Below are 113,028 nucleotides of genomic sequence, written 5' to 3' on the forward strand. Positions count from 1 at the left end.
GTGACGTGCACCCTCGGCGAGGAGGGCGAGGTCATCCCGCCGGAGCTCGCGCACCTCGCGCCCGACCGGGACGACGAGCTGGGCCCGCACCGCGTCGGCGAACTGGCCGCCGCCATGGCCGAACTCGGCGTCGGCGACCACCGCTTCCTCGGCGGCCCGGGCCGCTACCGCGACTCCGGGATGATGGGCGCCGAGCAGAACCACCGGCCGGGCTCCTTCTGGTCCGCGGACCTGGACGAGGCGGCCGGTCACCTCGTGGCGGTCGTCCGGGAGGTGTGCCCCCAGGTCCTCGTCACCTACGACCCCGACGGCGGCTACGGCCACCCCGACCACATCCAGGCCCACCGCGTCGCCATGCGCGCCGCCGACCTGGCCGCCGACCCCGGCTTCCGCCCGGACCTCGGGGAGCCCTGGCGGATCGCCAAGATCTACTGGAACCGGCTGCCGCGCTCGGTCGCCCGGGCCGCGTTCGCCCGGCTCGGTGAGGTCCTCGACAAGACGCCCTTCGCCAAGGCCGCGAGCATCGACGACGTCCCCGGCGTGGTCGACGACCAAGTGGTCACCACCGAGATCGACGGCACGGCGTTCGCGGCCGCGAAGGCCGCGGCGATGCGCGCCCACGCCACGCAGATCGAGGTCGCCGAGCCGTACTTCGCGCTGTCCAACGCGCTCGCGCAGCCCCTTTTCACCACCGAGTACTACCAGTTGGTGCGCGGCGAGCGAAGCGAGACGGGCGTCCCACCGGCGGGAGGCCGGGGGAACGCCGAGGCCCGTGAGACGGATCTGTTCCAAGGAGTGGCCCCATGACGGCTTCGAGCAAACAGTCGAACGCACTTGCACAGCCCCTGAGCCTGCCCTCGGCCGGCCGGACGGCCGCCTACCTCGGGCTGCTGGTGCTCGGTGCGGTCGTCGGCGTGGCGGGCGGTCTGGTGCAGGGCGCCTGGTTCCCCGGCGGACTGCTCCTCGCGCTCGCGGGCGCGGCCGGACTCTTCCTGGGCGGGGCCCGGGCCACCGGGTCCCGAGCGGGCGCTCTCGCGCCCGCCGCCGGGTGGATGGTCGCCGTCGTCCTGCTCACCGCCAGCCGACCCGAGGGTGACTTCCTGTTCGGCGCGGGCATCGGCTCGTATCTGTTCCTGCTCGGCGGAATGGCCGTCGCTGTGATGTGCGCCACCCTTGCTCACGGGCGGCAACCCGGTCGCCCCGGCGCCCGACTTGGCAAGTGACGTACCACTTCGTCGCTGCGAGGCATGGGATGTCCCCCGCAAAACGCGGTGCGGACGTGGGGGTCCCGTGCGGGTTTCCCTCGCGGGGGCGGTCTGCGTGGCGCAAGCGGCCAGTATGGTGGTGCGCGCCGCCGAGCCTCCCCCACGCTCTCGGCTTCGCTCGAGCAGGGGGGACCCCCACCTGTTGAGGTCGAAACAGGCGGTGGAGCCAACCGGGAGAACCTGCCTTGAGTCGTGAAACTGACAACTCGTCCGCCGGACCCAACGGGCGTGGCGCAGCCGCGTACCCGTCGGGTACGCCGCCGTACGGAACCCCCCTGGTTGCCGAGGACGGTGTCGACGCGAGCCGTTCGGCCTCGCCGTCGGAGGAACGCAAGACCGAGACCACGCTGACGACCCGCGTCCGGATCAACATCCCCGGATCCCGGCCCATTCCGCCGGTCGTCGTGCGCACCCCCGTCGCGGACGCCGACAGCGCGACGGACGAAGCGGGCTCCGACACCCGGGCGACGAGCTCCGTGAGCGCGCTCAGCACCTTCGATCCGCCCGCCGAGCCCGCCGCGCAGTCCGAGGAGAAAACGGCGACGAGCGACTGGTTCGCGCCGCGCAAGCCCGCGGCGGCCAAGGGCGCAGCGGGCAGTGGGTCGACCAACGGCGCGGGGCTGCCCGGGGCTTCGGGCATACAAGGCGCGGGCGGCGCGTCGGGCGTGGGGGCGCCGGGCGAGGGCGCTGGTGCTGGTACGGGTGCGCGGGGCGGCAACGGGGCCTTCGGCGGTCCGGGTGCGCCGAAGGGTCCGGGCGCTGGTGGCGCGCGGCCAGGTGGCCCGGGTGCGAACGGCGCGGGTGGCGCGCGTCCCGGAGCTTCCGGTGCGCCGGGCGCACGACCCGGAGAGGTCACGGGCGGCGCGGGCTCCTTCGGCGCACGCCCGGGCGGTACGAACGGCGCGGGACTCCCGGGTGCCACCGGCGCCGGACCTGTCGCGCCGGGGCACGGCGGCGGCACCGGCTCCTTCGACGTGTCCGACGCGGTGGCGGCCAGCACGGCCTCCTTCCCGGTGATCGGCGCCGAGGAGAGCCCCGAACCCAGCCGCGACGACCTTCCGTACTTCTCGGAGCCGGGCCGGCGCGGCCCGTCCGGCCCGACCAGCGGCCCGGTCACCGGCGACAGCACGGTCGCCTCGGGCCCCGGCGGCCCCGGCCTGACCGCTCCCGGCACGGGCTCTGGCGGCCCGGGCCTCCTGGCGCCCGGCACCCGGAGCACGCCCGGCGGACCGCTCGGCCCGGGAGCCCCCGGAGCGCCCAGTACGCCCGGCGTGCCCGGAGCCGGCGCGGGCCAGGGCCGTCCCGGCGGCGGGCTCAGTGACGACACCGCGATCCTCACCCCCCAGAAGCCCGCCCCCGAACCGGGCCCCCAGGGCTTCGGCGGCCCCGGCGGCAACGTCTCCGGGCACACCGTCACCAGCGGCATCCCCGTCGTCCCGTCGGGCGAGCGCAGCGGCCCGTTCGGCCCGGGCTCCCCGTCGCAGGCGCCGACGCCGCACACGCCCCCGAAGCTGCCCGACGCGCCCAAGCAGCAGAACACCGGCGCCGCGAAGCCGGCCAAGAAGGGCCGCAGCAAGCTGGTCCTCCTGGGCGGCGGCGTGGTCCTCGTCGCCGGTGTCGCCTACGGCGCCGGACTGCTCATGAACCACTCGGACGTGCCCAAGGGCACCACGGTGCTCGGCGTCGACATCGGCGGCGGCACCCGGGACGAGGCGGTCGAGAAGCTGGAGGCCGCGCTGGGCGGCCGGACCGACAAACCCCTGCAACTGTCGGTCGACGGCAAGTCGGTCCCCCTCAGGCCGGACCAGGCGGGACTCCAGTTCGACAGCAAGGCCACCGTCGCCGCCGCCGCGACGAGCGACTACAACCCGGTGTCGGTGATCGGCTCGCTCTTCGGGCAGCACCGTGTGGTCCAGCCCGTCATGCCCGTCGACGAGGAGAAGCTGCAGGCCGCCCTGCAGCGGGTCGCGGGCGGCTCCGGGTCGATGGTCGAGGGCACGATCAAGTTCGAGCCCGGCCGGGCGGTTGCCGTGTACGGCAAGGCCGGCAAGGGGATCGACGTCCCCGCATCCGTCGCGGCCGTCGAGGAGGCGTACCGCACCCAGGTGGAGACCGGCTCCGGCACGCCCGTGCGGGTGGCCACCACGACCCGGCAGCCGACGGTGACGAATGCCGAAGTCGACCGGGAGATGAAGGAGTTCGCCGAGCCGGCGATGTCCGGCAAGGTGACGGTGCGGACGGACGCGACACACGTGGTGCTGATGAGTCCGCAGAAGTCGCTGTGGAAGTTCCTGAGGGTGACGGCTGTCAACGGCAAGCTGGTCGACAAGCCCGACGTGACCGCCCTGAAGGAGCTCTACGGCCAGGCGTTCGACGGCGTGCTCATCACCCGGGCCAACGGCCAGAAGACGCCCGTGACACCCCAGGACGTCTACGTCGCCCTGCGCCAGGCACTGCTGAGCAGGACCAACCGGGTCGCGGTCATCAACACGAACCCGAGCTGACCGCACCGCACAGGGGGGCGCCCGGACGACCGGGCGCCCCCCTGCCATGCCGTAGACATGACATCTGTCATGCAGGAGTGACGACACCCGGCACTGCCGTGCGCGCCCCCGGCCCCGGGACGATGGGTCCATGACGACGACAGTGTCGGCCACCGACGTGGTGGTCGGGTTCGATCAGGTGACCAAGGCCTACGGGGACGTACGGGCCGTGGACGGCTTGTCGCTCGAGCTGCACCCAGGGGAGACCGTGGCCCTGCTGGGGCCCAACGGCGCGGGCAAGTCGACCACCCTCGACCTGCTCCTCGGGCTCAAGCCGGCCGACAGCGGCTCCGTGCACGTGTTCGGGACCAGCCCGCGCGAGGCCATCGTCGCCGGGCGCGTGGGCGCCATGCTGCAGAGCGGCGGCCTGATGGACGAGGTCACGGTCGCCGAACTGGTCAAGCTCGGCTGCGATCTGCACCCGAGGCCGTACAAGGTCACCGACGTGCTCGCCCGCGCGGGCATCGCGCAGATCGCCGACCGCAAGGTCAACAAGCTCTCCGGCGGCCAGGCCCAGCGCGTCCGCTTCGCCCTCGCCACCGCCGGCGACAGCGACCTGATCGTCCTCGACGAGCCGACCACCGGTATGGACGTCTCCGCCCGCCAGGCCTTCTGGGCCACCATGCGGGAGCAGGCGGACCAGGGGCGTACGGTCCTGTTCGCCACGCACTACCTGGAAGAGGCCGACGCGATCGCGGACCGCGTGCTCGTGCTGCACCGCGGGCGGCTCCTCGCCGACGGCACCGCCGCCGAGATCAAGGCCAAGGCCGGCGCCCGCCGCGTCCGCTTCGACCTTCAGGGCCCGATCGACGAGGCCCCGCTGCGCGCGCTGCCTTTCCTGACCGCGATAGACGTCTCCGGACAGACCGTGCGCATCCAGTCCTCCGACGCCGACGCGACCGTCCACGCGCTGTACGGGCTCGGCGTCTACCCCCGCAACCTCGAAGTCGCCGGGCTCGGGCTCGAGCAGGCGTTCGTCGCGATCACCGAGGCCGAGGAGGCCAAGCAGTCATGATCTCGCTCATCAGGCTGGAACTCATCCGCGCCCTGCGCAACCGGAAGTTCCTGTTCTTCTCGGTGATCTACCCGTCGGTCATCTTCCTGCTGGTCTCCAACCAGACGGGCGACGTCGACGGCAGCGGCCTGAGCGTCGCGAAGTACGTCATGGTCTCCATGGCCTCCTTCGGGGCCCTGACCGCCGTCCTGATGGGCAACAGCGAGCGCATCGCCAAGGAACGGGAGGGCGGCTGGGTACGGCAGCTGCGGCTGACCCCGCTGCCCGGGCGCGGGTACGTCCTCGCCAAGACGGCCGGCGCGGCCGTGGTGAGCCTGCCGTCCATCGTGGTGGTCTTCCTGGTCGCCGCCGCCGTGAGGGACGTACGGCTGGACGCCTGGCAGTGGTTCGCCCTCACCGGCGCCATCTGGGCCGGCAGCCTGGTCTTCGCCGCGCTCGGCGTCGCCATCGGCTACCTCGCCTCCGGGGACGCGGTCCGCCCGATCACGATGATCGTCTACTTCGGCCTGTCGATCCTCGGCGGCCTGTGGATGCCGTCCTCCTCCTTCCCGACCTGGCTGCAGGACATCGCCAAGTGGCTGCCCACCCACGCGTACGCTGCGCTCGGACGGGCCATCGAACAGAGCCAGGCCCCCCACGCCCAGGACATCGCCATCCTCGTCGCCTTCTTCTTCCTCTTCGCGGGCGGCGCGGCCTGGCTGTACCGGAAGGACACGCTGAAGGCGTGAGTGCCATGACGGAAGACCGACTGCACGAAGGGGTCCGGGTCGAGCGGTTCATGCGCATGGGTGAGCCGCCCCGCAACCTGGCCGAGGCGCTGCGCAAGCTGGTGTGGATCGTGCCCTGGCTGATCTTCCTCAGCTCGCCGGTGAAGGACCTGACCTCCGGCCACCACTCGGCCGCCGCCGACGCGGCCGGCTGGGTGGGGTTCGTGACCTTCGTCGGTGTCTACCTGGCGGTCGTCTTCCGGAACATGGGCCGGGCGTTCTCGGGACGGACCGTCGCCTCCCTGGTCGCCCTGCTCGCCGCGCTCGCCGTCGTCCTGTGCCTGGCCCTCGGCGGCAACTGGATCGGCCTCTTCGTGTACGTCGCCGTCACCTGCGGCGCGACCCTGCCGCTGCAGATCGCGTACTGGGTGATCCCGCTGAACAGTCTCACGATGCTGCTCGTCGGCCGGTACACCGGCGTGACCGGCATGTGGAACCTCCTGTTGATGGTGACGCTCCTCGGCTTCGGGATGACGGGCGTGCGGCAACTGGTGCGTACGACAGTGGAGCTGCGCAAGGCCCGCGCCACCGTCGCCCAGCTCGCCGCCAACGAGGAGCGGCTGCGCCTGGCCCGTGATCTGCACGACCTGCTCGGCCACTCGCTCTCCCTGATCACGCTGAAGAGCGAGCTGGCTGGCCGCATGCTCCCCGACCACCCCGAGAAGGCGGCCCAACAGGTGGCCGACATCGAACGGGTCAGCCGTCAGGCCCTCGTCGACGTGCGTGAGGCGGTCACCGGGTACCGGCGCCCGCGCCTGTCCGCGGAACTGGCGGGCGCGCAGGTCGCCCTCACGGCGGCCGGAGTCACGGCCGACATACCCGCGGAGCCCGACCTCACCGGGGTCGCGGAGGAGAGCGAGTCCGTCCTCGCCTGGGCGCTGCGCGAGGCGGTCACCAACGTCGTACGGCACAGCGGCGCAGGCCGCTGCACGATCGAGGTGCTGCAACGGCAGACCCTCGACGGGCGGATGCTGGAACTCTCCGTCGAGGACGACGGATCGGGAGGCGCGGGCCACGGCCCGGGCAACGGCCTGACGGGGCTGACCGAGCGTCTGGAGAAGGCCGGCGGCACGCTGGAGGCAGGGCGCGTCCGGCATGGTTTCCGGCTGGTCGCACGCGTACCCGTGGGTGCCGCGGTCCACGTAGGATCCGGGGCATGAGCCGTGCGATCAAGGTCCTGCTCGCCGAGGACCAGTCGATGGTCCGCGAGGCGCTGGCCGCGCTGCTGGGTCTGGAGGAGGACATCGAGGTCGTCGCCCAGGTCGCCCGCGGCGACGAGGTACTGGCGGCGGCGCGCGCTCATGAGGTGGACGTGGCGCTGCTGGACATCGAGATGCCCGGCGCCACCGGGATCGAGGCGGCGGCCCAGCTGCAGCGCGAGCTGCCGGCACTGAAGGTGGTCGTGCTGACGACCTTCGGCCGCCCCGGCTATCTGCGCTCCGCGATGGAGGCGGGCGCCGCCGCGTTCCTGGTGAAGGACGCCCCGGCCTCCCAACTCGCCGCGGCGGTACGGAAGGTGCTCGCCGGGGAACGGGTCATCGACCCCACGCTCGCGGCGGCCGCCCTGGCCGACGGCGCCAACCCGCTGACGGAGCGCGAACGGGAGATCCTGCGCGCCGCGGCGAACGGCGCGACGAACGCCGAGCTGGCGGCGGCGCTGCACCTTTCCCAGGGGACGGTCCGGAACTACCTGTCCACCGCCATACAGAAACTGGCGGTGAGGAACAGGGCGGAAGCCGTACGGATGGCTCGTGAGAAGGGCTGGCTGTAGCGGTCCCTCTTCAGTTCAGCATGGCTCGTGCGGCCCGAGCCTGCCCCCGCACACGCTCCGCAGCCGCGTCGTCAACGGCGGAAACGACGTCGGCGTACGCATCGAGCTCCGCGGCCCCCCGCAAGAACTCCCCGCGCCCCACCAGAAGCTGCGCGTGCTCGTACCGCAACCGCGCCGGATGCGACGGCACCAGCAACGACAACTCCACCGCCCACAGGGCGACATCCGACCGCTCGGGCCGAGCCGCGGCCCACGCCCGGATGTTGTTCAACACCCGCAGTACGACGTCCAGCGGATCGGCAGGGGTGAGCATCGAAGGATCAAGCGGCGCCCCCGTGGCTCCGGCGACCAGCATCTCGGCGTCACCCCCGGTCAGCACCCGGCCGCCGTCGAACGGATCGGCCAGCACCTGCTCGTCCGGCGGACCGAACCCCACGACGAAGTGCCCGGGCAGTGCGACCCCGTACACCGGCGCCCCCGCCCGCCGCGCCACCTCGATCCACACCACCGAGAGCAGGATCGGCAGCCCGCGCCGCCGCCGCAGCACCGCGTGCAGCAACGACGACTCCAGTCGCTCGTAGTCCGCGGCAGAGCCGCGGAACCCGCAGCGGTCCCCGAGGACGTCCGCCACCGCCACGGCCCAGGCCCGCGGCCCGTCCGGCCGGAACGCCACCAGCCCGGCCAGCCGGTCCATCTCGATCTGCGCGGCGTCGATCCCGGCCTCGTCCAGCTCCCCGTCCGCCGCCGCGGCCACGAGCAGGCACAGTGTCGCGAGATCGGGCCGCTCGGACCGCGCCTCCTCGCCGAACCGCCGCCGCACCTCGGCGGCCCGCTCCGGCTCCGGGGGACGGGGGCCACGCATCACAACCTCGAACCCTCTCACGCCACCGGTCCGCGGGAGCCTTCCGGCTCCCGGTAGTGGTGATATGCATGATGCGCCCCGAAACCCAGTCCCGCGTACAGGGTCCGCGCACCCTCGTTGTCCGTCTCCACCTGGAGCCAGGCCGCCGAGGCGCCCTCGTCCAGGGCCTGCCGGGCGAGCGCCGCCATCACGGCGGTGGCCAGACCCCGCCGGCGCTGCTCCGGGTCGACCTCGACCGCCGCGAAACCGGCCCACCGCCCGTCCACCACGCACCGCCCGATCGCCGCCGGAGGGGCACCCGGAGCCCCCGGCACCGTCGCGAACCACACCGACGGGCCGCCCCCAGTCTCGGTTTCTCCCCCACTCTCGACTTCGCTCGGGAGGGGGGACCCTGAGCGGGGGGACCCCCCTCCCAGCACCTTCAGGGCCACCTCGCTCAGCCCCTTGCGCTGGTAGCGAGCGAGCCACGCCTCGTCGACCGTGCGGGACAGCTGCACCCCGGGCGCCTCGCGGTCCGCGAGCGGCGCCAGGGAGCCGGTCCACAGCTCGGCGGTCACCTCCCGCGTCCAGCCACGCGCTTCGAGCTCCGCGCACAGCAGCTCCTGCGTGCCCTCCGCTCCGGTCGCGAGCTGTATGTAGGCGGGCAGGCCACGGTCCGCGTACCAGCGCCGTACGGCCGTCAGCGCCTCGTCCAGCGGCAGCCCGGGGTCGCCGAGGGGCAGCGCCGAGTTGGCCCGCCGCGTGAACCCGGCGGCCGCGCGCAGCTCCCACTCACCGAGCCGCTCCCGCTCCACCGGCTGCCAGGCCCGGGCGGCGATCCGCACGAGCTCCTCGTAGGACGCCGCGGGACCCCTGCGACGCGCCGGAGCGGCGGGGACGACCTTGCCCGCGACCAGCGACGATTCCGCGATCCGGACGCTTTGGCCGTCCCGCCGTGTGATCAGCAGCACACCTTGATCCCATGATGTGAGAACTCCGACCGTGTCGGTGAACTTCTCACCCTCGGCGGCATGTTCGTTCCACCGCCGTACGGAGACGCGTTTTCCCACGTCAGCAGCGGTGATGCGGATCTCGAGCCGTCCGCCCGCAGAGATTTCCACAGGTCAGTTCACCCCTCCTGTTCGGATCATGCCCCGGAACGGAGATACTAGGTGCGGGCATCGACGACGCCGCGCTCCCGCGCGCCAGGCGGCGGAGCCTGAGGAGGCCCGCCAGCGCCCTACCGAGGAGGAACGACAGCGTGACCTACGTCATCGCAGAGCCTTGTGTCGACGTCAAGGACAAGGCGTGCATCGAGGAGTGCCCGGTCGACTGCATCTACGAGGGCCAGCGGTCCTTGTACATCCACCCGGACGAATGCGTCGACTGTGGGGCCTGTGAACCGGTCTGCCCGGTCGAGGCGATCTTCTACGAGGACGACACTCCCGAGGAGTGGAAGGACTACTACAAGGCGAACGTCGAGTTCTTCGACGAGCTCGGCTCGCCCGGTGGCGCCAGCAAGCTGGGGCTGATCGAGCGCGACCACCCCTTCATCGCGGCGCTGCCCCCGATGAATCAGTAAGCGGCCCGGAGGCCGATTGTTCCGGTCCCGTGCGGTGCCCGCCGGGCGCCGCACGGGACCGAGGCGTTCGGCGACCCTGCGCTCGCACAGGGCGCCTCGCCGTAGCAGAAAGTGAGCCCGATCCCGTGTCCGCAGTCTCCGAGCGTCTTCCGACCTTCCCCTGGGACAAGCTGGAGCCGTACAAGAAGACGGCCGCCGCGCACCCGGACGGGATCGTCGACCTGTCCGTCGGCACGCCGGTCGACCCGGTCCCCGACCTGATCCAGAAGGCGCTGGTCGCGGCGGCGGACTCCCCGGGCTACCCGACGGTCTGGGGCACGCCCGAGCTGCGGGACGCGATCACGGGCTGGGTGGAGCGCCGCCTCGGCGCCCGCGACGTCACCCACCGGCACGTCCTGCCGATCGTCGGCTCCAAGGAGCTCGTCGCCTGGCTCCCGACCCAGCTCGGGCTCGGCCCCGGCGACAAGGTCGCCTACCCGCGCCTGGCCTACCCGACGTACGAGGTCGGCGCGCGCCTGGCCCGCGCGGACCACGTGGCCTACGACGACCCGACGGAGCTGGACCCCAGGAACCTCAGGCTCCTCTGGCTCAACTCCCCGTCGAACCCGACGGGCAAGGTGCTGGGCAAGGAGGAGCTGACGAGGATCGTCGCCTGGGCCCGAGAGCACGGCGTACTGCTGTTCTCCGACGAGTGCTACATCGAGCTGGGCTGGGAGTCCGACCCCGTCTCGGTCCTCCACCCGGAGGTGAACGGCGGCTCGTACGACGGCATCGTGTCGGTGCACTCCCTCTCCAAGCGCTCGAACCTGGCGGGCTACCGCGCGGCCTTCCTCGCCGGTGACCCCGCGGTCCTCGGCCCGCTCCTGGAGATCCGCAAGCACGGCGGCATGATGACGTCGGCGCCGACACAGGCCGCCGTGGTGGCCGCGCTGGGCGACGACACGCACGTCCGCGAACAGCGCGAGCGGTACGCGGCCCGGCGCACGGCCCTGCGCGCCGCCCTCCTCGAGCACGGCTTCCGGATCGAGCACAGCGAGGCGAGCCTGTACCTGTGGGCGACCCGCGACGAGTCCTGCTGGCAGACGGTGGCCCACCTGGCCGACCTGGGCATCCTGGTGGCGCCGGGCGACTTCTACGGCGAGGCGGGCGAGAAGTTCGTACGGGTGGCCCTGACGGCGACGGACGAGAGGGTGCGGGCGGCGGTGGAGCGCCTCGGCTGACGGCGGCTGCTTTCGAGGCGGCTGTCAGCCACCGGGCAGCATTCCGGCCAAGCTCAGCTGCAACATCAGCTGCAACAGACGGAGGGTCCAGGGAAACGCTTCCCTGGACCCTCCGCGCAATAGGACCCGGCGTCAGCCGCCCAGCGGCAGCCCCTTCGGCAGCCCGCCCTTGGTCGCGCCCCCGAGCAGCCCGCCGGCCTGCCCCGCCGCGTCCCCGGCCGCCTTCTGCGCAACCGGAGCCGCCGTCCCGACGACCTTTCCGCCGGTCCGGCTCACCGCCGGCACCGCCTTCCTGGCCGCCTGGCTGCCTGCCTTGACCGCGTGGCTGCCGGTGTCACCCGCGACCCCGGTGACCTGCTGCGCCGCACCGTCGGCCTTCTGGGCCGCGCCGTCGACGGTGGTGCCGACCTGCGCGGTGTCCAGGGCGGTCAGCCCACCGAGGTTCGGGGTGGCCGGCAGATCGGTCGTCGCCGCGCTGGCGGAGCCGGCCGCACCGACCACGGGCGCCGCTCCCGCCGCGATCAGCAGCGCGGCACGGGCGATCCGGTGGGTCAGGGGGAGGGACATGATGCTCCTTAGACGGGAGAGAACGGTGAAGTGTTCGACTGCGCCCGGGAGTTCAAGCCGATTCGGCTGTTCATCGTTCCGGGCTCGGACGCAGTGACTACCGCTCGAAGCCCGCGAAGGTTGCGGTGGGTCAGTGTAAAGAGTTGGTAATGCGTCGCATTATCAGGTGGGGATGAAATCGGGCAAACGCCAACCGACCCGAAAGCCTGCCGAATCCTTACAGCTCTTTGTTCACAAGGGGCCCGGAGCATACGTCGAAGGACCCGCAAAAAAGTGCGCGCCCCGTCGACGAGGCGCGCCGCGCATTACCCGCAGGAGTGAGAACTCGTACTGCTGCCCGGACTACCCGCCGGTGATGATGCGGACTTCGGTGGCCGACGCCTTCTCGTCGCCGGAGCCGGTCGTACGCCACTCGCCGGCGTAGCCTCCGCGCGACCACTCGCGGCCCGCGAAGGAGACCCGGGAGATGTGCAGCGCCGTGGAGTTGGCCACCGCCCAGTGCGCCAGCTCCCAGCCGCGCTCACTGACGGTCCCCGAGGCGGTGGACCTCCTGGGCACCGGAATCGTCACCGCGTCGTCGGCGGCCCGCGTCGGCGTGCCCGTGGGCGACGGCGACGGGCGCCGGGGGGCCACCTCCGCGCCGGCCGTCTGCAGCACGTCGCGCCCGAAGTCCCGTACGAGCGCGGCCCGCACCGCGTCGGGGCCCCCGGTCATCGTCGGCGCGGGGCGCCCCTGGCAGGTCAGCGTGCCCGCCGCACGGCCGGTCAGCGCGGCGGCGAGCAGAATGGCGTCCGGCTCGTGCTTCGCGTACGCCTCCGGATAGCCGCTGCGCTGCACCCGCTGCGCGGCGACCGTGAGCGGCAGACTCGTGTAGTCCGGCACCTTCGCCAGGTGTTCGTAGAACACGCCCGCCGCGTACGTCGGGTCCATGATCTGCTTCTTGGTGCCCCAGCCCTGCGACGGGCGCTGCTGGAACAGGCCGAGGGAATCCCGGTCGCCGTGCTCTATGTTGCGCAGGCCCGACTCCTGCAGGGCGGTCGCGAGCGCGATGGTCACCGCACGCTCCGGCATGCCGCGCGTGGTGCCGATGGCGGCGATCGTCGCCGCGTTCACCGCCTGCTCCGGAGTGAACTCGTACGAGGCGCCGTCGTCCTTTCCGGAGACGACCCGGCATTTCGGCGCTGCCGAACCGGTGAGGTACTGGACGACGAGATAGCCCGCGACGGCGAGCAGGACCACGAAGGCCGCTCCGAAACGGAGGAAGCGGCCACGTCGCACGGAAGGAGGGGACGGCTCTGACACGCCGTACAAGGTACTGGAGGTGAACTGCGGGTTGCCCGGCGCTGTGGACAACTCCTGTGGCAGGCCCGCGCGGTCGGGCGCGCTAGGGTCGAGGACATGGCCGATACCCCGCTTGACCTCACGCTGGACGCCGCTCGGCTCACCGCGCGGCTCGTCGACTTCCCCTCCGAGAGCGGCACCGAGAAGCCCCTCGCGGACGCCATCGAGACCGCGCTGCGCGCCCTGCCGCACCTGACGGTCGACCGGTACGGCAACAACGTGGTGGCACGTACGGACCTGGGACGTCCGCAGCGCGTCATCCTGGCGGGCCACATCGACACGGTCCCGATCGCGGACAACGTGCCCTCCCGCCTGGACGCGGACGGCGTGCTGTGGGGCTGCGGCACCTGCGACATGAAGTCGGGCGTCGCCGTTCAGCTCCGCATCGCGGCGACGGTCCCCGAACCCAACCGTGATCTGACGTTCGTCTTCTACGACAACGAAGAGGTCGACGCACACCTGAACGGTCTGAAGCATGTGTCCGAGGCCCACCCGGAGTGGCTGCAGGGCGATTTCGCCGTGCTGCTCGAGCCCTCCGACGGCCGGGTCGAGGGCGGCTGCCAGGGCACGCTGCGGGTGCAGCTGAGGACCAGGGGTGAGCGGGCCCACTCGGCGCGCGGCTGGATGGGCTCGAACGCGATCCACGCGGCGGCCCCGATCCTGGCCCGCCTGGCGGCCTACGAACCGCGCCACCCGGTGATCGACGGCCTGGAGTACCGGGAGGGCCTGAACGCGGTCGCCGTCTCCGGCGGGGTGGCCGGGAACGTGATCCCGGACGAATGCGTCGTGACGGTCAACTTCCGGTACGCACCGGACCGCAGCGAGGAGGAGGCGGTCGCGCACGTCCGTGAGGTGTTCGCCGACTGCGGCGTGGCGGAGTTCGAGGTGGTCGACCAGAGCGGCGGCGCCCTGCCGGGGCTGTCGCACCCGGCCGCGGCGGCGTTCATCGAGGCGGTCGGGGGCACCCCGATGCCCAAGTACGGCTGGACGGACGTCGCCCGTTTCAGCGCGCTCGGGATCCCGGCGGTCAACTACGGTCCCGGCAACCCGCTCTTGGCGCACAAGCGGGACGAGCGGGTGGAGACGGCGAAGGTCCTCACGGCGGAGGAGCGCCTGCGAGCCTGGCTGACGTCCTGACCTGCCGCCGGGCGGGGGGACGGTCGCCCGAGTCGGACATGCGCACGTCCCCCCTCCGTAACCCGCGCGGATCTACGCTGGGGTGGAACCACCCCCGAGCGGAGGGAGCGCACATGCCTACCGGCAACCCCGAGGGGAAGAAGATTCCGCCGGATGAGCAGCGGCTCGGTCCGGTGCTGCGCAGACGGGGCCAGGTGACGAGGAGCACCACGGACCAGCGACTGCTGGACGAGCGCGCCCCCACCGACTGGGTCCACACGGACCCGTGGCGCGTGCTGCGCATCCAGTCGGAGTTCATCGAGGGTTTCGGCACGCTGGCCGAACTCCCGCCTGCGATCAGCGTGTTCGGCTCGGCGCGGACGCCGGTGGACTCGCCGGAGTACGACGCGGGCGTACGACTCGGGCGCGGCCTGGTGGAGGCGGGCTGGGCGGTGATCACCGGTGGCGGCCCGGGCGCGATGGAGGCGGCGAACAAGGGGGCCTGCGAGGCGAAGGGGATCTCGGTCGGCCTCGGCATCGAGCTGCCGTTCGAGCAGGGGCTGAACCCGTACGTCGACATCGGACTGAACTTCCGCTACTTCTTCGTCCGCAAGATGATGTTCGTCAAGTACGCGCAGGGGTTCGTGGTCCTGCCGGGCGGCCTCGGCACGCTGGACGAACTGTTCGAGGCGCTGACCCTGGTCCAGACCCAGAAGGTGACACGCTTCCCGATCGTGCTGTACGGCACGTCGTACTGGGGCGGCCTGGTCGACTGGCTCAAGAACACCCTGGTCGGCCAGGGCAAGGCCTCGGAGAAGGATCTGCTCCTGTTCCACCTCACGGACGACGTGGAAGAGGCGGTGGCCCTGGTCTCGAAGGAGGCGGGACGCTAGGCGCTGAGCCCGACCCGAGGCGGTGGCACCACCGGACTCCGGACACGCATCCGGTGCGGGGGTGCCGTACCGGGGGCTTCGCCCCGGGCCCGTTTCGGCCTTCCGCACGAAGGTCACGGGCGCTCGGGTACGGACCCGGTGCGGGGGCGCTGCCGCCGGGGCTTCCGCCCCGGTCCCCTTTCGGCTCTCGGTGCGAAGGCCGGGGTGCTCGGGTATGCATCCGGCGCGGAGGTGTCGCCGCCGGAGGCTTCGCCCGGGCCCCTTCGGCCTTCGGCCCGAGGCCGGGGGTGGCTCGGGTGAGTGCGCCGCTGCGGCCCGTCCGTGGCTGGTCGCGCAGTTCCCCGCGCCCCTTCAGGGCGTACTCCCGGTTCGCCACAGCACCGGAAGCAGCTTCCCGGCCGGGGCCCGGGGGCGCTGCTCCGGCAGGGCGGTGGTGCGGAGCGCTGCGGGGATCGCAGCGGGCGCCAGTTCCCGCCGGGGCCGCGGGTCGGAGCCCGAGCGGGGGCCGGGGCGGAGCCCCGCGAGGGGTGCAGGGGACGTGGTCCCCGCCGGGGTTCCAGGGGCGGAGCCCCTGGTGGGGTTGAAGGGGCGGAGCCCCTGGGGGTGGGACGGGTAGGGGCGGCGGGGGCGAGGAGAACTCCGTCAGGCCAGGCCCCGGCGGGCCACCGTCGGCGGCCGGTGGCCCGCGATCGACGCCACCATGTCCAGCACCTGCCGCGTCTCCGCCACCTCATGCACCCGGTACACCTGCGCCCCCAGCCACGCCGACACCGCCGTCGTCGCCAACGTCCCCAGCACCCGTTCCTTCACCGGCTTGTCCAGCGTCTCCCCGACGAAGTCCTTGTTGGACAGCGACACCAGCACCGGCCACCCCGTGGCCACCATCTCGTCCAGCCGCCGCGTCGCCTCCAGGCTGTGCCGGGTGTTCTTCCCGAAGTCGTGGCCGGGGTCGATCAGGACCGACTCGCGCGGCACCCCGAGAGCCACCGCCCGCTCCGCCAGCCCCACCGTCACCTTCAGAATGTCGGCCATGACGTCGTCGTACGTCACCCGGTGCGGCCGCGTCCGCGGCAGCGCGCCCCCGGCGTGCGTGCACACCAGCCCCACCCGGTACCTCGCCGCCACCTCCGCGAGCCGTGGATCGACCCCGCCCCACGCGTCGTTCAGGAGATCGGCGCCCGCCTCGCACACGGCCTCGCCGACCTCGTGCCGCCAGGTGTCCACACTGATCACGACGTCCGGGAAACGCCGCCGCACCTCCGCGACGAAGCCGACCGTCCGCCGCGCCTCCTCCTCGGCCGTGACCTCCTCACCCGGCCCGGCCTTCACCCCGCCGATGTCGATGATCGCGGCTCCCTCGGCCACCGCCTGCTCCACGCGCGCGAGGGCGGGCTCGTCGCGGAACGTGGCCCCCTGGTCGTAGAAGGAGTCCGGGGTCCGGTTCACGATCGCCATGATCACCGGCTCGTGCTCGCCGAATTCTCGCCTGCCCAGCTTGAGCATCCCCTGTGACCTCTCCCAGTACGTCCCGTTCCTCGGCCGCCTGTGACCCTAATTGTCAGCGACGCATGGCACGATCTGACCAAGAGAGAAAGACAGACTCGACATCGGCACTTCCGCGTCGGCGCGCAGCGCGCCGGCACCGAGCGTGGGGACTTAAGTGATGCTCATGTTCTTGTTCCTGGTCGTCGCGCTCGCCGTCGTGGTCGCCGCGGTGACACTGGCCGTGGTGGGAGGCGGCGAGAGCACCCCGCTGCCGGAGGCGGCCCCCGAGCGGTTCGACGACCCGCTCCCGCCGGACCGCCCCGTCGGCCGCGACGACGTGGAGGCCCTGCGCTTCCCGCTCGCCGTCCGGGGCTATCGCATGGCCGAGGTGGACGACGCGCTCGGCCGCCTCGGCGCCGAGATCGCCGAGCGGGACGCCCGTATCGCCGACCTGGAGGCCGCGCTCGCCGGAGCCCGCGCCGCCGGACCGGCAGGGGACGAGCGGGCCGAAGGAGACCCCCAGTGAGCGGTGCGGCCCTCACGGGACCCGACGGCGTGCTGCGCTGCCCCTGGGCGCTGTCCACCGAGGACTACGTGGCGTACCACGACGAGGAGTGGGGCCGCCCGGTCCACGGCGACGACGCGCTGTACGAGCGGCTGTGCCTGGAGGCGTTCCAGTCGGGTCTGTCGTGGATCACGATCCTTCGCCGCCGCGAGGGCTTCCGCGCCGCCTTCGCCGACTTCCGGATCGCCAAGGTGGCCGCCTTCACGGACGCCGACCAGGAGCGTCTGCTCGCCGACCCGGGCATCATCCGCAACCGCGCCAAGATCGAGGCGACGCTCGCCAACGCACGCGTGCTGGCCGAGTGGGCCCCGGGCGAGCTCGACGAGCTGATCTGGTCGTACGCCCCCGACGGGGCATCCCGTCCGGCTCCGGTGACCCTGGCCGACGTCCCCGCGGTCACCGAGGAGTCGACAGCGCTCTCCAGGGCCCTGAAGAAGCGCGGCATACGCTTCGTCGGCCCGACCACGGCGTACGCGCTGATGCAGGCCTGCGGCCTGGTGAACGACCACCTGGCCGACTGCGCCGCCCGCGGCGACTGAATCCGCCGATCGACCACGGGCGGCGCACGGCCACGTCAGTCGCAGACCTACCGGCCCAGGTACTTCGGCTTCTCCTTGTTCACGAACGCCTCCACAGCGATCGCGTGGTCCTGGGACGAGCCCGCCCGTGTCTGCAGCTCGTCCTCCTTCTCCAGGGTCTGCTCCAAGGAGTGGGTCAGCCCGTAGGCCACCGCCTCCTTGATCGCCGCGTACGCCACCGTCGGCCCCTCGGCGAGCGCCACGGCCACCTTCTCCGCCTCGGTCCGCAGCTCGTCCGCGGGGACGACCCGGTTCGCGATGCCCAGCTCCAACGCCTCCTGGGCGCCGATGCTCCGCGGGAAGAGCAGCAGGTCGGCCGCGCGCCCGGGACCGACCACGCGGGGCAACGTCCAGGAGACGCCCGAATCGGCCGTCAGCGCGACGCCCGCGAACGACGTGTTGAAGGATGCGGTGCCCGACACGATCCGGTAGTCCGCGGCCAGCGCGAATCCGAAGCCGGCCCCGGCCGCGACGCCGTTCACCGCGGCCACCACCGGCTTGGGCGCACCCGCCAGTGCCCGGACGATCGGGTTGTAGTGCTCCCGCACCGTGCTCATCGTGTGGCCCGAGCCGGTCTCCCGGTCGGCGGCCAGCAGCCCGATGTGCTCCTTGAGGTCCTGCCCCACGCAGAACGCCCGGTCCCCGGCGGCGGTCAGCAGGATCGCGCGCACGGAGCCGTCGTCCGCCGCGGACCGCACCGCGTCCCGAAGGGCGACCTTGGTCGCGATGTTCAGCGCGTTCATCGCCTCCGGACGGTTCAGCGTGATCGTCGCGAGTCCGTCGCTCACCTCGTAGAGCACGGTGTCGGCCATGGTGGGTCCCCTCCGGTGTCGCGCCTCGGGCGTACCGGCCGGTACGCCCGCGTCCGAAGGACAGCATGGCCGAGATCACCGCCCGCGGAACGGACCGTACGTGTGACCTGCGTCAAAGAATTCCCGCAGGGATCCGGTCGGCGGATGTCGGTGCGGGGGCGAAGTATCACAGTCACATCGCCGAATTGAGTGGTTTTGCTCGCGCGTGTTGCGCAAGCGATGCCGACTGATGTTGGTCATCGGGTCATGAGATGCGGGATAATGGCCTGGAAGCAATGTGTTCGATGCCGGTGTCGCGTGTCCTGTGAAGGATCGCGTGCCCTTCAAGGGGCCGTCGGCTGACGATGAGCTGGTTTCAGGAAGGGGAACGAGCATGGCGGCCATGAAGCCGCGGACGGGCGACGGCCCGCTCGAGGTGACCAAGGAGGGGCGGGGCATCGTCATGCGCGTTCCGCTCGAAGGCGGCGGTCGGCTCGTCGTCGAGCTGACCCCGGACGAGGCCGACGCGCTCGGCGACGCCCTCAAGAAGGTCGTCGGCTGACGCGGCAGACCCCGGATTTCAGCTGCCCCGGCATCGTACGCGGTGCCGGGGACCGCTTTTTCCAGGGGGCTTCCCGGAGGTGCTCGGACCCGGACGGCCCATCCACCCGGCCCCCACGGCCGGGCTCACCGCCTGACCGCGCACAACAGTCCGTCCCCCACCGGGAGCAGTGAGGGCACGAGGTCGGGGCTCTCGCGCACCGTGCGCAGCAGCTCCCGCAGCCGCAGCACCTCGGTGGGCTGCGGCCCCGAGCCGACCGTGCGGCCGTTGGCGAAGGCGCCCTCGAACACGACGAGCCCGCCGGGACGCAGCAGACGCAACGATTCGGCGAGGTAGTCGAGCACCTCGAGCCGGTCGCCGTCGCAGAAGACGAGGTCGTAGCCGGCGTCCGCGAGCCGCGGCAGGACGTCCAGGGCGCGGCCCGGGATGAAGCGGGCCCGGTTGCTGGCGAAACCGGAGGCGCGGAAGGCCTGGCGGGCGCACTGCTGGTGCTCCGGCTCCGGATCCACCGTGGTCAGCACGCCGTCCGGCCGCATGCCGTGCAGCAGATGGATTCCGGAGACACCGCATCCCGTCCCGATCTCCGCCACCGCCTTGGCGTCCACGGTGGCGGCGAGCATGCGCAGCGCGGCGCCCGTGCCGGGCGACACCGAGCGCAGCCCTGCTTCACGGGCCCGTTCCCGGGCCCAGCGCAGCGCGTCGTCCTCGGCGACATAGGCGTCGGCGAACGCCCAGCTCGTCTGCCGGTTGCCGGTAATGACCCTCTCCTGTCCCCGTGATTGCTTGGGCGTGACTGTATCCGTTGACGTCGGGAACCCGCAGATGGGACCGGGCGTTGAGGAGGGTGCGAAGAGGGCGTGGGGAAGGACCGGGACAGACGCGTGGACGTGGTTGCCGAGCAAGTGCTGACGCAGCCGTATCAGCGGGCATCAAATTCTCGTAAAACCGCTTATCCGGAGCTAACGGGCGAGGTGGCTATGGTAGGGGCTCCACTGGACACCACCAGAGCCGACAGGGGAGGTGCGGCTGCGCCTGCGGATCGGGGAGGGGTGCTACGGCTCCTTCTCAGGTCATCGGGTGAGCCGAAATCCGTGACCGACATCGCTGACACCCACCACGCTGCCGACACCGCGCACATCGCGACCTTCGCCACCGACGCGGACGCGCAGGCGTGGACTCCGCCCACCTGGGAGGAGATCGTCAGCACTCACAGCGGCCGGGTCTACCGGCTGGCGTACCGCCTGACCGGAAACCAGCACGACGCCGAGGACCTGACCCAGGAGGTCTTCGTACGGGTCTTCCGCTCCCTGTCGACGTACACGCCCGGCACGTTCGAGGGCTGGCTGCACCGCATCACCACGAACCTCTTCCTGGACATGGTCCGCCGCAAGCAGCGCATCCGCTTCGACGCGCTCGGCGAGGACGCGGCGGAGCGCCTGGCCAGCCGTGAGCCGACGCCGCAGCAGGTCCTGCACGACGCGCACTTCGACGCGGACGTCCAGCAGGCGCTGGACACGCTCGCGCCCGAGTTCCGTGCGGCCGTCGTCCTGTGCGACATCGAAGGACTGTCCTACGAGGAGATCGCCGCAACCCTGGGCGTCAAGCTCGGCACGGTGCGCTCCCGGATCCACCGCGGCCGCTCGCAGCTGCGCAAGGCGCTCGCGCACCGGGCGCCTCAGGCCCGCGCGGCCGAGCGCCGCTCCTTCGTGCCCCGGGTGCCCGCGCTGGGGGGAGGGGGCGCGACCGCGTGAGTGGATCCCGTCGCCCCACACCGGCAGAGCAGCACCTGGGAGACCGCCTCTCCGCCCTGGTGGACGGAGAACTCGGTCATGAGATGCGCGAGCGCGTGCTGGCCCATCTGGCCACGTGCGCGAAGTGCAAGGCCGAGGCCGACGCCCAGCGCCGGCTGAAGAACGTCTTCGCCGAGGCGGCCCCGCCGCCCCCCTCCGAGAGCTTCCTGGCCCGCCTCCAGGGCCTGCCCATGGGAGGTGACGTCGACGGCGATGGCACGCCGCTCGGCGGGGGAGGATTCGGCAGAAGACTCCAGAGCAGCGCCGGACTGCCCGCGCGGCCCGGCGTCTTCGGAGTGAGGGGCGAGCCCTTCGGCTACGTCCCGTCGGGCCCGCACGCCGCGGCGCTGTCGCCCTCCGACAGCCGCGCCCTCCCCGGGGGCCGTGTCCTCCCGGAGGACGGCGGCTTCCGTATCCACCCCGTCGGCCGGCAGGAGAGCGAGCGGCCGGCGTCCCGTGGGCGGCGTTTCGTGTTCGTCGCCGCCGGCGCCGTCTCGCTGGCCGCGCTGGCGCTCGGCGGCGTGTCCGGCGTGGGCGGTGACTCCGGCGCGGAGGCGCGCGGCGGTTCCGGGGCCGGGAGCAACGTGACCCCCATGCGCTCACCGGGTACGGGCGGTGTCACGTCGCCGGAGACGCAGCGGCGGCGATCCACCGGAGCGCTGCTCGAGCAGCGCGCGCTGGACCGGACGCCGGTCGCGCCCACGCAGTCCTCGGCGCCGCTGCTGTCCGGAGTGCCCGCTCCCGGTGTCCAGGACGTCTCGCAGATCCGCGCGCTGACCGCTCCCGTGGTGGCCGGTGCGGCGGCGATGTCCCCGCTCATACGCCCGCTCACCGAGACCGGACCGTTCACGCTGCCGACCGCCCCTCAGCTGAGGGTCCCCGGCCTGTCGGCCCGCCCGGTGCCGTCCACGTCCCCCACGCCCTCCCCCTCCTCGAACACCGGCCGCTGAGCGGCTGCGCGGCCGCCCGGGGAACCTGGTTGAATCCATGGTGCCCGCGCCCGCGCAAGCGGTCCGGGCGCGGAATCCGCGGCACCAGGTGCCGCCGGCGGGTGTAGGGAGACCATGGACGAGGGGAAGCCGGTCCCTGAGGCGGGACCGGAGCAGGGGGCGAGCGAGTCCGGAGCGGCGCACGACGCCGAGGGGTCGACGACCGGCGGTTCGGCGCCGGTCGGAGAGCCCGGCGGCGACTTCGAGCTGCCGGCTCCTGCCGGGACACGTCCTCGCTATGAGGGCGACGCCGACGGCGACTTCGAGCTGGAGCGCCCGGCTGCGGCGGGAACGGGGGTCGGGGCCGACGTCCTCGCGAAGCCCCCGACAACCGACGGGGACGGCGATTTCGAGCTGGAACGCCCGGCAGCCGTGGGCACGGCGCAGGAAGGGTCTGCCGGGCACACCGGCCCTCGGCAGGGCGGCGACGGGTCTGACGCCCTCGACGGTCGTGCCAAGGCCCTTCACGATCCCGACCCCTACAACACCCCGCCCTACGGCGGGCCGGGCCCCTGGGCGCCCGCCCCACCGGTCCAGCACCCGGCGGTGACGCCCCCGCACAGGACCGTCGCGCAGAGCACGCCCACGCCTCCGGGCGCGCCCGTGCCCGGCGCGCCCGCGATGCCGGTGCCGCCCACCGCTCCGGTGCCGCCCACCGCTCCGGTGCCGGGTGGCTCCACCGACCCGAGCGGCGCCCCCTCGTCCCCTTCCCCCTGGCAGAACTACGACCCGTGGGCGCCCCGGGTCCCCTTCCAGCAGAACGGCGCCGCGCTGCCCGGCACGGAGCAGCGGCGTGCGCGCGGCCGCAAGGCGCTCGTCGCCGCCGGCGCGCTGATCGCGCTCGTGTCCGGAGGGGTCGGCGGTGTCGTAGGAGCCGCGTGGGAGCGGGACGGTGGCATCGGGGAGGTGCGGCTGCCGCAGGCCGGGAAGGAGCCCGCGGGGCGCGCCCCGGACAGCGTCGCCGGGATCGCCGCACGGGCGCTGCCCAGCGTCGTCACCCTGCACGTCAAGGGCGCCTCCGAGGAGGGCACCGGCACCGGCTTCGTCCTCGACGGACGCGGACACATCCTCACCAACAACCACGTCGTCCAACCCGCGGCAGCCGGCGGCGAGATAACGGTGACGTTCAACGGCGGCCAGAGCGCCAAGGCCACCGTCGTCGGCCATGACACCGGATACGACCTCGCGGTCGTCAAGGTCACCGGCGTCCGCGGCCTCACCCCCCTGCCCCTCGGCAACTCCGACAACGTCGAGGTCGGTGACCCCGTCGTCGCCATCGGCGCGCCCTTCGACCTCGCCGGCACCGTCACCTCCGGCATCATCAGCGCCAAGGAACGGCCCATCACCGCCGGCGGCGAGAAGGGCGACGGCAGCGACGTGTCGTACGTCGACGCCCTGCAGACCGACGCCCCGATCAACCCCGGCAACTCCGGCGGCCCCCTCCTCGACGGCAAGGGCCGTGTCGTCGGCATCAACTCCGCCATCCGGTCGGCCGGCAGCGGATCCGACCAGAGCGGCCAGGCCGGTTCCATCGGGCTCGGCTTCGCCATCCCCGTCAACCAGGCCAAGCGCGTCGCCGAGGAGCTGATCAACACCGGTAGGGCCACCCACCCGGTGATCGGCGTCACGCTCGACTTGAACTACACGGGAGACGGCGCCCGGGTCGGCGCCAAGGGCACCGGCAAAGGCCCCGCCGTCACCCGGGGCGGTGCCGGCGACAAGGCCGGCATCAAGCCCGGCGACGTCATCACGGAGGTCGACGGCATGCGCGTCCACTCGGGGGAGGAGCTGATCATCAGGACCCGCGCCCACCGCCCCGGCGACCGTCTGGAGCTGACCGTGGTCCGCGGCGGGGCCGAACGGAGGATCACGCTCGTCCTCGGCTCGGCGGACGGCAGCTGACGCGAAACCCCGCAATGGCGGGACGAAACCCGCCCGACAAGGCAAACAACCCGGAAAACCCCTCGTGCACACGCGGCCGGTGTGCCGGGACAGTACCGGTACGGCAGGAACGCCGGGTACCGTGGACCCGGCCCGGACCACGGAAGACCCGCACAGACCACCGAGGGCCGAGGACCGAGGACATCGCAAGGAGCTTCAGGTGTTCAATGACATAGGACCGCTCGAGCTGGTCACGATCGTGGTCATCGCCGTGCTCGTCTTCGGTCCGGACAAGCTCCCCAAGATGATCCAGGACGTCGCGCGAACGATCCGCAAGATCCGCGAGTTCTCGGAGAGCGCCAAGCAGGACATCCGCAACGAACTGGGTCCGGAGTTCAAGGACTTCGAGTTCGAGGACCTCAACCCCAAGACGTTCATCCGCAAGCAGCTGGAGAACGACGACCTGGGGCTGAAGGAGATCCGCAACGGCTTCGACCTGAAGAAGGAGATGGCCGAGGTCACGGACGCGGTCCACAGTCGGGAGTCCGAGTCGTCCACCTCCTCTCCGGCGTCCTCCGGCCCCACCGGCGGCACCGTCGACATGACGAAGAAGCCCACGAGCACCGACCCCGGCGAGCGCCCGCCCTTCGACGCGGACGCCACCTGAGCCCTGCGCGCCACGTCCGGCACGGGGCTCACCGTGCCCGCCTGACGTGACGCAGGTCATGCGCTCGTCGGCGTGCGTACGGCCGTATTGCGCCGCGCGAGGGTGGTACGCGCCGGGCGTTTCCCTGCTGTTCGGAGCGCTGTGGCTATGCTGCCCAGTTGTTGCGCGGACCGTTTGGGAGCGAGGACGCCCGTGGGGGGCGGGCCGCTCGGGTCCGACGAGAGCGAGGAGGCGTCCGGGCAGATGGAGACGACGAGTCGGGTGGACGCGCAGGCGTCGGCCGCGGAGGGCGGACCACAGCTCCCCTCCGCCCGCCGCACGGTCGACGGCTATCTCCGGGCACCCTTCCCGTGGTACGGCCTCGACGAGGCGTTCACGGGGCCGCGCTGGCTGATGCAGGTGGGCACCGCGGCCGACGGGACCGTAGAACACGGGTCCATCGGGCACGGGGACGAGCCGTCCGTGCGCAACGAGGCCACGGAGGACAAGGAGAAGTTCGCCGTCGTGGTCACCGTCGCCGAGAACCCCGTACGGCGCAGCCCGGACGGCACCGGCGTGCTGGAGGCCACATCGGTCTCGTCCGCGGCGTGGCTGGCGGGCGTGGGGTTGCTGACGTTCACCTGGCCGGGCCAGATGGACCACACCCTGCGGGACGACTGGCTGGACCAGCAGACGGAGACGGCCTGGGTCCTCGCGGACGACCTGACCGGGCCCGCGTGGTCGACGCTGTCCCTGCCGGTCGACGGGGTGCCGACGCAGTTCCACTACCGGGAGTCCGAGTTCGGCTGGGTGCTCGCGGGTGCGACGGAGGCCGGGGTGCATCTCGGGGCGTACGGCAGAGGCATGAGCGCGTACGGTCTGGGCTTCGCCGTGATCAAGGACATCACCGCTTACACCGCTTAGCGGATGCACGACGCCGCGGCGCTCGGCCGGGCGTACGACGAGGGGGCGCCGTCGGTGTGACGGCGCCCCCTCGTCGTACGAGCCCTGGGACTAGAACTTGTTCCTCGGCGTGATCCCCAGCGACATCCCCGCCAGGCCCCGCTGCCGTCCGCCGAGCTTGCCCGCGATCGCGCGCAGGGCCGAGCCCGCAGGGGAGTCCGGGTCCGTGAGGACCACCGGCTTGCCCTCGTCGCCGCCCTCGCGCAGGCGGACGTCGATGGGGATGTTGCCGAGGACCGGGACCGTCGCACCCGTCGTGCGGGTGAGGCCGTCGGCGACCAGCTGACCGCCGCCCGTGCCGAAGACGTCGACCATCTCGCCGCAGTGCGGGCAGGGCAGGCCGGACATGTTCTCGACCACGCCCACGATCTTCTGGTGCGTCTGCACGGCGATCGAGCCCGCCCGCTCGGCCACCTCGGCGGCCGCCTGCTGCGGGGTCGTCACGACCAGGATCTCGGCGTTCGGGATCAGCTGGGCCACGGAGATGGCGATGTCGCCCGTGCCGGGGGGCAGGTCGAGCAGCAGCACGTCCAGGTCGCCCCAGTACACGTCCGCGAGGAACTGCTGGAGCGCGCGGTGCAGCATCGGGCCGCGCCAGACGACCGGGGCGTTGCCCGGGGTGAACATGCCGATCGAGATGACCTTCACGCCGTTCGCGGACGGCGGCATGATCATGTTCTCGACCTGGGTGGGGCGGCCGTCCGCGCCCAGCATGCGCGGCACGCTGTGGCCGTAGATGTCGGCGTCCACGACACCGACCTTCAGGCCGTCGGCGGCCATCGCCGCCGCCAGGTTCACCGTCACCGAGGACTTGCCGACGCCGCCCTTGCCGGAGGCCACCGCGTACACGCGGGTGAGCGAGCCCGGCTTGGCGAAGGGGACCTCGCGCTCGGCCTGGCCGCCGCGCAGCGCGGTCGCCAGTTCGCGGCGCTGCTCGTCACTCATCACGTCGAGCGTGACGTCGACGCGGGTGACGCCCTCGACGCGCGAGACGGCCTCGGTCACGCGCTGCGTGATCGTGTCGCGCATCGGGCATCCGGAGACCGTCAGGTACACGGTGACCGCGACCGCTCCGTCCGCACCGATCTCCACCGATTTGACCATTCCCAGCTCGGTGATGGGTCGATGGATCTCGGGGTCGTTCACCGTCGCCAGCGCTTCGCGCACCGCGTCTTCCGTAGCCATAAGGAGATGGTACGGCGCGCCGCGGTGGCCGGGGTAAGCCCTTCAGCGGTCGTCTACGTCACGTCCGTGCGCCCGTTCCGCCGGGAATACGACATGCCCGTCGGAACGCCGCCGGTCCTCCAGCTCCTTCATCAGGTCCTGGAGTTCGGAGCGTATCCAGTCCCGGGTGGCGACCTCGCCGAGGCCCGAGCGCAGCGCGGCGATCTCGCGGGTCAGGTACTCGGTGTCCGCGATCGACCGCTCGTTCTGCTTGCGGTCCTGCTCCAGGTTCACCCGGTCGCGGTCGTCCTGGCGGTTCTGCGCGAGCAGGATCAGCGGGGCGGCGTAGGAGGCCTGCAGCGACAGCACCAGCGTCAGGAAGATGAACGGGTACGGGTCCCAGCGCAGGTGAGCCGGGGCGGTGATGTTCCAGCCCAGCCACACGATGATGACGGCGGTCATCCAGACGATGAACCGCCCGGTGCCCAGGAAGCGCGCGATGCGCTCCGACAGGCGCCCGAAGGCCTCCGGGTCCCACTCCGGCACCAGGCGGACGCGCCGTGGCTGCGGCTGGTCGAGCCGGAGGCGCCGGGTGGCGGCGGTCGCGCCGGAGGGGAGCTTCTCGCGGTCAGGCGTCATCGCTGACCCCCTCCTGGTTCAGGTGGAACTCCGTCTCGCGCCAGTCGTCGGGGAGCATGTGGTCCAGTACGTCGTCCACGGTCACCGCGCCGAGGAGCGAGCCGGACTCGTCGACGACGGGCGCCGCGACCATGTCGTAGGCCGCGAAGAACCCGGCCACCACGGGCAGCGGCGCGTCCGGGGCGAGCGACTGCAGGTCGTCGTCGACGAGCGAGCTGACCAGCGTGTAGGGCGGGTCCCGCAGCAGCCGCTGGAAGTGCACGGTCCCCAGGTACTTGCCGGTGGGCGTCTCGTCCGGCGGACGGCAGACGTACACCTGCGCGGCGAGCGCGGGGGACAGGTCGGGGTTGCGGACCCGGGCGAGCGCGTCGGCGACGGTGGCGTCGGGCCGCAGCACGATCGGCTCGGTGGTCATCAGGCCGCCCGCGGTCTTCTCCTCGTACGCCATCAGACGGCGCATGTCGGCGGCGTCGGCGGGCTGCATCAGGCTCAGCAGCCGCTCCTTCTCCTCCTCCGGCAGCTCGGCGAGCAGGTCGGCGGCGTCGTCCGGGTCCATCGCCTCCAGGACGTCCGCGGCGCGTTCCTCCTTCAGCTTGCCGAGGATCTCGATCTGGTCGTCCTCGGGGAGCTCTTCGAGTACATCGGCGAGCCGGTCGTCGTCGAGGGCGGCGGCGACCTCGGCGCGGCGCTTGGGGGACAGGTGGTGCAGGACGTTGGCGAGATCGGCGGGCCTGAGCTGTTCGAAGGTGGCCAGCAGGCTCTCGGCGCCCTGTCCGTGCTCCTCCAGGGAGAACCCCGTGACCGCCGACCACTCCACCGTCAGCGTCTCGCCCTTGCTGCGCCGGAACGTGCCGCTCTTCCCCTTGCGTACGAAGACCCGGTCGATCTCCCAGTCGCGGCGGGCCGGCAGCTGCTGCACGGACAGGTCGAGGACGGTGACCTCCTCGCCCGTCTCGACGAGGGTGACGTGCCGGTCGAGCAGCTCCCCGAAGACGAGCCGCTCGGTGGGCCGCTGCTCGAAGCGGCGCACGTTGAGCACGCCGGTGGTGATGACCTGGCCCGACTCGATGCCGGTCACCCGGGTCATGGGCAGGAAGATACGGCGGCGGGTGACGAGTTCGACGACCAGGCCCAGCAGTCGCGGGGGGCGCCGTCCCACCCGCAACATGACGACCAGATCGCGCACGCGCCCCACCTGGTCGCCGGTGGGGTCGAAGACGGCGACTCCGGCCAGGTGTGAGACGAAGATCCGAGGGGCGCTCGCGGCCATGCCCGCGCCTCCTTTTCCTGCTGTTTTGTCCGCTCGCGTGGGCTTCAGGCTAGCCCGTCCCGGTGCGCCGCGCCCTGGCGGGGGGTGCGGATGGACCGGCTCCGGAAGGCCTCCCGGGCACCGGTACTCTGCGGTACGCCGATGAGGACTCCCGTATGAGAGGTGGCCCCGCCTGTGACCGTCATTCCCCAGGGCCGTACCCGCAGGGCCGCGCTGGTGCGCGCGATGTGCGCGCTGGTCGTGACGGGGGCGGGTCTCGCGGGGTGCGGCGGCGGTGACCCGGACGCCGGGACCAACGGGGTCGGCAAACTGCCCGCCGACAAGATCCAGAGCCGGACGCGTACGGCGGCCGAGTCGGCGCCGTCGGTCCATCTGTCCGGCACCGTCGTCAGCAACGGCGGCACCTACACACTGGACATGCGGCTGAAGGGGGAGGGCGGCAGCGGGTCGGTCACCTCGAAGAACGCAACGTTCCGGCTGCTGCGGGTGGGCAAGCACCTGTTCCTGAAGGCCGACGCGGCGTTCTGGAACCAGCAGGACGGCTCGGGGGACGGCGGGGGCTCGGCGGCCGCGGCGGGCAAGCTGGACGGGAAGTACGTGAAGGTGCCGACGGGGGACCCGGCCTACCAGCGCTTCAGCGGCTTCACCGACAAGGACGTCCTGCTGGACGGGCTCCTCACGCTGCACGGCGCGCTGACGACGGACGGCCACCACGAGCAGAACGGCGTCCGCACGATCCGCATCACCGGCGACAAGGGCGCCGGCGGCAGCCTGGACGTCTCCCTGGAGGGAAGCCCCTACCCCCTGCTCCTGGTCCGCGCCGGCAACGCGGGAACGCTCCGCTTGTCGGAATGGGGGAAGGACTTCACGCTGACGGAACCGCCGAAGGGGGAGACGGTGGACTACGGGAAGCAACTGCCGTCCTCCTAGGGTCTTTCGTTTGAATCAGGCCGGATCAGGAAGCGGTGCCAGGCTCCGTGAGCCCGGCATGATCCAAACGAGAGGCCCTGGTGCCGCGGCTGCCGCGGCACTGGCCACCGCTGCGGGCAGCCGCCGAAGCTGCGCACGGCCCCCGCGGCTACGTCCGCTTGCGCCGCAGCAGCCGCGGCAGCGCCGCCGGGATCGGGCGGCGGGTCGTGGCCGAGGTCGGGACCGGTCGCGCGGCCTGGGAGTCGGACGGCAGCGGCACCGTCGTGCCCCGCGGCTCAAGGCGGAGCACCCGGCACTCCCGGCGCCACCGCTCCGGCATCTCCTCCCCGTCGGACGCGTTCAGCCGCTTGCCCTTCAGCTCCGCGACCGCGCCCTCCCACTCGGGGGACCCCGGCGCCAACTCCACCACCCGCGCGGGCCAGGTGACGATCCGGCCGCCCTTGTCCTTGCTGCGCACCGTCACGACCGCGTCCCCGCCGTCCACCAGGCCGGGCAGCGGCTGCTCGCCGGGTCCGTCGCCCACGACGCACGCCGCGCCCTCGTACCACACGTGCCACAACGCACGCGCGGCCGCGGCCGGCGCCGCGCCCTGGACCCAGATCAGCCCGGACTTCTTCGTGGCCTCCTCGACCAGGGCCTTCTCGAGCAGCTCGCTTGTCATACGCCCAGCCTAGTGGGGCCGCTCACAGCCATCCGTTCCGCTTCAGCATGCGGTGGATGCCCACGCAGATGCCCACCGTGATGCCCATGATCGCCGGGTAGCCGTACTTCCAGTGCAGCTCGGGCATGTACGTGAAGTTCATGCCGTACACCCCGCACACCATCGTCGGCACGGCGATGATCGCCGCCCACGCGGTGATCTTCCGCATGTCCTCGTTCTGGGCGACGGACGCCTGCGCCAGGTTGGCCTGGAGGATCGAGTTCAGCAGTTCGTCGAAGCCCAGCACCTGCTCGTTGACGCGGGCGAGGTGGTCGGCGACGTCGCGGAAGTACTTCTGGATGTCCGGGTCGATCAGCCGCATCGGCCGCTCGCTCAGCAGCTGCATCGGCCGCAGCAGCGGCGCCACCGCCCGCTTGAACTCCATCACCTCGCGCTTGAGTTGGTAGATCCGGCCGGCGTCCGTGCCTCGCGGCGTGCCCTTGCGGCCCGGCGAGAACACCTCGGTCTCCACCTCGTCGATGTCGTCCTGCAGCGCGTCCGCCACCGCGATGTACCCGTCGACGACGTGGTCGGCGATCGCGTGCAGCACCGCGGAGGGGCCCTTGGAGAGCAGTCCGGGCTCGTCCTGAAGCCGGTGCCGCAGCGTCCTGAGCGAGCCCTTCCCGCCGTGCCGGACCGTGATGAAGAAGTCCCGCCCGGTGAAGCACATGACTTCGCCGGTCTCGACGACCTCGCTGTTGGCGGTCAGCTGGTCGTGGTCGACGTAGTGGACGGTCTTGAAGACGGTGAAGAGCGAGTCGTCGTACCGCTCCAGCTTGGGCCGCTGGTGAGCCTGCACCGCGTCCTCGACGGCCAGCGGGTGCAGCCCGAACTCGCGGGCGATACCGGCGAATTCGGCCTCGGTCGGCTCGTGCAGCCCGATCCACACGAACCCTCCGTCGCGCCGCACCAGCCGCATCGCCTCGTGCGGGGAGAGCGGCGCCTGCGTCTGGACGCGGACGCCGTCACGGTAGACGGCGCAGTCGACGACGGCGGACGGGGTCGCGGGGTCACGCGTGGTGTCGTACGCGCCGTTGTCCTGCCGCGGGGAGGTGCGGGACGGGCGGACCACGGCGCGCAGGTCACGGATCATCGACATGGCAGGGCTCCTTCGCAACGAGCAGCGAAAGGCCACGAAAAACGGGTGGAACTACCCGGAATGGGGACGTCCTGGCTGCGGAGGTTTGGCACGTCCACAAAGCGGGGAGCACCGCACCGTCACGGTGGCGGGCTTCGCTGCTGATTCAGCTACTGACTGAGATCAGACAGATCAGGCAAAGCGAAACGAAGTGCTCTTCCGTGGCGACGCGAACGCGAGATGCGAGAGGTGGCAGCCGACGGGAGTCAGAACAGCTGCGTCAGCGGCTGGAAGAGCGGGTGGTACTGCACGGTCGACTTCGATCCATGACAGCCCCACCTCCTCCGGCCGGTCCCTGGTGAGGGACGATCCATACCCTGATTAGAGGGTGCCCCCTTAGGGGAGTCTCATGGGTGCCGGGCCTGACAGGGTTCCCAGTGCCTTGAGGGCCTGGGAGGTACCCCTACTGCGTGCTGCCCGAAACCACCGACCAAGAGTATCAGCCGACAGAAGTGTCAAGGCGCCGCTTTGCCCGGTGCTGACGAGTTCTATGCTCGCCGCATGGTTGATGTTCTTCCTCTGGTCGAGGCCCGGTTGCGCACCGCGCTGGGTGAACCGGACGCGCGCGCGGCGGTCACCTTCCTCGGCACGGACCGCATCGAGGTGCTCCGCTTCCACGAGGGCGACATCGTCCGCTACGCCACCCTCGGCATGTCCGCACAGCCCATGGCGGACCCCACCGCGATGCTCGCCGACCCCGTGAAGGGACCCCGCGCCGAGCTGGTCCTCTCCGTGCGCGGCGGCCTCGCCGACACCGACAAGGTGCTCCGCCCGCTCGCCGTGCTCGCCGCGTCCCCGCAGGTCGAGGGCGTTGTCGTGGCCCCCGGCGCGTCGCTGGAGGTGGGTCAACCGCTGTGGCCCGGCGCCCCGTTCACCTCCGTCCTGGTGGCCGAGCCCGGTGGCCTGGTCGAGGACCTGGAACTCGACGAGCCGCTGGATCCCGTACGGTTCCTGCCGCTGCTGCCGATGACGCCGAACGAGGCCGCCTGGAAGCGGGTGCACGGCGCAGGGGCCCTTCAGGAACGCTGGCTGACGAACGGGACGGACCTGAGGGATCCCTCCCGCAGGTCCGTCCCGCTGGACTGAGGCCGGGGGTGAGCAAGCTCACCAACGCCCGCCCGGCAACGGTCACTTGGCGAAGACCGTGACACCGTCCTCGGTCGCGTGCCGCCTCTCCAACTCCTCGGCCTCGCCGGTGAGCGCCCTGCGCCGCACGAGGACCACGACCGCCCCGAGAAGCGCCGTCGCCGCCCCCGCCACGAACGGCATGTGGATGTCGCTCCACTCCTCGATCTTCGGCGCGAAATAGGGCGCGGCAGCGGCCGCGAACCACCGCACGAAGTTGTAACCGGCGCTCGCCACCGGGCGCGGCGCGTCCGAGACGCCGAGAGCCAGCTCCGTGTAGACCGTGTTGTTCACCCCGATGAACGCGCCGGACAGGATCGTGCAGACGATCGCGGTGGTGTGGTCGCCGTAGCCGAGCACGGCCACGTCCGCCGCGAGCAGCACCAGCGAACCGCCGAGCACCTTCAGCGAGCCGAAGCGCTCCTGCATGCGCGGAGCCACGATCACCGAGAAGACGGCGAGCAGCACACCCCAGGCGAAGAACACGGCACCCGATGTGTACGGCGTCATGTTCAGCACGAAGGGCGTGAAGGCCAGCACGGTGAAGAACGTGTAGTTGTAGAAGAACGCCGAGACCGCCGCGGAGGCGAGGCCGCCGTGGCCCAGCGCCTTGATCGGGTCCAGGAGCGAGGTCTTCCGCGCGGGCCTCGGCTGCTCCTTCAGGAACGCCGTGATGCACAGAAAGCCGATCGCCATCAGCGTGGCCGTACCGAAGAACGGGTAGCGCCAGCTGACGTTCCCGAGCAGCGCGCCCAGCAGCGGGCCGCAGGCCATGCCGAGGCCGAGCGCGGACTCGTACAGCAGGATGGCCGCGGCGCTGCCTCCGGCCGCCGCGCCGACGATCACGGCGAGGGCCGTGGAGACGAAGAGCGCGTTCCCGAGGCCCCAGCCGGCCCGGAAGCCGACGAGCTGGGCGACCGAGTCCGAGGTGCCCGCCAGGCCCGCGAAGACGACGACGAAGGCGAGGCCGAGCAGCAGGGTCCTGCGGCCGCCGATGCGGCTGGAGACGAAGCCGGTGACCAGCATCGCCATGGCGGTGATCAGGAAGTACGAGGTGAACAGCAGGGAGACCTGGCTGGGTGTCGCCTGCAGGCCCTTCGCGATGGACGGCAGGATCGGGTCGACGAGTCCGATGCCCATGAACGCCACGACGGACGCTCCGGCGGTCGCCCACACGGCCTTCGGCTGCCGCAGGATGCTGCCGGCTCCCGCGTCGAACGGGTCCACGTCGGCAGCTGTGGCGGGTTCTCCTCCTGTGGTGCTCTTCATGTTGTCCTCGCAGAGTCGTGGCTCCATATGGTTGGCTTATACACATATTAAGTTAGCAGATCTAATTAGTGCAACTACCATCTAGTCGGCGCGGGTGAAGCGGGCGTGGGGGTACACGCCGGACGGGTGATCGTCCTTGACGCGACGCGGGACGGGGAGGACCGTGGGAGCCTATGAGGGGCGAACCCAGTTGCCCGAAGTGCGGTGGCCGGGTCAGGGCTCCCGGACTCTTTGCCGACTCCTGGCAGTGCGATGTGCACGGCACCGTGCATCCGCTGCAGCCCGTGATCCCGCCCAGCGTCGAGGCCCTCAGCGTCGTGGTGCACCGTGCCCGGGTGCCGGTGTGGATGCCGTGGCCGCTGCCGGTCGGCTGGCTCTTCACGGGTGTGGCCTACGCGGGCGACGACCGCAGTGGCGGCCGCGCCACGGCCGTGGCCTGCTCGGGTCCCGGGCCGCTCGGCGGCATGGGCGAGCTGATCCTGGTCGCGGAGGAACTGGGGGTCGGGCTCGGTGCGCGGTACGCGGGCATCGACGGGCCGGACCCGGGTCCGTACATGAACGTGGAGAAGCCGCCTCAGGTCAAGGTGCTCGCCGTCGGCCGCCCCACGCCCCTGTGGCATGTCTCGGGCGTCCCCGGCGACCGCGCGGTGTTCGCGGGCGAGGCGCGCGGCCTGTGGCTGTGGGCGGTCGTCTGGCCGGAACAGTCGGGCCTGCTGATGTACGACGAGATCGTCCTGACGGACCTGCGGGACGCGGGGGCGGAGGTCGATCTCCTGCCGATCGGGGCGTTGTCGCCGCGCCTGCTCGAGCCCTGACACGAGCCACCGGAGGCTGGGGGACGCCGTAGGGGGCGCAGCCGTCGTGCGGGTGTGACAGGGGTCCCGGAACTGCCGTTATCCTTGAGCGTCCCCTTCCGTCCCGTCACCGCCTGGAGTACGTGTCGTGCGCATCGACCTGCACACTCACTCCACCGCATCCGACGGTACGGACACCCCGGCCGAGCTGGTGCGGAACGCCGCTGCCGCCGGACTGGACGTCGTCGCGCTCACCGACCACGACACCACCCGCGGCCACGCGGAGGCGATCGAGGCGCTGCCCGCGGGGCTGACCCTCCTCACGGGCGCCGAACTCTCCTGCCGGTACGACGGCATCAGCATGCACATGCTGGCCTACCTCTTCGACCCCGACGAGCCCGACCTGCTCGCCGAGCGCGAGCTGGTGCGGGACGACCGCGTGCCGCGCGCCCACGCCATGATCGCCAAGCTGCGGGAGCTGGGCGTGCCGGTCACCTGGGAGCAGGTGGCCCGCATCGCCGGTGACGGCTCGGTCGGACGGCCGCACATCGCCTCCGCCCTGGTGGAACTCGGCGTCGTCGGGAGCGTCTCGGACGCGTTCACGCCCGAGTGGCTGGCAGACGGCGGGCGCGCGTACGTGCAGAAGCACGAGACCGACCCCTTCGAGGCGATCCGGCTGGTCAAGGCCGCGGGCGGAGTGACCGTCTTCGCGCACCCGGCCGCCTCCAAGCGCGGACGGACCGTCCCGGAGTCCGCCATCGCGGACCTCGCCGCCACCGGGCTCGACGGCATCGAGGTCGACCACATGGACCACGACCCGGCGACCCGGGCCCGGCTGCGCGGCCTCGCCGCCGAGCTGGGCCTGCTGGTCACCGGCTCCTCCGACTACCACGGCAGCCGCAAGACGTGCGTGCTCGGCGAGTACACCACCGACCCGGAGGTGTACGGGGAGATCATCCGGCGGGCCACCGGGGCGTTCCCCGTCCCGGGCACCGGCGGACCCCGCAACGCCTGATCCTGCCGTAGCTCCCCCCTTCCCCCCTTTTCCAGGCACCCGGCGCCCGCCGCCGTGTCCAGCCGTCGCGCGCCTCCACGCGCGGCGACGGCACCCGGCGGCCGCGGGACGCCCGCAGCCGCATGCTCGTTGCTCGTCCGTACCTCATCGCAAGGCACCCATGTTCGACGTCGCCGTTTTCGGTTCCCTCTTCCTGACCCTGTTCGTGATCATGGATCCCCCCGGGATCACCCCGATCTTCCTCGCGCTCACCGCCGGTCGCCCCGCCAAGGTGCAGAAACGCATGGCCTTCCAGGCCGTCTGTGTGGCCGGCGGCGTCATCGCCGTGTTCGGTGTGCTCGGCCACCAGATCCTGAACTACCTGCATGTCTCCGTGCCCGCGTTGATGATCGCGGGCGGGCTGCTGCTCCTGCTGATCGCCCTCGACCTGCTGACCGGCAAGACGGACGAGCCGAAGCAGACCAAGGACGTCAACGTGGCCCTGGTGCCGCTCGGCATGCCGCTGCTGGCCGGACCGGGGGCGATCGTCTCGGTGATCCTCGCGGTGCAGAAGGCGGACAGCGTGAGCACCCAGGTGTCGGTGTGGACGGCGATCCTCGCGATCCACGTCGTGCTGTGGCTGGTCATGCGCTACTCACTGCTGATCATCCGCGTCATCAAGGACGGCGGAGTGGTCCTCGTGACCCGGCTCGCGGGCATGATGCTCTCCGCGATCGCCGTGCAGCAGATCATCAACGGGGTCACCCGGGTCGTCCACGGAACCTGAGGGGCCGGACCGGGCCCGGAACGCGCGGAGCCCCGTACGGCACGATGCCGTACGGGGCTCCGAAGTCGTCTACGTGTATACGCAGGTCGTATACGCAGCGAGTGTCGTCTGTGCCGTTACGACGCGGTCGTCTCGGCCGGGCGGATCCACAGCCGCTGCCCTATGGCCGCGGCCTGCTGAACGATCTGGTTGACGGAGGCGGCGTCCACGACGGTGGTGTCCACGGGGGTACCGTCGACATCGTCGAGTCGCATGATTTCGAAGCGCATGGGCTTCTCCCTTCGTCTGGTCATCCTCCTGCGGAGAACTACTGGCGAGCGGAGCGCGGAGCGTCTGTGCCCCTCTCCTGTGAGTAGTCAACGGGATGCTTGTTACAAACATTCCCTACGCTAAGGAAATTTTTCGAGTCGCTAATTACTGACTGGTAATCGACTGGGTCGACGGCCGGTTTCGGTTCATGGTGCACTGATTGGGATCGGTTGTATTCGCAGCGTGACCGCCGGGAGAATGGAGGCATATGAACGACGACCTGGCGGCGCTCGGCGCCCGCATCGACCGAACGAACGAGCTGCTCCAGCGCATGCTCGCCGAGGTGGCGAAGACGCCCTCGACTCATGCGATCTTCGTCGACGCCGGCTACCTGTACGCCGCCGCCGGACGGCTCATCGCCGGCACCGAGGACCGCCGGGCCTTCGACCTCGACGCCGAGGGTCTGATCGACGCCCTCATCGACAAGGCGCGCCAGGTCTTCGCGGACAGCCGGTTGCTGCGCGTGTACTGGTACGACGGCGCGAGACGCCGCATCCACACCGCCGAACAGCAGTCCATCGCCGAACTCCCGGATGTGAAGGTACGGCTCGGCAATCTCAACGCCAACAACCAGCAGAAGGGCGTCGACTCCCTGATCCGGACCGACCTCGAGTCACTCGCCCGGCACCGCGCGATCAGCGACGCGGCGCTCATCGGCGGCGACGAGGACCTGGTGTCGGCGGTGGAGGCCGCACAGGGGTACGGGGCCCGGGTGCACCTGTGGGGCATCGAGGCGCCGGAGGGCCGCAACCAGGCGGAACCGCTGCTGTGGGAGGTCGATAGCCAGCGCACCCTCGAACTCGACTTCTTCAAGCCGTATGTGAGCCGCCGCACGGCCGCGACCTACGAGCCCTCCTCCACCGCCCGCCCCACTCGCGACGACGTCCGGTTCGTGGGCGCGCAGGTCGCCGCCAAGTGGCTCGCCGAGCGCGGCCGGGACTCGCTGGCGGAGCTGTTGCCCGGCCACCCGTACCTGCCCGGGTCCATCGACCAGGATCTGCTGGTGGAGGCGGAGGGTCTGCTGCAGTACTCGCTGCGCGGCCAGGCGGACCTGCGCCGCGCCCTGCGCGACGGCTTCTGGGAGCACCTGCAGGCGCAGTACTAGAGGGGGAGTCCCAAGGTCTCAGACGAGCCGGTCCCAGAAGTCGGCGAGGGCGTGGGCCGTCCCCTCCGGCTGGTCGGTGTTGGGGGAGTGCTCCGCGTGCGGGACGACGGTGCGGTGAGCGCCGAGGCGGTCCGCCATGTCGTCCAGCAGCGGGACGGGCCAGGTGTCGTCGCGGTCGCCGGACAGGACGTGCACGGGCAGGCCGACGGCGGCCAGTTCGGCCACGCGGTCGGGCTCCTCGCACAGCTGACGGCCCGTGGCGAGGAGCTGGGCGGGGCTGTTGCTCAGCCAGCGGCGGCGCAGGTCCTCCCCGTCGGAGAGCCCCTCGTCGAGGTCTCCGGCGTCGATGTCCTCCGGCGGTTCGAAGGCCTGGATGGCGTCCCAGACCCCGGCCATGTCCAGGACGGCGAGGGCGTCGTGCAGCAGCTTGACACGCTGCTGCTGGGGGAGGGAGATCTGGGCGGGGCCCGAGGCCATCAGGGTGAGCGAGACGAACACGGAGGGGTCGAGGAGGACGGCGGCCCGGGCGATCTGGCCGCCGAGGGAGTGCCCGAGCAGATGCACCGGCGCGCCGACGGCGTGCGCCTGCGCGATCACGTCCCGTGCCAGCTCGGCCTGCGCGTACGGTGCCTCGTCGTCCTTCGGTCCGGGGGACTCGTACTGCCCTCGCCCGTCGACGGCGACAGTCCGGTACCCGGCCGCCGCGAGAAGCGGCTGGAGGAGGAGGAAGTCCTCCTTGCTGCCGGTGAAACCGGGCAGCAGCAGGGCGGTCCCCTTCACCCGCGCCGTCACCGCGTCGGCCTCGAGCACGGCGAACTCCCCCCGCTCGGTGGCGAGCCGGCGCGCACGGACGCCGGGGGGCGGGGTGAAGCTGGGGGGACGGCTCATGGGGGTGAGGGTACCGGGCGGAGAGAACACCGATGGCCCGCCCCTGTGTGTGACAGGTGCGGGCCATCGATGATCAGTGCCGTGGCCTACCGCGCGTGTCAGCCCTCCACGGGCTCCGCGACCTTGCGCGTGCGGCGGCGCGGCTTGGCCTCCGCGACGTCGTCCGCCTGCGCCGGGATCTCGGCCTCTGCCGCGACGGCCTTCCGCGTACGGCGCCGGGGCTCGGCCTCGGGCTCGTCGGCGGCCTGCGCGGGAATCGCGGCCTCGGCGGCCTTACGGGTACGGCGTCGGGGCGTGACCTCGGCGGCGACCTCCGCACCGTCCACGGCAGCCTCCGGGGCGGCCTCGGCGGCCTTGCGGGTACGGCGGCGCGGCTTGGCCTCGACGGCTTCCACGGTGTCCACAGCCGCCTCGGCGGCCTTACGGGTACGCCGCGGCTTGGCCTCGGTGTCCTCCGTGGGCGCGGCCTCCGCCGTCTTGCGCGTACGCCGCGGCTTGGCCGGAGCCTCGCCCTGTGCCGCCACGCCCTCGACCGTCTCGACGCCGGCTTCGGCGGCCTTGCGGGTACGCCGACGCGGCTTGGCCTCGGTCGCCTCGGTCGCCTCGGTCGCGGTGTCGGCGACCGGTGCCGCTTCCGCGGTCTTGCGGGTGCGGCGGCGGGGCTTGGCCTCCGTGGCTTCGGCGGTGTCCACGGCCTCCGTGGCCTCGCTCGCGGTCTCGGGGGCCGGGACCGTCTCGGCGGCCTTGCGGGTACGCCGACGCGGCTTGGCCTCGGTCGCCTCGGTCGCCTCGGTCGCGGTGTCGGCGACCGGTGCCGCTTCCGCGGTCTTGCGGGTGCGGCGGCGGGGCTTGGCCTCTGCGGCCTCCGCGGTGTCCACGGCGGTCTCGGCGGCTGCCGGGGTCGCTTCCGTCGCGGCGGTGGCCTCGGGCGCGGCCGGGACGGGCTCGGCCGTCTTGCGGGTGCGACGGCGGCGCGGCTTCGTCTCCGTGGCCTCGACCGTCTCCACGGCCGTCTCCGCCGCCTCCGTGGCCTCCGGCGCGGCCGTCTCCGCGGTCACCGGCGTCACCGGTGCCGCTGTCGCCTCCACCGGCGCACCGCCGCGCATACGGCGGCGTCGGCGGGGGGTGCGGCGTTCCGCCGACTCGGCCGTGTCCGTCGCGGCCGTGTTCGTGGTGGTGGTGTCCGTGGTGGCCGACGAGTCCAGCGGCGTACCGCTGCGCGTACGGCGCCGACGGCGCGGCGTACGCGCCGGACGCTCTCCCTGCGCGGACGCGTCCGGGGAGCGGCGGCCGCGCGAGCCCCGGCCGCCCGTCTCGCCGAGGTCCTCGAGCTCCTCCGCCTCGAGCCCGGCGCGGGTCCGCTCCGAGCGCGGCAGAACGCCCTTGGTGCCCTCGGGGATGCCGAGGTCGGAGAACAGGTGCGGGGAGCTCGAATACGTCTCCACCGGGTCGTTGAAGTCCAGCTCCAGCGCCTTGTTGATCAGCTGCCAGCGCGGGATGTCGTCCCAGTCGACGAACGTGATCGCCGTACCCTTGGCGCCCGCGCGGCCGGTACGGCCGACCCGGTGCAGGTACGTCTTCTCGTCCTCGGGGGACTGGTAGTTGATGACGTGGGTCACGCCCTCGACGTCGATGCCGCGCGCGGCGACGTCGGTGCAGACGAGGACGTCCACCTTCCCGTTGCGGAAGGCGCGCAGGGCCTGCTCGCGGGCGCCCTGGCCGAGGTCGCCGTGGACCGCGCCGGAGGCGAAGCCACGGCGCTGCAGCTGCTCGGCGATGTCGGCGGCCGTGCGCTTGGTACGGCAGAAGATCATCGCCAGTCCGCGGCCCTCTGCCTGCAGAATGCGGGCGACCATCTCCGGCTTGTCCATGGAGTGCGCGCGGTAGACGAACTGCTTGATGTTCGCGACCGTCGCGCCCTCGTCGTCCGGCGCGGTGGCGCGGATGTGCGTGGGCCGGGACATGTAGCGACGCGCCAGGCCGATGACCGCGCCCGGCATGGTGGCCGAGAACAGCATGGTCTGCCGCTTGGGCGGCAGCATGTCGATGATCTTCTCGACGTCGGGCAGGAAGCCGAGGTCGAGCATCTCGTCGGCCTCGTCGAGCACCAGGCACTTGACGTGCTTCAGGTTCAGCTTCTTCTGACCGGCGAGGTCGAGGAGTCGGCCGGGGGTGCCGACGACCACGTCGACGCCCTTCTTCAGGGCCTCCACCTGGGGCTCGTAGGCCCGGCCGCCGTAGATCGCGGCGACCCGTACGTTCCGCACCTTGCCCGCGGTCAGCAGGTCGTTCGTGACCTGGGTGCACAGCTCGCGCGTGGGGACCACGACGAGCGCCTGCGGCGCGTCGGTGAGCGCCTCGGGCTTCGCGCGGCCGGCCTCCACGTCGGCGGGGACGGTGACACGCTCGAGGAGCGGGAGTCCGAAGCCCAGCGTCTTACCGGTACCGGTCTTGGCCTGACCGATGACGTCGGTGCCGGAGAGGGCTACGGGGAGCGTCATCTCCTGGATGGGAAAGGGATTGATGATGCCGACGGCTTCCAGGGCCTCGGCTGTCTCGGGAAGGATTCCGAGTTCTCGAAAAGTCGTAGTCAGGGTGCTGCCTCTTCTGTGTGGGCGGCGCGAGGCGAGCGCGGGGGTCGTGACCGTGCCGGATGACGTCGGCCTGCTTGGGGGACGGGCCTGTGGCACGGGACCACGCCGACGCTCCAGCGCTCGTACCGCTGAGGGTCCCTCCGAACGCGTACGCCAGGTGCCGTACGCCCGAGGAGGGCTGTCGGGTCGGAGCCGATCGGGCCACCGACCGGGCATCCTCATACATGCGGCCCGTCGAGATACGTCGTCTCCATAGACGTACGCACTCAGCAGGCGCATTACCACCATACCCCGGAATCGCGCACTCGCGGTGGCCGATTCGGTCACGTAGCCGTCATCACACTGATTGACCAGGGACTTCCAGGCGGCGGTGAGCGGGCTATTGTGCGCTTCATGACGACGCCTGACAACGCCCCCGACAGCCCCGAGGCCCCCGCCGGACCCACCGGAGTGGCCGCCCAGGACTGGGCGACCGCCTCCGCCGACCCGCAGTACCGTGCCGCGATCGTGGACCTGCTGGGCGCGCTCGCGTACGGGGAGCTGGCGGCGTTCGAGCGGCTCGCGGAGGACGCGAAGCTCGCGCCCACGCTGACGGACAAGGCGGAACTGGCGAAGATGGCGTCCGCCGAGTTCCACCACTTCGAGCGGATCCGGGACCGGCTGAAGGAGATCGGGGCCGAGCCCACGGAGGCGATGGAGCCGTTCGTGGCGGCGTACGACAGCTTCCACAGGCAGACGGCGCCCTCCGACTGGCTGGAGGGGCTCGTCAAGGCGTATGTGGGCGACTCGATCGCCAGTGACTTCTACCGGGAGGTCGCGGCCCGCCTCGACACCGACACGCGCGAACTCGTCCTGGCCGTCCTCGACGACACCGGGCACGCCGACTTCGCGGTGGAGAAGGTGCGCGCCGCGATCGACGCCGAGCCGCGCGTGGGCGGCCGGCTCGCCCTGTGGGCACGGCGGCTGATGGGCGAGGCGCTGTCGCAGTCCCAGCGGGTGGTGGCCGACCGGGACGCGCTGTCCACCATGCTGGTGGGCGGTGTGGCGGACGGCTTCGACCTCGCGGAGGTCGGCAGGATGTTCTCCCGGATCACGGAGGCCCACACGAAGCGGATGGCGGCGCTGGGGCTGGCTGCCTGAAGCCGCCGACCGCCGGGGTGCCCCGGGCCGAGCCCGCTGTGTGTCCGGCCGTCACCGCACGCGTCGGCGACGGTCGGCCGTACGGCGCGCGCCACGCGCCCCCTCACCACAGGTGCCCCGGCCGTCGCCGTCTGCGGCGGCCGGCTTCGGGTCGGCCCCGGCGGCGGCCCTCAGGCCGTCGCCGAGCGGCGGCGAAATCTTTCCGCGGGCCTCACCAGCAGGGACAGTGACGCCGCCGAGACCACCAGCGCCCCGGCCAGGATCACCACGAGACCCGCCGGGCCCAGCGCGCTGTGGGTGAGGAACGCCCCGAAGAGCGCCCCCACCGCACCCGTCGACAGCACCAGGACACGGCTGGGCAGACGGTGCGGCAGCCGGCGTGCGGCCACCCATGCCAGGGCGAGCCCGAGGACGGCGGAGCCGAGCGCTTCCAAGAGCATGACGAGGTCCCTCCCGCACGGCTGCTGCCTGGGCAAATCGGTCGTAGCCGGTATTACCCGCGGTGCGCGGAACACAATCATCCGCTGTGGGCCAGATGTGCTCCGTCTGAGTGTTTCCCGAGCGGCACGCTCCCCGGTCAGCGGAAGGGGCCCGGCGGTACACCGACCGCCGGGCCCCTTCCGCTGCTCCGTCCGGAACTACAGCGCGCCGAAACCCACCTTGCGCGGGGTGGGCTCGCCGATCTCCACGTAGGCGAGACGCTCGGTCGGGACCAGGACCTTGCGGCCGTGCTCGTCCACAAGGGACAGCAGCTGCGACTTGCCGGCCAGCGCCTCGGACACGACGCGCTCGACCTCCTCGGCACTCTGCCCGCTCTCCAGAACGATCTCGCGGGGCGCGTGCTGCACGCCGATCTTGACCTCCACGGCTTTGTCCCTCCGACGGTCAGTGATGTGCGCGGCCGTCCGCGCCGTACCAGCACACATTAGCCCGGTGAGGGGACGTACACGCTCCGCTCCGGCACGCCAGGAGCGAACACCCGCCGGGAACAAAACAGCCGTACGGCCCCGCCCGGTGGTGTCCGGACGGGGCCGTACGGCTGTCGATCGGTGCCCGAGGGGTCAGTGGTGCTGTTCGCTCCCGTGCAGCGGGAAGCCCGCGATGCCCCGCCACGCCAGCGAGGTCAGCAGCTGCACCGCCTGCTCGCGCGGCACGCTGCGGTCGCTGTGCAGCCAGGAGCGCGCCACCACCTGGGCCAGGCCGCCGAGCCCCGAGGCCAGCAGCATCGACTCGGCCCGCGACAGGCCGGTGTCCTCGGCGATCACGTCGCAGATGGCCTCCGCGCATTCGTTCGCGACCTTGTCGACGCGCTCGCGCACGGCGGGCTCGTTCGTCAGGTCGGACTCGAACACCAGCCGGAAGGCACCGCCGTCGTCCTCCACGTACGCGAAGTACGCGTCCATCGTGGCCCGTACGCGCTGCTTGTTGTCGGTCGTCGACGCCAGCGCGTTCCGCACGGCCTGCAGCAGGGCCTCGCAGTGCTGGTCCAGCAGGGCCAGATAGAGGTCGAGCTTGCCCGGGAAGTGCTGGTAGAGCACCGGCTTGCTGACGCCGGCGCGGTCGGCGATGTCGTCCATCGCGGCCGCGTGGTAGCCCTGCGCCACGAAGACTTCCTGCGCGGCGCCCAGCAGCTGGTTCCGTCGGGCACGGCGCGGCAGGCGCGTGCCCCGCGGGCGTGCCGCCTCTGTCTGCTCGATGGCTGTCACGCCGCCTCCCAAAATCGTCCACATGCGGTGTGCGCCGCGCCGCCATCGTACTTTTCGGTAACCCTGCTGTGCGCGGTGCGAACGCAGAATTTCACGGACCGGACGGTGGCGAAAGCCGTGCGGAACGCGCCATACACGGGCAGGGAGGGCGAACGAACGCCCCCGGCCCGCGTGACGGCTCGCGACTGCTCACCGTACGTACTCGCTCCGTCGCCGGGCGTGGTCGTCGTACCTCACCGATCTGGCGACCCTCCGGGCGCTCACCGGTAGTCGTCCTCGTCGAGGGCGACGATGCGCGCCTGCTCCGCGAGGTCCGCCTCGTTGGCGCGCAGGATGTCGTCCCCGGTCGGGGTCTCGTCCCGCTCGGGGGTCAGTTCGGCGTGCTGTTCGGCGGCGTCGTTCTCCGGGGCCTCCACGTCGAGTTCGGCGGCGTCGTTCGCCTCGTCCTCGAACGTCTCGGGATCAGTGGGGTCTACGGCCATGATGGGCTCCCTTCCTAGAACTCCTGGAACTTCTGGAACGTCCCTGAAGAGGCGGGGTCCATGTGCGGGTGCCCTGCTACGAGCCTAGGAGACACGGGAACCGGACGCTATGTGTGGTGAGAGGCTTCGCGTGCGGCACGGAACGCTTCACGCAGGGCCCGCCCGACCTGATGCGATGGGCGGACCCCGGCCGTTGTGACAGCGAACACACGAACCACTACGTGATCGTCTCGTAACATTGCCGCATGTCTCCGACCGAGTTGCCGTCCGTCGCGGCCGCCAATGTTCTCCCGAAGGTGGCACCCGTCAGGGTCGAGGAAGGCGAGCGGCTCAGGTCGGTGGCGCTGCCCGGGATCACGCTGACGGTGCGGTCGAGACCACCGCGGCACGAGGGGCTGCCGCCCGCGCTGTACGTCCACGGGCTCGGGGGTTCCTCCCAGAACTGGTCGGCGCTGATGGCGCTGCTCGACGGGCACGTCGACGGCGAGGCCGTCGATCTGCCGGGCTTCGGCGACTCGCCGCCGCCGGACGACGGCAACTACTCCGTCACCGGGCACGCGCGCGCGGTCATCCGCTATCTCGACGCGGCCGGACGCGGTCCCGTGCACCTGTTCGGCAACTCGATGGGCGGGGCCGTCGCCACGCGCGTGGCGGCCGTCCGCCCCGATCTCGTGCGCACGCTCACGCTCGTCTCGCCCGCGCTCCCCGAGATCCTCATCCAGCGGGGCGCCGTCCCGACGGGCCTGCTCGCGCTGCCCGGAGTCGCCGCCCTGTTCACCCGGTACACCAAGGAGTGGACGGCCGAACAGCGCGTCTGCGGGGTCATGGCGCTGTGCTACGGCGACCCCGGACGGGTCACGCCGGAGGGCTTCCGCAACGCGGTGGAGGAGATGGAGCGGCGGCTGAGGCTGCCCTACTTCTGGGACGCGATGGCGCGCTCGGCACGCGGCATCGTGAACGCCTACACGCTGGGCGGACAGCACGGGCTGTGGCGCCAGGCGGAGCGGGTCCTCGCCCCGACGCTGCTCGTCTACGGCGGCCGGGACCAGCTGGTGTCGTTCCGCATGGCCCAGCGCGCGGCCCGCGCCTTCCGCGACTCCCGCCTGCTGACCCTGCCCGAGGCGGGGCATGTCGCGATGATGGAGTACCCGGACGTGGTGGCTGCGGCGATCCGCCAGCTCCTCACGGACACGGGCGAGTCGGGCGCGGGCTCGGCGAGCGGGGGCACGGCGGCGACGGGCGGGATGTCCACCGGGACCTCCACGCAGGGCGCCGGGACCTCCACGCAGGACACCGTGACCTCCCTGCAGGACGCGGCGAGCGACGACACCGGCACGGCGGACACGAGGAGCTGAGACGCGGCGTGGGACGACACAGCCGCAAGGGGCGGGACGACAGGGCGAACGGTGACACGGAGGTGGTGCCGGGCATATCCGCGGCGGAGGGTTCGCCGCGGGGTGCGGCGGTCGGCGGCGCGCGTCGTACGGCCGACGGGACGCCCGCCCGAGGCGTCCCGCGGTTCGCCGACGGCACCCCCGCACATGGCGTGCCCCGCCTTCCCGACGGTGCCCTTCAGGCCCGCGGCGATCACCCGGAGCACCGCGAAGGCGGCGGCGCCTGGGGTGACTTCACGGTCGGCACGGTCCAGGACGTACCGGGCCGAGGTGCCGTGCCCCGTATCCCGCGGCAGCGGTCGCAGCCCGGCCCCCGTCAGGAGTACCTCGACGCCTTCGACGAGGGCGACGACGTCTTCACGCCGCGTCGCACCGTTCGCGCCCCGCACGCACCCCTCACCGACGAACGCCACCCCGGCGCGCAGACCGAGGAGACCGGCGCGCAAGCCGAGGAGGTGCCCACCGGGACCGGTGAGGCCGCACGCGGCAGGGGCGGCAGGGGTCGTTCCTACGCCGGGATCGTGGCCGCCGCCGTGACCACCGTGATCGCGGTCGTCGTCGCCGGCCAGTTCCTCGCCGGACAGCACCGCGCCGCCGCACCGTCCCGGACCGCCACCGGCCAGGCCCGCGGCACCTCCGGCCCGGTCACCGGCGCCGAGCCCACCGCCTCCGTCTCGCCCGGCGCGACGCCGCTGACGTACGAGCAGGCGATGGACAGGACGTACCCGCTCAGCGCCACGCTGAAGGGACCCGGGACGTTCTCCGCGGTCCCCGGCGCCGCCAAGGCGCCCGGCACCGGACGGAAGTACACCTACCGCGTGGACGTCGAGAACGGCCTCGGTCTGGACGGCGAACTCTTCGCCCAGGCAGTGCAGAAGACCCTGAACGACGACCGGAGCTGGGCGCACAACGGCGCCCGTACCTTCGAGCGCATCCACTCCGGCAAGCCCGACTTCGTGATCACGCTCGCCAGCCCCGGCACCACCGCCGCCTGGTGCGCGAAGTCGGGTCTCGACACCACGGAGGACAACGTCTCCTGCGACTCCGCCTCCACCGAGCGCGTGATGATCAACGCCTATCGCTGGGCGCAGGGCTCGACGACCTACGGTGACGAAATTCACGCCTACCGTCAGATGCTGATCAACCACGAGGTCGGCCACCGCCTCGGCTACGGCCATGTGACCTGCGACAAGAACGGCGAGCTCGCCCCGGTCATGCAGCAGCAGACCAAGTTCCTCGACCACGACGGAATCCACTGCCTTCCCAATCCCTGGCCGTATCCCGGGAGTTGACGGTGGCAGCTCTCGTCACATTGACACGCGCTGAAAGTTCGTTCATATTGCTGCCCATGTCGCCCCGTCACGCCTCCCGTCGCGCCGCCATCGAGCTGGCGCTCATCGGCGTGACCGCGCTCTGCGTGGCCGACATCCACTGTCGCTGACGCCCGCCTCAGGCGTTCGCGTCGCGATTTCCCCTCTCTTCCGTGACCCGTCGGCATGCGCCGACCGGTTCGCGTTTTCTCGACGACCCGGCGCCGAGGCAGACGTCTGCCCAGATCTGTCTCACATTTCCGCTAATCCGTCTCGTCATGCGAGACGAATCCCGAGAGGTCGTCATTCCGATGCGTCAACCGTCCGTCACAGCGCGCCGTGTGGCAGCGGCATCCGTCAGCCTGGTCGTGGCAGCGGGCGCCGCCGCCTGCGGGCCGAAGGACAACGGTGTCAAGGCTTCCGGTGGCGACTCCACGCCGCACAAGGGCGGCACGCTGACCGTCCTGAACTCCGATCCGCAGGAGGACTTCGACCCGGCCCGCCTGTACACCTCCGGCGGCGGCAACGTCCCCTCCCTCGTCTTCCGCACGCTCACCACGCGCAACCGCGCGAACGGCGCCGCCGGGGCCAAGGTCGTCCCGGACCTCGCCACCGACACCGGGCGCCCGAGCAAGGACGCGACCGTGTGGACGTACACCCTGAAGACGGGCCTGAAGTACGAGGACGGCACGCCGATCACTTCAGCCGACATCAAGTACGGCATCGAGCGCTCCTTCGCCCCCGAACTCTCCGGCGGCGCCCCCTACCTGAGGGACTGGCTGGTCGGCGCGGCGGACTACCAGGGCCCGTACAAGGACAAGAAGGGCCTCGACGCGATCGAGACCCCGGACAGCCGGACCATCGTCTTCCACCTGAACAAGCCCGAGGGCGAGTTCCCGTACCTGGCCACCCAGACCCAGTTCACGCCCGTCCCGAAGGCCAAGGACACCGGTACGAAGTACGAGGAGCACCCGGTCTCCTCCGGCCCGTACAAGGTCGTCCAGAACCAGAACGACGGCGAGCGGCTCATCCTGGAGCGCAACACGCACTGGTCGGGTGACGACCAGCGCAAGGCCTACCCGGACAGGATCGACGTACGCTCCGGGTTCGACTCCTCGGTGATCAACCAGCGACTGTCCGCGTCCCAGGGCGCGGACGCCGCCGCGGTCACCACGGACACCAACCTCGGCCCGGCCGAACTCGCCAAGGTGACGGGCGACAAGGAGCTGGCCGCCCGCGTCGGCACCGGCCACTTCGGCTACACGAACTACATCGCGTTCAACCCGGCCGTCAAGCCGTTCGACAACGTCAAGGTGCGGCAGGCGATCTCGTACGCCATCGACCGGTCGTCCGTCATCAACGCGGCGGGCGGCTCCTCGCTGGCCGAGCCCGCCACCACCTTCCTTCCCGACCAGAAGTCCTTCGGCTACACGCCGTACGACCTCTTCCCGGCGGGGGCGACCGGCAACCCGGCCAAGGCCAAGGAGCTGCTGAAGGAGGCCGGTTACGCGAACGGACTCACGATCACCCTCACGCATTCCAACGACAAGAACTTCGAGACCAGCCCGGAGATCGCGACCGCCGTCCAGGACGCCCTGAAGAAGGCCGGTATCACCGTCAAGCTGCAGGGTCTGGAGAACAACGACTACAAGGACAAGATCCACAGCGTCAAGACGGAGCCCGGCCTCTTCCTGGCCCACTGGGGCGCCGACTGGCCCTCCGGCGGTCCCTTCCTGGCCCCGATCTTCGACGGCCGGCAGATCGTCAAGAACGGCGCGAACTTCAACACCGGCCTGCTGAACGACACGTCCGTCAAGGCCGAGATCGACGCGATCAACAAGTTGACGGATCTCGACGCGGCCGCGAAGCGCTGGGGCGCACTGGACAAGAAGATCGGCGAGCAGGCCCTGGTCGTGCCGCTGTTCCACCCGGTCTACAAGCGCCTGTACGGCAAGGACGTCAAGAACATCGTGATCAGTGACTGGACCGGTGTTCTGGACATCTCGCAGGTAGCGGTGAAGTAGCGCCGTGAGCGAGGCACTTGTCGCCGTCGAGGCCGCCGGGACGGACGCACCCGTCCCGGCGGCCTCGGGGGCCCGTCTGTTCTGGCGGCGGCTGCGCGCCCAGCGCGCCGTCCTCGTCGCCGCGGCCGTCGTCGCGCTGCTCGTCCTGGTCGCCCTCGCCGCGCCACTGCTCACCGCGCTCGAGGGCCAGGACCCGACCACATACCATCCGACGCTCATCGACTCGGCGCGCGGCGGCGTCCCCACAGGGCCGTTCGGCGGCGTGAGCGGCGACCACTGGCTCGGCGTCGAACCGCAGACCGGACGCGACCTGTTCGCACGGCTCGTGTACGGCGCGCGGGTCTCGCTCGGCGTGGCACTCGCCGCCACGGTGGTGCAGGTCCTGCTCGGTGTCGTCATGGGCATCGCGGCCGGACTCGGCAACCGCTGGGTCGACCTGATCCTGAGCCGGATCACCGACATCTTCATCTCCATGCCGCTGATGATCATGGCGCTCGCGCTGCTGGCGATCGTCCCGAGCAGCTTCCCGCGGCCCGTGCTCGTCGCGCTCATCGTCGGCCTGGTCTCCGGCTGGGGCACGCTGTCGAAGATGGTGAGAGCCCAGACCCTCACGCTCAAGGGGCTCGACTACGTCTCCGCCGCCCGGCTCAGCGGCTGGAGCACCGTCCGGATCGCCCGCCGCGAGCTGCTGCCCGGCCTGGCCGCGCCCGTCATCACGTACGCCGCGCTCCTGGTGCCGCAGAACATCTCCGTCGAGGCCGCCCTGTCCTTCCTCGGCGTCGGTGTGAAGCCCCCGACGCCGTCGTGGGGGCAGATGCTCACCGCCGCCGACGTCTGGTACCAGGCCGCCCCGCAGTACCTGCTGCTGCCCGCGGGCGCGCTCTTCGTGACCGTGTTCACGCTCACCGTCCTCGGTGACGGGGTGCGCACCGCGCTCGACCCGCGCGCGGCGTCGCGTCTGCGCGTCGGAACCGGACGCAAGCGGGAGGCCAGGGCGGACGCGGCCGCACGGAAGGAGGACCGGACATGAGCGGCTTCGGCGGTTTCGTACTGCGCCGGGTCGTCGGCGCGCTCGTCACCCTGTTCGCCCTCTCGCTGATCATCTACGTCGTCTTCTACGTGACCCCCGGCGACGTCGCCCAGATCACCTGCGGACCACGCTGCTCGCCGGAACAGGTGCACCAGGTCGCCCAGCAGCTGAAACTCGACGACCCGCTGTACGTGCGCTACTGGCACTTCCTCCAGGGCCTGTTCGCCGGCCAGGACTACTCGACGGGCACGTCCGTGGAGCACTGCCCGGCGCCCTGCCTCGGCCTGTCGTACCAGAGCGACCAGCAGGTCACCGACATCATCCTGGGGAAGCTGCCGGTCAGCTTCTCGCTGGTGCTCGGCGCGATGGTGATCTGGCTCCTCCTGGGCATCGGCACCGGTGTGCTGTCCGCCTGGCGGCGCGGCAGGGTCACCGAGCGGGCGCTGACCGCGATCACGCTCGCCGGCGTGGCCACACCCGTGTTCGTCATCGGCCTGATCCTGATGATCGTCGTCTGCGGTCAGCTCCAACTGCTGCCCTTCCCGCAGTACGTCGACTTCACCGACGATCCCGAGCAGTGGGCGTGGAACCTGCTGCTGCCCTGGCTCTCGCTCGCCCTGATCGAAGCCGCCAACTTCGCCCGCCTGACCAGGGCCTCGATGCTGGAGACGCTGGCCGAGGACCACATCAGGACGTTCCGCGCCTACGGGGTCGGCGAGCGCTCGGTCATCGCGCGGCACGCGCTGCGCGGGGCGTTCGCGTCCGTCATCTCCCTGAACGCCGTCACCTTCGGCTCGGCCGTCGGCGGCGCGGTGCTCACCGAGACGCTCTTCGGACTGCCGGGCATCGGACAGGAACTGGTCCAGGCGGTGAAGGTCGTCGACCTGCCGGTCGTCGTCGGCATGGTCCTGGTGATCGGTTTCTTCGTGGTCCTTGCCAACGCCGTCGCGGACGTCCTGTACGCGGTGGCCGACCGACGGGTGGTGCTCGCATGAGCCTGGTGGAAGTCACGGACCTGACCGTGGAGTTCGGCTCGCTGCGCGCCGTCGACGGTCTCTCCTTCCGGCTGGCCGAGGGCGCCGCCCTGGGCCTGGTCGGCGAGTCCGGCTCCGGCAAGTCGACCGTCGCCTCCGCGCTCCTCGGTCTGCACCGCGGCACGGGCGCCCGGGTGACCGGCTCGATCCGGGTCGCCGGCACCGACGTCCGGCAGGCGTCCGACGACGACCTGCGGCGGCTGCGCGGCGGCAGGGCCGCGATGGTGTTCCAGGACCCGCTGTCGTCCCTGGACCCGTACTACGCGATCGGCGACCAGATCGCCGAGGTGTACCGGGTGCACACGCGCGCGTCCCGGCGTGCGGCACGCGCGCGTGCCGTCGAGGTGCTGGACCGGGTGGGCATCCCGGACGCCGCACGACGGTCCCGCTCGCGCCCGCACGAGTTCAGCGGCGGCATGCGCCAGCGCGCCCTGATCGCCATGGCGCTCGCCTGCGAACCCGACCTGCTGATCGCCGACGAGCCCACCACCGCACTGGACGTGACGGTCCAGGCCCAGATCCTCGACCTGCTGCACACCCTGCGCGCGGAGACCGGGATGGGGCTGCTCCTCGTCACGCACGACGTGGGCGTCGCCGCGGAGAGCGTCGACGAGGTGCTCGTCATGCGGCACGGCAAGGCCGTCGAGCACGGCGCCGTCGCGACCGTGCTGGGGGAGCCCCGTGAGGAGTACACCCGCGAACTGCTCGGCGCGGTGCCGCGTGTGACCGCGCCGCGGGTCGAGGAGAGCGCCGCGTCGGACGAGGTCGTCATCGAGGCGGTGGGACTGCGCCGCGAGTTCGGCCGCGGCAAAGGGAAGTTCGCGGCCGTCGACGACGTGTCGCTGACGGTGCGGCGCGGCGAGACGCTCGGCATCGTGGGGGAGAGCGGCAGCGGCAAGACCACCCTGGGGCGCATGCTGGTCGGGCTGCTGGAACCCACGGCCGGCGAGGTCCGCCACGGGGGCATCGCACGGGCGGGGGTGCACCCGGACGTGCAGATGGTCTTCCAGGACCCCGTCTCCTCCCTCAACCCCCGGCGCAGCGTGGGCGAGTCCATCGCCGACCCGCTGCGGGCGCGGGGGAGCGACGAGCGGCGCATCCGGGGGCGCGTGCGCGAGCTGCTGGAGCGAGTGGGCCTCGACGGGGCCCACTACGACCGGTACCCGCACGAGTTCAGCGGCGGTCAGCGCCAGCGCGTCGGCATCGCGCGGGCACTCGCCGCCGAACCGCGCGTCATCGTCTGCGACGAACCGGTCTCCGCGCTGGACGTCACCACCCAGGCGCAGGTCGTGGCCCTCCTCGCCGAGCTGCAGCGCGAACTCGGGCTGGCACTCGTGTTCATCGCGCACGACCTCGCCGTCGTGCGCCAGGTCAGCGACCGGGTCGCGGTGATGCGGCGTGGCCGCATCGTCGAGTACGGCCACACCGACGAGGTGTACGAGTCGCCCCGGGACCCGTACACCAAGCAACTCCTCGCCGCCGTCCCCGCGCTGGATCCGGCGGTGGCGGCCGAACGGCGCACGGCCCGCAGGGAGCTCACCGCCGCGTGACCCGGCCGCACGGCCGATAGTGAGCCATGAGCCGTCCTCCGGGCGAACGACGGGAGTTCGACGACAGGACCTAGCGCGATCGAACGCGGCCTGTGCGGGAAAGTTACGCCCGTTCACCCCTTTTGGTGGCGCGACGGACAACCGTCCGCCGCGCCACCGCCCCGTCCGCGTACGTTCGTCCCGCTGCGGGCCGCCGGACGACGGCGGCTCCCTACGGGAGATCGGGGGTGCACACGTGCGCATCGGACTGCTTACGGAGGGTGGCTATCCGTATGTGAGCGGTGACGCCAGGCTCTGGTGCGACCGGCTCGTGCGCGGACTTCGGCAGCACGAGTTCGACGTCTACGCGCTCTGCCGCACCGAACGGCAGGAGGCCGGTGGCTGGATCCCGCTGCCGCCGCACGTCGGCCGGGTACGCACGGCACCCCTGTGGACCGCGCAGGACGACGGGGTCGCGTACGGGCGCCGGGCGCGGCGACGGTTCACCGAGGCGTACGGGGAGCTGGCCGCCGCCCTGTGCACGGCACCGGAGCCAGGGGCGCCGCGGGGGGCGACCGAACCGGCCGGCCCCGAGGCGGACCGTTTCGGCAGTGCCCTCTATGCGCTCGCCGAACTCGCCCGTGACGAGGGCGGACTGGCCCGCGCGCTGCGTTCCGAGACCGCCGTACGCGCACTGGAGGGCGCCTGCCGCGCGCCGGGTGCCCTCCGGGCGGCGCGCGCGGCGGGCGTCCCCGACCTGCTGGAGGTGGCCGCATACGTCGAACGTGCCCTGCGTCCCCTCTCGCTGGACTGGTACGAGGACGACGGACTCGGCTCCGTCGACCTCTGCCACGCCACGTCGGGCGCCGCGGCGGCCCTGCCCGGACTGCTCGCCGGGCACTTCGCCGGCGTCCCGCTGCTGGTCACCGAGTACGGCGTGCGGCTGCGGGCGCACTACCTGGGCACGACGGACGAGACGCGCCCGGTGCGCGCGCTGCTCGCCTCCTTCCAGCGCCGGCTGGCCGCCGAGGTCTACCGGCGGGCCGCGTGCGTCACGCCCGGCAACGCCCACGCCCGGCGCTGGCAGGAACGGTGCGGCGCCGACCGCGCCAAGGTACGCACCGTCTACCCCGGCATGGAGGCGTCCCGCTTCACGGAGGTGGGCGAGGCCGCCGATCGCGCGGACCCGTACACGCTGGTCTGGGTCGGACGTGTAGAACCCGCCAAGGACCTGGTCTGCCTGCTCCACGCCTTCGCGGAGATCCGCAAGGCGGAGCCGAAGGCCAGGCTGCGTGTCGTCGGGACCGCGGCGGACGCCGAGGGGGCGGAGTACCTCGGACAGTGCAGGGCCCTGGCCGCGCAGCTGTTCCCGGACGAGGCGGAGGGCGTGCACGCCGTCGGCGACAACCCGGTGTCCTTCGAGGAGATCGGCGCCCCGGAGGTGCCCGACCTGGCGGAGGCCTACGCGGCCGGGGCGGTCGTCGTCCTGTCGAGCGTCGTCGAAGGGTTTCCGATCAGCCTGGTGGAGGCCATGTTCTGCGGTCGCGCGACGGTGTCCACGGATGTGGGCGCGGTGGTCGAGGTCATCGGCGGCACCGGCCTCGTGGTCCCGCCGCGCAACCCGCGGGCGCTCGCGGAGGCGTGCCTCGCACTGCTGCGCGACCCCGCGCGCCGTGAGCGCCTCGGCGCGGCCGCCCGCGCACGAGCCCTCGAACTGTTCACCGTCGAGCAGAATGTGGCGGCATTTCACGGCATTTACCTGGAGATCGTCTCCCACGCGCCGGTACGGCGGGTCGTCGTGGACGACGCAGGCGAACCCCTGCCGTTCGGAGCGCCCGCGGAGGCCCATCTGCCCGGCCACTGGACCGAGCCCCGGCTCCCCGGTGCCCGACCCCGCTGGGCGTGCGCCCAGGGTCCCGCGCCGACACCCGTACGCGCCGCCATGTGGCCGCACGCAGCGGTTCCGGCAGCGGAGGGCGCGCGATGAGAGACGTGAGGGACGTGGGCGAACGGCCTCGCTCCGACGCCTGGGACACAAGGCCCGAGGAATGGGACCTGGGGGCGGAGAGCGTGTACGCGAGCGCGGAGGAGACGGAGGAGACGACGGAGGCGCGCACAGGGGCCGTCGCGGCAGATCGCGTCCCCCAGCCCGTCGCGGCCGAGGCCGCGCCCCATACCGCGGGTGCCGTGCGCGCCGCGGACGCCGGGAGCGCGGAGCCCGCCCGCAAGCCCCCCGCCCGCCGAGGCGCCGCCGACCCCGTCAAGGCGCTCATGCACCGGCACCGGGAGCTGTGCGAACGGGCCGTCGACCCGCTGGAGATCGCGGCCGGTCTGGAGGCCCACGGACTGACCGACCGGGCTGCAGCCCGCTACCGGCACCGGGACGTCTTCTCGCTCGCCGAGGAGATGTACGCGCGCGTCCCCCGCGACGACGACCGGCCACCACCGCGCCCCGCCCCCACGGGCGGCCCCCGCGAGCACCGGGCGTGGGCCGTCCTCGCCCTGCTCCCGGGTGCCCTGTGCACCGCCGCCGTCCTCGGCCTGCGGGCCACCGAGGGCCGGGCCCACCTCGCCGTCGCCGTACTCGGCGCCCTCGCGGCCACGCTCGGCCTGCGCGTCGCGCTCGGCCGAGGCCCGCTGCGCGCCCCCGCCCACACCACGTCCGCCGTCGCGCACGTGTGGACATGCTGGCTGCTCGCCTACGCCCTCCTCGGCGACGGCCTGCTGCGCGCCGCCCTGGACGGCGGCCCCGACGGCCCCTGGCCCCTGGCGACCGCGCCCGTTCTGGCCCTTGCTCTGGCCTGCGGCCCGGCCGCCTGGTGCGCCCGCCTCTTCGCCGTCCACGCCCGCCGCAGACTCGCCACGAGCCGCGGCCTGGAGGAGTTCGCGGGCTCCGTCACCCCGCTGTTCCTCGGCGTGTTCGCGCTCTTCCTGGCCGCCCTCGCCGCACTGCTCGCGCTCACCGGAGCCCTCCTCGGCCGACCCGCCGTCTCGATGGGAGCCGTCGCCCTGGGCGCACTCCTCCTGCTCGCCCGGCTGCTCGCCGTCCACGGCGCCGGGCGGGCCCCCACCGTCGTCCTCGGCACGGCGGCGGCCGCAGAGGCGACCGCCCTGGCCACGGTCTTCGCCGCCCGGCTCCCCGGCTGCTCCGCCCTGGTCACGCCGGTCGTGACACTGACCGACGCCTGGGGCGCCGACGCCGTACCGGCCCTCGGCTGCGCCCTGGCCGCCCTGACCCTGCTGATCCACGCGATCCGCACCCTGACCCGGGCCTCGGCCCACGCCCGGCCTCCCGGGTCACCCTGAGCCGTCGGCCCATGGCCACTGGGACGTCATGGAGCCGCGACCGCCGCCCGGGACCCGTCCCCGGCACGCCCTCCCGCGGGGCCGACACCGCGGGGCCTCTCTCATCCCACGGCACCACCCTCGTAAGGAGAAACGCCAGATGATCACCTCCCGAACCGGAGAGTCCGCCCCGGGAGCCGCCCGATGAGGGTCCTGCTGATCGGAGCCAACGGATACATCGGCCGCTTCGTCGCCGACCGCCTGCTCGCCGACCCCGCCGTGCAACTCACCGCGCTGGGACGCGGCGACGACGCCGACGTACGGTTCGACCTCGCCGCCGGCAGCCCCGGCGCACTCACCCGCTTCCTGGACGCCGTGCACCCCGGAGTCGTCATCAACTGCGCCGGTGCGATCCGCGGCGGCGCCCGCGAACTCACCCGGCACAACACCGTCGCCGTCGCCACCGTCTGCGAGGCCCTGCGCCGCAGCGGCTGCGGGGCCCGCCTGGTGCAGATCGGCTGCAGCGCGGAGTACGGACCCAGCCAGCCCGGCTCCTCCACGGCCGAGGACGCGGTCCCGCGCCCCGGCGGCCCGTACGGCGTCAGCAAGCTCGCCGCCACGGAACTCGTCCTCGGCTCCGGGCTCGACGCCGTCGTGCTCCGCGTGTTCTCGCCCGCCGGGCCCGGCACCCCCGCCGGATCCCCGCTCGGCCGCCTCGCCGAAGCCCTGCGCCGCGCCATGCAGTCCGGCGACGGCGAACTCAAGGTCGGCGGCCTCGGCGTCCAGCGCGACTTCGTCGACGTACGCGACGTCGCCCGCGCCGTCCACGCCGCCTCCCTCTCCGCCGCCCAGGGCGTGATCAACATCGGCTCGGGCCGCGCCGTCCGCCTGCGTGACGCCGCCGCCGTCCTCGCCCGCGTGGCCGGCTACGGCGGCGCCCTGCACGAACTCGACGGCCCTCCCAGCCCGGTGCGGCCGGTCCTCGGGCACCACCGGGGCGACCCCGAGCACGCCGTCCCCGTCGCCTACCCATACCCGGACGGCTGCGGCAGCTGGCAACAGGCCGATGTCCGCACCGCTCGCGACCGGCTCGGCTGGCGGCCCCGGATCAACCTCGAGGAGTCCCTCGCGGACATCTGGATGGAGGCGGCATGCCGCATCTGACCAACACCCCGGCGAGCACCGCGAGCACCGACCTCGGCCTGGGCCTCGGCACCCCGGGCTATGCGCACCCCCTCCTCGCCCCCGAGGAGTGGGGCGCACTCGCCCGTCAGGGGACCCCGGTGCACTGGGCCGCCCTCAACGTGAGCAACGGCCCCGGCACCCGGCCCGATCCGCACTGCGTGCAGGCCGCGGGGCGGCTGCACACCGTCGGCGTCCGTGTTCTCGGTCACCTCGACGTCGTCTGGGGCGCCCGACCCTTCGGCGAGTTGATCTCCGAGGCGGACCGGTATCTCGACTGGTACCAGGTCGACGGCTTCCTCCTGGACCGCTGCCCCACCGAACGCGCCCTCCTTTCCGAGACCGGCCGCACGGTCACCACGCTGCGCGCGCTCCTCGGCCACGGGCACATCGTCCTGGGCCACGGCAGCCACCCGTATCCCGGATACGCCGAACACGCCGACCAACTGGTCACCTTCTCCGGCTCCTGGAGCGACTACCGCTGGTCGCAGGTCGCCGAGTGGACCGCCGAGCACCCGCCCGAGCGCTTCTGCCACTTCGTGCACGGCGTGCCCCGCGGCCACCTCGAGGAGGCGCTGCGCATCGCCCGCTGGCAGGGCGCCGCCACGATCTGGTTCACCGACCGCACGGACCGTGGTGGCCGCACCGTCCCCTGGGAGGCCATGCCCGGCTACTGGGACGACATCGTCTCGCGTCTCGGAACGGGTGTCTCGGAATGAAGAAGGGCGTGGCAGTGTTACCAGGAGAACAACCGTAGTGATTGACCGACCAACGGAGTCCCCGTGTCGCTGCCACCCCTGGTCGAGCCGGCTTCCGAGCTCACCGTAGACGAGGTCCGCAGGTACTCCCGCCACCTGATCATCCCCGATGTCGGGATGGACGGGCAGAAGCGGCTGAAGAACGCCAAGGTGCTCTGTGTGGGCGCCGGCGGTCTGGGCTCGCCGGCGCTGATGTACCTGGCCGCGGCGGGCGTGGGAACGCTCGGCATCGTGGAGTTCGACGAGGTCGACGAGTCGAACCTGCAGCGGCAGATCATCCACAGCCAGTCCGACATCGGCCGCTCGAAGGCCGAGTCCGCGCGCGACACGGTCAAGGGCATCAACCCCTACGTGAACGTGGTCCTTCACGAGGAGCGGCTCGAGGCCGACAACGTGATGGACATCTTCAGCCAGTACGACCTCATCGTCGACGGCACGGACAACTTCGCGACGCGCTACCTGGTCAACGACGCGTGCGTGCTGCTGAACAAGCCGTACGTCTGGGGTTCGATCTACCGCTTCGACGGCCAGGCCTCCGTCTTCTGGTCGGAGCACGGCCCCTGCTACCGGTGCCTTTACCCGGAGCCCCCGCCGCCGGGCATGGTCCCCTCCTGCGCCGAGGGCGGTGTCCTCGGCGTGCTGTGCGCGTCGATCGGCTCCATCCAGGTGAACGAGGCGATCAAGCTCCTCGCGGGCATCGGCGAGCCGCTGGTCGGCCGACTGATGATCTACGACGCCCTGGAGATGCAGTACCGCCAGGTCAAGGTCCGCAAGGACCCGAACTGCGCGGTCTGCGGTGAGAACCCGACCGTCACCGAGCTCATCGACTACGAGGCCTTCTGCGGCGTCGTCTCCGAGGAGGCCCAGGCGGCGGCCGCCGACTCCACGATCACTCCCAAGCAGCTCAAGGAGTGGATCGACGACGGCGAGAACATCGACATCATCGACGTCCGCGAGCCGAACGAGTACGAGATCGTCTCCATCCCGGGCGCCAGGCTGATCCCGAAGAACGAGTTCCTGATGGGCACGGCCCTGGAGACCCTCCCGCAGGACAAGAAGATCGTCCTGCACTGCAAGACGGGTGTCCGCAGTGCGGAAGTCCTCGCCGTCCTGAAGTCGGCGGGCTTCTCCGACGCCGTCCACGTGGGCGGCGGCGTGATCGGCTGGGTCAACCAGATCGAACCGCACAAGCCGGTGTACTAAACAGCCACCTCGCTGACCAGCGAGACAGAAGAAGCCCACGGCTCTGACCAGCTCAGACGCCGTGGGCTTCTGTCGTTGTTGGTCGGCGTCGGGTGCCCTCGCACGGCCCGGAGACGGCCCGGCGGCCACCGCTAGACCACCCTGCCCTTCCTGCCGAGCGAGTCACCCAGGGACCTGAATACACGGCCCAGTCGCTCCGCCGTCTCCGCCGGCGGTTCCGGGATGGGCGCGTCCGGGCCTTGATGCGACCGCCGCTTTACAAGTTCGTTCACCACCCGGCCGGGCTAGGGCCCGCGTCGTGCACCCGTGCCGCACGCAGCTGCTGGTTGCCGCCGCCGTCCGCGGTCGTTGATGTCAACGCTGGATGTCAGCAGCTCCGGGTTAGACACTCACCACGACAGCGGGCGGTCAATGACGAAGCTGATCGACCATGCTCGTGAAGCCGACCACCAAGGACGCAAGATCCAGCATCAGGAACCACCACTCGTTGGGCCTGCCGCGCTTCTTCCTCCACCGACGGTCGTTGCTCGTCATACAACACCCTCCCTGTAGACGTCGGCCCGGTGCGTAGGTGCCGAGCCGTTGACGAGGAGCGACAGTAGGGAGCAGGTCACTTGTTCTCACGCAAAGCGAGGTTGTTCAGGACGTAGTCCCAGATAAGCTCCGCACAAGTCAACGGTTGTCCTGGACGGGCCGGACAACGACTCGCAGGAGGACGGCTAGCTGTGCCCAGCTCGAAGCGGAGTGGACGGCCCTGGGGCCCGATACGGGCAGAGAACCCGAAGGCGCAAGAATTGTCACAGTTCCTGCGTAAGCAAGTCGAGGTGAGCGGGAAGACGCTGGCAGACCTCAGCAAGGAGACGAATTTCTCTAAGAGCCTGATCAGCGCCAACCTGAGTGGCGCCATTCCTAAACCTGAATTCCTAAGAGCTCTGATTATTGCCACAGAGCAAAGCCATGCCCTGCGAAGTAAAAAAATTCAGCAGGCTCTAAGTCTCAGAGAAGCAGCTTGTGCGGTTCCGAGTACCTCATCCGTCCGACCTCCGGGTAGCACCAGCCAGCAAGACCTTACCCAATCACTAATCCAGTCCTTGCGGGACCAAATCGAACTAGAGCGGGCGCTTCGCTCGGCCATGCAACTGAACTGGGCACTGCTGTGGCAGGTGGGTTCGGTATCCACCTCGACTGCCGACGGGGGTTCGGGGTCTCCGACTCGATCTCCTGATGGCTCGACGCCAAAAGCGGAGCGTCCTGAACAAGTTGTTGGGGATGGGGCACCCTCACCCCTCCCTGATTCGGGCCATGCTGAGGATCTGCAGCCACGTCCAGCGGCCCCAGAACGGCACCCTGGAGTTGGACTGCCAGCCGCCTTCTCGACGCATAACCCTACCAGCGACGAATTGCCCAGTCTGAATCGAAGGAGAATTGCTCTCCACGACCTTACGCCCGCAGCCTTCGAAGGCCTGGTGCGAGAGCTTTTTCTTGCTATGGGGTTCACTGCCTGGGCAGAGAATCGCGCCTCAGGGGACCGAGGGTTCGATGCGGTGACGATCAATGAGGACCCGGTAATGGGAGGATCAGTCCTCATTCAAGCAAAGAGAATCAAACGTCCGGTATCGGTCGAGTCTCTGAGGTCATTGGCTGGGGCAGTTGACTTCGAGCGCGCAACCAAGGGTTTCTTCGTGACCACCTCTCACTTCACCTCTGCCGCTTACGACTTTGCGGCCCGGAGCGGGAGAATTCAGTTGATCGATGGACGGTCGCTACAGTCGTTACTTTCTCAATATCTCGGGATTCAGGCAGACCTATAGGTTCCGCCTCGCGACATCGGCAGAACGGCTTTGGGTTGGAAATTCCATAACCCAGTCAAGCGCCGCCGCGCCCGGATCCCGGGGCGCCAGTTTGGAAGATCGCATAACTGGACGAAAGGTGACCAGCAGGGTCGCCGACGCGCGGGTCTCTGTGGCGGTCCGCGTCACTCCTCGCTGTTCAGCGTTGGTCGTCGTTGAGCGCCCCCGCACGACCCAAGGACGGCGCGGCCTGCTTACGCTCTCCGGGCACAAGGTGAGAGTACAGCTCAAGTACCCCGGAGTCGTCTTTCGATATGCGAGCAAGACCGAACTTCGCGGCCACTTTGGTATCGAAGTCGATTACAACCCTGATCGCGCTGCTGGCGACGGCAATGTATTCGCGCAAGTTGAATCTGTAGCGTTCACCTTTCTTGGCATCGGGTACGATGCGCATGAAACGCTCGTCGATAATCCCTCGTCTATGCACCGCTAGGTTCCGAATTGCGACGCCGCGCCTGAGTAGCATCCAATGCTTATCGCTTTCATGAATCTTCAGTCCCAGTCGCTTCTCGATGTAAGCGGCGATATCCTCTAAGCCTTTGTATGACAGTTGGCTGATGCGTCGCTCTGCCGCCCATGCCGCGAACGCTTCGATCGAGTCGTGGGCAAGAACTTCCTCGTATGTCACTTGCTCCTGGCTCTTGAGGAGTGCTGGGCTGCTCACTAGAGTCTCCGTGAGGACATCGGAAACATAGGAGAGGAAATTCTCAACGCACCGAGTCATGCCGTACTCGGAGACCATGGGCAAGTTCTTATGAAGGGTTTCCTTGAATTGAGCGCGCTTCTCATACCAGTGAGGAAATCGCTTCTCTGGGCCATCGGGAGAGACGTCCGCGAAGGCTACGCCCAGCCGCTCCACCAGAGACTCGAACTCGCGAAACACCATGCTGGCTGAAGTCATATAAAGCATCTGGGCGTGATGATGCTTATAGAAAGCCCAAGCGGCTGTGGTGGCGAAGTCAGGAACTACGTCGAGCGCGTCGTCTTCATTCTCCATATTGTGCCCCCTCCGTCGAACTGATCGACTCAGTCTGGCAGACCGGCCAGGTGTCGGGTGCAGGTTTTCACGCAGGTCGGTGGAGCGGCTTTGGGCTGGAGCTGCTTTGGTGCGAGTGATCATGGCCCCGTAAGCTTGCGGCGCGTCGGGCAGTCTCTGGACCTGCCCGGTAAAGCACGACGTTGGGGCCATGATCTTCGAGGCTCGCGCCAAAGTGGCTGCCTAAAGCCGTGGAGCCGACCGGCCTCAGCCACAGAGGGTTTCCTACCTCTGCCCGCATGCACGCAGCGCGCCGCCGGGCGCGGCCAGCCGGGGCGGAGACAGGAGGCAGGCCGCGCCGCAGAGGCGGCGCGCGCCCGCGCTGTGCGCGGGCCTTGATGAAGTAGGGAAAGTCTTATCCCGCTGGGATGAGTCGCCGTCCGTCGTGGCTCCGGACGTGCGGGCCGTTGCCGTCCAAGGCGTCCAGAAGGCGGATCGCGAAGACCTCGGACATGCGCTCGCTGACCTGGTCGGGGGTGAGCCACTCGACCGCGGTGGACTCCATGGACGTGCGTTCATTGCCGCCGGAGGGCTTGCAGCGGAAGACCAGGGCGACGATGCCGCGCGTCGTGTTCTTGTAGACCCCGGTCAGTTCGTCCACCTCGACGTGGATGCCGGTCTCCTCCAGGACCTCGCGGGCGACGCCCGCCTCGGGGGTCTCGTCGAGTTCGAGGATGCCGCCGGGGAGTTCCCAAGTGCCGTTGTCGGCGCGGCGGATCGCCAGGAGGCGTCCGTCTTCGCGCACCACCACCCCGGCTACGGACACGGAGTGGAGGGGCGTTGACTGGCCTTCCTGGGCGCTGTTACTCATGTACAGGAGCATAGGAGGAAGAGAAGGACTATGGGAACAGCGGTAGGAGGTGAGAGGTCCGTACCTCGGTACGTGCAGATCGCCGACGAGATCGTGCAGCAGATCCGGGCGGGCGTCCTCAAGCCTGGTGACATGGTGCCGAGTGAGTCCGAACTGGTGGAGCGCTACGGCGTCTCGGGCGGCACGATTCGTAAGGCCATGGTCGAGGTGCGTGCGAGCGGTCTCGTCGAGACTCGGCATGGCAAGGGCTCGATGGTGAAGGATCGCCCGCCGGTACGGCATCGCTCCTCCGACCGCTTCCGGCGCTCACTCCGCCGGGGTGGCAAGGCTGCGTATCTGGCCGAGTCCGAGCAGTCTGGAGCCACGGCCAAGGTGAGCGTCCTCTACATCGGCCCCATGGAGGCCCCCGAGGATGCCGCCGCACGGCTGGGCGTCTCCGCCGGCACCCAGGTGCTTGCCCGGCGTCGTCTCTACTTCCGCAACGGCACCCCCGTCGAGACGGCGACGTCGTACCTCCCGTGGGACGTGGTCAAAGACATCCCTGAGCTGTTCGCCGAGAACCCTGGCGGCGGTGGCATCTACGCCCGACTCGAAGACCACGGGCACGAGTTCGCGGAGTTCGTCGAGACGCTCCAGGCGCGTACGGCCTCCAAGGCGGAGGCATCCGAGCTGGCACTCAGCCCCGGGGCGCCGGTGGTTCATCTGATCCGCGAGGCTCGTACGACCGAGGGTCAGGTGGTCGAGGTCTGCGACACGCTCATGGCCGCTGACCAGTTCGTTTTCGAGTACCGCATCCCCGCCGCCGACTGACGCGCACTCAACTCCGCGCAACCCGCCGCGAGTTCTTCTTCGCGGCGGGTTGACTCATGTATAGGAGTCATGCACTCTTCTTCATGTCACTCATGTACATGAGTGACGGAGTCCAGCCTCTGTAGAGGAGTGATCTGCTGTGCGTCAGATTCCCGTCGACACCTCCGCCGCGACCGTGATGGTCGCCAAGACCCCGCAGCCCAAGGTCAAGGACCGCCGTACCGGCGAGATCGCCACCGACGCCGAAACCGGTGCGAAGCTGATGACGGTCGACGTGATGTTCGCGGCGAACGACGAGGTCGAGATCCTGTCCATCACCGTCCCCGAGCCCGGCATCTCCGGTGAGCTGACCATGGGCACCCCGGTCGCCCTCACGGGCCTGATCGCCCGGCCCTGGGAGAACGACTTCAACGGCCAGAAGCGGCACGGGATCGCGTTCCGCGCGGTCGCCGTCACCTCGCTCGCCGCCGCTGCCGCGAAGCCCAAGGCGGCCTGACCATGACCGCCTTCACGGTCGCGCTCGTGCTGGTCGTCGCCACTGCGGTTCTCCTGCGGTGGCGGCGCCCCGCCTGGTACTGGCTGACCTTCGGCGTCTCCCTCGCCGCGCTGCGGGTCCTGGTCCGCTACGCCTCCGTCATGGACGCCTGCGGGTTGACCGTCCCGCCCTCGCGCTGGCGCCTGGCCTTAGCCCGGGCCACCAACCGGCCCGTTCCGGAGTCCCGCCCGCCGCGCATCCTGCGCCTTCGGCCGACCAGGACCGGCCTGGTCCTCCGGCTCAAGCTCCGGCCCGGGCAGGACGCCTTCGACGTCGCCGCCGCCACTGACCGGCTGCGGCACTCCTTCGGGATGTACGGCGTCACCTCGCGTGAGCTGCGCTCAGGTGTGGTTGAGGTACGGATGACCGGCTACGACGTGCTCAAGCGGGTGCAGATGCCCGCCAAGACCGACACCCGCCCGATGCGGGTTCCGGTGGCGCTACGTGAGGACGGCTCGGTCCACTACCGGGACTACCGGGCGATACCCCACGCGCTCACCCTCGGCGCCACCGAGTCCGGCAAGTCCGTCTACCAGCGCAACCTGGTCGCCGGGCTGGCCCCGATGGACGTCGCCCTGGTCGGCATCGACTGCAAGCAGGGGGTCGAGCTGTACCCGTTGGCCCGCCGCTTCTCCGCACTCGCCGACAACCCCGACACCGCCGCCGAACTGCTCGACGCGCTCGTGGCCCGTATGGAAGGCGTGTACCAGCTCATCCGCGCCGAACAGCGCATCACCTCAGACGTACCCGACGCCGACATCGCGGCCGACATCTGGGACCTGCCCGATGACCTGCGCCCCACCCCCATCGTGGTCCTGGTCGACGAGGTTGCCGAACTCGCCCTCTTCGCCAACAAGGAAGAAGAGAAGCGCCGGGACCGGATCATCACCGCACTCGCCCGGCTGGCCCAGCTCGGCCGCGCGGCCGGCATCTACCTCGAGATCTGCGGACAGCGCTTCGGCTCCGAACTCGGCAAGGGCATCACCATGCTCCGTGCCCAGCTCACCGGCCGTACCGCCCACCGCGTCAACGACGAAACCAGCGCCAACATGGCCTTCGGTGACATCTCCCCGGACGCCGTGCTGGCCGCCATCCAGATCCCCGCGGACATGCGCGGCGTCGCCATCGCGGGCGACTCGACCGGCGGCTGGCACCGCATCCGCGCCCCGCACACCTCGCTGCGGCAGGCCGTGAACATCTGCAACCGGCACGCCGACTTGGCAACCGACCTGCCGGAGCTGGCGCCCTTCCGGCCGGTGTTGCCGGGCATCCCTGCGGCCTCGGCGCCGCTGTCCAAGGCCGCTCCAGTGACGGCCTGACCTTCCCGTTCCACGGTCGGCGCGACCGCTTCGCGCCAGGTCCCTACCTCTGCCATGCCTGACGAAGGGAGAGCCCCGCCATGTGCCCTCACCGCGAGGACTTCGCCCGTACGGTGCTGCTGCTCCTCCAGCTCGGCCACTACGCCCACACGCCCGGCGCTGACCAGGGCTTCATCGAGGCCATCGGCCCGTCGCTGGCCGCTTCGCTGCCCGAGCCGCCGCCCGGCCTCTTCCCGCCTGGCTACGACCCCAACGACGGCCCCGACTACCCCGGCGAGGATTCCTGATGGGCCGCCCCGTCTTCCGTGTTGACGCCGTCCTGGTCCAGGCCGTCATCGCCGGAGCCCTGTCCTTCGCCCACCTGCACGACCTGGCCGCCGCTGCCGGACAGAGCGGGTGGAAGGCCTGGGCCTACCCGATCAGCGTCGACCTGCTCCTGGTCGCCGCCTGGCGACGGCTCCGCAGCGACGGACCGTCCCGGCTGGCCTGGTGCTGGTTCCTGATCGCCCTGTTCGCCTCCCTCGGGGCCAACGTCGCCACCGCCGGATTCCTCGACCTGGCCAACCCGCCCGCCCTGCTCCGTCTCGGTGTCGCCGGATGGCCTGCGCTGGCCTTCCTCGGTGGCACCCTCCTCGCCCACTCGGTCGGGGACCGGGTGCCGGTTCCGCCGGCACCCGCAGCCCCGGCCCCCGCACCCGAAGCGGAGTCCACCCCCGATCCCGATCTGGAGCCGGACTCCACCCCGGTTGCGGCCTCGGAGGAAGCCCCGGCACTTCCCGCCGCCGACCTGGCGCCCGCGGTTCCGGCCGTCCTCGTCAACCACGCCCGCAAGGTCGCCGACGACCACAAGGCCCGCACCGGGACCCGGATCGACGTCGAAACCCTTCGCGCCCGCCTCGGCGTCCCGCCGCAGCTCGCCGACGCCATCGCGGCCCAACTCACCTGACCCGGAAGGAGAACCGCCCAGCATGCCCGCTCGCGACCACTTCCACTCCGTGATGCGGATCGGCCCGGTGCAGATCGGCACCTACCGCGACCGCAACGGCCGGACCAAGCACGCCGCCGTGTGCACCGCCGACCGCTGCGGCTGGTCCGCCGACTACTCCAGCCAGTCCGCCGCCCAGCTCGCCGCCCGCACCCACCGCTGCACGGTCCGCTAGGAGGTGTCCCTCATGCAGGTTCCCCTCTGGCTCGCGCTGCTCGTCGTCGGATGGCTCGGCGTCAAGCTCATCCGCCCGCCCTGGTGGCTCGTCGTCGTGCTCCTGCTGGGCGGCTACCTCCTCGCCGACAGCCTGCTCGCTCCCGTGATCGACACCGCCGTCAAGTAACCAACCTCAGAAGGGAGATTCCCGTGCTCCGCCCCAAGGTCCCGACCATGCCCACGCCGACCGGGCTCGTCACCCCGCCCGCGCCCGTCGAGCCGACTGTCGTGGTCCAGCAGGCCCCGACTCCCGTTCCGGCCGCGCCTGCCTCGTCCCGCCCCACGGTCCAGCTGACACCCGGAGCCGTGCTCGCGCTCGTCGGCGGCGGCACCGCCGTGGTCCTGGTCGTCGGCGCCGTCCTCGTCTCGATGCTCCTCGCGGTCGCCATCACCGGCGCGTCCGTCGCCGTCTGCGCCCTGGTGATCCGCTCCCTGATCAACGCCGACGCCGAGCGCCGCTGACCGGCCCCCGGGCGGCCTCGATACCGCCAAGCATCCGCCGCCCGGGAGCCGTGCCCCTGTCCGATCTCGCAACCGGAAGGAACTCCCAGCATGACCGACCGCACCACACCGCCGCCCCGCATCTGCCCGAACTGCGACGGCTTCGCCTCCGTCGCCATCACCGTCGGCGGCCGCGACCGACACGGCCACCTGCGCACCATCACCGCGCACTGCCCGGCCTGCGACGGCCTGGGCATCACCCGCACCCGCCGCGTCCGGGAGGGCGCCGGTGCCTGACACGCTGCTCGACCCGACCACCCTCGGCGACCTGCTGAGGGTGGCTTCGGCCCCCGACTACACCCGTTGGGAAGACCAGATCCGCCGCACCGGCGGCTGCGCCGATCCCATCCACCTGCGCGGCTGGGTCCTCCACAAGGACAAGGTCACCGGCGAGACCCTGCACCACTACAGCACCGAGAGCGAGCCCGGCGGACGCCTCCGCGTCGCCTGCGGCAACCGCCGCGCCTCCCGCTGCCCGGCCTGCGCCTGGACCTATGCGGGCGACACCTACCACCTCATCCGCGCCGGGCTCGCGGGCGACGACCGCCGCGACATCCCCTCAACCATCCGCGATCACCCCCGCGTCTTCGCCACCCTCACTGCCCCGTCCTTCGGCCCGGTCCACAACCGCCCCGACCATGGCGTCTGCCGGTGCGGCACCCGCCACCCTGCCGACGATCCCGCCCTCGGTACTGCCCTTGATCCGGAGATGTACGACTACGGGGGCGCCGTGCTGTTCAACAACCACGCCGGGCAGCTATGGCAGCGCTTCACCACCCGCCTGCGGCGCGAGATCGCTGCCCGCGCCGGCATCACCCGCCGGGAGCTCCCCGACCACCTCCGCGTCTCGTACGGCAAGGTCGCCGAGTTCCAGAAGCGCGGCGCACTGCACTTCCATGCAGTGATCCGTCTCGACGGTCCGGAAGGCCCGGACACCCCGCCCCCGGCCTGGGCGACGGTCGACCTCCTCGCCGACGCGATCCGCGCGGCTGCCGCGCACTCGTATACCTCGGTCTCGGTTCCGGCCGCCGAGGACCAGCCCGCCCGGACCTTCCGCTGGGGCGCCCAGCTCGACGTCCGGCCCGTGAAGGCCTTCGGCGACGGCTCCGAAATCACCGAACAGGCCGTGGCCTCCTACGTGGCCAAGTACGCCACCAAAGCCGCCGAGAACACCGGCACCCTCGACCGCCGCATCGGCGAACTCTCCGAACTCGACCGCCACCAGGTCCCCGACCACACGCGCCGCCTCATCGAGGCCTGCAAGGTGCTCGATCCCCTGTACCCGGACCGCCGCCTGTGGGCCTGGGCTCACATGTTGGGCTTCCGCGGCCACTTCTCCACGAAGTCCCGCCGCTACTCCACCACGCTCGGCGCCCTCCGCCAGGAACGCGCCGACTACCGCGCCGCCCAAGAACGCGAAGCCCTCGGCCTGGACGACCTGGAGCCGGACACCGTGCTCGTCCTCGCCGACTGGCAATACGCCGGACACGGCCACACCCCCGGCGAATCCGCCCTCGCCGCCACCATCGCCCGCCAGATCCAGACCAACCGCGAAACCGCCCGCGAAGCCCTACGCGACCAACTCACCGACGAAAGGGAGTGCTGACCATGGCCTCAGAGCTGCCGAACCGGTTCCTGACCCCTGAGGACCTGGTCGAGATGTTCGAGCTCCCCAGTGTCGAGACCGTCTACCAGTGGCGCCGCAAGCACACCGGTCCCCGCGGCTTCCGCGTCGGCCGGCACCTGCGCTTCGACCCGAACGACGTACGGGCCTGGGTGGACGCCCAGCTCGGTGAGGCTGCCTGATGGCCGGGCACATCCAAGACCGCTGGTATCGAACCGAGACGGGGCCGGACGGCAAGGTCGTCAAGGTCAAGACCGAGCGGTACGGCACCGGCCTGCGCTACCGCGCCCGCTACGTCGGCCCGGACGGCACCGAGAAGTCGAAGAGCTTCCCCGACCGTCAGAAGCGGCTCGCTGAACAGTGGCTCGCACAGATCGAGACGGATATGGCGCGCGGGCAGTACATCGACCCGCAAGCCGGTCGCCTCACCGTGCGACAGCACGCCGAACGCTGGTTGGCCTCGCTGACCATGGACCCTGGCACCTTCGTGGGCACCGAGCAGCGCATCCGCCTGCACGTCCTGCCTTACCTGGGCAGTCGCACGCTGGGCTCACTTCGGCCGACGCATATCCGTGAATGGCTGCGCAAGCTGCAGGACGGGGGAGTCGCACCCGCCTATCAGCGGGTGATCTTCGCGAATTTCTCGACCATGCTCACTGCGGCCGTCGATGACCGCTTGATTCCCGAGAACCCATGTCGGTCGTCGTCCGTGCGTGCGCCGAAGCTCGACACTCGCCGGATCGTTCCATGGTCGCGTGAGCGCGTGCTCGCGGTTCGCTCGGCACTGCCGGAGCAGTACCGCGTCATGGTGGACCTGGCTGGCGGATGCGGCCTGCGTCAGGGTGAGGTGCTGGGACTGGCGGTCGAAGACGTGGACTTCATCGAGGGAGTGGTTCTCGTGGTCCGGCAGGTCAAGCTCATCCGCAACCGCCCCGTGTTTGCGCCGCCCAAGGGAGGCAAGACACGTACGGTCCCGTTGCCGGAGAGCGTTGCCCGGTCGGTCGAGGAACACATCAGCCAGCACCCGCCCGCCGCTGTGACGCTGCCGTGGCGGGAGGCCGACGGCCCGCCGGTCACAGCGTCCCTGCTCTTCCATAGGGATGAGGGCCGCCCGGTCAACCGGAACGACTTCAACCGCTGGTCCTGGCGCCCGGCCCTGGATGCCGTGGGCGTCCCTCGTGGCCGGACGAGCGGAATGCACGCGCTGAGGCACTTCTACGCGTCCGTCCTGCTGGACGCGGGGGAGAGCATCAAGGCTGTATCCCAGTACCTGGGGCACCACGACCCTGGCTTCACCTTGCGGACCTACACGCACCTGATGCCCAGCAGTGAGAAGCGGACCCGAGAGGCCGTGAACCGTGCCTTCGCGGACGGCCCGGAGACCGATGACGGCCCCACGACGGCCCAGGAGGGGTGAGGATGCAGGAAACGCGCAGGTCACGCCGTATGCGCCCTGACTTGCCGGTGTACTGAGCCTCGGCTCATCTCCTCCTTGCGATGGCGGGGGCTTCGGGCGTCATGGGTGTCCGAAGCCCCTGCTGTCGTCATGAGCAGATCGTTCCGTCCTTCGGCACGGTCCCGTTCAGCAGATACGCGTTCACCGCGGAGTCCACGCAAGTGCTCCCGTTTCCGTACGCCCCGTGGCCCTCGCCCTTCCAGGTGAGCTCCACCCCGACACCCTTGCCCAGCCCGTCGGCCATCTTCCGGGCGCCCTCGTAGGGCGTTGCGGGATCCCCGGTGTTGCCCACCAGCAGCACCGGCGCGGCTCCCGGCGCGCTGACCACCGGGTGGTCGGACTGTCCGGCCACCGGCCAGTCGTGGCACCAGCCCGCTGCGTCCCAGCCCAGGAAGTCGCCGAAGACGGGTGAGATCTTCTCGAACTCCGGCAGCAGTTTCTTCACCGACTCGGGAGTCGGCCGCTGCCTGTCGTCCAGGCACGATATGACCCGTTGCGCGTGTGTCGTGGTGCCGTAGTGGCCCGACGGGTCCCGCTCGTTGTAGTCGTCGGCCAGCGTCAGCAACCCGGAACCGTCGCCCGCCTCGGCCGCCTGCAGGGCGCTGGTGAGCATGGGCCAGCCCTGCTTGCTGTAGAGCGGCAGCACGATGCCGGTGACGGCCAGTGTCTGGGTGAGCTGTCGGCCCGACGACGTCGGCAGCGGCTTCGCGTCGATCCGCCGCAGCAACTCGGTGATCTTCTTGGAGCCCTGCTTCGGGTCCTGCCCCGTCGACCTCAGATAGTCGTCCAGCGCGCGCTGGAACCCGAGGGCCTGGTTCTTCGCGTGGCCGACGCTGTCCGCGGTGGGGTCGACGACGGCGTCCAGCACCATGCGTCCCACGTTGTTCGGGAACAGGTGGGCGTACACGCCACCCAGTTCGGTGCCGTACGAGATGCCGAAGTAGTGCGTCGTCCGGTCGCCGAGCACTTGGCGCATCAGGTCCATGTCCCGCGCGGTGTCGGTCGTCGAGACGTGCCCGAGCAGCTTTCCGGCTGCCTTCGCGCAGCCCTTGCCGAAGGCGGCGGCGTCATCGAGGTACGCCTTCTCCTCGGCGGTGTCGTCCGGTGTCACATCGATGCTCTCGGCGGCCTGGATCGCCTGGTCGCTGCGGCAGCGGATCCCCCCGCTGGCTCCGACGCCGCGAGGATCCCAGCTCACCAGGTCGTACCGCTCGTGCAGGGTGGAGACCGTGTTCGCGAACGACGGCATCATCGAGACCCCGGAGCCGCCGGGACCGCCGAAGTTGAAGAGCAGTGAGCCGATCCGGTTGCCCCCGTCGGCCCGGGACCGGATCAGCGCCAGGCCGATCGTCTCACCGTCGGGCTTCGCCCAGTCCAGCGGTGCCTTCAGGGTGGCGCACTCCCAGTCGCCGCCCGGCGCCGACGTGCCCTTGCAGCGGCCCCAGTCGAGCTTCTGCGCGGTGAGTGAGGCGGGCAGCCCCGTGGTCCCGCCTCCACCGGACGAACCGCCACCGCAGCCGGCCACCAGCAACGCGGCGGCGATCACGGCCGTCCACCGTGGAAAACGTGACATCTGTACCCCCCTTCTCCGCTCCCCGCTCGGTGCCGCGGAAAGCAATGAGGCCATGGTAGGCGGGTGGAGCGGAGCCCATGTCGGCCTGTGGATAACCATCTGACCTGGGGTTTCCGTGATGGGGGTGGGATTTTCGTCCGGGGTGGGTGGTGGCCGGTCGGTCGGGTGCAGGTGCGTCGGTCAGGTGCAGACGGTGCCGGCCGCGGGGACCTTTCCGTTCAGCAGGTAGCCGTTCACGACGCTCTGCACGCACTTGTTCCTGCTGTCGTAGGCGCCGTGCCCCTGGCCCTTGTAGGTCACCTCCACGCCGACGCCCTTGCCCAGCGCGTCCGCCATCCTCTTGGCGCCCTCGTAAGGGGTGGCCGGGTCGCCGGTGTTGCCGATCACGAGGATCGGCGGGGCGCCGGGCGCGCTCACGTTCGGATGGTTGGCGGCTCCTGCCACGGGCCAGCCGGTGCAACTGAGCATGCCCCAGGCCAGGAAGTCGCCGAACACCGGGGAGGCGGCCCGGAACTCCGGCAGCTTGGCCTTCACGTCGGCCGGCGTGTACCGCGGTTTCTCGTCGGCGCAGTTGATGGCGACGTTCGCAGGGATGAGGTTGCTGTACTGGCCCTTCTCGTCGCGCCCGTTCATCGCGTCCGAGAGCACCATCAGCACCTCCCCGTCGCCCGCGTAGGCCCGCTGCAGCCCTTCGGTCAGGTAGCCCCAGAAGTCCTTGGAGTAGAGCGCCTGTGCGATGCCGTTGGTCGCGGCGGTCTGGGTCAGCTTGCGGGGGAAGATTCCGGGGATCGGCTTGGCGTCGAGTCTCTTCAGCAGGGCGACGATCCGGTTCTCGACATCCTGCGGGGTGCGGCCGACCGGGCATCCGGTGCTCTTGGAGGTGCAGTCCCGGGCGTAGTTGTCGAGCGCGAGCTGGAAGCCCTTGGCCTGCCCGAGCGCGCTCTGTTCCGGGTCCTGCGTCGGGTCGACGACCCCGTCCAGCACGGCCCGCCCGACGTTCTTCGGGAACAAGTGCGCGTAGACACCGCCGAGTTCGGTGCCGTACGAGATGCCGAAGTAGTGCAACTTCCTGTCGCCGAGCACCTGGCGCAGCAGGTCCATGTCGCGTGCCGCGTCGGTGGTGCGCACATACGGCAGCACCCTGCCGGAGTACTTCTGGCAGGCGCTGTTGAACTGCTTGGTGCTGTTGAGGAAAGCCGTCAGCTCGGCAGCGTTGTCGGGCGTCTCGTCCTGCTGGAAGAAGGCGTCGAGCTGCTGGTCGTCCTCGCACTTCACGCCCGCGCTCCGGCCGACTCCGCGCGGGTCGAAACTCACGAGGTCGTAGCGGGTGCGCAGGGTCTCGTAGTCCTGTGCGAAGGCGGGCAGCGCGGTCACGCCGGAGCCGCCCGGGCCGCCGAAGTTGAAGACCAGGGAACCGATTCGCTCGCTCGGGGGGCCGCTGGCCTTGACCCTGATCAGCGCGATGTCGATGGTGCCGCTCGTGGGGTCGTCCCAGTTCAGGGGCACCTTCATGGTCGCGCACTGCCACCGTCCGCCGTTCGGCAGCGGCGAGGGGGCGGTGCCGCCGCCCTCCGACGCGGACGGCGCCGGGCAGTTGTTCCAGATCAGCTTCTGACTCGACAGCTCCCCGTCCACGAAGCCGCTGGCGCAGCCCGTCAGAAGGGAGGACACAAGCACGGCGGCGGCGCTCACGGCGGCGGCACGCTTCGAGAGACGGTTCGGCATGTCCCCATCGTGCGACCGCGCGGCCCGGTGCGCTCGGGACGCGGTCCGTGCGGGTGACTCCCGGCTGCCGTCCCCGCGTGTCGCCTGTGCCCAAGGCCGGTGAGGGCATCACCGGATGTGCCTGTAAGCCCCCACGCGCGCGCGTGCCGTACGCGGCAGTCCTAGAGGGCGTCCTTGCGTGTCAGATGGTTGAAGAAAAGCCACCCGGGCAGCACCGGCAGCCACAGCGTCAGCAGCCGGTACAACAGCACCGCGGGAGCCGCGACCTCCTTGGGGAGGCCGACGGCGATCAGACCGACCGTCAGGGTCGCCTCGACCGCGCCCACACCGCCCGGGGTCGGGGCGGCCGAGCCGAGGGCGTTGCCGGCGAGGAAGACGACCGCGACGCTGGCCAGGCTCAGCGTGGTCCTCTCCTCGTGGCCGAACGCGCGGATCGAGGCGTCCAGGCACATCACGAAGGACGCGGTCAGCAGCAGCATGCCGCCGATGCCGGTGACCAGTTTCTGCGGCCGCTGCAGTACGTCGAGCATGCGCGGGACGACACCCGCGAACAGCGACCGCACGCGCGTGACGACGAATTTCCGCAGGAACGGCACGGACGTGACCACCAGGACGAGCACAGCGACCGTCAGCAGGCCCGCGATGACCGTGCGGGACGGGGACAGGGACGGCGTCTTCTCGGTGCCCGTGAGATATCCGAAGGACAGCAGCATCAGGATGTGACAGCCCAGCCCGAACAGCTGGGAGGCGCCCACGCTCGCCACCGCGAGCCCCGGCCGCACCCCCGCGCGCTGGAGGAAGCGCGTGTTGAGCGCCACGCCCCCGACCGCGGCGGGCGCCACGATCTTCACGAAGGACCCGGCGACCTGCGCGGCCACGGTCCGCACGAACGGCACCCGCTCGGGCACGAAGCCCAGCAGCGCCATCGCCGCCGCGACGTAGCTCAGTGCGGAGAAGAACACGGCCGCCGCCACCCAGCCCCACTCGGCGTTGGCGAAGAGGGTGCCGAACTGGATGTGGGTGAGCTGCGTCAGCAGGAAGTACGCGCCGATGGCGCCCGCCATGAAGCTGATCAGCGTGCGCGGCCGGACCCGCTCCAGACGGGCCGGCTCCACCGGCGCCTGCGGCCGGATGCGCAGCACCTGGTGGCGGATCTGGGTGAGCAGGTCCTCCTCGCGGGCCTCCTCCAGTGCCTCGTCGATCGCCCGCTTCTCGGCCCGCTGCTCGGCGCGTACCGCCTTCTTGTCGGGCTTGTCGAGGACGACCCCGGAGCCGTCGTGCGTCTCCTCCCCACGGGCCGCTTTGTCCTGCCGGGACGCCTCGAGGACCGCTTCCCGCTCGCGCTGGGCCCGTTCCCGGGCCAGCCTCCGGAGCGTCGCGCGCGTGGAGCGGGTCAGTGCGATGGGCTGCAACATGGGCAGACAGTCGGCGACCGCGTCCGGGCCGAGCACGTCGACCGCGGATGCCACCGCCCGCTCGGCGCCGACCCGGAGCCCGAGTGTGGTCAGCAACTGCGCGATGTCCATGCGCAGCACCAGGTCACCGGCCGCGATCTCGCCACCGCGCAGATCCGTCAGGATGACGGTGCCGGAACGATCCACCACGAGGGCGTCACCAGCGAGCCGACGGTGCGCGATGCGCCGCGACTGCAGCGCCCGCACCTGCTGCCAGGTGTCGTGCAGCAGATCGTCGGTGATCTCCTGATCGGCGAGCTGGTCCAGGGTCCGGCCGCCGGTGTGCTCGTAGACGAGCATCACGGCGTCGGGGCCCAACTCGGAGGTCGCGATCAGCTTGGGCGCGTTGGCGCCGGCCGCGATGGCCGCGTACGCGAGGAGCGCCTCCTGTTCCAGGGCCTGCCGCAGCGACTGCAGGCTGCGCCGGGTGGTGATCCCGCGCAGCGTCAGCCGCCGCCACACGCGGTAGAAGAAGCCCTGCGCCTGCTGCTCGCGGTCGACGACGGTGACGTCGAGGGGCGGGCCGTCCTCCAGAGTGACGAAGTAGCGGCGGCCGCGGTCGCCGTTGTCCGCCGTGTCGTGCATCTCCTCGCGCGCCGCGCTCACGGGGCGGAAGCCGACGGTGCGCAGCCCCGCCATCAGGGTCCGCCCGGTGGGCCGTACGTTCGGCGAGCCCACCGCGTACAGCGTTCCGGCCGCCACACTCCAGCCGATCAGCACCGTCAGGATGATGGAGAACGGTGTGGTGTAGCCGGTGACCAGCATCGAGAAGGCGTCGAGGAGCAACACCACCCACAGCACGGCACGCCAACGCGGCCTGCGTGACATGCCCACGGCGGTCATATAGGCGATGACGGGCGCGAGATAGCCGTGCACCGGATCGGTCAGGGCATGGATGTCGCCGGGGGAGGGCTGGGTGAGCGCTTCCTGGATGGAGGGCGGGGCGGCCCGGGCGACCCACAGGTCCGTGGCGAGTGTCACTCCGTGGGCCAGGACCGCCGCGAGGACGCCGTCGGCGATGCGCACCCCGTCCCGCTTGATCAGCCGTTCGATCGCGAAGGCGACCGGTACCAGCAGGATCGCGATGCTCGATGCCAGACCCGCGAGTTTGATCAGCAGATCGGGTGCCTGCCCCGTGCCCCTGTTGATGTCCTGCTCGAGCCCCGACGTGGTGCCGTGCGCGAACGCGGCGACCGCGAGCAGCACCCCGATCCCGAGCACGCCCACCAGAAGCCGCATCAGGTCCGAGGGACGGTGCACGCGCGCGGGGAGCAGCGGTTCGTCGCCCTCCACCTCGTCGTTGTGGGCGTCGGCGCCCTCCTCGTCCCGCTGAGGTCCCCTATGGGCAGCCGCTGTCCGCGGCGTGTCGTCGCCGGGTGCCCGGGCGGGTCCGTTTTCGCTGTCGGGCGCCTTCTCGCCGGGGCTGTCGGGCGTCGTGTCGCGCGTGAGGTCGCCGGCGCGCCTCTCCTTGTTCGCTTCTTCGTTCGCCTCTTCGCCGGCGTGATGGCCCGCGGCGGCGGTGTCAGGGCGCGACGAACCCCCAGGGGTGCCCTCCGCGCCGTCGGGGTGCACGCCCTGCTGCTTCATCGTCTCTTCTTGGTCTCGTATCACCAGTCACCGCCCGCACGATGGTGGCATGCCCATCCGACACACGGGGGCATCAGGGTGCAAATGCGGGGGCGCACAGTCTGCCCGAAGCGCTGCGCCGGGGCGAGGGCCACGCTCGGCCGCTCTCTCATCACATTGTCGGTGGGGTGGGGCAGGATGGGGCGATGAGCGAGGAGAACCTTGCGGCGGACTCCCTGCCCGAGTACGCGGAACGGGTCCTTGACGTGGCCGAACGCATTCCGCCGGGGCGCGTGATGACGTACGGGGACGTCGCCGAGTGGCTGGAGGACGGAGGCCCGCGCCAGGTGGGCCGTGTGATGGCCCTCTACGGCGGAGCGGTCCCCTGGTGGCGTGTGATCCGCGCGGACGGCGTACTGCTCCCGGGCCATGAGCTGGAGGCGCTGGGCCACTACCGGGCGGAGGGCACCCCACTGCGGGAGGCAGGCCGCGCCTCGGAGGGGCATCTGCCGCGGGTCGACATGAGGCGGGCGCGCTGGGACGGCGTCGAACGCGCGGAGGGTCACATCTGACAGCTTCCGGCATCGGAGGCACCGAACGGGCACGCCTCGCTCGTACGGGTGAATTAGGGCGCAAGCGTGGCCTGGCGTACGTTCGTGGATGGGGCGACCGCAGTGACAGGTGTGACCAAAGGGGCATGCGGGAGGTCGGGGAAGCCCTGCTTCCGCGGACCGGGCGGGCGTAGCGTCGAGGGCGCGCGTCCCCCTCATCCCGTGACCACCGCCGGCCACGCCCGGCAGCCCTGCCGGCCGCCGCCCGACCACCATCCCTCGACGACGGCGTTCCGCGCCGCCAGTGACCAGCACGAGTACGACCACCAGGACCGGCGAACCACGTGAGCTCCTCTTCCTCCACCAGGCGCCTGCCGCACCCCCGGGTGCGGGAGGGGAGCCGTGGCGCCTACCGACTGGTGCGTACCCCGCCCGTCCGGGTGGATCCCCCTCGACTGGACGCGAGTCAGCGCGCGGTGGTTGAGCACGAGTCCGGCCCCCTGCTGGTTCTCGCGGGTCCGGGCACCGGGAAGACGACCACGCTCGTCGAGTCCGTCGCCGCCCGGATCGCCCGCGGCGGCGACCCGGAACGCATCCTGGTGCTCACCTTCAGCCGCAAGGCCGCCGTCGACCTGCGCGACCGGATGGCGCTGCGCACCGGCGCGGCGCACGCCCCGCAGGCGACCACGTTCCACTCGTTCTGCTACGCCCTGGTCCGCGCCCACCAGGACAGCGGCCTCTTCGCCGAGCCCCTGCGGCTGCTGTCCGGCCCCGAGCAGGACGTGGCGGTGCGCGAGCTGCTCGCCGGCCAGCCCGATCTGGAGCGCCTCGGCCTCGCACACGTGCGCTGGCCCGACGAGCTGCGCGCCTGTCTGACCACGCGTGGCTTCGCCGACGAGGTGCGCGCCGTGCTGGCCCGCAGCCGGGAACTCGGCCTCGGCCCGGACGCCCTGCGCCGCTTCGCCGAGCGGACGGGCCGCCCGGACTGGCAGGCCGCGTCCGCCTTCCTCGCCGAGTACCTGGACGTCCTCGACCTCCAGGGAGTGATCGACTACGCGGAGCTGGTGCACCGTGCGGTCCTGCTGGCCTGCCGCCCCGGCGTCGCCGAGCGCCTGGCCGGCCAGTACGACGCGGTCTACGTCGACGAGTACCAGGACACCGACCCCGCTCAGGTACGGCTCCTGCGGGCCCTCGCGGGCGACGGCCGGACCCTGGTGGCCTTCGGCGACCCCGACCAGTCGATCTACGCGTTCCGGGGCGCCGACGTGAACGGCATCCTGGACTTCCCCCACGCCTTCCCGCGCACCGACGGCGCACCGGCGCCCGTGGAGGTCCTCCGGACGTCCCGCCGCTCCGGCGCCGCCCTCCTCGCCGCGACCCGGCTGCTGACCCAGCGCATGCCGCTGACCCGGCTTCCGGCGGAGAAGGTACGCGCCCACCGGGAACTCGCCGCCGTACGGGACGGGGGCCGCGTCGAGGTCTACACGTACCCCACCCCCGGCACGGAACTGGACAACATCGCCGACATCCTGCGCCGGGCGCACCTGGAGGACGGTGTTCCGTGGGGCGAGATGGCCGTCCTGGTGCGCGCCGGAGCGCGCACGATCCCGACGGTCCGCCGCGCCCTGACGGCCGCGGGAGTTCCCCTGGACATCGACGGCGACGACCTCCCGCTGCGCAACGAACCGGCGGTGACCCCGCTGCTGACGGCGCTGCGGGCGGTGGCGCGGGCGGAGGCGTCGCGAACAGGGTCGGAGGAAGCCCAGCAGGAGGGGACCGAACCGGAAGCCTGGCTGGACACCGAGACCGCGCTCACCCTCCTCGTCTCCCCCCTCGCCGGCATGGACGCCGCGGACCTGCGCCGCCTCGGCCGTGCCCTGCGCGAGGAGGAGCGGGCGGCCGGCAACCCCGTACCCCCGCCCTCCGACGACCTGCTCGCCCGGGCGCTGGCCGAACCCGAGCGGCTGGTGACGCACGACCCGGCGTACGCGCGCGGAGCCCAGCGCCTCGGTGCGCTGCTCAGGAAGGCCCGCGAGCGGCTCGCGGACGGCGGCACCGCAGAGGAGGCCCTCTGGGTGCTGTGGGACGGCACGCCGTGGCCCAGGCGCCTGGAGAACGCCTCCCGGCGCGGCGGCGCGGCCGGGCGCAACGCCGACCGTGACCTGGATGCGGTGTGCGCCCTGTTCGCGACCGCCGCGCGCGCGGAGGAGCGCACCGGCGGCCGGGGCGCCCTGAACTTCCTGGAGGAGATAGAGGCCCAGGACATAGCCGCCGACACACTCACCCGCCGCGCCGTGCGTCCTGACGCCGTCCGCCTGATGACCGCGCACCGCTCCAAGGGACTGCAGTGGCGCCTGGTCGTCGTCGCCGGCGTCCAGGAGGGCCTGTGGCCCGACCTGCGCCGCCGCGGCTCCCTCCTGGAGGCCGACCGTATCGGCCGTGACGGGCTCGCCGAACCCCTCACCCCGGGCGCGCTGCTCGCCGAGGAGCGCCGCCTGTTCTACGTCGCCTGCACGCGCGCGCGTGAGCGGCTGGTCGTCACCGCCGTGAAGGCCCCCGCCGACGACGGCGACCAGCCTTCCCGCTTCCTCACCGAACTCGGCGTCGAACCCAGGGACGTCGCCGGCCGCCCACGCCGTCCCCTGTCCGTCGCCGCCCTGGTCGCCGAACTGCGCGCCACGACCGTCGACCCGCGCGCCTCCGACGCCCTCCGTGCGGCCGCCGCCCGTCGGCTGGCCAGGCTCGCCGCCCTCACCGACGAGGACGGACGGCCCCTGGTGCCGTCGGCCCACCCGTACCGCTGGTGGGGCATGTGGGACCCGACCGAGAGCAAGGTGCCGCTGCGCGACCGCGACCAGCCCGTCGTGCTCTCCGGAAGCGCCCTCGACCAGCTCGCGAACACCTGCGCCCTGCAGTGGTTCCTGGGCCGTGAGGTGAAGGCCGACACGCCCGCGACCGCCGCGCAGGGGTTCGGGAACGTGGTGCACGTCCTCGCCGACGAGGTCGCCTCCGGTCGCACCCCCGCCGACCTGGACGTGCTCATGGAACGCCTGGACTCGGTGTGGAACGCGCTCGCCTTCGACGCGCCGTGGAAGTCCGCCCAGGAGAAGGACAACGCGCGCGCGGCGCTCGAACGCTTCCTGAAGTGGCACGTCGACTCCAATGGCGCCCGCGCCGGGCGCACCCCGGTGGCGAGCGAGCACGACTTCGACGTCACCCTCGAAGCGGGCGACTACCAGGTGCGGATCCGCGGCTCCATGGACCGCGTGGAATCCGACGGCGAGGGCCGCGCCTACGTGGTCGACTTCAAGACCGGCAAGCAGGTTCCCAGCGCCGCCGAGGTGGACCGTCACCCGCAGCTCGCGGTGTACCAGCTGGCCGTGCGCGAGGGCGCCGTCGACGAGGCGTTCGGCGGCCGGCGTCCCGAGCCGGGCGGTGCGGAACTGGTCCACTTGCGGCAGGGCGCCGCCAGGAAGGACGGCGGGGAAACGCTGCCCAAGGTGCAGGCGCAGGACCCCCTGGAAGGCGAGTGGGCCGGGGAGCTGCTGGCCACCGCCGCCGGCAAGGTCCTCGACGAGCGTTTCTCGCCGACCACCGGGCAGCACTGCACGCACTGCGCGTTCCGGGCGTCGTGCAGCGCGCGGCCGGAGGGCCGGCAGGTCGTGGACTGACAGTACGGGTGTGACCAGTCGCACCACCCGTGCTGACCAGCACATCGTCCGGCGCAGCAGGCAGCTCGGCACCCACTGTCAGTGGCCACCGATAGCCTCTCCGTCATGCCCGCACGTATCACCGACCCCGAGCAGCTCAAGGAGCTCCTCGGCATCCCTTTCACCCCGGAGCAGACGGCCTGCATCACCGCGCCGCCCGCCCCGCAGGTGATCGTGGCCGGAGCCGGGTCGGGCAAGACCACGGTGATGGCGGCCCGCGTGGTGTGGCTCGTCGGCACCGGTCAGGTCGCCCCGGAGCAGGTCCTCGGCCTGACCTTCACCAACAAGGCGGCCGGCGAACTCGCCGAGCGTGTCCGCAAGGCGTTGATCAAGGCGGGCGTCACCGACCCGGACGTGATCGACCCGGACAATCCGCCGGGCGAGCCGGTGATCTCCACGTACCACGCCTTCGCGGGCAGGCTCCTCACCGACCACGGCCTGCGCATCGGGCTCGAACCCACCTCTCGCCTGCTGGCCGACGCCACCCGCTACCAGCTCGCGGCACGCGTGCTGCGCGAGGCGCCGGGCCCCTATCCGTCGCTGACCCGGTCCTTCCCGGACCTCGTCGGAGACCTGCTCACGCTCGACGCCGAACTGGCCGAGCACCTCGTGACTCCGGAGGACCTGCGCGCTCACGACGCCGAGCTGCTGCGCACCCTGGAAGGCGTCCGGCTCACCAACGCCGACTTGCGCAAGGTTCCCGAGACGGCCGCCGCCCGCCGGGAACTGGCCGAGCTGGTGATCCGCTACCGGGCGGCCAAGCGCGAGCGGGACCTGCTGGACTTCGGCGACCAGATCGCCCTCTCCGCCGAGCTCGCGGGCCTCCCCGAGGTCGGCCGCATCCTGCGGGACGAGTTCCGCGTGGTCCTGCTCGACGAGTACCAGGACACGTCGGTGGCCCAGCGCGTCCTGCTCGCCGGACTGTTCGGCGGCGGCAGCGGCCACCCCGTGACCGCCGTCGGCGACCCCTGCCAGGCGATCTACGGCTGGCGCGGAGCCTCCGTCGCGAACCTCGACGACTTCCCCGAGCACTTCCCGCACGCCGACGGCCGCCCCGCGACCCGCCAGGCCCTCAGCGAGAACCGCCGCAGCGGCGGCCGCCTCCTCGACCTGGCCAACGGCCTCGCCGCCCCCCTGCGCGCGATGCACGCGGGCGTGGAGGCCCTGCGCCCCGCCCCGGGAGCCGAGCGTGACGGCCTGGTGCGCTGCGCCCTGCTGCGCACCCACTCCGAGGAGATCGACTGGATCGCCGACTCCCTCGCCCACCTGGTGCGCACCGGCACCGCTCCCGGTGAGATCGCCGTCCTGTGCCGCACCGCGACCGACTTCGCCCAGATCCAGGGCGCCCTGGTCGCACGCGACATCCCGGTCGAGGTCGTGGGCCTGTCCGGGCTGCTGCACCTGCCCGAGGTCGCCGACCTCGTCGCCGTCTGCGAGGTCCTGCAGGACCCCGGCGCCAACGCCTCCCTGGTCCGCCTCCTCACCGGACCGCGCTGGCGCATCGGCCCCCGCGACCTCGCGCTCCTGGGCCGGCGCGCCCGGTTTCTCGTGTCGCACGCGCGGGTGGACGGCGACGAGGACCCGGACCGCAGGCTCGCCGCCGCCGTCGAGGGCGTCGACCCGTCCGAGGTGATCTCGCTCGCGGATGCCCTCGACACCTTCCTCGAACTGCCCATGGAGGCCGAGCGGGAGGACGACGGGCTGCCGTTCTCGCCCGACGCGCGCGTACGGTTCGCACGGCTGGCCGCCGAACTGCGCGACCTGCGCCGCTCCCTCGCCGACCCGCTGATGGACGTCCTGCACCGCGTGCTCGCCGTCACCGGGTTGGAGGTCGAGCTGTCCGCGTCCCCGCACGCGCTCGCGGCCCGCCGCCGCGAGACCCTCTCGAACTTCCTGGACATCGCCGCGTCCTTCGCGGCCAACGAACCGGACGCCAGTCTTCTCGCGTTCCTCGGCTTCCTGCGCACCGCCGCCCAGTACGAGAAGGGCCTGGACAACGCCCTCCCCGGTGGTGAGAACACCGTCAAGGTGCTCACCGCGCACAAGTCCAAGGGTCTGGAGTGGGACGTCGTCGCCGTCCCCGGGCTGGTCAAAGGCACCTTCCCGAGCGCCCAGGGCCGAGAGAAGTGGACCGCGCAGGGCAAGGTGCTGCCGCACGCGCTGCGCGGCGACGCCGACACCCTGCCCGACGTCGAGACGTGGGACTCCCGCGGCCTGAAGGCCTTCCACGAGGCCATGAAGGAGCACCAGCACACCGAGGAACTGCGCCTCGGCTACGTCACCTTCACCCGTCCCCGCTCCCTGCTGCTCGGCTCCGGCCACTGGTGGGGTCCCGCCCAGAAGCGCCCCCGAGGGCCCTCGGACTTCCTCCAGGCCCTCTACGAGCACTGCGAGGCCGGACACGGCGAGATCGAGGTGTGGGCCGACCCGCCCGCCGAGGACGAGGAGAACCCGGCACTCCACGAGGCGGCCACCGACCATGCCTGGCCGCTCCCGCTGGACGAGGCGGCCCTGGCCCGCCGCCGCGCCGCCGCCGCGACCGTACTCGCCCACCTGGAGCAGGTCGCCTCACACGAAGGCGCCCACCCGGCGGCCGACCACGCCCCCTCCGCGTACGACGACCCGGAATGGCCGCCACCGCCGGACGACGAGGACCTCTACGACGACCTCGACGGGGAGGAAACCGCCCTCGGCGCGTTGCCGCCCGCCGAGGAGGAAGCCGCCTGGGACGACCACGCCGAAGCGGACGACTCCGACTGGGACTCCTGGACGACCCACCGTCCCGCGCCCCCTTCCGCGGCCACCCACGCGCGCGTACCAGCGGGCGACGGCATCCCCACCGTCCCGCACGCCCGGCGGCACCCGTCCGAGGACGCCCCCTCGCTCATCCCGGAGGAGGCCCGCACCATCGCCTCATGGGACCGCGATCTGGACGCCCTCACCGGAGAGCTGCTGCGCGCCCGCGCGGCCGTCACCGACGTGCCGCTGCCACCGTCGCTGACCGCCTCCCAGGTGCTGCGCCTGGCCGCCGACCCTGACGGGCTCGCACAGGAACTCGCACGCCCCATGCCCCGCCCCCCGCAGCCGGCGGCGCGCCGGGGCACTCGGTTCCACGCCTGGGTGGAGGCACGCTTCGAGGCGCTGCGGCTGCCGATGCTGGAGCCGGAGGAGCTGCCCGGCAGCGACGCCGAGATCGCCGACGAGCGTGACCTGGAGGCCCTCAAGGACGCCTTCGAACGCACCCCGTACGCCCATCGGACCCCGTACCGCGTCGAGGCACCTTTCCAGCTCGGCATCGCCGGCCGCGTGGTGCGGGGCCGTATCGACGCCGTGTACCGCGTGGACGGCGAGGACGGCACGCAGTACGAGATCGTCGACTGGAAGACCAGCCGCGCCCGCACCGCCGACCCGCTCCAGCTCGCCCTGTACCGGCTCGCCTGGGCCGAGCAGCAGGGCGTGCCCCTGGACGCCGTCAGGGCCGCGTTCCTGTACGTCCGCAGTGGCGAGGTCGTACGTCCCGAAGGACTCCCGGACCGGGCCGCCCTCGAGCGGCTGTTGCTGGCCGGCCCCTCCGGTGGGGAACCGGCGGACCAGGATGTCGGCGCGGGCCTATAGGCTCGTGACCATGAGCGAGACCCCGGACAGTGCCGTCCGCACGTACATCGACAGCCACCGCGCCGCCTTCCTCGACGACCTCGCGGAGTGGCTGCGCATCCCGTCGGTGTCCGCGCAGCCCGAGCGCGCGGAGGACGTGCGTCGCAGTGCCGACTGGCTCGCCGCCAAGCTCCAGGAGACCGGCTTCCCGACCGCCGAGGTGTGGCCGACTGCCGGAGCCCCCGCAGTCTTCGCCGAGTGGCCCTCCCACGACCCGCAGGCACCCACCGTCCTCGTCTACGGCCACCACGACGTTCAGCCCGCCGCCCGCGAGGACGGCTGGGACAGCGACCCCTTCGAACCGGTGATCCGCGACGGCCGCCTGTACGCGCGCGGGGCCGCCGACGACAAGGGCCAGGTGTTCTTCCACACACTCGGCGTCCGCGCCCACCTCGCCGCCACCGGGCGCACCGCCCCGGCCGTCCACCTGAAGCTGCTGATCGAGGGCGAGGAGGAATCCGGCTCCCCGAACTTCCGCACCCTCGTCGAACAGCACGCCGACCGGCTCGCCGCCGACGCGGTGATCGTCTCCGACACCGGCATGTGGTCCGCGGACACTCCCACCGTCTGCACCGGCATGCGCGGCCTCGCCGAATGCGAGATCACCCTGTACGGACCCGAGCAGGACATCCACTCCGGGTCCTTCGGCGGCGCCGTGCCCAACCCGGCCACCGCGGCCGCCCGCCTGGTCGCCGCCCTGCACGACGAACACGCGCGCGTAGCGATACCGGGCTTCTACGACGGCGTCGTCGACCTCACCGACCGCGAACGCGAACTCTTCGCCGAACTGCCCTTCGACGAGGAGCAGTGGCTGCGGACCGCCCGGTCGACCGCCGCGTACGGGGAGGCCGGACACACCACACTGGAGCGCATCTGGGCCCGCCCCACCGCCGAGGTCAACGGCATCGGCGGCGGCTACCAGGGCCCCGGCAGCAAGACGATCATTCCGTCCTCCGCCATGGTCAAGCTCTCCTTCCGGCTGGTCGCGGGTCAGGACCCCGACCACATCGAGAAGGTGGTGCGCGCCTGGGCGGCGGACGCGCTGCCCGCCGGGATCCGGCACGAGATCACGTTCGGCTCGGCCACCCGCCCCTGCCTGACGCCCCTCGACCACCCCGCCCTGCAGTCCGTCGTACGCGCCATGGGCCGCGCCTTCCAGCAGCCCGTCCGCTTCACTCGCGAGGGCGGGTCCGGACCCGCCGCCGACCTCCAGGAGGTCCTCGGCGCACCCGTCCTGTTCCTCGGCATCTCCATCCCCTCCGACGGCTGGCACGCCCCGAACGAGAAGGTCGAACTCGATCTGCTCCTCAAAGGCGTCGAAACCGCCGCATACCTGTGGGACGACCTGGGGGAGAACCGGCACGATGCCGACTGACGAAGGCGCGGGGCACAGGGTCGCCCGGGCGAACCGCCCGGCGCGGCACACTGGAAGGGCCGCCCCGCCCGCCTCAGGCCCGCCCGACCCGGTCCCCGCCCGACCTACGCCTTGCTGAACCGCCCGCCGAAACCACCGTTGCACCGGGGGAGTTGGAAGCACTCGTGACCACCTGGACCGACCACACCGCCGACCGGCCCATCTCGCTCACCGCGCCGAGCGGCATCGACCGGGCCGCCCACCACCGGCTCGACGAGGCATGGCTCGCCGCGGCATGGAGCCACCCCTCGACGCGTTGCTTCGTGGTCTCCGGGGGCCAGGCCCTCATCGACGAGACGCCGGACGGCCGGACCGAACTGGTCATGACCCCCTCCTTCGAGGCACCGCTCACCGAGGCCCACCGCTACTTCCTGGGCACCGACGCGGACGGCGTCAGCTACTTCGCCCTCCAGAAGGACGCACTTCCCGGCCGTATGGACCAGTCGGCGCGCCCGGCCGGCCTGCGCGAGGCCGGACTGCTGCTGTCGCCACGCGACGCGGGCCTGATGGTGCACGCGGTCGCGCTGGAGAACTGGCAGCGCCTGCACCGCTTCTGCTCACGCTGCGGCGAGCGCACGGTCATCGCGGCCGCCGGCCACATTCGCCGCTGCCCCGCCTGCGGCGCCGAGCACTACCCGCGCACCGACCCGGCTGTGATCATGGCGGTCACTGACGACGACGACCGCATCCTGCTCGGCCGACAGGTGCACTGGCCCGAGGGCCGCTTCTCGACCCTCGCCGGCTTCGTCGAACCGGGGGAGTCCATCGAGCAGTCGGTGCGGCGCGAGGTGTTCGAAGAGGTCGGCATCACCATCGGAGAGGTCCAGTACATCGCCAGTCAGCCCTGGCCCTTCCCGTCCAGCCTGATGCTCGGCTTCCTCGCGCACGCCACCACCACGGACATCGACGTCGACGGGGACGAGATCCACGAGGCACGCTGGTTCTCCCGGGAGGAGCTGCGCTCCGCGTTCGAGACCGGAGAGGTCCTCCCGCCGTACGGCATCTCCATCGCGGCCCGTCTGATCGAGCTCTGGTACGGCAAGCCCCTGCCGACCCGAAGCGTCTGACCCGGTGCCGGCGCGCACGAACGACCCGTACTGGAACCACAACGTCCACTACCACCCCGCGGTCCTCGCCGCAGTCCCCGACGACTGCGGCACGGCTCTGGACGTGGGCTGCGGCGACGGCCTGCTCGCCCGGAAGCTCGCGTCGAGGGCGGGGTCCGTCACGGGCGTGGACCGCTCGCCGGACATGATCCGGCTGGCGCGCCGGGACGTGCCCCCGAACGTCACGTTCCTCGAAGCGGACTACCTCGATGACGCCTCGCTGCCGGAAGGCGGGTACGACTTCGTCAGCGCGGTCGCCGTCGTCCATCACGCGGCCTTCGAGGCGGCGGTGGGGCGTCTGGTGCGGCTCACGGCATCCGGCGGCCGACTGGTGATCGTCGGGCTGGCGTACAACCGGACGCCCCTGGACTGGGTGATCAGTGGCTGCGGCGTGCCGGCGAGCCGGCTTCACGCGTTGCTGCGCGGAGGCAAGCGCGGCCCGGTCGGCATGCCGATCGAGGACTCGACCATGCACTGGGGCCAGGTCCGGAAGACCGTCCGGCAACTGCTGCCCGGTTGCCGGTTCCGACGCCGGCTCCTGTGGCGGTACACGTTGATCTGGGACAAACCACAAGAAGGCGGTTCCTGAGCCATCTCAGGAGCCGCCTTCCGCGCAGGGGGCGAGACCCTGCGGCCGTTATGCGCCGATCTTCTGCTTGACCTGCGCCAGCGACGGGTTGGTCAGCGTCGTGCCGTCCGGGAACAGCACGGTCGGGACCGTCTGGTTTCCCCCATTCGCCTTCTCCACGAACGCGGCCGACTCCGGGTCCTGCTCGATGTTGATCTCGTCGTACACGATGCCCTCACGGTCCAGCTGGCTCTTCAGCCGACGGCAGTAGCCGCACCACGAGGTGCTGTACATCGTCACAGTGCCCGACATGTCGGTTGCGCTCCTTTACGGCTAGGGTGCGTGGTCGCTGAGGAGGCAACGTTCGTGAAGGTTCCGCCATTCCCAGCCCGCGCCGACGTCCGCACCGATGTGACGGCCGTCGCCGGGTGTGATGGCTGTCGTGGTCGTACTAGTACGACTACGACCGTCCCCCTGTGGACAACCGCCGCACCCGCCTCCGCCGACCTGGCAGCATGGCGGGGTGACAGCAGCAAGGCATTCCACCCTCTTCTCCCGGGTTCCCGGCAGTTCCCCGCACTCGGCTCCGCCGAGCGGGGCGGACGCCGTGCTCGAGGGGCTCGACCCCGAGCAGCGCGAGGTGGCGACCGCCCTGCACGGCCCGGTGTGCGTGCTGGCCGGGGCCGGTACCGGTAAGACGCGGGCCATCACCCACCGCATCGCCTACGGGGTCAGGGCCGGCATCCTCCAGCCCTCCAGCGTGCTCGCTGTCACGTTCACCAACCGTGCCGCGGGCGAGATGCGCGGGCGCCTCCGCCAGCTCGGTGCCGCCGGAGTCCAGGCCCGCACCTTCCACTCCGCCGCCCTGCGCCAGCTCCAGTACTTCTGGCCGAAAGCGATCGGCGGCAGGCTTCCGAAGATCGTCGACCGCAAGGTCCAGATCGTCGCGGACGCGGCCGCCGCCTGCCGCATCCGACTCGACCGCAACGAGCTACGGGACGTCACGGCCGAGATCGAATGGTCCAAGGTCACCCAGACCGTCCCCGCCGACTACGCCGCCGCAGCCGCCAAGACCGGCCGTGAAGCGCCCCGCGACCCCGCCGAGATCGCCCAGCTCTACGCCGCCTACGAAGACCTCAAGCGGGAGCGCGGCGTCATCGACTTCGAGGACGTCCTCCTCCTCACCGTCGGCATCCTCCAGGACCGGCACGACATCGCGGAGGAGGTCCGTGCCCAGTACCAGCACTTCGTCGTCGACGAGTACCAGGACGTGAGCCCCCTGCAGCAGCGTCTGCTGGAGTTGTGGCTCGGCGACCGCGACAACCTGTGCGTGGTCGGCGACGCCAGCCAGACGATCTACTCCTTCACCGGCGCCACGCCCGACCACCTGCTCGACTTCCGTATCCGCCACCCAGGAGCCACGGTCGTCAAGCTGATCCGGGACTACCGCTCCACCCCGCAGGTCGTCCACCTCGCCAACGGCCTGCTCGCCCAGGCCCGGGGCCGCGCCGCCGAGCACCGCCTCGAACTGGTCTCGCAGCGTGACCCCGGCCCCGAGCCCGTCTACACCGAGTACGCCGACGAGCCCGCCGAGGCGGAGGGCGCCGCCCGCCGCATCCGCGACCTGCTCGCCGACGGTGTGCCCGCGTCCGAGATCGCCATCCTGTTCCGCACCAATTCCCAGTCCGAGATCTACGAACAAGCCCTCGCGGACGCCGGAGTGCCCTATCAGCTCCGTGGCGCCGAACGGTTCTTCGACCGCCCCGAGGTGCGCAAGGCCGGCGTCGCCCTGCGCGGCGCCGCCCGCTTCGGCGCGAACGACTCCCTCCTCGACGACGCCGTCGACCTGCCCTCCCAGGTGCGTGCCGTCCTTGCGGGCGAAGGGTGGACGTCCGTGCCGCCCGCGGGCTCCGGAGCCGTCAGAGAGCGGTGGGAGTCGCTGGCCGCGCTCGTGAATCTGGCCCAGGACTTCGCCGCGGCCAAACCCGACGCCACCCTCGGCGACCTGGTGGCGGAACTCGACGAACGGGCGAACGCCCAGCACGCCCCGACCGTGCAGGGCGTCACCCTCGCCTCCCTGCACTCCGCCAAGGGGCTGGAGTGGGACGCCGTCTTCGTCGTCGGGGTCGCCGAGGGCATGATGCCCATCACCTACGCGAGGACCGACGAGCAGATCGAGGAGGAGCGACGCCTCCTCTACGTCGGCGTCACCCGGGCGAGGGAACGCCTGCACGTCTCCTGGTCCCTGTCCCGCTCACCGGGTGGCCGCCCGGTCCGACGGCCGAGCCGCTTCCTCGACGGACTGCGTCCCGGCTCCTCCGCCACCACCGGCCGTACCTCCACCGGGGGCACCGGAGGCATCGAACGGGGCGTCAGCGCCTTCAGCGCGGCCGCCACGGCCCTCACCCCACGCCGTACCAGCAGAACTCCGGCCCGCTGCCGGGTCTGCGGGCGCACGCTGTCCGACGCGGGGGAGATGAAGCTGATGCGGTGTGACGACTGCCCCTCCGACATGGACGAGGGCCTGTACGAACGGCTGCGTGAGTGGCGGGCGCTGCAGGCGCAGCGCAGTGGGCAGCCCGCGTTCTGCGTCTTCACCGACCGAACGCTGATCGCGATCGCCGAGGCCGTGCCCGCCGATGAACGTGAACTGGCCCGCATCCCGGGGGTCGGAGCGCGCAAACTGGGCCGCTACGGAGCCGATGTTCTGGCCATCTGCGCAGGTCGCGATGTCGGGGAACAGGACAACGGTGACTGAGACCAACTCGTCGAAAAAATAGTTTGCGCATGCCCCGGCGATCCCCATAGGTTCTTAGCCACGGGGACAGCGGCCTTCTCGGAGGCCCTGATTCCGTGTTGTACTTGCATATCCGTCGGACTGGCTCACCCCAGTCCCCCAAGACGCCGAGAGGAGGCGATTGAAGTGATCAGCATCAACACCAGCTCCACCAGCACCGCCAAACTGACCGATCGCTCGGTCGTCTCCACGTGCATGCTCGGCGCCTCCGACCTGGGCACCGGTCTGTCCGGCATTCGTGCCGTGCGTCCGGCGTCCTCCCTGTCTCTCGCGGTTCTTCCCATCCGCGAGCGCAATGAGCGACCGACCAAGGCACTGGAAGCAGTAGTGGCACAGGCCCAGGCCTATGCCTTTGCGGCGGCCGGTGCCGGATTCCGGAAGCAGACGACGCAGCACCACCTGATGTGGGCCTTCCGTGGGCCAGAACCCTGGAGTGATCCAGCCTGATCGATGATCAGGCCGGCGCCTTCAGGGCCGCGGAACCCCATCCGGGATCCGCGGCCCTTCTGTTTTCCCCGAACGGGGACGGCGGAGCGAAGGGGCCTCGGGACAAGAAAAGACCCGGTACCAGCCGCCACCCGGTCCGATCGGACCGGAACGACCAGACGAGGAAGACGAACCGTGCAACTCGAAGCGCACGCCCCGTCCGTACCGCCTTCCGAAACGATCCCCCCGCCCGGCCTCACGGAGGACTCCACCTTGACCCCGCTCACCGCGCTGACCGCGCTCGACGACGCCATCGAGAACCTCGGCGTACCCGTCCCGTGCCGCTCGTACGACCCTGAGGTCTTCTTCGCCGAGTCGCCGGCCGACGTCGAGTACGCCAAGTCCCTCTGCCGTACCTGCCCGCTGATCGAGGCCTGCCTCGCCGGCGCCAAGGAGCGGCGTGAGCCCTGGGGCGTCTGGGGTGGCGAGCTCTTCGTCCAGGGTGTCGTCGTCGCCCGGAAGCGGCCGCGTGGCCGCCCGCGCAAGAACCCGGTCACGGCATGAACACCACAGGAACGATCGACCGCCCCCTCACGCACGACCCCAAGAAGCAGGCCCCGATGAAGCCGTCCACGAGTGAGCCCATGGGCTCCGCGATCCCAGACGTCACCACCACCGGCGCGAACGACTCGCGTCAGAACAGGACCCGAGAGATGCAACTCATCCCAGAAGCCCTGGCTCGTGCGCATATGCACGAGCGGCTGCGCGAGGCCGAGCGGGAACGCCAGGCGGTGCGTCTGGCGGTGGCCCGCCGGATGCAGCGCCGCGCCGAGCGCGCCTCGCTGCGCGCCCGCCGAGCGCTCGCCATGGCCGTGATGCAGTAGCCGACCGCCGTCGGCACCAGGAGAACCACGCAGGGGCCGGCCCGAGGGGTCGGCCCCTGCGGCACGTTGGGAGAGCCGGGCCGAACCGGTTACCCGGGGGCAGCCCGGCCCATAGCCGGCCCAGGCCGGTCAGGCTTCCGCCGCCGGCTCCTCCTCCGTTGCCTCCTCCGGCAGGAAGCCCGGCAGCCACTCCTCCAGTTCGTCACGCAGGCGGACCGTCGCGCCCAGCTGGCACAGCACGCCGATCGTGCTCAGGGTCACCCGGTGGATGAGGAGGTAGGCCGGAGGAAGGTTGAGCTGCTTGCCCAACTGGTGGGCGGGTGAGCGCGGGTCGGCGATACGGGCCGCCTGGCTGCGCATCCAGCCGCGGGTGAAGGTGAATTCGTCCGCCTGCGCCGGTTCGATGATCGGGAGGAGGTAGTCGAGGACCGCGGCCGGGTCGAGTGCGATGGACTCCTTGACGAAGCCCTCCTCGCAGAGCAGTTCGTAGACCGACTGGGCGTCGCCTTCCAGGGTCATGCGCAGGGAGTGCCCGATCGGGGTGGGCAGGCCGCCCGGCAGGCGGTCGACCGTGCCGAAGTCCAGGACGCCGAGGCGCCAGCCGTCCTCCCCGTCACCGCGGCGGGGGCCGGGCAGGAGACGGAAGTTGCCCGGATGCGGGTCCGCGTGGAGCAGGCCCGTACGGGCCGGGCCGGAGAAGAGGAAGCGGGCCAGCAACTGCCCGGCGCGGTCCCGCTGCTCCGGGGTGCCGTCGGAGATCACCTCGGACAGCGGTATGCCGTCGATCCACTCGGTCACCAGGACCTGCTCGCACTGGTGCACCACCGCCGGCACCGTGACGTCGGGGTCGCCCGCGAACTCTTCCGCGTGGGCCCGCTGTGCCTGCGCCTCCAGCCCGTAGTCCAGCTCCTCCGAAACCCGGTCGCGCAGCTCCGCGATCAGCGGCTTGATGTCCATGCCCGGGATCAGAGGGCCCAGCAGACGGGCGAAACGGCTGAGTTGGTTCAGGTCGGAGAGCAGGGCGTCGCCCGCGCCCGGGTACTGGACCTTGACCGCGACCTCACGGCCGTCGTGCCACACCCCGCGGTGCACCTGCCCGATCGAGGCCGCCGCAGACGGCTTGTCCTCGAATTCCAGGAACAGTTCCTGCCAGTCCGCGCCGAGCCTCTCCTCGAGGACCCCGTGCACCGTGCGGGTCGGCATCGGCGGGGCCGCCTCCTGAAGCTTGGTGAGGGCCGCGCGGTAGGGGCCGGCGACCTCTTCGGGGAGCGCCGACTCGAAGACGGACAGGGCCTGCCCGAACTTCATCGCGCCGCCCTTGAGCTCACCGAGCACCTTGAACAGTTGTTCGGCTGTGCGCTGTTGGAGTTCGCGGCCGACCATCTCCGCGGACTCGCCGACGATCCGTTTGCCGAGTCCCCAGGTCGCCCGCCCGGCGAAGCCGAGCGGGAGTGCGGCGAGCTTGGCGGTCCGGGTGACCGCCTTCCGGGGAAGATCAGACATGCGCCCTCCAAGTCCCAGACAGCCGTGCCGCGTGTGCCTTGCGGGAGAGGTTCCTCGACGGCCGTTGCTCCGCCATTGTCTCGCGCGGATCCTCCTCCTCGGAGGTGTGTCCTTCCTTACCTCTCTCCGCCGCGCCGCACCCGCATGCGGGATGCGCCCACACCGGCCGAGCGTGCCAGTCGAACCGGGGCACGGACGCCTCCCAGCGTGCGCCCGAACTAGCGGGCTCGGAGCCGTCCAGGAAGGCGAGCGCATGCCCGGCGGCGACTCCCGCGACGGCGGTCGCCAACGCCAGGTCGCACGCCTGAACCTGGGGCGGGCGCCCCGAGCGCCACTGGGCGACCAGACGTGGCCAGGTCTCGTCCCGGTCGGCGCGCGCCCGGTCGAGGCAGCCGGCGCAGCTCGTCTCGCCCGGCAGGACGAAGGGGCCGACGATGCCCGTGCCTTCCGCGACACCCGCGAACAGATGGGGTGTTCCCGAGGTGATCAGCGGTTCGGCGCTGAGCGGGTCGGGAGCGTGCACTTCGACGCCGTCACGCGGGGCGAGGATCACCAGCGAGAAGCCGGGATCCGGGTCGTCGTGGAGAGAGCGGCGCGCGGCGTGTGCCCGTCGCGGGGGCCGGTCGGGAGCGGCCGCGCGGACGGCGCGGCGTGCTGCCTCCTCTCTGCGCTCACCGATCGCGTCCGCCGGCAGGCCACCCGGGGCCACGTCCCACGGCTCGACGCAGCCCGTGTCGCGGACGTCGATCTCGCCGACGCCGGCGCCCGCGAGGAGTGAGGCGAGGAGGACGCCCACACGGCCGGCGCCGCGGACCTGGACGCGGAGGGAGCGGCGGGCGGCCAGACGCCGGACGGCCTCTCCGGGTGAGCGGGTGACCAGGGACAGGGATGCCAGATCGGCACGGAGGCGATCGAGAACGGTCGCCTTGCCGCGGATGGTGTCGGCCTGCGGGCCACCGCCGGTGGCGTCGTCGAGCAGGCCCGCGCCCGACAGGTTGCCCACGAGCGCGTCGACGTGTCCGTCCGGCAGGCCCATGCGGCGGGCCTCCTCGCGGAGCAGCGGCAGCCCGCGGGTGCCGTCGAGCAGGGTGAGGAAGCTGCCCGTCGCGGTGTCCACCGGGCCCAGCACCATCGCGTGCGCGGGTGCCATCCCGAACTGGACGGTGTTCAGATCGCGCCAGCCGCGCCGCAGCGCGGGCTTCACCATCGGATGCATGACCGGCCCCCGTAGTCCGTAATGCGTCAGTAAGTCGTCCTATGACGGCGGATGTGTCGGTCCGTCGACGCATGCCAGCATGCCTGGACGCAGCGGGAGCGTGCCGAAAGTTGTCCACAGGCTGAGGCGTTCGTCATACGAATCAAGTGTGCGGGGTGGGGATCAGCGCGGAACCGCGCCGGAGGCGGGACTTCCCTCGTGTGCAGCGGGTAACGTCGGGGCGTGCCCGCCGACCCACCGCACCGTGCCGGAAAGCCACAGCGCAGCACGACGAGCCAGCCGCCGAGCGGCTCGGGGACGAGCGCGATCGAGGTTCGCAGAAGCGCGCGACGCCGCAGGACGGTGTCCGCGTACCGCGAGGGCGATCGCACCGTCGTGCTCATCCCCGCCCGGATGTCCAAGGCGGAGGAGCAGCGCTGGGTGACCGTCATGCTCGACAAGCTGGCCGCCCAGGAGAGCCGCCGGGTGATCGGCGACGCCGATCTGGCCGAGCGCGCCGAGCGGCTGTCGCTGCAGTACCTGGACGGCCGGGCGCGGCCCGCTTCGGTCCGCTGGGTCACCAACCAGAACACACGGTGGGGCTCGTGCACCCCGACCGAGGGCAGCATCCGTCTGTCGCACCGGCTGCAGGGCATGCCCGAGTACGTCATCGACTACGTCCTGCTGCACGAGCTCGCACATCTGCTCGTACCCGGACACGGGCCGCGTTTCTGGCGGTTGCTGGAGGCGTATCCGCGCACCGAGCGTGCCCGCGGCTATCTGGAAGGGGTGGTCGCGGCCGACCGGCTGCCGTACCAGCCGGCGCAGGACGAGGAGTAGAGGCGACCCGCCCACACCGTCCTCAGCGGTCGTACGGGTCATTTCCATGCTCCGCGCCCACGCCGCGGAGTGCCGAGAAGCTGCCGGGTTGTCGCGACGATGCGGTTGTGTACCGGGTCTGTACCGGCTCACTCCGCTCCGTGCGTTTGCCGTTAGCCTGGCGCGACGCACTCGCATTCGGGATGGGGGACGGTCGTTACGCATGGCCAGGGAATTCCAACGCGGCCACAAGGCCAGGATCAGTGACCTCACGCCGGGTACGGACCTGTACGTAGGCGTGCAGATCTCCGGGCCCGGACTGACCTTCGACATCAGCTGCTTCGGCCTGGATGCCGACGAACGGCTCTCGGACGACCGGTACTTCGTCTTCTTCAACCAGCCGAAGACTCCGGAGGAGGCCATTCAGCTCCTGGGTCCGCAGGCGGGGGACACGGAGTCCTTCAGGGTCACGCTCGACAGGATCCCGCCGCACATCCACAAGCTGTCCTTCACGGCGACGATCGACGGCGCCGGACAGATGTCGCAGATCGGCCCCGGACACCTGCGTATCGTCGCGGGCGGCGAGGAAGTGGCCCGCTACCCCTTCAGCGGCTCGGAGTTCACCACCGAACGCGCCGTCATGCTGGGCGACTTCTACCTCAAGGACGTCTGGCGGTTCGCCGCGGTCGGTCAGGGTTTCGACGGTGGCCTCGAGGCACTGCTGAAGAACTTCGGCGGGGAGGTCCTCGAGGAGGAGCAGCCGCCCGCCCCGCAGCAGCCGCAGACCGGTGTCGCCCCGGGGTTCGCCCCGCCGGCGTTCGCCGCCCCGGCCGCACCTGCCCCGGCGCCCGCGCCCCCCGCACCTCCGGTACCCGCTCCCGCGCCGATGCCGCAGCCCGCCGCCCCCCAGGGCTACGCGCCGCCCCAGGGAGCCACTCCGCACGCCCCCGCGCCCGCGCCCTCCGTGCACGCCGCGCCCACCATCGTCGCGCCCCTGAACACGCCTCCCGCCGGAGCCGTGCCGCCGCCGGGCCCGGCGCCCCACGCCCAGCCGCCCGCTCCGCCCGGCCCCCCGCCCGGATACGGACAGCAGCCGGCCGCGTCGATGCCACCCGGATACCCACAGCAGCCGCCGTACGGCCAGGCTCCCGGCCAGTACCCGGCCCCGCCCGGCGCCCCCTCCCCGTACGGCGCTCCCCAGGGCGCTCCGCAGGCCGCCGGTGTGGCCGCCGCGTTGCAGGCCTTCAAGGAGACGCCCACCGGGCAGCGTTGGACGCAGCAGAACAAGAAGCTCGTCCGCGTGGACCTCGGCATCGGCGGCCAGCCGGTACTGGCCCGCCAGGGCAGCATGGTGCTCTACCAGGGCAAGGTCGACTTCGGCTACAAGGGCGCCGGCTTCGCCGGGCGGATCGTGGGCAACGCCACCGGCCAGGAGATGCAGCTCATGCGCTGCACGGGCCAGGGACAGGTGTTCCTCGCGGAGAACGCCACCGATCTGCACCCGATCGAGCTCCAGGGGGACGCGATCTGTGTCTCCGCGGAGAACGTCCTCGCCTTCGACGAATCCCTCCAGTACGAGGTGCGGCGCATCGAGGGGCACGGCATCCCCGGGGGCGCCCTGTTCACCATGCAGTTCCAGGGAACCGGCACGATCGTCGTCAAGACGCACGGCGCACCCGTGGTGCTGCCGGTCACCCCGACGACGTTCGTGGACTCCAACGCCGTCGTCGCCTGGTCGGCCGCCGCCCAGGTGATCGTCTCCAGCCAGGTACGCATGCGCCGCAACGCCTACCCGGGCCACACCGGTGAGGGCGTCAACCTGCAGTTCCGCGCCGCGCCCGGCAATTTCGTCGTCGTCCAGCCGTACGAGGTCTGAGGGAGCCCGTCATGAACCAGCCGATCGCGGGCTACGCCCCCGTACCCGTCACCGCCCGCATGGAGAACCACGGCAGCCACATGCTGAAGGTCGCCATGCAGACCGGAAACGACCTCCTCGCGCGCGTGGGCTCGATGGTCGCCTACGAAGGGTTCATCCAGTACGAGCCCAACCCGCCCGCCGTGCGCCAGATCGCGCGCGACTGGATGACCGGTGAGGGCGCGCCCCTGATGAAGTGCTCCGGCGACGGTCTGCTCTACCTCGCCGACTACGGGGCGAACGTCGTCGTCATCAACCTGGGCGGCGATGCGATCTCCGTGAACGCGACCAACCTCCTCGCCTTCGACGCCCACCTGCAGTGGGGCGTCGAACGCGTCAAGGGCCTCGCCAAGTTCGCCGGACAGGGCCTGTGGAACACGAAGATCTCCGGGCAGGGCTGGGTCGCCCTGACCTCCCGGGGCACCCCGATCGTGGTCGACTGCGGCGGAGGCGAGGACGAGACGTACGTCGACCCGGACGCCCTCGTCGCCTGGTCCCCGAACCTCAAGGTGAAGGGCAAGCGCAGCTTCAAGGCGCAGTCGCTCATCGGGCGCGGCAGCGGCGAGGCCTACCAGATGGCGTTCTCCGGGCAGGGCATCGTGGTCGTCCAGCCCAGCGAGGACAGCACCGACCGCCTCCGGATCCGGGGCTGAGGGGGGAACCGCACACCATGCAGAGCTCGCTTTTCGCCTACAACGAGCAGCAGACCCAGGAGCGCTACAGCCTGCAGAACCCGCAGATGTTGCGCGTCCTGCTGGAGGGCCACGACGACGTCCTGGCGCGCAAGGGCACCATGGTCGCCTACCAGGGGCTGATCGAGTTCGACGCCGAGTACCAGAGCGGCGGTCAGCGGCGCGCGCGTGCGCACACCGGTGAGGGCCTGGACCTGATGCGCTGTCACGGACAGGGCACCGTCTACCTCGCCAACCTCGCCCAGCACGTGCACATCATGGATGTCGAGCAGGACGGGCTGACCGTCGACAGCAGTTACGTCCTCGCGATGGACTCCTCGCTGCACTATGAGGTCATCGCCGTCGACAGCCTGTACGGGATCTCCGGCTCCGGCAAGTACCAGCTCAACATCACCGGCCGCGGCAAGGTCGCGCTGATGACGTCGGGTGCGCCACTGCTGATGCAGGTCACCCCGGACAAGTACGTCAACTGCGACGCCGACGCGATCGTCGCCTGGTCCACCGGCCTGCGGGTGCAGATGCAGGCCCAGACGCACTCCTCCGGGGTGTGGCGGCGCCGGGGCACCACCGGTGAGGGCTGGGAGCTCAGCTTCATGGGCAACGGCTTCGCGCTCGTGCAGCCCAGCGAGCTGCTGCCGCCGCAGAACGCCCAGATCGGGCAGGGGCTGGCCGCGCAGTTCGGCATGGGGCAGCAGGGGGCACGGGGACAGAACCAGGGCAACGTCTGGAGCTGAGCATGAGTGAGGGGTGACCGCAGTGGCGGTCACCCCTCACCCGCTCACACCTTCACAGCCTGGCGCGCGTCGCCTCCAGCAGCCGTACGACGGACTCGTCCGCCACGTCCGCCACCTCCGCGTACGGGAACCAGCGCAGGTCCAGGGACTCGTCGCTGATCGCCTCCACGGCACCGGCCGGGGCGAGCGCCGCGTACTGGACGTCGAGGTGCCAGGCGCACGGCGTGTGGTGCCGGTCCAGGCGCACCGGCCCGCCGGGCAGCAGGATCAGTCCCTCGATGCCCGACTCCTCGGTCGCCTCACGGCGTGCGGCGTCCGCCAGCGTCACGTCGTCCGGCTCACAGTGGCCGCCCATCTGCAGCCACATCCGGATCTTCTTGTGGAGGGTCAGGAGCACCCGGCCGTGCTCGGGGTCGATCACCAGTGCGCTCGCGGTGATGTGCCCGTCCGCACAGGACTTCCACATGCCGTCCGGGTGCGCCTGGAGGTGGTCCAGATACGCCTGGCGCAGCTCTTCCTGGTCCTCGTAGGACTTGAGCACGAGGACCGCGTCGTCGTAGAGGCTCACTCGGCGTCGTCGTCCTCGGCTGCGCCGTCGTCCTTCTTCTTCAGGTCGGGCTTCGGAGCGGAGCCGTCCGCCGCCTCGCCGAGCATCTTGTCCAGCTCGGAGAAGTCGAGCTGCTCGCGGTGCACGAAGCCGTCCGGGTCGTCCAGGTCGGACGCCGTCGGCAGCATGTCCGGGTGGGCCCACAGGCCGTCCCGGCCGTCCACACCGCGCGCGTCCGTGAGCGACGCCCACAGACGGGAGGCGTCCCGCAGCCGGCGCGGGCGCAGCTCCAGGCCGATCAGCGTGGCGAACGTCTGCTCGGCCGGGCCGCCCGAGGCGCGACGGCGGCGCAGCGTCTCGCGCAGCGCGTCCGCGGAGGCCAGGCGCGGCTTCGCGGCCGCGTGCACCACCGCGTCGACCCAGCCCTCGACGAGCGCCAGCGCCGTCTCCAGACGGGCCAGGGCCGCCTTCTGCTCCGGTGTGTCCTCCGGCTGGAACATGCCCTGCTGGAGCGCCTGCTGCAGCTCCTCCGGGTTCTGCGGGTCGAACTGGCCGACCACGTCCTCCAGCTTCGCCGTGTCGACCTTGATGCCGCGGGCGTAGCCCTCGACGGCGCCGAACAGGTGCGAGCGCAGCCACGGCACGTGCGCGAACAGACGCTGGTGGGCGGCCTCGCGCAGCGCGAGGTACAGCCGCACCTCCTCCTTGGGCACACCCAGGTCCTTGCCGAACGCCTCGATGTTCAGCGGCAGCAGCGCGGCCTTCCCGGCCGGGCCGAGCGGCAGACCGATGTCGGTGGAGCCGACGACCTCGCCCGCGAGCACGCCGACGGCCTGCCCGATCTGCGTACCGAACATGGCGCCGCCCATGGAGCGCATCATGCCGATCAGCGGGCCCGCCATGGCCTGCATCTCCTCCGGCAGGACGTCGCCCATGGCTGCGCCGACGCGCTCGGCGACCGGGTCGACGAGCTCCTTCCACACCGGCAGGGTCGCCTCGACCCACTCCGCGCGGCTCCAGGCCACCGCGGAGCCCGAGCCGGACGGCAGTGACGTCGCGTCGTCGAGCCACAGGTCGGCCAGGCGGACGGCCTCCTCCACCGCGGAGCGCTCGCCGGGGCTCACGCTCTGGTCCTTGGTGCCGTCGGGGGTGCCCTGCGAGACCGTCTGGCGGGCGATCTGCTTGGCCATGTCCCAGTTCACCGGGCCGCCCTCGTAGGAGAGCATCTGGCCCAGCTGCTGGAAGGCGGCGCCCAGGTCGGTGGGGTTCAGGGAACCGAACATCGCTGCGAGCGGGTTGTCGGCGCCGGCACCGCCGGCTCCGGGCAGCCCGAAGCCGAACGGGTTGGCCGGTCCCTGACCACCGCCGCTCTGCGGGTCCTTCTTCTTGCCCTCGTCGCCGTTCTCCGGCTCCTCCGGCGGAAGGCCGAATCCGAATGGGGTGTCACTCACGGGATTCCTCGGCTGGTAAGGCCACCGGTTCCTTCCGGCGGCTGGCTGCCCGACAACACCACCCAGCGTAGACACCTTGACCCGATCGGGCCTGGGTGCTTCGTCGACTCCCGGCCTGCGGCAGGATGGATGCCACCTGGTACGCACGCGTGCTTTGCGTCCGTATGGAAGACAACCGCTGGAGACGCCCGGTGAGTTCCCCAGATCCGCAGGTTCGCGCAGCGCGAAACCATTCATCCCACCCGTCGCCCGAAGACCGCCCCTCAAGGACGGCGCTTCGCGCCGGCGAGTCGACTGCCCGCCGCGGGCCCGTCGTCGCGGTCACCGGCGCCGCGTCCGGGGTCGGCGCGCTGCTCACCGAGCGGCTCGCCGCGTCCGACGAGATCAGGCAGGTCGTCGCCATCGACGAGCGGCGCGGGGAGTGCGCGGCGGCGCGGTGGCACATCCTGGACGTGCGGGACCCGGCGATCGCGGAGAAGCTGCGGGGCGCGGACGTGGTGGTGCACCTGGCGCTCGACCTGGACCTGGAGACGGACCCGGCGGCGCGCACGGCGTACAACGTGCGCGGAACGCAGACCGTGCTGACGGCGGCGGCCGCCGCCGGGGTGCACCGGGTGGTGCTGTGCACGTCCGCCATGGTCTACGGGGCGTTGCCGGACAACGAGCTGCCGCTGTCGGAGGACGCCGAGCTGCGGGCGACGGCGGAGGCGACCGGGGTCGGAGACCTGCTGGAGATCGAGCGGCTCGCGCGGCGGGCGCCGAGGGCGCATCCGGGGCTCAACGTCACCGTGGTGCGGCCGGCTGTGCTGGTCGGGGGCACGGACACGGCGCTGACCAGGTACTTCGAGTCGCCTCGGCTGCTGGTGGTGGCGGGGTCGCGGCCGGCGTGGCAGTTCTGCCACGTCGAGGACCTGTGCAGTGCCCTGGAGCACGCCGTTCTGGAGAAGGTGGAGGGGGAACTGGCCGTCGGGTGCGAGGGGTGGCTGGAGCAGGAGGAGGTCGAAGAGCTGAGCGGGATCCGGCGGATGGAGCTGCCGTCCGCGGTCGCGCTGGGCGCGGCGGCCCGGCTGCACCGGATCGGGCTGACGCCGTCGCCTGCCGGGGACCTCGCGTACACGATGTACCCGTGGGTCGTGAGCGGGAGTCGGCTGCACGACGCCGGGTGGCGGCCGAAGTGGACGAACGAGGAGGTGCTGGCCGAGCTGCTGGAGGAGGTGGCCGGGCGGCACACCGTGGTGGGGCGGCGGCTGGGACGCAAGGACGCGACGGCGGCGGGGGCCGCGGGGGCGACGGTCGCTCTGCTGGGTGCGGCGGCGGTGGTGCGGAGGGCACGGAAGGCACGGCGGAGGGGCTGAGGGATGGCTGGGCCGAGGGATCGCCCCCGCCGCTCTCACCCTTCCCTTCCCTGGGGCTCCGCCCCCGGACCCTCGCCGGGGACTGCGTCCCCTGGCCCCCTGCTCGGGGACTGCGTCCCCTGGCCCCCTGCTCGGGGACTGCGTCCCCTGGCCCCCTGCTCGGGGACTGCGTCCCCAGGCCCCGCTCATCTGCCTTCGGCCTCGTCCTCCAACTCTGCCGAGCTCTTCGAGCGGGCGCTCCGGACGGTCTGGATGTGGTCGGGCTCCGCTGAGCCGAGCACAGCGGGCTGTTCCCGGTTGTCGGAGGCGTACGGCACGATGGGGGCATGGCACCCAACAGTGATCACCCCGGTGAGCAGGTGGCGGACGAGCCCATCAAGCTGCTGGCCGTTCGGGACACCCCCCTCTCCGTCGACGAGGTCTTCCGGGCCGTCGGGGACGACGCCGCCGGAGGGATCGCGCTGTTCGTCGGGACCGTGCGCAACCATGACGGCGGGGCCGACGTCGACGCGCTCGGGTACTCGTGCCATCCGACCGCCGAGGCCGAGATGCGGCGCATCGCCGAGAAGGTCGTCGCCGAGTACCCCGTGCGGGCGCTCGCGGCGGTGCACCGCGTGGGGGACCTGCGTGTCGGTGATCTCGCCGTCGTCGTCGCCGTGGCGTGTCCCCACCGGGGTGAGGCCTTCGAGGCCTGCCGCAAGCTCATCGACGACCTCAAGCACGAAGTGCCCATCTGGAAGCACCAGAGGTTCTCCGACGGCACCGATGAATGGGTCGGCGCGTAGCGCCGTCGTCGAGGGGTGGTGGTCGGGCGACGGGAGGGCGGGTGGGTGCCTGCTGAGCGGGGGAGCGGATACCTCTCCTGGGGTTAACCAACCTCTCACCGGGGCTCCGGTTGCGTAACCGCACCCCTCGCGTGAGCGTTGACATTGCGGATGATTAATCTGCTGATCAGTCAGTTGCGGTCGCTCATCGGGGTTGGGAGGTCGGCATGGCGGCGCTCGCCTGGTTGCTGATTCCGCTTATGGCTGCGATCGGTGCAGGACTGTGGGGCAGTTGGGCCAGTCGGAACCGCAAGGCCGCAGGCGACGGCTCCGAGCTCGCCGGGTACGCGCGTTTCCGCGAGGCCATGGAGAAGTCCCACTCGGGCGGCTGAGCGCGCCGATGATCCAGGGGCCGCCCGTGCTCGTACGGACGGCCCTGACGGTCCGCTGACAGCACCGTCCCGTACTGTCGTTCCATGCCACGCCGCACCGCGACGATGCTCGCTTCCACCTTGATGCTGATCGCGCTCCTGTGTGCGGGAGTGTTCATCAAAGTGCCGTACTCGGAGATGTCCCCGGGGCCGACGGTGAACACCCTGGACGACCACGACGGCCAGCCGGTGCTGCAGATCTCCGGGCGCAGGACATACCCGACGACCGGACACCTGAACATGACGACCGTCCGGGTCACCAGCGCCGACTACAACATGAACCTGGTGGAGGCCGTCTACGGCTGGCTGGCGCACGACACCAAGGTGGTCCCGCACGACACGCTCTACCCGGACGGCAAGACCGAACAGCAGTCCACGCAGGAGAACGCCGAGGAGTTCAGCCAGTCCCAGGAGAGCGCCAAGGTCGCCGCCCTGAAGGAGCTGGGCATCCCGGTGAAGTCCAGGGTGATCGTCTCCACCGTGCTCAAGGGATCGCCCGCGGAGGGCAAGCTGCACGCCGGTGATGTCATCAAGGCCGTCGACGGCAGTGCCGTGAAGGTACCCGAGGACGTCGCCAAGCTGGTCACCAAGCACAAGCCCGGCGAGAAAGTCGTGTTCACGATCGTGCCCGCCAAGGAGCAGGCCGCCGCCGAGAAGGCGCACAAGACGGCCACCGAAACACGGAATGTGACGATCACCACGACGAAGTCCCACGACACCGGCAGGGAGCGGGCCATCGTCGGGATCTCCGCCGCAACCGATCACACGTTCCCGTTCACCATCGACATCAAGCTCGCCGACGTGGGCGGACCGAGCGCCGGGCTGATGTTCGCGCTCGGCATCTACGACAAGCTCACCCCGGGCAGTCTCACCGGCGGCAAGTTCGTCGCCGGCACGGGCACCATCGACGACGACGGCCAGGTCGGGCCGATCGGCGGCGTCGAGATGAAGACCGTCGGCGCGCGCAGCAAGGGCGCCCAGTACTTCCTGACCCCCAAGGACAACTGCGCGGCCGCCGCCGAGGACACCCCCAAGGGGCTCACCCTCGTCAAGGTCAACACCATCGAGGACGCCCTGAACGCCCTCAAGGACATCCGCACCGGCAAGACCGCCGATCTGCCGAAGTGCACCGGCAAGGGCTGACGAGCAGGAGTCTTCACATGGGTGGGGGCGCCCGGAAACCTCCGGGCGCCCCCACCCATGTGTACGCCGAACCCTCAGTCCTCGAACGTCGCCGCCAGTGCCTCTGCCAGGCCCGGCACCAGGTCCGGGCCCGTCAGCACCTCCGTCGCGGAATCCTTCTCGCGCAGCCGCAGCGCCGACTCCCGCGCGCCGTCCCGCAGCACCGCCACCGTCATCCGCACCTCCTGGCGCTCCGGGTGCTCGGCGACCCAGGCGGCCAGCTTCTTCTCGCTCAGTCCCTGGGGGACCTGGGACTCCGCGGACGGCGGCAGCATCAGCCGCTCCACCGTGAGCGCACAGCCGGCCACCGCGTCGGGCCAGGCGATGGTGCCGAGGAACTCGTCCAGCGGCCGGTCGGCAGGGATCTCGTCCTGCTCGATCGGGGTGAGACCCGCGGCCTCGGGCTCGTCCTGAAGGCCGAGCTGGGTCGCGAGCGCGGGCTCCTCGGTCCGCAGGCGCGCGGTGTCGACGAGGGCGAAGAGGCGAGCGGGCTGGTCCCAGCCGAGGCCGGAGGCGTACTCGTCGATCTCGAGCACGGCCCGGGTGAGCGGGTTCGCTGCCATGGGAGTGTTGGACATGGTCACAATCCTGCCTCGTTCCCACCCGGAAGCGGGAACCGAGTAAAGCGCCAGTAAGTTGCATAGGTGAGGCTCCGTGATCGTGGAGCCTCATCCATGGTCCGCGTTCACGGGGGCCTGACGGATCAACTCGGATCAACAGCGAACTTCGAGGTGCGCACCTTGGCTTTCCAGATGCCCGACCGCGGCGGAGGCCCGACGGGGCCACGGATCAGAGGGGGCCGCCCGTCCGGGCGGGCCCGGACCCTGCTCATGACGCTCGGGGTCCTCGCCGTCCTCGGTATGGCGTTCGTCATGTTCGCCGGTTTCTGGACGGACTGGCTCTGGTACCGGTCGGTGAAGTACTCGTCCGTCTTCACCACCACCCTGTGGACCAAGATCGGGCTCTTCTTCGTCTTCGGTCTGCTGATGGCGGCAGCGGTCGGCGTCAACATCTGGCTCGCGCACCGGCTGCGTCCGCCGCTGAGCGCCATGTCCATGGAGCAGCAGAGCCTCGACCGCTACCGGATGGGGATCGCGCCCTACAAGACGTGGCTGCTGCTCGGGATCACCGCCCTGGTGGGCCTGGTCGCGGGCGCCTCGGCGTCCAGCCAGTGGCGGACCTGGCTGATGTGGGTGAACGGCGTGCCGTTCCACCAGAAGGACCCCCAGTTCCACCTGGACGTCTCCTTCTACGCCTTCGACCTGCCCTGGTACCGCTTCCTGCTCGGTTTCGGCTTCGCCGCGACGGTCCTGTCGCTGATCGCCGCCGCGCTCACCCACTACCTGTACGGCGGGCTGAGGATCACCTCACCGGGAGCGCGCGCCACGGCCGCCGCCACCGGGCACCTGTCCGTGCTGCTCGGTGTCTTCGTCGCCCTGAAGGCGGTCGCCTACTGGCTCGACCGGTACGGACTGGCGGTCAAGTCCAGCGACTTCAAGGCGACCGGCAACTGGACGGGCCTGAGGTACGTCGACGCGAACGCCTACCTGCCGGCCAAGACGATTCTGTTCTGCATCGCGGTCATCTGCGCGCTGCTGTTCTTCGCCACCCTGTGGCGGCGCACCTGGCAGCTGCCCGTGATCGGCTTCGGCCTGATGGTGCTCTCGGCGATCCTCATCGGCGGGCTGTACCCGGCGATCGTCCAGAAGTTCCAGGTCCAGCCGAACGAGCAGGCCAAGGAGGCGCCGTACGTCGACAAGAACCTCAAGGCGACCCGCGAGGCCTACGGCATCGACGACGCCCAGGTCAGCGAGTACGCCGGGACGAGTAGCACCAAGGACAAGAGCACGCTGCGCGACGGCGCGGACGCCACGGCGAGCATCCGCCTGCTGGACCCGAACATCGTCTCGCCGACGTTCCAGCAGCTCCAGCAGATGAAGAACTACTACGCGTTCCCGACCAACCTGGACGTCGACCGGTACACGAAGGACGGCAAGGACCAGGACACGGTCATCGGTCTGCGTGAGCTGAACCTGAACGGCATTCCGAAGAACAACTGGATCAACGACCACTTCCGCTACACCCACGGCTACGGTGTGGTCGCCGCCAAGGGCACCACCGCCGACGCCAACGGCCAGCCCGTCTTCACCGAGTCCGACCTGCCGTCGACCGGTGACCTCGGGACGTACGAACAGCGGATCTACTACGGCGAGAAGACCACCACGTACTCGATCGTCGGCGGCCCCCAGAAGGAGATCGACTACTCCGACGACAACGGCGAGAAGACCACCAGCTACCAGGGCAAGAGCGGGGTCAGCCTCTCCAACCCGATCAACCGGGCCGCGTACGCGGTGGCATTCAGCGAGCCGCAGATCCTCTACTCCGGCGCCATAGGCGACGGCTCGCGGATCCTCTACAACCGCACACCCAAGGAGCGCGTCGAGGCGGTAGCGCCGTGGCTGACCATCGACGGTGACGCCTACCCCGCGGTCGTCGACGGCCGCATCCAGTGGATCGTAGACGCCTACACGACGTCGAACGGCTATCCGTACTCCTCCCGTACGACGTTGGGTGACACGACGGCCGACTCGCTGACCGCGGGCAACACCCAACGCGCGGTGATGGCCCAGCAGAACCAGGTCAACTACATCCGCAACTCGGTGAAGGCGACCGTCGACGCGTACACGGGCGAGGTCAAGCTCTACCAGTGGGACACCGAGGACCCCGTCCTGAAGACCTGGATGAGGGCTTTCCCGGGCACCGTGGAGCCGCGGAGCGACATCTCGTCGTCGCTGATGGCCCATCTGCGCTACCCGCAGGACCTGTTCAAGGTCCAGCGCGAGCTGCTGACCCGCTACCACGTCAAGGACGCGCAGACGTTCCTCAGCGGCAGCGAGGTCTGGCAGGTGCCCGACGACCCGACGAACAAGACGGGCAACGCGGTACCGCCGTACTACCTCAGCATGAAGATGCCCGACCAGCAGGCGCAGGCGTTCTCCCTGACGACGACGTTCACGCCGAACGGCCGTGACAACCTGAGCGCCTTCATGGCGGTCGACTCCGAGGCGGGCACCCCCGACTACGGCAAGATCAGAATCCTGAAGCTGCCGACGAGCAGAACGGTCGACGGGCCGAAGCAGGTCCAGAGCCAGTTCAACTCCGAGCAGAGCATCGCCGAGTCGATCAGGCTGCTGAAGGGCGGCGACTCCGACATCGAGTACGGCAACCTGCTGACCGTGCCGCTGGACGGGGGACTGCTGTACGTGGAACCCGTCTACGTCCGCGGCGGCGGGCTCAAGTACCCGCTGTTGCGCAAGGTGTTGGTGACCTACGGCGGCAACACCGCGTTCGAGGACACGCTCGACGAGGCGCTCAACAAGGTCTTCGGCGTACAGGGTCCCACCCCGCCGCCGGACACCGGGACCGGCAAACCGCCGACGCCCGGCAACCCGACCGTCCAACAGGCGCTCCAGGACGCCCAGAAGGCCTTCGACGCCGGCCAGGAAGCCCTCAAGAAGGGCGACTGGGAGGCGTACGGGCGGGCGCAGAAGGACCTCCAGGACGCGCTGAAGCGGGCCGAGGAGGCCCAGACCAAGGCCGGGAAGACCAGTGGCGGAGGCAGCGGCGGCGCGAGCGGCAGCAGTCCCTCCGCCACTCCCGGCAACTCGCCCGGCAGTTCGCCGAGCGGCAGCCCGAGCGGTTCGCCCAGCAGTTCCCCGAGCGCTTCCGGCGGCGGCTGAACCAGGGCTCCTCCCGTGCCGTGATACGGTGTAAGAACAACGGCGCGGGGTGGAGCAGCTCGGTAGCTCGCTGGGCTCATAACCCAGAGGTCGCAGGTTCAAATCCTGTCCCCGCTACTGAAGTCGAGGGCCCGGATCCTGATCGTGGATCCGGGCCCTCGACGTGTGTGCGACACGAGGGGCGTACGGCGTGACCAGGCGACTTGCCTGAAATGCGGCTGCTTGTGGGGGCAGTTGGCCACTTCTGTGTTTCACTTGTCTCTCTGTGGGCATGTCGACAAAACGCTGAAGTGACCTCACTGGCTGCGGTATACCAGGTGTACCCAGGTTGCAGGTGGTGCGACGATGGACGTTATGGGGGACAAGGCAACTCTGTTCGGGACGGGCCGATTTGTGCGGTCCGCCGACCGGCTCGCGGACCGGCCGGCCGAGCAGTCCGCCGACATGTCCGCCCACCGGCTCGTCCACCAGTCCGTCGATCACTCGGCCGATTCCTGTGCCGATTCCTCCGTCGACCCGACCGTTGACCAAGCCGTCGAGCAGGCCGTCGAGAGGGACGAGGCCGGTGAGGCGGCCGAGGAGGCGCGGCAGCGGCTCGCCGCCGAGGCCGGCGACGTCCAGGCGATGAGCGTCCTCGGGGCCATGCTGCTGCGCCGCGGCGATCTCGACGGGGCCGAGCCCCAGCTGCGCGCCGCCACCGCCGCGGGTGACCGCGCCGCCGCCAACAACCTGGGTGTCCTGCTGCACCAGCGCGGATACGCCGAGGAGGCGGCCGGCTGGTGGCGTATCGCCGCCGTCGCCGGGTCCGCTGCGGCCGCGCACGCGCTGGGACGGCACCACCGTGAGCGCGGCGACGAGCCGGCGGCCGAGTACTGGCTGCGCCAGGCGGCCGAGCAGGGGCATGTTCTGGGCGCGTACGCGCTCGCCGATCTGCTGGAGCACCGTGGTGACGACAGCGCCGAGCAGTGGATGCGGGCCGCCGCGGAGCGCGGGCACCGTGAGGCCGCGTACCGGTTGGCGAGAACGCTCGACCGCAGGGCGCTGTGCGAGCAGGAGGCCGGCGCTGACAACGGTGTCGAGACGTCCGTGCTCGAGGAGGCCGAGCAGTGGTACCGCCAGGCCGCCGCGCGCGGGCACCGGCGGGCGGCGCTGCACCTCGGGGCGATCCTGGAGAGGCGGGGCGATCTGAAGGAGGCCGGTCGCTGGTACCTGACCAGTGCGAAGGACGGCGAGGCGCGGGCCGCCTGCGCGCTCGGCTTCCTGCTGCGGGACGCGGGGGACACCGAGAGCGCCGCTGTGTGGTGGCTCAGAGCCGCCCAGGAGGGCGACGGCAACGCGGCGAACGCGCTGGGCGCCCTGCACGCCGAGCGTGGAGAGACGCAGACCGCCGAGCGGTGGTACCGGGCGGCGATGGACGCGGGCGATGTCAACGGCGCGTACAACCTGGGGCTCCTCTGTGCCGAGCAGGGGCGGACCGCGCAGGCCGAGCAGTGGTACCGGCGCGCGGCGTACGCCGGGCATCGGGAGGCGGCGAACGCGCTCGCCATCCTGCTGCTGCAGGGCGGGGACGCGACGGGGGCGGAGCCGTGGTTCTCCAAGGCGGCGGAGGCGGGGAGCGTGGACGCCGCGTTCAACCTGGGCATCCTCTACGCCGGGCGGGGCGACGACGGCACGGCCCTCGGATGGTACGAGCGGGCGGCTGCCGCCGGGCACACCGAGGCGGCGCTCCAGGTCGGGATCGCCCGGCTGCGCCAGGGCGACGAGCAGACGGCCGAACGGCATCTGCGCTGCGCCGCGGGGGGCGGCAGCGCGGAGGCGGCGTACCGGCTGGCCACGCTCCTGGACGCGCGGCGTCCCCCGGCGCCCGCGCACGAGCTGGGGGAGCCGTCGCACGAGAAGAGCGAGTGCGAGGAGTGGTACGAGCGGGCGGCCTCGCAGGGGCACCGTCGGGCGCAGGTACGGGTCGGGATGCTGGCCGCCGCGCGGGGGGACGTGGTGGAGGCGGCGCGGTGGTACCGGGAGGCGGCGGAGGGCGGGTCGCGGAACGGCGCGTTCAATCTGGGGCTGCTGCTGGCGCGGGAGGGAAGCGAGCCGGAGGCCGCGCTGTGGTGGGCCCGGGCGGCCGACGCCGGCCACGGTCGGGCGGCGTTGCGCCTCGCGCTGGTCTACGCGCGTCAGGGGGAGCTGGCGGAGGGGCAGCGGTGGGCCGACCGGGCGGTGTCGCTGGGGCCGTCGGAGGTGGCGGAGCGGGCGGCGCGGTTGCGGGACGCTCTGCGGGAGGAGCTGTCGGCGTGACGGAGAGCCGCCGCGGGCACCGGAGGAGCGGGGGCCGCTGAAGCGATTTGCCTCCGTCCGTGTCGTTGACGTAATGTTGCGTTCACCGACGCGGGGTGGAGCAGCTCGGTAGCTCGCTGGGCTCATAACCCAGAGGTCGCAGGTTCAAATCCTGTCCCCGCTACTGAAAGACCGAGGCCGGAAACCCAACAGGGTTTCCGGCCTCGGTTTGTTTGATGCGTCGGTGTGTTGATGCGTCCCTTGTGACGCGTTGTGATGCGCCCCTTGTGCAGGCGCACGCAAGGCCGGCGAAGCGCCGCTACGCCGCCGCGCAGTTCGGGCAGAGGCCGCGGTACGTCACCTCTACGTCCGACACCGTGAAGCCGAAGCGCTCCGAGTCGGGGAGGTCGGCCAGCGGGTTGCCCATCGGGTGGACGTCGCGGATCGTGCCGCAGTTGGCGCACACCAGGTGGTGGTGCGGCCGGTGCGCGTTCGGGTCGTACCGCTTGGCGCGCTTGTCTGTGGCGACCTCGAGCACCTCGCCGAGGGATACCAGCTCACCCAGCGTGTTGTAGACGGTTGCCCGGGAGATCTCCGGCAGCTTCGCGACGGCACGCGCGTGCACCTCGTCGGCCGTCAGATGAACGTGCTCGCCGTCGAGGACCTCGGCCACGACGCGCCGCTGCGCGGTCATCCGCCATCCACGTCCGCGCAGGCGTTCCAACAGGTCACTCATACCCACCAGCCTAACAGCAAGGGACCAGTTTCCGAACAGGTGTGAGTTTGGATATCTGCTTGACTTGGACTTTGTCCAATGTAGGATCGAGTCGGCGCTGGTCAGGTGACCGGGCTGGAAGGCGGCAGTGGCAGTGACTCAGGAGGCTCAGGTGACGCAGGGACCGCTCACGACGGAAGCCGGTGCTCCGGTGGCCGACAACCAGAACAGCGAGACGGCGGGCGTCGGCGGCCCCGTTCTCGTTCAGGACCAGCTGCTGCTGGAGAAGCTCGCGCGCTTCAACCGGGAGCGCATCCCGGAGCGAGTGGTGCACGCCCGGGGCGCGGGTGCCTACGGCACCTTCACGGTCACCGCCGACGTCACCCCGTACACGCGTGCCGCCTTCCTCTCCGAGATCGGCAAGCAGACCGAGGTCTTCCTGCGCTTCTCGACCGTGGCCGGCAACCTCGGCGCCGCGGACGCCGTCCGTGACCCGCGCGGTTTCGCGTTGAAGTTCTACACCGAGGAGGGCAACTACGACCTCGTCGGCAACAACACGCCGGTGTTCTTCATCAAGGACGCCATCAAGTTCCCCGACTTCATCCACACCCAGAAGCGCGACCCGTACACGGGCAGCCAGGAGGCGGACAACGTCTGGGACTTCTGGAGCCTCAGCCCGGAGAGCACCCACCAGGTGACCTGGCTCTTCGGCGACCGCGGTATCCCGGCCTCCTACCGCCACATGGACGGCTTCGGCTCGCACACCTTCCAGTGGAACAACGAGGTCGGCGAGGTCTTCTGGGTCAAGTACCACTTCAAGACCGACCAGGGGATCAAGAACCTCACCGCCGAGGAGGCCGAGATCCTCGCGGGCAAGGACCCCGACTCCCACCAGCGTGACCTGCGCGAGGCCATCGAGCGGGGCGAGTACCCGACCTGGACCGTCTCCGTCCAGATCATGCCCGCGGCCGAGGCGGCGACCTACCGCTTCAACCCCTTCGACCTGACCAAGGTGTGGCCGCACGGCGACTACCCGCTGGTCGAGATCGGAAAGCTGGAGCTCGACCGCAATCCGGAGAACATCTTCGCCGAGGTCGAGCAGTCGATCTTCAGCCCCGCCCACTTCGTGCCCGGTATCGGTCCCTCCCCGGACAAGATGCTCCAGGGCCGCCTGTTCGCCTACGGCGACGCGCACCGCTACCGCGTCGGCATCAACGCCGACCAGCTGCCGGTGAACCGCCCGCACGCCGCCGAGGCGCGCACCCACGGCCGGGACGGCTTCCTGTACGACGGCCGGCACAAGGGCGCCAGGAACTACGAGCCGAACAGCTTCGGCGGCCCGTTCCAGACCGGCCGGCCGCTGTGGCAGCCGGTCCCGGTGCAGGGCGTCACGGGCAGCCACGAGGCCCCGGTACACGCCGAGGACGACGACTTCGTGCAGGCGGGCGATCTGTACCGCTTGATGTCCGAGGAGGAGAGGGGGCGCCTGATCGGCAACCTCGCGGGCTCCCTCTCGCAGGTCTCGCGCGACGACATCGTCGAGCGCGCGATCGACAACTTCCGTCGAGCCGACGGCGACTTCGGCAAGCGCCTGGAGGCCGCGGTGCAGTCCCTGCGGCCCCTTCGCGGCTGAACCGGCGCGGCTCACGCGGACCTGGTTGCCCGCCGTCGGGGTCGCTCCGTCGATGGCCGCGGTCGAGTGCGGTGCCTGTGCGGATCCTGTCCGTACAGGCACCGTCGTGCATCAGCTCACCGCTGCCGGCCGCCGGGCCGGGGCCCAGCAGCGGATGATGTCGCGGACCGAGACGACGCCGACGGGTTCGTCGTCGTCCAGGACGATCAGATGCCGGAAACCGCCGTGGGCCATGGCCTGCGCGGCCTCCTCGAGGGTCCAGGACGGCGCGGCGAACACGACGTCCATGGTGGTGTGAGCCTGGGCCCGTTCGATGTCCGGGCTCTGGCCCAGGCCGACGGAGTTGAGGATGTCACGCTCGGTGAGGATGCCGGGGCCGCCGGCGTCCGGGTCGAGGACCACGGCCGCGCCGACCCGGCGGGCGGACATCAGGGCTGCTGCCTGGCGGAGAGTGTGTGCGGGGCCGATGGTGAGGACCACGGTGCTCATGGCGTCGCGGACGAGCATGGGGCGGAGCCACCTCCTACGAGTGCGCTGGACCGAACCCACTCGA

General features: G+C 71.2%; 107 protein-coding genes and 2 tRNA genes (1 of these 109 cut by a window edge). 75 read left to right on the forward strand and 34 right to left on the reverse strand.

Features of this window, described 5'->3' with window-relative positions; all coding sequences use genetic code 11:
• From mshB to SY2F82_RS12850, 7 genes are all read left to right on the forward strand, one after another.
• Positions 1-807: the 3' portion of an N-acetyl-1-D-myo-inositol-2-amino-2-deoxy-alpha-D-glucopyranoside deacetylase gene (mshB, locus tag SY2F82_RS12820; RefSeq protein WP_200419129.1), read on the forward strand. The gene continues 117 nt to the left of window position 1, outside the view; the window shows 807 of its 924 coding nt (coding positions 118-924); its start codon lies off the left edge, out of view; the stop codon is at positions 805-807.
• Positions 804-1,223 (forward strand): DUF6113 family protein, encoded by a 420-nt coding sequence (locus SY2F82_RS12825; protein ID WP_200419130.1) that lies wholly within the window; start codon positions 804-806, stop codon positions 1,221-1,223. Before mshB ends, SY2F82_RS12825 begins: the two co-directional genes overlap by 4 nt.
• A 227-nt stretch (positions 1,224-1,450) precedes the next feature.
• The gene (locus SY2F82_RS12830) at positions 1,451-3,769 is read left to right on the forward strand and encodes a hypothetical protein (protein ID WP_200419131.1); all 2,319 of its coding nucleotides are present in this window, start codon (positions 1,451-1,453) and stop codon (positions 3,767-3,769) included.
• A gap of 130 nt (positions 3,770-3,899) precedes the next feature.
• Entirely contained in the window at positions 3,900-4,823 is a 924-nt protein-coding gene (locus tag SY2F82_RS12835) for an ABC transporter ATP-binding protein (protein WP_200419132.1), read from the forward strand.
• On the forward strand, positions 4,820-5,551 hold the full coding sequence (locus SY2F82_RS12840; RefSeq protein ID WP_200419133.1) for an ABC transporter permease: 732 nt from the start codon (positions 4,820-4,822) through the stop codon (positions 5,549-5,551). The genes SY2F82_RS12835 and SY2F82_RS12840 overlap by 4 nt, the downstream gene beginning before the upstream one ends.
• 5 nt (positions 5,552-5,556) lie before the next feature.
• Positions 5,557-6,750 (forward strand): sensor histidine kinase, encoded by a 1,194-nt coding sequence (locus SY2F82_RS12845; RefSeq protein ID WP_200419134.1) that lies wholly within the window; start codon positions 5,557-5,559, stop codon positions 6,748-6,750.
• The gene (locus SY2F82_RS12850; protein ID WP_200419135.1) at positions 6,747-7,361 is read left to right on the forward strand and encodes a response regulator transcription factor; all 615 of its coding nucleotides are present in this window, start codon (positions 6,747-6,749) and stop codon (positions 7,359-7,361) included. The genes SY2F82_RS12845 and SY2F82_RS12850 overlap by 4 nt, the downstream gene beginning before the upstream one ends.
• A gap of 10 nt (positions 7,362-7,371) precedes the next feature.
• On the opposite strand, the gene SY2F82_RS12855 is transcribed toward SY2F82_RS12850, so the two are convergent.
• A complete protein-coding gene (locus SY2F82_RS12855; RefSeq protein ID WP_200419136.1) occupies positions 7,372-8,223 on the reverse strand; it encodes a transglutaminase-like domain-containing protein in 852 nt (283 codons plus the stop codon).
• Positions 8,224-8,240: 17 nt separating this feature from the next.
• Positions 8,241-9,323, reverse strand: coding sequence for a GNAT family N-acetyltransferase (locus SY2F82_RS12860; protein WP_200419137.1), 1,083 nt, complete (start codon positions 9,321-9,323; stop codon positions 8,241-8,243).
• A 140-nt stretch (positions 9,324-9,463) separates the two neighbouring features.
• On the opposite strand from SY2F82_RS12860, the gene fdxA reads away from it, so the two are divergent.
• Positions 9,464-9,784: a ferredoxin gene (fdxA, locus tag SY2F82_RS12865; RefSeq protein ID WP_043443616.1), complete on the forward strand. Its 321-nt coding sequence runs from the start codon at positions 9,464-9,466 to the stop codon at positions 9,782-9,784.
• 125 nt (positions 9,785-9,909) lie between these two features.
• Complete coding sequence (locus SY2F82_RS12870) at positions 9,910-11,004, forward strand: bifunctional succinyldiaminopimelate transaminase/glutamate-prephenate aminotransferase (RefSeq protein ID WP_200419138.1); 1,095 nt, start codon at positions 9,910-9,912, stop codon at positions 11,002-11,004.
• 132 nt (positions 11,005-11,136) lie between these two features.
• Here the strand turns inward: SY2F82_RS12870 and SY2F82_RS12875 are convergent, their stop codons facing one another.
• A complete protein-coding gene (locus SY2F82_RS12875) occupies positions 11,137-11,571 on the reverse strand; it encodes an ATP-binding protein (protein ID WP_200419139.1) in 435 nt (144 codons plus the stop codon).
• 342 nt (positions 11,572-11,913) lie between these two features.
• The gene (locus SY2F82_RS12880) at positions 11,914-12,849 is read right to left on the reverse strand and encodes a heavy metal transporter (protein ID WP_374707149.1); all 936 of its coding nucleotides are present in this window, start codon (positions 12,847-12,849) and stop codon (positions 11,914-11,916) included.
• A gap of 120 nt (positions 12,850-12,969) precedes the next feature.
• Here SY2F82_RS12880 and dapE point away from each other — a divergent pair, with 120 nt between their 5' ends.
• Entirely contained in the window at positions 12,970-14,049 is a 1,080-nt protein-coding gene (gene dapE, locus SY2F82_RS12885) for a succinyl-diaminopimelate desuccinylase (protein WP_200419141.1), read from the forward strand.
• Between the two features lie 113 nt (positions 14,050-14,162).
• A complete protein-coding gene (locus tag SY2F82_RS12890; protein WP_200419142.1) occupies positions 14,163-14,921 on the forward strand; it encodes a TIGR00730 family Rossman fold protein in 759 nt (252 codons plus the stop codon).
• Positions 14,922-15,563: 642 nt separating this feature from the next.
• Here the strand turns inward: SY2F82_RS12890 and folP are convergent.
• The gene (gene folP, locus SY2F82_RS12895; RefSeq protein ID WP_200419143.1) at positions 15,564-16,424 is read right to left on the reverse strand and encodes a dihydropteroate synthase; all 861 of its coding nucleotides are present in this window, start codon (positions 16,422-16,424) and stop codon (positions 15,564-15,566) included.
• A gap of 160 nt (positions 16,425-16,584) precedes the next feature.
• On the opposite strand from folP, the gene SY2F82_RS12900 reads away from it, so the two are divergent.
• A complete protein-coding gene (locus SY2F82_RS12900; protein WP_200419144.1) occupies positions 16,585-16,932 on the forward strand; it encodes a DivIVA domain-containing protein in 348 nt (115 codons plus the stop codon).
• On the forward strand, positions 16,929-17,510 hold the full coding sequence (locus SY2F82_RS12905) for a DNA-3-methyladenine glycosylase I (RefSeq protein ID WP_200419145.1): 582 nt from the start codon (positions 16,929-16,931) through the stop codon (positions 17,508-17,510). Before SY2F82_RS12900 ends, SY2F82_RS12905 begins: the two co-directional genes overlap by 4 nt.
• Before the next feature lie 47 nt (positions 17,511-17,557).
• Here SY2F82_RS12905 and SY2F82_RS12910 read toward each other — a convergent pair whose 3' ends face one another.
• Entirely contained in the window at positions 17,558-18,361 is an 804-nt protein-coding gene (locus SY2F82_RS12910) for an enoyl-CoA hydratase/isomerase family protein (RefSeq protein ID WP_200419146.1), read from the reverse strand.
• 373 nt (positions 18,362-18,734) lie between these two features.
• Between SY2F82_RS12910 and SY2F82_RS12915 the strand changes: the two genes are divergently transcribed.
• Positions 18,735-18,902: a DUF3117 domain-containing protein gene (locus SY2F82_RS12915; RefSeq protein ID WP_003966491.1), complete on the forward strand. Its 168-nt coding sequence runs from the start codon at positions 18,735-18,737 to the stop codon at positions 18,900-18,902.
• Between the two features lie 125 nt (positions 18,903-19,027).
• Here SY2F82_RS12915 and SY2F82_RS12920 read toward each other — a convergent pair whose 3' ends face one another.
• On the reverse strand, positions 19,028-19,726 hold the full coding sequence (locus tag SY2F82_RS12920; protein ID WP_308437766.1) for an O-methyltransferase: 699 nt from the start codon (positions 19,724-19,726) through the stop codon (positions 19,028-19,030).
• A gap of 225 nt (positions 19,727-19,951) precedes the next feature.
• Between SY2F82_RS12920 and sigE the strand changes: the two genes are divergently transcribed.
• The 5 genes from sigE (at position 19,952) to SY2F82_RS12945 (ending at position 25,132) form a co-directional block, all read left to right on the forward strand.
• Entirely contained in the window at positions 19,952-20,653 is a 702-nt protein-coding gene (gene sigE, locus SY2F82_RS12925) for an RNA polymerase sigma factor SigE (protein ID WP_200419147.1), read from the forward strand.
• On the forward strand, positions 20,650-21,642 hold the full coding sequence (locus SY2F82_RS12930) for an anti-sigma factor (RefSeq protein ID WP_200419148.1): 993 nt from the start codon (positions 20,650-20,652) through the stop codon (positions 21,640-21,642). The genes sigE and SY2F82_RS12930 overlap by 4 nt, the downstream gene beginning before the upstream one ends.
• Before the next feature lie 114 nt (positions 21,643-21,756).
• On the forward strand, positions 21,757-23,583 hold the full coding sequence (locus SY2F82_RS12935) for a S1C family serine protease (RefSeq protein WP_200419149.1): 1,827 nt from the start codon (positions 21,757-21,759) through the stop codon (positions 23,581-23,583).
• 199 nt (positions 23,584-23,782) lie between these two features.
• Positions 23,783-24,229 carry a sec-independent translocase gene (locus SY2F82_RS12940; RefSeq protein WP_200419150.1) on the forward strand — a complete coding sequence of 149 codons (447 nt, stop codon included), beginning with the start codon at positions 23,783-23,785 and terminating at the stop codon, positions 24,227-24,229.
• A 243-nt stretch (positions 24,230-24,472) separates the two neighbouring features.
• Complete coding sequence (locus SY2F82_RS12945) at positions 24,473-25,132, forward strand: hypothetical protein (protein WP_236041387.1); 660 nt, start codon at positions 24,473-24,475, stop codon at positions 25,130-25,132.
• A 90-nt stretch (positions 25,133-25,222) separates the two neighbouring features.
• On the opposite strand, the gene SY2F82_RS12950 is transcribed toward SY2F82_RS12945, so the two are convergent.
• Genes SY2F82_RS12950 through SY2F82_RS12960 form a run of 3 tightly spaced genes read right to left on the reverse strand, consistent with a single transcriptional unit; the run spans position 25,223 to position 28,244 of the window.
• On the reverse strand, positions 25,223-26,356 hold the full coding sequence (locus SY2F82_RS12950) for an Mrp/NBP35 family ATP-binding protein (RefSeq protein WP_200419151.1): 1,134 nt from the start codon (positions 26,354-26,356) through the stop codon (positions 25,223-25,225).
• A 42-nt stretch (positions 26,357-26,398) separates the two neighbouring features.
• Complete coding sequence (locus SY2F82_RS12955; RefSeq protein ID WP_200419152.1) at positions 26,399-26,974, reverse strand: DUF1003 domain-containing protein; 576 nt, start codon at positions 26,972-26,974, stop codon at positions 26,399-26,401.
• Entirely contained in the window at positions 26,964-28,244 is a 1,281-nt protein-coding gene (locus SY2F82_RS12960) for a magnesium transporter MgtE N-terminal domain-containing protein (protein WP_200419153.1), read from the reverse strand. The genes SY2F82_RS12955 and SY2F82_RS12960 overlap by 11 nt, the downstream gene beginning before the upstream one ends.
• A 174-nt stretch (positions 28,245-28,418) precedes the next feature.
• Here SY2F82_RS12960 and SY2F82_RS12965 point away from each other — a divergent pair, with 174 nt between their 5' ends.
• Positions 28,419-29,174 carry a hypothetical protein gene (locus SY2F82_RS12965; RefSeq protein WP_200419154.1) on the forward strand — a complete coding sequence of 252 codons (756 nt, stop codon included), beginning with the start codon at positions 28,419-28,421 and terminating at the stop codon, positions 29,172-29,174.
• Between the two features lie 148 nt (positions 29,175-29,322).
• Here SY2F82_RS12965 and SY2F82_RS12970 read toward each other — a convergent pair whose 3' ends face one another.
• Entirely contained in the window at positions 29,323-29,835 is a 513-nt protein-coding gene (locus SY2F82_RS12970; RefSeq protein WP_200419155.1) for a hypothetical protein, read from the reverse strand.
• A 22-nt stretch (positions 29,836-29,857) separates the two neighbouring features.
• On the reverse strand, positions 29,858-30,973 hold the full coding sequence (locus SY2F82_RS12975) for a magnesium and cobalt transport protein CorA (protein WP_200419156.1): 1,116 nt from the start codon (positions 30,971-30,973) through the stop codon (positions 29,858-29,860).
• Between the two features lie 540 nt (positions 30,974-31,513).
• On the opposite strand from SY2F82_RS12975, the gene SY2F82_RS12980 reads away from it, so the two are divergent.
• Positions 31,514-32,098: a suppressor of fused domain protein gene (locus tag SY2F82_RS12980; protein ID WP_200419157.1), complete on the forward strand. Its 585-nt coding sequence runs from the start codon at positions 31,514-31,516 to the stop codon at positions 32,096-32,098.
• A gap of 42 nt (positions 32,099-32,140) precedes the next feature.
• Here the strand turns inward: SY2F82_RS12980 and SY2F82_RS12985 are convergent, their stop codons facing one another.
• Positions 32,141-33,406, reverse strand: a complete 1,266-nt coding sequence (locus SY2F82_RS12985; protein ID WP_200419158.1) for an MFS transporter — start codon at positions 33,404-33,406, stop codon at positions 32,141-32,143.
• A 173-nt stretch (positions 33,407-33,579) separates the two neighbouring features.
• Between SY2F82_RS12985 and SY2F82_RS12990 the strand changes: the two genes are divergently transcribed.
• The 3 genes from SY2F82_RS12990 to SY2F82_RS13000 all read left to right on the forward strand — a co-directional run bounded on the left by SY2F82_RS12990 (position 33,580) and on the right by SY2F82_RS13000 (position 35,981).
• On the forward strand, positions 33,580-34,221 hold the full coding sequence (locus SY2F82_RS12990) for a DUF6758 family protein (RefSeq protein ID WP_200419159.1): 642 nt from the start codon (positions 33,580-33,582) through the stop codon (positions 34,219-34,221).
• A gap of 127 nt (positions 34,222-34,348) precedes the next feature.
• On the forward strand, positions 34,349-35,215 hold the full coding sequence (locus tag SY2F82_RS12995; RefSeq protein WP_200419160.1) for a PHP domain-containing protein: 867 nt from the start codon (positions 34,349-34,351) through the stop codon (positions 35,213-35,215).
• Between the two features lie 160 nt (positions 35,216-35,375).
• Entirely contained in the window at positions 35,376-35,981 is a 606-nt protein-coding gene (locus SY2F82_RS13000; RefSeq protein WP_200419161.1) for a MarC family protein, read from the forward strand.
• 116 nt (positions 35,982-36,097) lie between these two features.
• On the opposite strand, the gene SY2F82_RS13005 is transcribed toward SY2F82_RS13000, so the two are convergent.
• Positions 36,098-36,250 (reverse strand): hypothetical protein, encoded by a 153-nt coding sequence (locus SY2F82_RS13005; RefSeq protein WP_200419162.1) that lies wholly within the window; start codon positions 36,248-36,250, stop codon positions 36,098-36,100.
• Between the two features lie 248 nt (positions 36,251-36,498).
• Between SY2F82_RS13005 and SY2F82_RS13010 the strand changes: the two genes are divergently transcribed.
• A complete protein-coding gene (locus SY2F82_RS13010; protein WP_200419163.1) occupies positions 36,499-37,395 on the forward strand; it encodes an NYN domain-containing protein in 897 nt (298 codons plus the stop codon).
• 18 nt (positions 37,396-37,413) lie between these two features.
• On the opposite strand, the gene SY2F82_RS13015 is transcribed toward SY2F82_RS13010, so the two are convergent.
• Positions 37,414-38,283 (reverse strand): alpha/beta fold hydrolase, encoded by an 870-nt coding sequence (locus SY2F82_RS13015; RefSeq protein ID WP_200419164.1) that lies wholly within the window; start codon positions 38,281-38,283, stop codon positions 37,414-37,416.
• A 98-nt stretch (positions 38,284-38,381) separates the two neighbouring features.
• Complete coding sequence (locus SY2F82_RS13020) at positions 38,382-40,784, reverse strand: DEAD/DEAH box helicase (protein WP_236041388.1); 2,403 nt, start codon at positions 40,782-40,784, stop codon at positions 38,382-38,384.
• A 486-nt stretch (positions 40,785-41,270) separates the two neighbouring features.
• Between SY2F82_RS13020 and SY2F82_RS13025 the strand changes: the two genes are divergently transcribed.
• Positions 41,271-42,017, forward strand: a complete 747-nt coding sequence (locus SY2F82_RS13025; protein ID WP_200419165.1) for a ferritin-like fold-containing protein — start codon at positions 41,271-41,273, stop codon at positions 42,015-42,017.
• A 170-nt stretch (positions 42,018-42,187) separates the two neighbouring features.
• Here SY2F82_RS13025 and SY2F82_RS13030 read toward each other — a convergent pair whose 3' ends face one another.
• From SY2F82_RS13030 to SY2F82_RS13045, 4 genes are all read right to left on the reverse strand, one after another.
• Positions 42,188-42,457: a hypothetical protein gene (locus tag SY2F82_RS13030; RefSeq protein ID WP_200419166.1), complete on the reverse strand. Its 270-nt coding sequence runs from the start codon at positions 42,455-42,457 to the stop codon at positions 42,188-42,190.
• 198 nt (positions 42,458-42,655) lie between these two features.
• On the reverse strand, positions 42,656-42,883 hold the full coding sequence (locus SY2F82_RS13035; RefSeq protein ID WP_103843673.1) for a DUF3107 domain-containing protein: 228 nt from the start codon (positions 42,881-42,883) through the stop codon (positions 42,656-42,658).
• 195 nt (positions 42,884-43,078) lie between these two features.
• The gene (locus SY2F82_RS13040; RefSeq protein ID WP_200419167.1) at positions 43,079-43,723 is read right to left on the reverse strand and encodes a TetR/AcrR family transcriptional regulator; all 645 of its coding nucleotides are present in this window, start codon (positions 43,721-43,723) and stop codon (positions 43,079-43,081) included.
• 260 nt (positions 43,724-43,983) lie between these two features.
• On the reverse strand, positions 43,984-44,205 hold the full coding sequence (locus SY2F82_RS13045; protein WP_200419168.1) for a hypothetical protein: 222 nt from the start codon (positions 44,203-44,205) through the stop codon (positions 43,984-43,986).
• Between the two features lie 245 nt (positions 44,206-44,450).
• Here SY2F82_RS13045 and SY2F82_RS13050 point away from each other — a divergent pair, with 245 nt between their 5' ends.
• The 12 genes from SY2F82_RS13050 (at position 44,451) to moeZ (ending at position 58,954) form a co-directional block, all read left to right on the forward strand.
• Positions 44,451-45,560 carry an alpha/beta fold hydrolase gene (locus SY2F82_RS13050; RefSeq protein ID WP_200419169.1) on the forward strand — a complete coding sequence of 370 codons (1,110 nt, stop codon included), beginning with the start codon at positions 44,451-44,453 and terminating at the stop codon, positions 45,558-45,560.
• A gap of 8 nt (positions 45,561-45,568) precedes the next feature.
• Complete coding sequence (locus SY2F82_RS13055) at positions 45,569-46,891, forward strand: DUF3152 domain-containing protein (protein WP_374707150.1); 1,323 nt, start codon at positions 45,569-45,571, stop codon at positions 46,889-46,891.
• Between the two features lie 56 nt (positions 46,892-46,947).
• Positions 46,948-47,040, forward strand: coding sequence for an Ms4533A family Cys-rich leader peptide (locus tag SY2F82_RS39855; RefSeq protein ID WP_313884285.1), 93 nt, complete (start codon positions 46,948-46,950; stop codon positions 47,038-47,040).
• A 180-nt stretch (positions 47,041-47,220) separates the two neighbouring features.
• Positions 47,221-48,933, forward strand: coding sequence for an ABC transporter substrate-binding protein (locus tag SY2F82_RS13060; protein WP_200419170.1), 1,713 nt, complete (start codon positions 47,221-47,223; stop codon positions 48,931-48,933).
• A gap of 4 nt (positions 48,934-48,937) precedes the next feature.
• Positions 48,938-49,963 (forward strand): ABC transporter permease, encoded by a 1,026-nt coding sequence (locus SY2F82_RS13065; protein ID WP_200419171.1) that lies wholly within the window; start codon positions 48,938-48,940, stop codon positions 49,961-49,963.
• The gene (locus SY2F82_RS13070) at positions 49,960-50,958 is read left to right on the forward strand and encodes an ABC transporter permease (protein ID WP_200419172.1); all 999 of its coding nucleotides are present in this window, start codon (positions 49,960-49,962) and stop codon (positions 50,956-50,958) included. Before SY2F82_RS13065 ends, SY2F82_RS13070 begins: the two co-directional genes overlap by 4 nt.
• A complete protein-coding gene (locus SY2F82_RS13075; RefSeq protein ID WP_200419173.1) occupies positions 50,955-52,547 on the forward strand; it encodes an ABC transporter ATP-binding protein in 1,593 nt (530 codons plus the stop codon). The genes SY2F82_RS13070 and SY2F82_RS13075 overlap by 4 nt, the downstream gene beginning before the upstream one ends.
• A gap of 235 nt (positions 52,548-52,782) precedes the next feature.
• Positions 52,783-54,513, forward strand: coding sequence for a DUF3492 domain-containing protein (locus tag SY2F82_RS13080; protein ID WP_200419174.1), 1,731 nt, complete (start codon positions 52,783-52,785; stop codon positions 54,511-54,513).
• Positions 54,510-55,832: a hypothetical protein gene (locus tag SY2F82_RS13085; RefSeq protein WP_236041389.1), complete on the forward strand. Its 1,323-nt coding sequence runs from the start codon at positions 54,510-54,512 to the stop codon at positions 55,830-55,832. Before SY2F82_RS13080 ends, SY2F82_RS13085 begins: the two co-directional genes overlap by 4 nt.
• 183 nt (positions 55,833-56,015) lie before the next feature.
• Positions 56,016-56,975: an NAD(P)-dependent oxidoreductase gene (locus SY2F82_RS13090; protein WP_200419175.1), complete on the forward strand. Its 960-nt coding sequence runs from the start codon at positions 56,016-56,018 to the stop codon at positions 56,973-56,975.
• Positions 56,963-57,712, forward strand: a complete 750-nt coding sequence (locus SY2F82_RS13095; protein WP_200419176.1) for a spherulation-specific family 4 protein — start codon at positions 56,963-56,965, stop codon at positions 57,710-57,712. The genes SY2F82_RS13090 and SY2F82_RS13095 overlap by 13 nt, the downstream gene beginning before the upstream one ends.
• A 63-nt stretch (positions 57,713-57,775) precedes the next feature.
• Positions 57,776-58,954, forward strand: coding sequence for an adenylyltransferase/sulfurtransferase MoeZ (gene moeZ / locus SY2F82_RS13100; RefSeq protein ID WP_200419177.1), 1,179 nt, complete (start codon positions 57,776-57,778; stop codon positions 58,952-58,954).
• Positions 58,955-59,362: 408 nt separating this feature from the next.
• On the opposite strand, the gene SY2F82_RS39500 is transcribed toward moeZ, so the two are convergent.
• Positions 59,363-59,488 carry a hypothetical protein gene (locus SY2F82_RS39500; protein ID WP_268980385.1) on the reverse strand — a complete coding sequence of 42 codons (126 nt, stop codon included), beginning with the start codon at positions 59,486-59,488 and terminating at the stop codon, positions 59,363-59,365.
• A gap of 599 nt (positions 59,489-60,087) precedes the next feature.
• Here SY2F82_RS39500 and SY2F82_RS39860 point away from each other — a divergent pair.
• On the forward strand, positions 60,088-60,765 hold the full coding sequence (locus SY2F82_RS39860; protein WP_374707161.1) for a restriction endonuclease: 678 nt from the start codon (positions 60,088-60,090) through the stop codon (positions 60,763-60,765).
• Between the two features lie 178 nt (positions 60,766-60,943).
• Here SY2F82_RS39860 and SY2F82_RS13110 read toward each other — a convergent pair whose 3' ends face one another.
• Together SY2F82_RS13110 and SY2F82_RS13115 are read right to left on the reverse strand one after the other, a co-directional pair.
• Positions 60,944-61,801 carry a hypothetical protein gene (locus tag SY2F82_RS13110; RefSeq protein ID WP_200419179.1) on the reverse strand — a complete coding sequence of 286 codons (858 nt, stop codon included), beginning with the start codon at positions 61,799-61,801 and terminating at the stop codon, positions 60,944-60,946.
• Positions 61,802-62,195: 394 nt separating this feature from the next.
• Positions 62,196-62,663, reverse strand: coding sequence for an NUDIX hydrolase (locus tag SY2F82_RS13115; protein WP_200419180.1), 468 nt, complete (start codon positions 62,661-62,663; stop codon positions 62,196-62,198).
• A gap of 18 nt (positions 62,664-62,681) precedes the next feature.
• On the opposite strand from SY2F82_RS13115, the gene SY2F82_RS13120 reads away from it, so the two are divergent.
• From SY2F82_RS13120 to SY2F82_RS13175, 12 genes are all read left to right on the forward strand, one after another.
• Positions 62,682-63,461, forward strand: a complete 780-nt coding sequence (locus SY2F82_RS13120) for a GntR family transcriptional regulator (RefSeq protein WP_200419181.1) — start codon at positions 62,682-62,684, stop codon at positions 63,459-63,461.
• Positions 63,462-63,600: 139 nt separating this feature from the next.
• Complete coding sequence (locus SY2F82_RS13125) at positions 63,601-63,957, forward strand: hypothetical protein (protein WP_200419182.1); 357 nt, start codon at positions 63,601-63,603, stop codon at positions 63,955-63,957.
• 2 nt (positions 63,958-63,959) lie between these two features.
• Positions 63,960-65,315: an FtsK/SpoIIIE domain-containing protein gene (locus tag SY2F82_RS13130; RefSeq protein WP_200419183.1), complete on the forward strand. Its 1,356-nt coding sequence runs from the start codon at positions 63,960-63,962 to the stop codon at positions 65,313-65,315.
• Between the two features lie 80 nt (positions 65,316-65,395).
• Positions 65,396-65,602, forward strand: a complete 207-nt coding sequence (locus tag SY2F82_RS13135) for a hypothetical protein (RefSeq protein ID WP_200419184.1) — start codon at positions 65,396-65,398, stop codon at positions 65,600-65,602.
• Positions 65,602-66,261, forward strand: a complete 660-nt coding sequence (locus tag SY2F82_RS13140) for a DUF2637 domain-containing protein (protein WP_200419185.1) — start codon at positions 65,602-65,604, stop codon at positions 66,259-66,261. Before SY2F82_RS13135 ends, SY2F82_RS13140 begins: the two co-directional genes overlap by 1 nt.
• A gap of 22 nt (positions 66,262-66,283) precedes the next feature.
• Positions 66,284-66,475: a mobile element transfer protein gene (locus SY2F82_RS13145; protein WP_200419186.1), complete on the forward strand. Its 192-nt coding sequence runs from the start codon at positions 66,284-66,286 to the stop codon at positions 66,473-66,475.
• A 12-nt stretch (positions 66,476-66,487) separates the two neighbouring features.
• On the forward strand, positions 66,488-66,643 hold the full coding sequence (locus SY2F82_RS13150) for a hypothetical protein (RefSeq protein ID WP_200419187.1): 156 nt from the start codon (positions 66,488-66,490) through the stop codon (positions 66,641-66,643).
• Positions 66,644-66,666: 23 nt separating this feature from the next.
• Entirely contained in the window at positions 66,667-66,978 is a 312-nt protein-coding gene (locus SY2F82_RS13155) for a SpdD-like protein (protein WP_200419188.1), read from the forward strand.
• Positions 66,979-67,068: 90 nt separating this feature from the next.
• Complete coding sequence (locus SY2F82_RS13160; RefSeq protein WP_200419189.1) at positions 67,069-67,254, forward strand: hypothetical protein; 186 nt, start codon at positions 67,069-67,071, stop codon at positions 67,252-67,254.
• The gene (gene repSA, locus SY2F82_RS13165; RefSeq protein ID WP_200419190.1) at positions 67,247-68,623 is read left to right on the forward strand and encodes a replication initiator protein RepSA; all 1,377 of its coding nucleotides are present in this window, start codon (positions 67,247-67,249) and stop codon (positions 68,621-68,623) included. The genes SY2F82_RS13160 and repSA overlap by 8 nt, the downstream gene beginning before the upstream one ends.
• A 2-nt stretch (positions 68,624-68,625) precedes the next feature.
• Positions 68,626-68,823 (forward strand): AlpA family transcriptional regulator, encoded by a 198-nt coding sequence (locus SY2F82_RS13170; RefSeq protein ID WP_200419191.1) that lies wholly within the window; start codon positions 68,626-68,628, stop codon positions 68,821-68,823.
• Positions 68,823-70,058, forward strand: a complete 1,236-nt coding sequence (locus SY2F82_RS13175; RefSeq protein ID WP_200419192.1) for a site-specific integrase — start codon at positions 68,823-68,825, stop codon at positions 70,056-70,058. The genes SY2F82_RS13170 and SY2F82_RS13175 overlap by 1 nt, the downstream gene beginning before the upstream one ends.
• A gap of 127 nt (positions 70,059-70,185) precedes the next feature.
• Here the strand turns inward: SY2F82_RS13175 and SY2F82_RS13180 are convergent, their stop codons facing one another.
• From SY2F82_RS13180 to SY2F82_RS13190, 3 genes are all read right to left on the reverse strand, one after another.
• Complete coding sequence (locus SY2F82_RS13180) at positions 70,186-71,670, reverse strand: alpha/beta hydrolase (RefSeq protein ID WP_200419193.1); 1,485 nt, start codon at positions 71,668-71,670, stop codon at positions 70,186-70,188.
• Between the two features lie 180 nt (positions 71,671-71,850).
• Positions 71,851-73,395: an alpha/beta hydrolase gene (locus tag SY2F82_RS13185; RefSeq protein ID WP_200419194.1), complete on the reverse strand. Its 1,545-nt coding sequence runs from the start codon at positions 73,393-73,395 to the stop codon at positions 71,851-71,853.
• A gap of 161 nt (positions 73,396-73,556) precedes the next feature.
• Complete coding sequence (locus tag SY2F82_RS13190; protein WP_200419195.1) at positions 73,557-76,436, reverse strand: lysylphosphatidylglycerol synthase transmembrane domain-containing protein; 2,880 nt, start codon at positions 76,434-76,436, stop codon at positions 73,557-73,559.
• Positions 76,437-76,621: 185 nt separating this feature from the next.
• On the opposite strand from SY2F82_RS13190, the gene SY2F82_RS13195 reads away from it, so the two are divergent.
• The 7 genes from SY2F82_RS13195 to SY2F82_RS13220 all read left to right on the forward strand — a co-directional run bounded on the left by SY2F82_RS13195 (position 76,622) and on the right by SY2F82_RS13220 (position 87,439).
• Positions 76,622-76,987 carry an MGMT family protein gene (locus SY2F82_RS13195; protein ID WP_200419196.1) on the forward strand — a complete coding sequence of 122 codons (366 nt, stop codon included), beginning with the start codon at positions 76,622-76,624 and terminating at the stop codon, positions 76,985-76,987.
• Between the two features lie 201 nt (positions 76,988-77,188).
• Positions 77,189-77,314, forward strand: coding sequence for a hypothetical protein (locus SY2F82_RS39505; RefSeq protein ID WP_268980387.1), 126 nt, complete (start codon positions 77,189-77,191; stop codon positions 77,312-77,314).
• Positions 77,311-80,637 carry an ATP-dependent DNA helicase gene (locus SY2F82_RS13200; RefSeq protein ID WP_200419197.1) on the forward strand — a complete coding sequence of 1,109 codons (3,327 nt, stop codon included), beginning with the start codon at positions 77,311-77,313 and terminating at the stop codon, positions 80,635-80,637. The genes SY2F82_RS39505 and SY2F82_RS13200 overlap by 4 nt, the downstream gene beginning before the upstream one ends.
• A 105-nt stretch (positions 80,638-80,742) precedes the next feature.
• Positions 80,743-84,291 carry an ATP-dependent DNA helicase gene (locus SY2F82_RS13205; protein ID WP_200419198.1) on the forward strand — a complete coding sequence of 1,183 codons (3,549 nt, stop codon included), beginning with the start codon at positions 80,743-80,745 and terminating at the stop codon, positions 84,289-84,291.
• 10 nt (positions 84,292-84,301) lie between these two features.
• Positions 84,302-85,705 (forward strand): dipeptidase, encoded by a 1,404-nt coding sequence (locus SY2F82_RS13210; protein ID WP_200419199.1) that lies wholly within the window; start codon positions 84,302-84,304, stop codon positions 85,703-85,705.
• A 164-nt stretch (positions 85,706-85,869) separates the two neighbouring features.
• Complete coding sequence (gene nudC / locus SY2F82_RS13215; RefSeq protein ID WP_200419200.1) at positions 85,870-86,811, forward strand: NAD(+) diphosphatase; 942 nt, start codon at positions 85,870-85,872, stop codon at positions 86,809-86,811.
• 4 nt (positions 86,812-86,815) lie between these two features.
• The gene (locus SY2F82_RS13220) at positions 86,816-87,439 is read left to right on the forward strand and encodes a bifunctional 2-polyprenyl-6-hydroxyphenol methylase/3-demethylubiquinol 3-O-methyltransferase UbiG (RefSeq protein WP_200419201.1); all 624 of its coding nucleotides are present in this window, start codon (positions 86,816-86,818) and stop codon (positions 87,437-87,439) included.
• Positions 87,440-87,487: 48 nt separating this feature from the next.
• Here the strand turns inward: SY2F82_RS13220 and SY2F82_RS13225 are convergent, their stop codons facing one another.
• Positions 87,488-87,730 (reverse strand): mycoredoxin, encoded by a 243-nt coding sequence (locus tag SY2F82_RS13225; protein WP_200419202.1) that lies wholly within the window; start codon positions 87,728-87,730, stop codon positions 87,488-87,490.
• A gap of 121 nt (positions 87,731-87,851) precedes the next feature.
• Between SY2F82_RS13225 and SY2F82_RS13230 the strand changes: the two genes are divergently transcribed.
• From SY2F82_RS13230 to SY2F82_RS13245, 4 genes are all read left to right on the forward strand, one after another.
• Positions 87,852-90,176, forward strand: a complete 2,325-nt coding sequence (locus SY2F82_RS13230; RefSeq protein ID WP_200419203.1) for an ATP-dependent DNA helicase UvrD2 — start codon at positions 87,852-87,854, stop codon at positions 90,174-90,176.
• A 165-nt stretch (positions 90,177-90,341) separates the two neighbouring features.
• Positions 90,342-90,662, forward strand: a complete 321-nt coding sequence (locus SY2F82_RS13235) for a hypothetical protein (RefSeq protein ID WP_200419204.1) — start codon at positions 90,342-90,344, stop codon at positions 90,660-90,662.
• Positions 90,663-90,836: 174 nt separating this feature from the next.
• Complete coding sequence (locus tag SY2F82_RS13240; RefSeq protein ID WP_019072119.1) at positions 90,837-91,205, forward strand: WhiB family transcriptional regulator; 369 nt, start codon at positions 90,837-90,839, stop codon at positions 91,203-91,205.
• On the forward strand, positions 91,202-91,525 hold the full coding sequence (locus SY2F82_RS13245; RefSeq protein ID WP_200419205.1) for a hypothetical protein: 324 nt from the start codon (positions 91,202-91,204) through the stop codon (positions 91,523-91,525). Before SY2F82_RS13240 ends, SY2F82_RS13245 begins: the two co-directional genes overlap by 4 nt.
• Before the next feature lie 129 nt (positions 91,526-91,654).
• On the opposite strand, the gene SY2F82_RS13250 is transcribed toward SY2F82_RS13245, so the two are convergent.
• Together SY2F82_RS13250 and SY2F82_RS13255 are read right to left on the reverse strand one after the other, a co-directional pair.
• Positions 91,655-93,028: an AarF/ABC1/UbiB kinase family protein gene (locus SY2F82_RS13250; RefSeq protein ID WP_200419206.1), complete on the reverse strand. Its 1,374-nt coding sequence runs from the start codon at positions 93,026-93,028 to the stop codon at positions 91,655-91,657.
• Positions 93,021-94,244, reverse strand: coding sequence for a TOMM precursor leader peptide-binding protein (locus tag SY2F82_RS13255; RefSeq protein WP_200419207.1), 1,224 nt, complete (start codon positions 94,242-94,244; stop codon positions 93,021-93,023). Before SY2F82_RS13255 ends, SY2F82_RS13250 begins: the two co-directional genes overlap by 8 nt.
• 222 nt (positions 94,245-94,466) lie before the next feature.
• Between SY2F82_RS13255 and SY2F82_RS13260 the strand changes: the two genes are divergently transcribed.
• From SY2F82_RS13260 to SY2F82_RS13275, 4 genes are all read left to right on the forward strand, one after another.
• Positions 94,467-95,063 carry a M48 family metallopeptidase gene (locus tag SY2F82_RS13260; protein WP_200419208.1) on the forward strand — a complete coding sequence of 199 codons (597 nt, stop codon included), beginning with the start codon at positions 94,467-94,469 and terminating at the stop codon, positions 95,061-95,063.
• Between the two features lie 202 nt (positions 95,064-95,265).
• Complete coding sequence (locus SY2F82_RS13265; protein ID WP_200419209.1) at positions 95,266-96,918, forward strand: TerD family protein; 1,653 nt, start codon at positions 95,266-95,268, stop codon at positions 96,916-96,918.
• Between the two features lie 11 nt (positions 96,919-96,929).
• Positions 96,930-97,610: an AIM24 family protein gene (locus SY2F82_RS13270; RefSeq protein ID WP_200419210.1), complete on the forward strand. Its 681-nt coding sequence runs from the start codon at positions 96,930-96,932 to the stop codon at positions 97,608-97,610.
• Between the two features lie 17 nt (positions 97,611-97,627).
• The gene (locus SY2F82_RS13275; RefSeq protein WP_200419211.1) at positions 97,628-98,383 is read left to right on the forward strand and encodes an AIM24 family protein; all 756 of its coding nucleotides are present in this window, start codon (positions 97,628-97,630) and stop codon (positions 98,381-98,383) included.
• Between the two features lie 52 nt (positions 98,384-98,435).
• Here SY2F82_RS13275 and SY2F82_RS13280 read toward each other — a convergent pair whose 3' ends face one another.
• Together SY2F82_RS13280 and SY2F82_RS13285 are read right to left on the reverse strand one after the other, a co-directional pair.
• Positions 98,436-98,951 (reverse strand): NUDIX hydrolase, encoded by a 516-nt coding sequence (locus tag SY2F82_RS13280; protein WP_200419212.1) that lies wholly within the window; start codon positions 98,949-98,951, stop codon positions 98,436-98,438.
• Positions 98,948-100,381 carry a zinc-dependent metalloprotease gene (locus SY2F82_RS13285; RefSeq protein WP_200419213.1) on the reverse strand — a complete coding sequence of 478 codons (1,434 nt, stop codon included), beginning with the start codon at positions 100,379-100,381 and terminating at the stop codon, positions 98,948-98,950. Before SY2F82_RS13285 ends, SY2F82_RS13280 begins: the two co-directional genes overlap by 4 nt.
• A gap of 191 nt (positions 100,382-100,572) precedes the next feature.
• On the opposite strand from SY2F82_RS13285, the gene SY2F82_RS13290 reads away from it, so the two are divergent.
• The 4 genes from SY2F82_RS13290 (at position 100,573) to SY2F82_RS13305 (ending at position 104,074) form a co-directional block, all read left to right on the forward strand.
• Positions 100,573-101,736 carry an SDR family oxidoreductase gene (locus tag SY2F82_RS13290; RefSeq protein WP_200419214.1) on the forward strand — a complete coding sequence of 388 codons (1,164 nt, stop codon included), beginning with the start codon at positions 100,573-100,575 and terminating at the stop codon, positions 101,734-101,736.
• Between the two features lie 326 nt (positions 101,737-102,062).
• Positions 102,063-102,521 carry a molybdenum cofactor biosynthesis protein MoaE gene (locus SY2F82_RS13295; RefSeq protein WP_200419215.1) on the forward strand — a complete coding sequence of 153 codons (459 nt, stop codon included), beginning with the start codon at positions 102,063-102,065 and terminating at the stop codon, positions 102,519-102,521.
• Positions 102,522-102,727: 206 nt separating this feature from the next.
• Entirely contained in the window at positions 102,728-102,892 is a 165-nt protein-coding gene (locus SY2F82_RS13300) for a hypothetical protein (protein ID WP_200419216.1), read from the forward strand.
• An 84-nt stretch (positions 102,893-102,976) separates the two neighbouring features.
• Entirely contained in the window at positions 102,977-104,074 is a 1,098-nt protein-coding gene (locus SY2F82_RS13305) for a PDZ domain-containing protein (RefSeq protein WP_200419217.1), read from the forward strand.
• Positions 104,075-104,148: 74 nt separating this feature from the next.
• Here the strand turns inward: SY2F82_RS13305 and SY2F82_RS13310 are convergent, their stop codons facing one another.
• On the reverse strand, positions 104,149-104,691 hold the full coding sequence (locus tag SY2F82_RS13310) for a PPA1309 family protein (RefSeq protein WP_236041391.1): 543 nt from the start codon (positions 104,689-104,691) through the stop codon (positions 104,149-104,151).
• Positions 104,692-104,865: 174 nt separating this feature from the next.
• On the opposite strand from SY2F82_RS13310, the gene SY2F82_RS13315 reads away from it, so the two are divergent.
• The 4 genes from SY2F82_RS13315 (at position 104,866) to SY2F82_RS13330 (ending at position 110,311) form a co-directional block, all read left to right on the forward strand.
• The gene (locus SY2F82_RS13315) at positions 104,866-107,853 is read left to right on the forward strand and encodes a UPF0182 family protein (RefSeq protein WP_200419445.1); all 2,988 of its coding nucleotides are present in this window, start codon (positions 104,866-104,868) and stop codon (positions 107,851-107,853) included.
• Positions 107,854-107,896: 43 nt separating this feature from the next.
• Positions 107,897-107,970, forward strand: a tRNA-Met gene (locus SY2F82_RS13320).
• Positions 107,971-108,198: 228 nt separating this feature from the next.
• Complete coding sequence (locus SY2F82_RS13325; protein ID WP_374707151.1) at positions 108,199-110,148, forward strand: tetratricopeptide repeat protein; 1,950 nt, start codon at positions 108,199-108,201, stop codon at positions 110,146-110,148.
• An 89-nt stretch (positions 110,149-110,237) separates the two neighbouring features.
• Positions 110,238-110,311 (forward strand) — tRNA-Met (locus SY2F82_RS13330).
• A 135-nt stretch (positions 110,312-110,446) separates the two neighbouring features.
• On the opposite strand, the gene SY2F82_RS13335 is transcribed toward SY2F82_RS13330, so the two are convergent.
• The gene (locus SY2F82_RS13335) at positions 110,447-110,863 is read right to left on the reverse strand and encodes a Fur family transcriptional regulator (RefSeq protein ID WP_200419219.1); all 417 of its coding nucleotides are present in this window, start codon (positions 110,861-110,863) and stop codon (positions 110,447-110,449) included.
• 151 nt (positions 110,864-111,014) lie between these two features.
• On the opposite strand from SY2F82_RS13335, the gene SY2F82_RS13340 reads away from it, so the two are divergent.
• Positions 111,015-112,475, forward strand: a complete 1,461-nt coding sequence (locus SY2F82_RS13340; protein ID WP_200419220.1) for a catalase — start codon at positions 111,015-111,017, stop codon at positions 112,473-112,475.
• 111 nt (positions 112,476-112,586) lie between these two features.
• Here the strand turns inward: SY2F82_RS13340 and SY2F82_RS13345 are convergent, their stop codons facing one another.
• Complete coding sequence (locus SY2F82_RS13345; RefSeq protein ID WP_200419221.1) at positions 112,587-112,982, reverse strand: cyclic nucleotide-binding/CBS domain-containing protein; 396 nt, start codon at positions 112,980-112,982, stop codon at positions 112,587-112,589.
• Between the last annotated feature and the right edge of the window lie 46 nt (positions 112,983-113,028).

The sequence above is a fragment of the Streptomyces sp. Y2F8-2 genome (genome assembly GCF_014905555.1).
GTDB lineage: Bacteria > Actinomycetota > Actinomycetes > Streptomycetales > Streptomycetaceae > Streptomyces > Streptomyces cynarae.

Coding starts and splice junctions, on each gene's coding strand:
- SY2F82_RS12945 (WP_236041387.1), top strand. CDS start 24,473: ATGGAGACGACGAGTCGGGTGGACGCGCAGGCGTCGGCCGCGGAGGGC.
- SY2F82_RS12970 (WP_200419155.1), bottom strand. CDS start 29,835: ATGACAAGCGAGCTGCTCGAGAAGGCCCTGGTCGAGGAGGCCACGAAG.
- SY2F82_RS13245 (WP_200419205.1), top strand. CDS start 91,202: ATGAACACCACAGGAACGATCGACCGCCCCCTCACGCACGACCCCAAG.
- SY2F82_RS13025 (WP_200419165.1), top strand. CDS start 41,271: ATGACGACGCCTGACAACGCCCCCGACAGCCCCGAGGCCCCCGCCGGA.
- SY2F82_RS12915 (WP_003966491.1), top strand. CDS start 18,735: ATGGCGGCCATGAAGCCGCGGACGGGCGACGGCCCGCTCGAGGTGACC.
- dapE (WP_200419141.1), top strand. CDS start 12,970: ATGGCCGATACCCCGCTTGACCTCACGCTGGACGCCGCTCGGCTCACC.
- SY2F82_RS13045 (WP_200419168.1), bottom strand. CDS start 44,205: ATGGCCGTAGACCCCACTGATCCCGAGACGTTCGAGGACGAGGCGAAC.
- SY2F82_RS13310 (WP_236041391.1), bottom strand. CDS start 104,691: ATGTCCAACACTCCCATGGCAGCGAACCCGCTCACCCGGGCCGTGCTC.
- SY2F82_RS13325 (WP_374707151.1), top strand. CDS start 108,199: ATGGACGTTATGGGGGACAAGGCAACTCTGTTCGGGACGGGCCGATTT.
- SY2F82_RS12855 (WP_200419136.1), bottom strand. CDS start 8,223: ATGCGTGGCCCCCGTCCCCCGGAGCCGGAGCGGGCCGCCGAGGTGCGG.
- SY2F82_RS12825 (WP_200419130.1), top strand. CDS start 804: ATGACGGCTTCGAGCAAACAGTCGAACGCACTTGCACAGCCCCTGAGC.
- SY2F82_RS13010 (WP_200419163.1), top strand. CDS start 36,499: ATGAACGACGACCTGGCGGCGCTCGGCGCCCGCATCGACCGAACGAAC.
- SY2F82_RS12985 (WP_200419158.1), bottom strand. CDS start 33,406: ATGAAGAGCACCACAGGAGGAGAACCCGCCACAGCTGCCGACGTGGAC.
- SY2F82_RS13130 (WP_200419183.1), top strand. CDS start 63,960: ATGACCGCCTTCACGGTCGCGCTCGTGCTGGTCGTCGCCACTGCGGTT.
- SY2F82_RS12850 (WP_200419135.1), top strand. CDS start 6,747: ATGAGCCGTGCGATCAAGGTCCTGCTCGCCGAGGACCAGTCGATGGTC.
- SY2F82_RS13150 (WP_200419187.1), top strand. CDS start 66,488: ATGCAGGTTCCCCTCTGGCTCGCGCTGCTCGTCGTCGGATGGCTCGGC.
- SY2F82_RS12910 (WP_200419146.1), bottom strand. CDS start 18,361: ATGGCCGACACCGTGCTCTACGAGGTGAGCGACGGACTCGCGACGATC.
- SY2F82_RS13050 (WP_200419169.1), top strand. CDS start 44,451: ATGTCTCCGACCGAGTTGCCGTCCGTCGCGGCCGCCAATGTTCTCCCG.
- SY2F82_RS13115 (WP_200419180.1), bottom strand. CDS start 62,663: ATGCTCCTGTACATGAGTAACAGCGCCCAGGAAGGCCAGTCAACGCCC.
- SY2F82_RS13315 (WP_200419445.1), top strand. CDS start 104,866: ATGCCCGACCGCGGCGGAGGCCCGACGGGGCCACGGATCAGAGGGGGC.
- SY2F82_RS13225 (WP_200419202.1), bottom strand. CDS start 87,730: ATGTCGGGCACTGTGACGATGTACAGCACCTCGTGGTGCGGCTACTGC.
- SY2F82_RS13255 (WP_200419207.1), bottom strand. CDS start 94,244: ATGCATCCGATGGTGAAGCCCGCGCTGCGGCGCGGCTGGCGCGATCTG.
- SY2F82_RS13175 (WP_200419192.1), top strand. CDS start 68,823: ATGGCCGGGCACATCCAAGACCGCTGGTATCGAACCGAGACGGGGCCG.
- SY2F82_RS12960 (WP_200419153.1), bottom strand. CDS start 28,244: ATGGCCGCGAGCGCCCCTCGGATCTTCGTCTCACACCTGGCCGGAGTC.
- folP (WP_200419143.1), bottom strand. CDS start 16,424: ATGCTCAAGCTGGGCAGGCGAGAATTCGGCGAGCACGAGCCGGTGATC.
- SY2F82_RS13250 (WP_200419206.1), bottom strand. CDS start 93,028: ATGTCTGATCTTCCCCGGAAGGCGGTCACCCGGACCGCCAAGCTCGCC.
- SY2F82_RS12990 (WP_200419159.1), top strand. CDS start 33,580: ATGAGGGGCGAACCCAGTTGCCCGAAGTGCGGTGGCCGGGTCAGGGCT.
- SY2F82_RS13295 (WP_200419215.1), top strand. CDS start 102,063: ATGGCACCCAACAGTGATCACCCCGGTGAGCAGGTGGCGGACGAGCCC.
- SY2F82_RS13135 (WP_200419184.1), top strand. CDS start 65,396: ATGTGCCCTCACCGCGAGGACTTCGCCCGTACGGTGCTGCTGCTCCTC.
- SY2F82_RS12900 (WP_200419144.1), top strand. CDS start 16,585: ATGCTCATGTTCTTGTTCCTGGTCGTCGCGCTCGCCGTCGTGGTCGCC.
- SY2F82_RS12975 (WP_200419156.1), bottom strand. CDS start 30,973: ATGTCGATGATCCGTGACCTGCGCGCCGTGGTCCGCCCGTCCCGCACC.
- SY2F82_RS12935 (WP_200419149.1), top strand. CDS start 21,757: ATGGACGAGGGGAAGCCGGTCCCTGAGGCGGGACCGGAGCAGGGGGCG.
- SY2F82_RS13190 (WP_200419195.1), bottom strand. CDS start 76,436: ATGAAGCAGCAGGGCGTGCACCCCGACGGCGCGGAGGGCACCCCTGGG.
- SY2F82_RS13230 (WP_200419203.1), top strand. CDS start 87,852: ATGGCTGTCGTGGTCGTACTAGTACGACTACGACCGTCCCCCTGTGGA.
- SY2F82_RS13075 (WP_200419173.1), top strand. CDS start 50,955: ATGAGCCTGGTGGAAGTCACGGACCTGACCGTGGAGTTCGGCTCGCTG.
- SY2F82_RS12955 (WP_200419152.1), bottom strand. CDS start 26,974: ATGACGCCTGACCGCGAGAAGCTCCCCTCCGGCGCGACCGCCGCCACC.
- SY2F82_RS13090 (WP_200419175.1), top strand. CDS start 56,016: ATGAGGGTCCTGCTGATCGGAGCCAACGGATACATCGGCCGCTTCGTC.
- SY2F82_RS13085 (WP_236041389.1), top strand. CDS start 54,510: ATGAGAGACGTGAGGGACGTGGGCGAACGGCCTCGCTCCGACGCCTGG.
- SY2F82_RS13275 (WP_200419211.1), top strand. CDS start 97,628: ATGCAGAGCTCGCTTTTCGCCTACAACGAGCAGCAGACCCAGGAGCGC.
- SY2F82_RS12875 (WP_200419139.1), bottom strand. CDS start 11,571: ATGTCCCTCCCCCTGACCCACCGGATCGCCCGTGCCGCGCTGCTGATC.
- SY2F82_RS13185 (WP_200419194.1), bottom strand. CDS start 73,395: ATGCCGAACCGTCTCTCGAAGCGTGCCGCCGCCGTGAGCGCCGCCGCC.
- SY2F82_RS13265 (WP_200419209.1), top strand. CDS start 95,266: ATGGCCAGGGAATTCCAACGCGGCCACAAGGCCAGGATCAGTGACCTC.
- SY2F82_RS12890 (WP_200419142.1), top strand. CDS start 14,163: ATGCCTACCGGCAACCCCGAGGGGAAGAAGATTCCGCCGGATGAGCAG.
- SY2F82_RS39855 (WP_313884285.1), top strand. CDS start 46,948: ATGTCGCCCCGTCACGCCTCCCGTCGCGCCGCCATCGAGCTGGCGCTC.
- SY2F82_RS13120 (WP_200419181.1), top strand. CDS start 62,682: ATGGGAACAGCGGTAGGAGGTGAGAGGTCCGTACCTCGGTACGTGCAG.
- SY2F82_RS12835 (WP_200419132.1), top strand. CDS start 3,900: ATGACGACGACAGTGTCGGCCACCGACGTGGTGGTCGGGTTCGATCAG.
- SY2F82_RS13000 (WP_200419161.1), top strand. CDS start 35,376: ATGTTCGACGTCGCCGTTTTCGGTTCCCTCTTCCTGACCCTGTTCGTG.
- SY2F82_RS12980 (WP_200419157.1), top strand. CDS start 31,514: ATGGTTGATGTTCTTCCTCTGGTCGAGGCCCGGTTGCGCACCGCGCTG.
- SY2F82_RS13070 (WP_200419172.1), top strand. CDS start 49,960: ATGAGCGGCTTCGGCGGTTTCGTACTGCGCCGGGTCGTCGGCGCGCTC.
- SY2F82_RS13345 (WP_200419221.1), bottom strand. CDS start 112,982: ATGCTCGTCCGCGACGCCATGAGCACCGTGGTCCTCACCATCGGCCCC.
- SY2F82_RS13180 (WP_200419193.1), bottom strand. CDS start 71,670: ATGTCACGTTTTCCACGGTGGACGGCCGTGATCGCCGCCGCGTTGCTG.
- SY2F82_RS13015 (WP_200419164.1), bottom strand. CDS start 38,283: ATGAGCCGTCCCCCCAGCTTCACCCCGCCCCCCGGCGTCCGTGCGCGC.
- SY2F82_RS13305 (WP_200419217.1), top strand. CDS start 102,977: ATGCCACGCCGCACCGCGACGATGCTCGCTTCCACCTTGATGCTGATC.
- SY2F82_RS13095 (WP_200419176.1), top strand. CDS start 56,963: ATGCCGCATCTGACCAACACCCCGGCGAGCACCGCGAGCACCGACCTC.
- SY2F82_RS13020 (WP_236041388.1), bottom strand. CDS start 40,784: ATGACGCTCCCCGTAGCCCTCTCCGGCACCGACGTCATCGGTCAGGCC.
- SY2F82_RS12845 (WP_200419134.1), top strand. CDS start 5,557: ATGACGGAAGACCGACTGCACGAAGGGGTCCGGGTCGAGCGGTTCATG.
- SY2F82_RS13300 (WP_200419216.1), top strand. CDS start 102,728: ATGGCGGCGCTCGCCTGGTTGCTGATTCCGCTTATGGCTGCGATCGGT.
- SY2F82_RS39500 (WP_268980385.1), bottom strand. CDS start 59,488: ATGACGAGCAACGACCGTCGGTGGAGGAAGAAGCGCGGCAGGCCCAAC.
- SY2F82_RS13005 (WP_200419162.1), bottom strand. CDS start 36,250: ATGCGCTTCGAAATCATGCGACTCGACGATGTCGACGGTACCCCCGTG.
- SY2F82_RS13335 (WP_200419219.1), bottom strand. CDS start 110,863: ATGAGTGACCTGTTGGAACGCCTGCGCGGACGTGGATGGCGGATGACC.
- SY2F82_RS13210 (WP_200419199.1), top strand. CDS start 84,302: ATGAGCGAGACCCCGGACAGTGCCGTCCGCACGTACATCGACAGCCAC.
- SY2F82_RS13195 (WP_200419196.1), top strand. CDS start 76,622: ATGAGCGAGGAGAACCTTGCGGCGGACTCCCTGCCCGAGTACGCGGAA.
- SY2F82_RS12840 (WP_200419133.1), top strand. CDS start 4,820: ATGATCTCGCTCATCAGGCTGGAACTCATCCGCGCCCTGCGCAACCGG.
- SY2F82_RS13270 (WP_200419210.1), top strand. CDS start 96,930: ATGAACCAGCCGATCGCGGGCTACGCCCCCGTACCCGTCACCGCCCGC.
- SY2F82_RS13170 (WP_200419191.1), top strand. CDS start 68,626: ATGGCCTCAGAGCTGCCGAACCGGTTCCTGACCCCTGAGGACCTGGTC.
- SY2F82_RS13160 (WP_200419189.1), top strand. CDS start 67,069: ATGACCGACCGCACCACACCGCCGCCCCGCATCTGCCCGAACTGCGAC.
- SY2F82_RS12950 (WP_200419151.1), bottom strand. CDS start 26,356: ATGGCTACGGAAGACGCGGTGCGCGAAGCGCTGGCGACGGTGAACGAC.
- SY2F82_RS39860 (WP_374707161.1), top strand. CDS start 60,088: ATGCAACTGAACTGGGCACTGCTGTGGCAGGTGGGTTCGGTATCCACC.
- SY2F82_RS13110 (WP_200419179.1), bottom strand. CDS start 61,801: ATGGAGAATGAAGACGACGCGCTCGACGTAGTTCCTGACTTCGCCACC.
- SY2F82_RS13205 (WP_200419198.1), top strand. CDS start 80,743: ATGCCCGCACGTATCACCGACCCCGAGCAGCTCAAGGAGCTCCTCGGC.
- SY2F82_RS13030 (WP_200419166.1), bottom strand. CDS start 42,457: ATGCTCTTGGAAGCGCTCGGCTCCGCCGTCCTCGGGCTCGCCCTGGCA.
- SY2F82_RS13145 (WP_200419186.1), top strand. CDS start 66,284: ATGCCCGCTCGCGACCACTTCCACTCCGTGATGCGGATCGGCCCGGTG.
- SY2F82_RS13140 (WP_200419185.1), top strand. CDS start 65,602: ATGGGCCGCCCCGTCTTCCGTGTTGACGCCGTCCTGGTCCAGGCCGTC.
- SY2F82_RS13060 (WP_200419170.1), top strand. CDS start 47,221: ATGCGTCAACCGTCCGTCACAGCGCGCCGTGTGGCAGCGGCATCCGTC.